General features: G+C 59.6%; 98 protein-coding genes, 3 tRNA genes and 2 pseudogenes (2 of these 103 only partly in view). 70 read left to right on the top strand and 33 right to left on the bottom strand.

Translation table 11 applies throughout. From position 1 onward, the window contains the following. From gltB to eno, 5 genes are all read left to right on the top strand, one after another. Positions 1-4,148: the 3' portion of a glutamate synthase large subunit gene (gene gltB / locus IE061_RS02755; protein ID WP_193460902.1), read on the top strand. Its footprint begins 295 nt before the window's first position; 4,148 of the gene's 4,443 nt are visible here — the last part of the coding sequence; its start codon lies off the left edge, out of view; the stop codon is at positions 4,146-4,148. A 32-nt stretch (positions 4,149-4,180) separates the two neighbouring features. Then, entirely contained in the window at positions 4,181-5,599 is a 1,419-nt protein-coding gene (locus IE061_RS02750) for an FAD-dependent oxidoreductase (protein WP_039180089.1), read from the top strand. A 234-nt stretch (positions 5,600-5,833) separates the two neighbouring features. Further along, positions 5,834-7,489 (top strand): CTP synthase, encoded by a 1,656-nt coding sequence (locus tag IE061_RS02745; RefSeq protein ID WP_193460901.1) that lies wholly within the window; start codon positions 5,834-5,836, stop codon positions 7,487-7,489. A 10-nt stretch (positions 7,490-7,499) separates the two neighbouring features. Continuing rightward, positions 7,500-8,363 (top strand): 3-deoxy-8-phosphooctulonate synthase, encoded by an 864-nt coding sequence (kdsA, locus tag IE061_RS02740; protein ID WP_193460900.1) that lies wholly within the window; start codon positions 7,500-7,502, stop codon positions 8,361-8,363. A gap of 68 nt (positions 8,364-8,431) precedes the next feature. Then, positions 8,432-9,721: a phosphopyruvate hydratase gene (gene eno / locus IE061_RS02735; protein WP_193460899.1), complete on the top strand. Its 1,290-nt coding sequence runs from the start codon at positions 8,432-8,434 to the stop codon at positions 9,719-9,721. A 472-nt stretch (positions 9,722-10,193) separates the two neighbouring features. Here eno and fdxA read toward each other — a convergent pair whose 3' ends face one another. Together fdxA and mutS are read right to left on the bottom strand one after the other, a co-directional pair. Next, positions 10,194-10,517 carry a ferredoxin FdxA gene (gene fdxA / locus IE061_RS02730; RefSeq protein ID WP_016914844.1) on the bottom strand — a complete coding sequence of 108 codons (324 nt, stop codon included), beginning with the start codon at positions 10,515-10,517 and terminating at the stop codon, positions 10,194-10,196. A 151-nt stretch (positions 10,518-10,668) separates the two neighbouring features. Beyond that, the gene (mutS, locus tag IE061_RS02725) at positions 10,669-13,236 is read right to left on the bottom strand and encodes a DNA mismatch repair protein MutS (protein ID WP_193460898.1); all 2,568 of its coding nucleotides are present in this window, start codon (positions 13,234-13,236) and stop codon (positions 10,669-10,671) included. Positions 13,237-13,359: 123 nt separating this feature from the next. Here mutS and IE061_RS02720 point away from each other — a divergent pair, with 123 nt between their 5' ends. The 9 genes from IE061_RS02720 (at position 13,360) to IE061_RS02680 (ending at position 20,666) form a co-directional block, all read left to right on the top strand. Then, positions 13,360-13,884, top strand: coding sequence for a CinA family protein (locus tag IE061_RS02720; RefSeq protein ID WP_193460897.1), 525 nt, complete (start codon positions 13,360-13,362; stop codon positions 13,882-13,884). Between the two features lie 89 nt (positions 13,885-13,973). Beyond that, on the top strand, positions 13,974-15,035 hold the full coding sequence (gene recA / locus IE061_RS02715; protein ID WP_039180074.1) for a recombinase RecA: 1,062 nt from the start codon (positions 13,974-13,976) through the stop codon (positions 15,033-15,035). Between the two features lie 35 nt (positions 15,036-15,070). Continuing rightward, entirely contained in the window at positions 15,071-15,544 is a 474-nt protein-coding gene (locus IE061_RS02710) for a regulatory protein RecX (protein ID WP_193460896.1), read from the top strand. Between the two features lie 288 nt (positions 15,545-15,832). Continuing rightward, a complete protein-coding gene (gene alaS, locus IE061_RS02705; RefSeq protein WP_193460895.1) occupies positions 15,833-18,445 on the top strand; it encodes an alanine--tRNA ligase in 2,613 nt (870 codons plus the stop codon). A 106-nt stretch (positions 18,446-18,551) separates the two neighbouring features. Beyond that, positions 18,552-19,802, top strand: a complete 1,251-nt coding sequence (locus IE061_RS02700) for an aspartate kinase (RefSeq protein WP_193460894.1) — start codon at positions 18,552-18,554, stop codon at positions 19,800-19,802. 192 nt (positions 19,803-19,994) lie between these two features. After that, positions 19,995-20,183 (top strand): carbon storage regulator CsrA, encoded by a 189-nt coding sequence (gene csrA, locus IE061_RS02695; RefSeq protein WP_193460893.1) that lies wholly within the window; start codon positions 19,995-19,997, stop codon positions 20,181-20,183. A gap of 125 nt (positions 20,184-20,308) precedes the next feature. Beyond that, positions 20,309-20,401 (top strand) — tRNA-Ser (locus IE061_RS02690). A 44-nt stretch (positions 20,402-20,445) separates the two neighbouring features. After that, positions 20,446-20,522: transfer RNA gene (locus IE061_RS02685), tRNA-Arg, on the top strand. A 67-nt stretch (positions 20,523-20,589) separates the two neighbouring features. Next, positions 20,590-20,666 (top strand) — tRNA-Arg (locus IE061_RS02680). Positions 20,667-20,861: 195 nt separating this feature from the next. Here the strand turns inward: IE061_RS02680 and IE061_RS02675 are convergent. Next, positions 20,862-21,833 carry a tRNA dihydrouridine synthase gene (locus IE061_RS02675; RefSeq protein ID WP_230478355.1) on the bottom strand — a complete coding sequence of 324 codons (972 nt, stop codon included), beginning with the start codon at positions 21,831-21,833 and terminating at the stop codon, positions 20,862-20,864. Positions 21,834-21,960: 127 nt separating this feature from the next. On the opposite strand from IE061_RS02675, the gene IE061_RS02670 reads away from it, so the two are divergent. From IE061_RS02670 to IE061_RS02660, 3 genes are all read left to right on the top strand, one after another. Beyond that, positions 21,961-22,218, top strand: coding sequence for an OadG family protein (locus IE061_RS02670; RefSeq protein ID WP_193460892.1), 258 nt, complete (start codon positions 21,961-21,963; stop codon positions 22,216-22,218). Positions 22,219-22,310: 92 nt separating this feature from the next. After that, on the top strand, positions 22,311-24,116 hold the full coding sequence (gene oadA / locus IE061_RS02665) for a sodium-extruding oxaloacetate decarboxylase subunit alpha (protein WP_193460891.1): 1,806 nt from the start codon (positions 22,311-22,313) through the stop codon (positions 24,114-24,116). 13 nt (positions 24,117-24,129) lie between these two features. After that, on the top strand, positions 24,130-25,452 hold the full coding sequence (locus tag IE061_RS02660) for a sodium ion-translocating decarboxylase subunit beta (RefSeq protein WP_193460890.1): 1,323 nt from the start codon (positions 24,130-24,132) through the stop codon (positions 25,450-25,452). 89 nt (positions 25,453-25,541) lie between these two features. Here IE061_RS02660 and IE061_RS02655 read toward each other — a convergent pair whose 3' ends face one another. Together IE061_RS02655 and IE061_RS02650 are read right to left on the bottom strand one after the other, a co-directional pair. Then, a complete protein-coding gene (locus IE061_RS02655) occupies positions 25,542-26,159 on the bottom strand; it encodes an IMPACT family protein (protein ID WP_144982184.1) in 618 nt (205 codons plus the stop codon). 29 nt (positions 26,160-26,188) lie between these two features. Then, complete coding sequence (locus IE061_RS02650; protein ID WP_230478354.1) at positions 26,189-26,608, bottom strand: S24 family peptidase; 420 nt, start codon at positions 26,606-26,608, stop codon at positions 26,189-26,191. Between the two features lie 260 nt (positions 26,609-26,868). On the opposite strand from IE061_RS02650, the gene ccmA reads away from it, so the two are divergent. The 10 genes from ccmA to smc are packed head-to-tail and all read left to right on the top strand — an operon-like array spanning position 26,869 to position 37,585. Next, complete coding sequence (gene ccmA / locus IE061_RS02645) at positions 26,869-27,489, top strand: cytochrome c biogenesis heme-transporting ATPase CcmA (protein ID WP_193460889.1); 621 nt, start codon at positions 26,869-26,871, stop codon at positions 27,487-27,489. Positions 27,490-27,535: 46 nt separating this feature from the next. Next, positions 27,536-28,252, top strand: a complete 717-nt coding sequence (gene ccmB, locus IE061_RS02640; RefSeq protein WP_193460989.1) for a heme exporter protein CcmB — start codon at positions 27,536-27,538, stop codon at positions 28,250-28,252. Positions 28,253-28,266: 14 nt separating this feature from the next. After that, positions 28,267-29,010, top strand: coding sequence for a heme ABC transporter permease (locus IE061_RS02635; RefSeq protein WP_193460888.1), 744 nt, complete (start codon positions 28,267-28,269; stop codon positions 29,008-29,010). Beyond that, the gene (gene ccmD, locus IE061_RS02630) at positions 29,007-29,261 is read left to right on the top strand and encodes a heme exporter protein CcmD (RefSeq protein WP_189462785.1); all 255 of its coding nucleotides are present in this window, start codon (positions 29,007-29,009) and stop codon (positions 29,259-29,261) included. The genes IE061_RS02635 and ccmD overlap by 4 nt, the downstream gene beginning before the upstream one ends. Further along, the gene (ccmE, locus tag IE061_RS02625) at positions 29,251-29,760 is read left to right on the top strand and encodes a cytochrome c maturation protein CcmE (RefSeq protein WP_039180034.1); all 510 of its coding nucleotides are present in this window, start codon (positions 29,251-29,253) and stop codon (positions 29,758-29,760) included. The genes ccmD and ccmE overlap by 11 nt, the downstream gene beginning before the upstream one ends. A gap of 58 nt (positions 29,761-29,818) precedes the next feature. Then, entirely contained in the window at positions 29,819-31,825 is a 2,007-nt protein-coding gene (locus tag IE061_RS02620; protein WP_189462787.1) for a heme lyase CcmF/NrfE family subunit, read from the top strand. Continuing rightward, positions 31,822-32,349 carry a DsbE family thiol:disulfide interchange protein gene (locus IE061_RS02615; RefSeq protein ID WP_189462789.1) on the top strand — a complete coding sequence of 176 codons (528 nt, stop codon included), beginning with the start codon at positions 31,822-31,824 and terminating at the stop codon, positions 32,347-32,349. Before IE061_RS02620 ends, IE061_RS02615 begins: the two co-directional genes overlap by 4 nt. Continuing rightward, entirely contained in the window at positions 32,340-32,810 is a 471-nt protein-coding gene (locus IE061_RS02610; RefSeq protein WP_026001813.1) for a cytochrome c-type biogenesis protein, read from the top strand. The genes IE061_RS02615 and IE061_RS02610 overlap by 10 nt, the downstream gene beginning before the upstream one ends. Further along, entirely contained in the window at positions 32,807-34,054 is a 1,248-nt protein-coding gene (gene ccmI / locus IE061_RS02605; protein ID WP_193460887.1) for a c-type cytochrome biogenesis protein CcmI, read from the top strand. Before IE061_RS02610 ends, ccmI begins: the two co-directional genes overlap by 4 nt. A gap of 33 nt (positions 34,055-34,087) precedes the next feature. Continuing rightward, the gene (gene smc, locus IE061_RS02600) at positions 34,088-37,585 is read left to right on the top strand and encodes a chromosome segregation protein SMC (protein WP_193460886.1); all 3,498 of its coding nucleotides are present in this window, start codon (positions 34,088-34,090) and stop codon (positions 37,583-37,585) included. On the opposite strand, the gene IE061_RS02595 is transcribed toward smc, so the two are convergent. Further along, positions 37,582-38,751, bottom strand: a complete 1,170-nt coding sequence (locus IE061_RS02595) for a mandelate racemase/muconate lactonizing enzyme family protein (RefSeq protein ID WP_193460885.1) — start codon at positions 38,749-38,751, stop codon at positions 37,582-37,584. The two genes, smc and IE061_RS02595, sit on opposite strands and share 4 nt — an antisense overlap. 102 nt (positions 38,752-38,853) lie before the next feature. On the opposite strand from IE061_RS02595, the gene IE061_RS02590 reads away from it, so the two are divergent. The 4 genes from IE061_RS02590 (at position 38,854) to IE061_RS02575 (ending at position 44,555) form a co-directional block, all read left to right on the top strand. Next, the gene (locus tag IE061_RS02590) at positions 38,854-39,762 is read left to right on the top strand and encodes a LysR family transcriptional regulator (protein WP_144982162.1); all 909 of its coding nucleotides are present in this window, start codon (positions 38,854-38,856) and stop codon (positions 39,760-39,762) included. A 212-nt stretch (positions 39,763-39,974) separates the two neighbouring features. Next, the gene (gene zipA, locus IE061_RS02585; protein WP_193460884.1) at positions 39,975-42,110 is read left to right on the top strand and encodes a cell division protein ZipA; all 2,136 of its coding nucleotides are present in this window, start codon (positions 39,975-39,977) and stop codon (positions 42,108-42,110) included. 139 nt (positions 42,111-42,249) lie between these two features. After that, positions 42,250-44,286, top strand: a complete 2,037-nt coding sequence (gene ligA / locus IE061_RS02580) for an NAD-dependent DNA ligase LigA (protein ID WP_193460883.1) — start codon at positions 42,250-42,252, stop codon at positions 44,284-44,286. Next, on the top strand, positions 44,283-44,555 hold the full coding sequence (locus IE061_RS02575; protein ID WP_016914817.1) for a YheU family protein: 273 nt from the start codon (positions 44,283-44,285) through the stop codon (positions 44,553-44,555). The genes ligA and IE061_RS02575 overlap by 4 nt, the downstream gene beginning before the upstream one ends. On the opposite strand, the gene mnmC is transcribed toward IE061_RS02575, so the two are convergent. Further along, complete coding sequence (mnmC, locus tag IE061_RS02570) at positions 44,549-46,519, bottom strand: bifunctional tRNA (5-methylaminomethyl-2-thiouridine)(34)-methyltransferase MnmD/FAD-dependent 5-carboxymethylaminomethyl-2-thiouridine(34) oxidoreductase MnmC (protein WP_230478368.1); 1,971 nt, start codon at positions 46,517-46,519, stop codon at positions 44,549-44,551. The genes IE061_RS02575 and mnmC overlap by 7 nt on opposite strands. A gap of 207 nt (positions 46,520-46,726) precedes the next feature. Beyond that, the gene (locus IE061_RS02565) at positions 46,727-47,026 is read right to left on the bottom strand and encodes a YciI family protein (protein WP_016914815.1); all 300 of its coding nucleotides are present in this window, start codon (positions 47,024-47,026) and stop codon (positions 46,727-46,729) included. A gap of 142 nt (positions 47,027-47,168) precedes the next feature. Between IE061_RS02565 and IE061_RS02560 the strand changes: the two genes are divergently transcribed. Together IE061_RS02560 and IE061_RS02555 are read left to right on the top strand one after the other, a co-directional pair. After that, complete coding sequence (locus IE061_RS02560; RefSeq protein ID WP_189462798.1) at positions 47,169-48,107, top strand: PHP domain-containing protein; 939 nt, start codon at positions 47,169-47,171, stop codon at positions 48,105-48,107. Positions 48,108-48,188: 81 nt separating this feature from the next. Next, the gene (locus tag IE061_RS02555; RefSeq protein ID WP_016914813.1) at positions 48,189-48,809 is read left to right on the top strand and encodes an L-threonylcarbamoyladenylate synthase; all 621 of its coding nucleotides are present in this window, start codon (positions 48,189-48,191) and stop codon (positions 48,807-48,809) included. A gap of 71 nt (positions 48,810-48,880) precedes the next feature. On the opposite strand, the gene IE061_RS02550 is transcribed toward IE061_RS02555, so the two are convergent. Together IE061_RS02550 and IE061_RS02545 are read right to left on the bottom strand one after the other, a co-directional pair. Further along, the gene (locus tag IE061_RS02550) at positions 48,881-49,771 is read right to left on the bottom strand and encodes an ion transporter (protein ID WP_039183515.1); all 891 of its coding nucleotides are present in this window, start codon (positions 49,769-49,771) and stop codon (positions 48,881-48,883) included. Between the two features lie 38 nt (positions 49,772-49,809). Beyond that, positions 49,810-50,706, bottom strand: a complete 897-nt coding sequence (locus IE061_RS02545) for a CYTH domain-containing protein (RefSeq protein ID WP_193460882.1) — start codon at positions 50,704-50,706, stop codon at positions 49,810-49,812. A gap of 131 nt (positions 50,707-50,837) precedes the next feature. On the opposite strand from IE061_RS02545, the gene IE061_RS02540 reads away from it, so the two are divergent. The 4 genes from IE061_RS02540 (at position 50,838) to IE061_RS02525 (ending at position 54,554) form a co-directional block, all read left to right on the top strand. After that, entirely contained in the window at positions 50,838-51,518 is a 681-nt protein-coding gene (locus tag IE061_RS02540) for a TIGR00153 family protein (protein ID WP_016914810.1), read from the top strand. A gap of 9 nt (positions 51,519-51,527) precedes the next feature. Continuing rightward, positions 51,528-52,793, top strand: coding sequence for an inorganic phosphate transporter (locus IE061_RS02535; RefSeq protein WP_039183509.1), 1,266 nt, complete (start codon positions 51,528-51,530; stop codon positions 52,791-52,793). A 157-nt stretch (positions 52,794-52,950) separates the two neighbouring features. Next, on the top strand, positions 52,951-54,267 hold the full coding sequence (gene argA / locus IE061_RS02530) for an amino-acid N-acetyltransferase (RefSeq protein WP_039183507.1): 1,317 nt from the start codon (positions 52,951-52,953) through the stop codon (positions 54,265-54,267). 89 nt (positions 54,268-54,356) lie between these two features. Continuing rightward, the gene (locus IE061_RS02525) at positions 54,357-54,554 is read left to right on the top strand and encodes a hypothetical protein (protein WP_193460881.1); all 198 of its coding nucleotides are present in this window, start codon (positions 54,357-54,359) and stop codon (positions 54,552-54,554) included. 37 nt (positions 54,555-54,591) lie between these two features. On the opposite strand, the gene IE061_RS02520 is transcribed toward IE061_RS02525, so the two are convergent. Then, positions 54,592-55,446: an SDR family oxidoreductase gene (locus IE061_RS02520; RefSeq protein ID WP_039183505.1), complete on the bottom strand. Its 855-nt coding sequence runs from the start codon at positions 55,444-55,446 to the stop codon at positions 54,592-54,594. 374 nt (positions 55,447-55,820) lie between these two features. Between IE061_RS02520 and IE061_RS18170 the strand changes: the two genes are divergently transcribed. After that, positions 55,821-55,955, top strand: coding sequence for a hypothetical protein (locus IE061_RS18170; RefSeq protein WP_254893829.1), 135 nt, complete (start codon positions 55,821-55,823; stop codon positions 55,953-55,955). A 14-nt stretch (positions 55,956-55,969) separates the two neighbouring features. Here IE061_RS18170 and xseA read toward each other — a convergent pair whose 3' ends face one another. After that, entirely contained in the window at positions 55,970-57,313 is a 1,344-nt protein-coding gene (gene xseA / locus IE061_RS02515; protein WP_193460880.1) for an exodeoxyribonuclease VII large subunit, read from the bottom strand. Between the two features lie 228 nt (positions 57,314-57,541). Here xseA and IE061_RS02510 point away from each other — a divergent pair, with 228 nt between their 5' ends. The 4 genes from IE061_RS02510 (at position 57,542) to guaA (ending at position 62,751) form a co-directional block, all read left to right on the top strand. Continuing rightward, positions 57,542-58,741, top strand: a complete 1,200-nt coding sequence (locus IE061_RS02510; protein ID WP_058578695.1) for a sodium:phosphate symporter — start codon at positions 57,542-57,544, stop codon at positions 58,739-58,741. Positions 58,742-58,766: 25 nt separating this feature from the next. Beyond that, positions 58,767-59,453 carry a phosphate signaling complex PhoU family protein gene (locus tag IE061_RS02505; RefSeq protein WP_039183500.1) on the top strand — a complete coding sequence of 229 codons (687 nt, stop codon included), beginning with the start codon at positions 58,767-58,769 and terminating at the stop codon, positions 59,451-59,453. 162 nt (positions 59,454-59,615) lie between these two features. Then, positions 59,616-61,085: an IMP dehydrogenase gene (guaB, locus tag IE061_RS02500; protein ID WP_193460879.1), complete on the top strand. Its 1,470-nt coding sequence runs from the start codon at positions 59,616-59,618 to the stop codon at positions 61,083-61,085. A gap of 88 nt (positions 61,086-61,173) precedes the next feature. Then, positions 61,174-62,751: a glutamine-hydrolyzing GMP synthase gene (gene guaA, locus IE061_RS02495; RefSeq protein ID WP_193460878.1), complete on the top strand. Its 1,578-nt coding sequence runs from the start codon at positions 61,174-61,176 to the stop codon at positions 62,749-62,751. 7 nt (positions 62,752-62,758) lie between these two features. On the opposite strand, the gene IE061_RS02490 is transcribed toward guaA, so the two are convergent. The 4 genes from IE061_RS02490 to IE061_RS02475 all read right to left on the bottom strand — a co-directional run bounded on the left by IE061_RS02490 (position 62,759) and on the right by IE061_RS02475 (position 68,810). Further along, complete coding sequence (locus tag IE061_RS02490; RefSeq protein ID WP_193460877.1) at positions 62,759-64,510, bottom strand: retron Ec67 family RNA-directed DNA polymerase/endonuclease; 1,752 nt, start codon at positions 64,508-64,510, stop codon at positions 62,759-62,761. A 265-nt stretch (positions 64,511-64,775) separates the two neighbouring features. Beyond that, positions 64,776-66,044, bottom strand: a complete 1,269-nt coding sequence (qatC, locus tag IE061_RS02485; RefSeq protein ID WP_189462809.1) for a Qat anti-phage system QueC-like protein QatC — start codon at positions 66,042-66,044, stop codon at positions 64,776-64,778. Beyond that, positions 66,041-66,877, bottom strand: a complete 837-nt coding sequence (gene qatB / locus IE061_RS18210) for a Qat anti-phage system associated protein QatB (RefSeq protein ID WP_308429492.1) — start codon at positions 66,875-66,877, stop codon at positions 66,041-66,043. The genes qatC and qatB overlap by 4 nt, the downstream gene beginning before the upstream one ends. A gap of 58 nt (positions 66,878-66,935) precedes the next feature. Next, positions 66,936-68,810 (bottom strand): KAP family P-loop NTPase fold protein, encoded by a 1,875-nt coding sequence (locus IE061_RS02475; protein WP_229800714.1) that lies wholly within the window; start codon positions 68,808-68,810, stop codon positions 66,936-66,938. 449 nt (positions 68,811-69,259) lie between these two features. On the opposite strand from IE061_RS02475, the gene IE061_RS17945 reads away from it, so the two are divergent. Continuing rightward, a complete protein-coding gene (locus tag IE061_RS17945) occupies positions 69,260-69,463 on the top strand; it encodes a hypothetical protein (RefSeq protein WP_230478353.1) in 204 nt (67 codons plus the stop codon). Positions 69,464-69,579: 116 nt separating this feature from the next. Then, the gene (locus tag IE061_RS18280) at positions 69,580-69,882 is read left to right on the top strand and encodes a DUF4357 domain-containing protein (protein ID WP_373294929.1); all 303 of its coding nucleotides are present in this window, start codon (positions 69,580-69,582) and stop codon (positions 69,880-69,882) included. Here the strand turns inward: IE061_RS18280 and IE061_RS02465 are convergent. Genes IE061_RS02465 through ectA form a run of 3 tightly spaced genes read right to left on the bottom strand, consistent with a single transcriptional unit; the run spans position 69,787 to position 71,495 of the window. After that, positions 69,787-70,626 carry an EamA family transporter gene (locus tag IE061_RS02465; RefSeq protein ID WP_189462812.1) on the bottom strand — a complete coding sequence of 280 codons (840 nt, stop codon included), beginning with the start codon at positions 70,624-70,626 and terminating at the stop codon, positions 69,787-69,789. The genes IE061_RS18280 and IE061_RS02465 overlap by 96 nt on opposite strands. A gap of 12 nt (positions 70,627-70,638) precedes the next feature. After that, entirely contained in the window at positions 70,639-71,007 is a 369-nt protein-coding gene (locus IE061_RS02460) for an ectoine synthase (protein ID WP_193460876.1), read from the bottom strand. After that, positions 71,004-71,495 (bottom strand): diaminobutyrate acetyltransferase, encoded by a 492-nt coding sequence (gene ectA, locus IE061_RS02455; protein WP_189462816.1) that lies wholly within the window; start codon positions 71,493-71,495, stop codon positions 71,004-71,006. The genes IE061_RS02460 and ectA overlap by 4 nt, the downstream gene beginning before the upstream one ends. Positions 71,496-71,596: 101 nt before the next feature. Here ectA and IE061_RS02450 point away from each other — a divergent pair, with 101 nt between their 5' ends. Further along, the gene (locus tag IE061_RS02450) at positions 71,597-72,508 is read left to right on the top strand and encodes a LysR family transcriptional regulator (protein WP_193460875.1); all 912 of its coding nucleotides are present in this window, start codon (positions 71,597-71,599) and stop codon (positions 72,506-72,508) included. A gap of 299 nt (positions 72,509-72,807) precedes the next feature. Beyond that, positions 72,808-73,389 carry a DedA family protein gene (locus tag IE061_RS02445; RefSeq protein ID WP_193460874.1) on the top strand — a complete coding sequence of 194 codons (582 nt, stop codon included), beginning with the start codon at positions 72,808-72,810 and terminating at the stop codon, positions 73,387-73,389. A gap of 35 nt (positions 73,390-73,424) precedes the next feature. Here IE061_RS02445 and cml read toward each other — a convergent pair whose 3' ends face one another. Further along, positions 73,425-74,612 (bottom strand): CmlA/FloR family chloramphenicol efflux MFS transporter, encoded by a 1,188-nt coding sequence (gene cml, locus IE061_RS02440; RefSeq protein WP_373294928.1) that lies wholly within the window; start codon positions 74,610-74,612, stop codon positions 73,425-73,427. A 531-nt stretch (positions 74,613-75,143) separates the two neighbouring features. Between cml and IE061_RS02435 the strand changes: the two genes are divergently transcribed. The 14 genes and pseudogenes from IE061_RS02435 to IE061_RS02370 all read left to right on the top strand — a co-directional run bounded on the left by IE061_RS02435 (position 75,144) and on the right by IE061_RS02370 (position 90,559). Next, complete coding sequence (locus IE061_RS02435; RefSeq protein ID WP_193460872.1) at positions 75,144-76,307, top strand: iron-containing alcohol dehydrogenase; 1,164 nt, start codon at positions 75,144-75,146, stop codon at positions 76,305-76,307. A gap of 52 nt (positions 76,308-76,359) precedes the next feature. After that, on the top strand, positions 76,360-77,781 hold the full coding sequence (locus tag IE061_RS02430; protein WP_193460871.1) for a hypothetical protein: 1,422 nt from the start codon (positions 76,360-76,362) through the stop codon (positions 77,779-77,781). Positions 77,782-77,904: 123 nt separating this feature from the next. After that, positions 77,905-79,527: a sigma 54-interacting transcriptional regulator gene (locus IE061_RS02425; RefSeq protein ID WP_193460870.1), complete on the top strand. Its 1,623-nt coding sequence runs from the start codon at positions 77,905-77,907 to the stop codon at positions 79,525-79,527. Positions 79,528-79,607: 80 nt separating this feature from the next. Beyond that, positions 79,608-81,062 (top strand): NAD-dependent succinate-semialdehyde dehydrogenase, encoded by a 1,455-nt coding sequence (locus IE061_RS02420; RefSeq protein WP_193460869.1) that lies wholly within the window; start codon positions 79,608-79,610, stop codon positions 81,060-81,062. Positions 81,063-81,222: 160 nt separating this feature from the next. Continuing rightward, positions 81,223-82,779 carry an AMP-binding protein gene (locus IE061_RS02415; protein WP_230478352.1) on the top strand — a complete coding sequence of 519 codons (1,557 nt, stop codon included), beginning with the start codon at positions 81,223-81,225 and terminating at the stop codon, positions 82,777-82,779. Then, positions 82,779-83,954 carry a thiolase domain-containing protein gene (locus tag IE061_RS02410; RefSeq protein ID WP_193460868.1) on the top strand — a complete coding sequence of 392 codons (1,176 nt, stop codon included), beginning with the start codon at positions 82,779-82,781 and terminating at the stop codon, positions 83,952-83,954. The genes IE061_RS02415 and IE061_RS02410 overlap by 1 nt, the downstream gene beginning before the upstream one ends. After that, complete coding sequence (locus tag IE061_RS02405; protein ID WP_308429488.1) at positions 83,866-84,750, top strand: 3-hydroxybutyrate dehydrogenase; 885 nt, start codon at positions 83,866-83,868, stop codon at positions 84,748-84,750. Before IE061_RS02410 ends, IE061_RS02405 begins: the two co-directional genes overlap by 89 nt. Positions 84,751-84,800: 50 nt before the next feature. Then, on the top strand, positions 84,801-85,367 hold the full coding sequence (locus IE061_RS02400; RefSeq protein ID WP_193460866.1) for a LuxR C-terminal-related transcriptional regulator: 567 nt from the start codon (positions 84,801-84,803) through the stop codon (positions 85,365-85,367). 183 nt (positions 85,368-85,550) lie between these two features. Then, positions 85,551-86,648: a C4-dicarboxylate TRAP transporter substrate-binding protein gene (locus IE061_RS02395; RefSeq protein ID WP_193460865.1), complete on the top strand. Its 1,098-nt coding sequence runs from the start codon at positions 85,551-85,553 to the stop codon at positions 86,646-86,648. Positions 86,649-86,720: 72 nt separating this feature from the next. Continuing rightward, positions 86,721-87,221 (top strand): TRAP transporter small permease, encoded by a 501-nt coding sequence (locus tag IE061_RS02390; protein WP_193460864.1) that lies wholly within the window; start codon positions 86,721-86,723, stop codon positions 87,219-87,221. After that, on the top strand, positions 87,214-88,524 hold the full coding sequence (locus IE061_RS02385; RefSeq protein WP_193460863.1) for a TRAP transporter large permease: 1,311 nt from the start codon (positions 87,214-87,216) through the stop codon (positions 88,522-88,524). Before IE061_RS02390 ends, IE061_RS02385 begins: the two co-directional genes overlap by 8 nt. A gap of 135 nt (positions 88,525-88,659) precedes the next feature. Continuing rightward, positions 88,660-89,037 (top strand): annotated as a pseudogene (locus tag IE061_RS02380) (transposase); the annotation flags it as partial. A gap of 298 nt (positions 89,038-89,335) precedes the next feature. Continuing rightward, positions 89,336-89,813: pseudogene (locus IE061_RS02375) on the top strand (LabA-like NYN domain-containing protein). A 137-nt stretch (positions 89,814-89,950) separates the two neighbouring features. After that, complete coding sequence (locus IE061_RS02370; RefSeq protein ID WP_193460862.1) at positions 89,951-90,559, top strand: Fic/DOC family protein; 609 nt, start codon at positions 89,951-89,953, stop codon at positions 90,557-90,559. A 278-nt stretch (positions 90,560-90,837) separates the two neighbouring features. Here IE061_RS02370 and IE061_RS02365 read toward each other — a convergent pair whose 3' ends face one another. Then, on the bottom strand, positions 90,838-91,134 hold the full coding sequence (locus tag IE061_RS02365; protein ID WP_193460861.1) for a DUF1330 domain-containing protein: 297 nt from the start codon (positions 91,132-91,134) through the stop codon (positions 90,838-90,840). A 22-nt stretch (positions 91,135-91,156) separates the two neighbouring features. Beyond that, the gene (locus tag IE061_RS02360) at positions 91,157-91,690 is read right to left on the bottom strand and encodes a hypothetical protein (RefSeq protein WP_039183489.1); all 534 of its coding nucleotides are present in this window, start codon (positions 91,688-91,690) and stop codon (positions 91,157-91,159) included. Between the two features lie 244 nt (positions 91,691-91,934). Between IE061_RS02360 and IE061_RS17940 the strand changes: the two genes are divergently transcribed. Beyond that, the gene (locus IE061_RS17940) at positions 91,935-92,081 is read left to right on the top strand and encodes a hypothetical protein (protein ID WP_230478350.1); all 147 of its coding nucleotides are present in this window, start codon (positions 91,935-91,937) and stop codon (positions 92,079-92,081) included. 3 nt (positions 92,082-92,084) lie between these two features. Beyond that, positions 92,085-92,333 carry an ion transporter gene (locus tag IE061_RS17935; RefSeq protein ID WP_308429491.1) on the top strand — a complete coding sequence of 83 codons (249 nt, stop codon included), beginning with the start codon at positions 92,085-92,087 and terminating at the stop codon, positions 92,331-92,333. Positions 92,334-92,340: 7 nt separating this feature from the next. Here IE061_RS17935 and IE061_RS02350 read toward each other — a convergent pair whose 3' ends face one another. Beyond that, a complete protein-coding gene (locus IE061_RS02350; protein WP_039183472.1) occupies positions 92,341-93,237 on the bottom strand; it encodes a LysR family transcriptional regulator in 897 nt (298 codons plus the stop codon). A 165-nt stretch (positions 93,238-93,402) separates the two neighbouring features. Here IE061_RS02350 and IE061_RS02345 point away from each other — a divergent pair, with 165 nt between their 5' ends. After that, positions 93,403-93,981 carry an NAD(P)H-dependent oxidoreductase gene (locus IE061_RS02345; protein ID WP_039183470.1) on the top strand — a complete coding sequence of 193 codons (579 nt, stop codon included), beginning with the start codon at positions 93,403-93,405 and terminating at the stop codon, positions 93,979-93,981. A gap of 101 nt (positions 93,982-94,082) precedes the next feature. On the opposite strand, the gene IE061_RS02340 is transcribed toward IE061_RS02345, so the two are convergent. The 3 genes from IE061_RS02340 to msrP form a co-directional block, all read right to left on the bottom strand. Then, entirely contained in the window at positions 94,083-95,393 is a 1,311-nt protein-coding gene (locus tag IE061_RS02340; protein ID WP_230478349.1) for a S8 family serine peptidase, read from the bottom strand. Between the two features lie 99 nt (positions 95,394-95,492). Further along, positions 95,493-96,110, bottom strand: a complete 618-nt coding sequence (gene msrQ / locus IE061_RS02335; RefSeq protein ID WP_193460860.1) for a protein-methionine-sulfoxide reductase heme-binding subunit MsrQ — start codon at positions 96,108-96,110, stop codon at positions 95,493-95,495. Continuing rightward, positions 96,110-97,126, bottom strand: a complete 1,017-nt coding sequence (gene msrP, locus IE061_RS02330; protein ID WP_039183466.1) for a protein-methionine-sulfoxide reductase catalytic subunit MsrP — start codon at positions 97,124-97,126, stop codon at positions 96,110-96,112. Before msrP ends, msrQ begins: the two co-directional genes overlap by 1 nt. A gap of 177 nt (positions 97,127-97,303) precedes the next feature. Here msrP and IE061_RS02325 point away from each other — a divergent pair, with 177 nt between their 5' ends. After that, a complete protein-coding gene (locus tag IE061_RS02325) occupies positions 97,304-99,757 on the top strand; it encodes a GDYXXLXY domain-containing protein (RefSeq protein ID WP_193460859.1) in 2,454 nt (817 codons plus the stop codon). 80 nt (positions 99,758-99,837) lie between these two features. Continuing rightward, positions 99,838-101,658 carry a mechanosensitive ion channel family protein gene (locus tag IE061_RS02320; protein WP_193460858.1) on the top strand — a complete coding sequence of 607 codons (1,821 nt, stop codon included), beginning with the start codon at positions 99,838-99,840 and terminating at the stop codon, positions 101,656-101,658. Positions 101,659-101,737: 79 nt separating this feature from the next. Here IE061_RS02320 and IE061_RS02315 read toward each other — a convergent pair whose 3' ends face one another. Beyond that, on the bottom strand, positions 101,738-105,205 hold the full coding sequence (locus IE061_RS02315; protein WP_193460857.1) for an acyl-[ACP]--phospholipid O-acyltransferase: 3,468 nt from the start codon (positions 105,203-105,205) through the stop codon (positions 101,738-101,740). A 163-nt stretch (positions 105,206-105,368) separates the two neighbouring features. Here IE061_RS02315 and IE061_RS02310 point away from each other — a divergent pair, with 163 nt between their 5' ends. After that, complete coding sequence (locus IE061_RS02310) at positions 105,369-106,214, top strand: putative RNA methyltransferase (protein ID WP_193460856.1); 846 nt, start codon at positions 105,369-105,371, stop codon at positions 106,212-106,214. A 104-nt stretch (positions 106,215-106,318) separates the two neighbouring features. On the opposite strand, the gene IE061_RS02305 is transcribed toward IE061_RS02310, so the two are convergent. Both IE061_RS02305 and IE061_RS02300 read right to left on the bottom strand, forming a co-directional pair. Further along, positions 106,319-106,525, bottom strand: a complete 207-nt coding sequence (locus IE061_RS02305; RefSeq protein WP_009095703.1) for a cold-shock protein — start codon at positions 106,523-106,525, stop codon at positions 106,319-106,321. Positions 106,526-106,747: 222 nt separating this feature from the next. After that, positions 106,748-106,963, bottom strand: a complete 216-nt coding sequence (locus IE061_RS02300) for a TIGR02450 family Trp-rich protein (protein WP_193460855.1) — start codon at positions 106,961-106,963, stop codon at positions 106,748-106,750. A 219-nt stretch (positions 106,964-107,182) separates the two neighbouring features. Between IE061_RS02300 and IE061_RS02295 the strand changes: the two genes are divergently transcribed. After that, entirely contained in the window at positions 107,183-108,451 is a 1,269-nt protein-coding gene (locus IE061_RS02295) for a dicarboxylate/amino acid:cation symporter (RefSeq protein ID WP_193460854.1), read from the top strand. Positions 108,452-108,562: 111 nt separating this feature from the next. On the opposite strand, the gene IE061_RS02290 is transcribed toward IE061_RS02295, so the two are convergent. Continuing rightward, entirely contained in the window at positions 108,563-108,736 is a 174-nt protein-coding gene (locus IE061_RS02290; protein ID WP_016914759.1) for a YqaE/Pmp3 family membrane protein, read from the bottom strand. A gap of 157 nt (positions 108,737-108,893) precedes the next feature. Between IE061_RS02290 and IE061_RS02285 the strand changes: the two genes are divergently transcribed. Further along, positions 108,894-110,891: a TonB-dependent receptor family protein gene (locus IE061_RS02285; RefSeq protein ID WP_189463820.1), complete on the top strand. Its 1,998-nt coding sequence runs from the start codon at positions 108,894-108,896 to the stop codon at positions 110,889-110,891. A gap of 102 nt (positions 110,892-110,993) precedes the next feature. Here IE061_RS02285 and IE061_RS02280 read toward each other — a convergent pair whose 3' ends face one another. Together IE061_RS02280 and IE061_RS02275 are read right to left on the bottom strand one after the other, a co-directional pair. Then, positions 110,994-111,992 (bottom strand): NADP-dependent oxidoreductase, encoded by a 999-nt coding sequence (locus IE061_RS02280; RefSeq protein ID WP_193460985.1) that lies wholly within the window; start codon positions 111,990-111,992, stop codon positions 110,994-110,996. A 177-nt stretch (positions 111,993-112,169) separates the two neighbouring features. After that, positions 112,170-112,562, bottom strand: a complete 393-nt coding sequence (locus tag IE061_RS02275; RefSeq protein ID WP_039176927.1) for a septal ring lytic transglycosylase RlpA family protein — start codon at positions 112,560-112,562, stop codon at positions 112,170-112,172. A gap of 314 nt (positions 112,563-112,876) precedes the next feature. On the opposite strand from IE061_RS02275, the gene IE061_RS02270 reads away from it, so the two are divergent. Beyond that, on the top strand, positions 112,877-114,316 hold the full coding sequence (locus IE061_RS02270) for a hypothetical protein (RefSeq protein ID WP_193460853.1): 1,440 nt from the start codon (positions 112,877-112,879) through the stop codon (positions 114,314-114,316). 95 nt (positions 114,317-114,411) lie between these two features. Then, the gene (locus tag IE061_RS02265) at positions 114,412-115,206 is read left to right on the top strand and encodes an RsiV family protein (protein WP_230478348.1); all 795 of its coding nucleotides are present in this window, start codon (positions 114,412-114,414) and stop codon (positions 115,204-115,206) included. 6 nt (positions 115,207-115,212) lie between these two features. On the opposite strand, the gene IE061_RS02260 is transcribed toward IE061_RS02265, so the two are convergent. Next, a protein-coding gene (locus IE061_RS02260; RefSeq protein WP_016914752.1) for a DMT family transporter crosses the window boundary here: on the bottom strand, positions 115,213-115,343 show its end. Its footprint extends 748 nt past the window's final position; the window shows 131 of its 879 coding nt (coding positions 749-879); its start codon lies beyond the right edge, outside the window; its stop codon occupies positions 115,213-115,215.

Genomic DNA, 115,343 nt, shown 5'->3' with positions numbered 1-115,343 from the left:
CCAGCAAGGCCAGGGAAACCCTGGTCGGCGAGCTGAGCGCCCGCGGCCTGGACGTGCTGGGCTGGCGAGTCGTGCCCACCGACTCAAGCGTCTGTGGCCCCATGGCACTGGACTGCCTGCCGCGTATCGAGCAGCTGTTCGTGGCGCCCGGCAGCAGCGACAACTTCGATGTCGACCTGTTCATGGCGCGCCGCTATGCCGAGCAGGCCCTGCGTGGCGATGAAGACTTCTACGTGGCGTCGCTTTCCAGCGAAGTGGTCTCCTATAAAGGCCTGGTAATGCCGGAAGACCTGCCAGCCTTTTACAAGGATCTGAACGACCCGCGCCTGGAAACCGCCATTTGTGTTTTCCACCAGCGCTTCTCGACCAACACGGCGCCGCGCTGGCCGCTGGCGCAGCCGTTCCGCCTGCTGGCACATAACGGTGAAATCAACACCATCGAAGCCAACCGCGGCTGGGCGAACTCGCGCAAGGCGAACTTCGTCAACGAGCGTCTGCCCGATATTGCCAAGCTGGATGAAATCGTCAACACCACCGGCTCCGACTCCTCCAGCATGGACAACATGCTGGAAGTACTGCTGACCGGGGGGATGGAGCTGCACCGCGCCGTGCGCATGATGGTGCCACCTGCCTGGCAGAACGTGGAGACCATGGATGCCGAGCTGCGGGCGTTCTACGAATACAACTCCATGCACATGGAGCCCTGGGATGGCCCCGCTGGCGTGGTCATGACCGACGGCCGTCAGGCCGTGTGTATGCTCGACCGTAACGGGCTGCGTCCGGCGCGCTGGGTGATCACCAGGAATGGCTATATCACGCTGGCGTCGGAAATCGGCACCTACGGCTATCAGCCGGAAGACGTGGTGGCCAAAGGTCGAGTCGGCCCTGGTCAGATGCTGGCCGTGGATACCCACACCGGCGAAGTGCTGCACACCCAGGACATCGATGACCGCCTGAAATCTGCCTACCCCTACAAGCGTTGGCTGAAGCAGGAAGCCAGCTACCTGGAGTCGGCGCTGACCGAGTTGGCGCGATTCCAGACCATGGATACCGACGCCCTGAACGTGCAGCAGAAGATGTTCCAGGTGACCTTCGAAGAGCGTGACCAGGTGCTGCGCCCGCTGGCAGAAAGCGGCCAGGAAGCCGTCGGGTCCATGGGCGACGATACGCCCATGGCGGTCCTGTCGAGCCGTCCGCGCCTGCTGACCGACTTCTTCCGTCAGAAGTTTGCTCAGGTCACCAACCCGCCCATCGACCCGCTGCGCGAAGCGATCGTCATGTCGTTGGAAACCTGCTGCGGTGCCGAGCTGAACGTCTTCAAGGCCACGCCGGAGCACGCGCACCGCTTGATCCTGACCACGCCGGTGCTGTCGCCACGCAAGTTCACTGCGCTGGTGAGTCAGGACGACCCGGCATTTGCCAGCCATCTGCTGCCGCTGGGTTACGACCCGGAAAGCACCAGCCTCCAGCAAGCCATTGTGGCGCTGTGCCAGGAAGCCGAAGCGCAGGTCAAGGCGGGCAAGGTAATTCTGGTACTGAGCGATGCCGAACTGCCCAAGGGGCAACTGCCCATCCAGGCAGCCCTGGCCGTGGGTGCCGTGCACTCGCACCTGGGGCGTCTGGCGCTGCGCCCGAATGCCAACATCGTGGTCGAGACCGGCTATGCCCGCGACGCCCACCAGATGGCCGTACTGTTCGGCGTGGGCGCCACGGCGGTCTACCCGTGGCTGGCCTATCAGGTGATGGCCGACATGCACCGCACTGGCGAACTCACCGGTAACCCGGCAGATGCCCGCGAGAACTACCGCAAGGGCCTGCAGAAGGGGCTGTTCAAGATTCTTTCGAAGATGGGCATCTCGACGCTGGCGTCCTACCGTGGCTCCATGCTGTTCGAAGCCGTGGGTCTGGCCGATGAGGTGATGGATACCTGTTTCGTCGGCATGGCGTCGCGCATTCAGGGCACCGGCTTTGCCGAGCTGCAGCTGCAGCAGGAGCTGCTGGCCAAGGACGCCTGGATTCCCCGCAAGGGCATTTCCCAGGGCGGTATGCTCAAGTACGTGCACGGACACGAGTACCACGCCTATAACCCGGATGTGGTCAAGGCGCTGCAAGCGGCGGTGCAAGAGGGCAGCTACACCAAGTGGAAGAAGTTCGCACAGCTGGTGAACGAGCGCCCCGTGGCCACCATTCGTGACCTGCTGAAACTCAAGCCTGCTGCCACGCCGATTCCGTTGGAAGAGGTCGAGCCCATCGAAGCGTTGATTCCACGCTTCGATAGCGCAGGCATGTCGCTGGGCGCACTCTCCCCCGAGGCCCATGAGGCGCTGGCTCAGGCCATGAACGAGGCCGGTGGTCGCTCCAACTCCGGTGAGGGCGGTGAAGACCCTGCCCGCTACGGCACCATCCGCAGCTCCAAGATCAAGCAGATCGCCTCAGGCCGTTTCGGCGTGACGCCGGCCTACCTGGTCAATGCAGACGTATTGCAGATCAAGGTTGCCCAAGGCGCCAAGCCCGGCGAAGGCGGCCAGCTGCCAGGCGGCAAGGTCAATCAACTGATTGCCCGCCTGCGTTACTCGGTGCCCGGCGTGACGCTCATTTCGCCGCCGCCGCACCACGACATCTACTCCATCGAAGACCTGGCGCAGCTGATCTTCGACCTGAAGCAGGTCAACCCTGATGCCCAGGTGTCGGTGAAGCTGGTCTCCGAGCCCGGCATCGGTACCATTGCCACCGGCGTTGCCAAGGCCTACGCGGACCTGATCACCGTCTCGGGCTACGATGGCGGCACGGCGGCGAGCCCGCTCACCTCCATCAAGCACGCCGGTTCCCCCTGGGAGCTGGGCCTGCCGGAAGTGCATCAGGCACTGCGGATCAATGGCCTGCGCGACAAGATTCGTCTACAGACCGACGGCGGCCTGAAAACCGGACTGGACGTCGTCAAGGCGGCCATTCTGGGGGCCGAAAGCTTCGGCTTTGGCACGGCGCCCATGGTGGCGCTGGGCTGCAAGTTCCTGCGCATTTGCCATCTCAACAACTGTGCTACCGGTGTCGCTACTCAGGATGACTTCCTGCGCGGCGAGCATTTCCGTGGCACCGTGGACATGGTGAAGAACTACTTCCGCTTCATTGCCGAGGAAGTGCGCGAGCTGATGGCCATGCTGGGCGTGAGCAAACTCACCGACCTGATTGGCCGTACCGACCTGCTGGAAGTGCTGGAAGGCAACACCGCGTCGCAGCGCAAGCTGGACCTGACGCCGCTGCTGGCCAACGATTTCGTGCCTGCCGACGCGCCGCAGTTCTGCGTGGTCAGCCGCAACGTGCCCCACGACCCCGGTGCCAAGAACCAGGAAGTGCTGGCGGCGCTGAAAGAGGCCATCGACACTCAGTCCGGCGGCACCTTCGATTTCACCATCACCAACTGCGACCGCAGCGTGGGCGCGCTCACCTCGGGGGCGATTGCCAAGCGCTACGGCGAGGATGGCCTGGAAGCAGCGCCGGTCACCGCGCGCTTCAAAGGGGTGGCGGGCCAGAGCTTTGGTGTCTGGAACGCGCGTGGTTTGAATCTCTACCTGGAAGGCGACGCCAACGACTACGTGGGCAAGGGAATGAACGGTGGCAGCATCGTGATCGTGCCGCCCAAGGTCAGCCAGTTCGAAAGCCACAAGACTGCCATCATCGGCAACACCTGCCTCTATGGTGCCACCGGCGGCACGCTGTTTGCGGCGGGTACGGCAGGCGAGCGCTTTGGCGTGCGTAACTCTGGCGCCACGGCGGTGATCGAAGGCGCCGGGGACCACTGCTGCGAATACATGACCGGCGGCCTGGTCTGTGTGCTGGGTGAGACGGGCGTCAACTTTGGGGCAGGCATGACCGGTGGTTTTGCCTACGTACTGGATGAAGATCGTACCTTCGTGGACAAGTACAACCACGAGCTGGTCGAAATCCACCGGGTGAATACCGAAGCGATGGAAGCCTATCGTCGTCACCTGCGCGAAATGATCGAAGCCTACGTGGCGGCGACCGGCTCTGCGCGTGGTGCGGCGATTCTGGAAGACTTCAGCGACTACGCACGCCACTTCTGGCTGGTGAAGCCCAAGGCCGCCAGCCTGGGTAGTCTGCTGGATCAATCCCGGCGTCAGCCGCAATAACCGTCCGCGCCTACGCTTCGAGGAGAGAGATCATGGCCAACCGTTTGAATAACGATTTTCAGTTCGTCGACGTGGGTCGTAAAGACCCCGAGAAAAAACCGGCACATACCCGTGCCAAAGAGTTCGCGGAAATCTACGAGCCCTTCAAGCCCACCGATGCGGCCAGTCAGGCGCATCGCTGCTTGCACTGTGGCAACCCGTACTGCGAATGGAAGTGCCCGGTACATAACTACATTCCCAACTGGCTGCAGCTGGTGGTGGAAGGCAACATCATCGAAGCCGCAGAGCTGTCCCACAAGACCAACTCGCTGCCCGAAGTATGTGGCCGCGTGTGCCCGCAGGATCGCCTGTGCGAGGGCGACTGCACCCTGAACGATGGCTTTGGTGCCGTCACCATCGGCTCCGTAGAGAAGTACATTACCGATACCGCCTTTGCCATGGGCTGGCGCCCGGACATGTCCAAGGTGGTCTGGACCGACAAGAAGGTCGCCATTGTAGGTGCGGGGCCTGCGGGCCTCGGCTGTGCCGACATTCTGGCGCGTAATGGCGTCAAGCCTGTGGTGTTCGACAAGTACCCGGAAATTGGCGGCCTGCTGACCTTCGGTATCCCGGAGTTCAAGCTGGAAAAGAACGTCATGGAGCGCCGCCGCGCGGTCTTCGAAGAGATGGGCGTCGAGTTCCGCCTGAATACCGAAATCGGCACTGACATCGAGTTCGAGACGCTGCTGCAGGAGTACGATGCGGTGTTCCTGGGCATGGGCACCTACAAGTACATGCAGGGTGGCTTCCCCGGCGAAGACCTGCCCGGTGTCTACAAGGCGCTGGACTTCCTGATTGCCAACGTCAACCGCCGCCTGGGCTTCGAAAAAGACCCCAGCGACTTCATCTCCATGGAAGGCAAGCGGGTCGTGGTGCTGGGTGGTGGCGATACCGCCATGGACTGTAACCGCACCTCGATTCGTCAGCGTGCTGCCAGCGTGACCTGTGCCTATCGCCGCGACGAAGAGAACATGCCGGGTTCGCGCCGTGAAGTGGCCAACGCCCGGGAAGAGGGCGTCGAGTTCCTGTTCAACCGTCAGCCGGTGGCGGTGGTCGGGGACGACAAGGTCGAGGGCGTGAAGGTCGTGCGGACGCGCCTGGGCGAGCCGGATGAAAACGGTCGCCGTCGCCCGGAAGTGGTGCCCGGCTCCGAAGAGATCATTGCCGCCGATGCGGTGGTGGTGGCCTTTGGCTTCCAGGCAAGTCCGGCCCCATGGTTCAAAAGCGCCAATATCGAGGTCAACGACTGGGATCTGGTCAAGGCACCCGAGCATGGCCAGTATGCGTTCCAGACCAGCAACGAGAAAATCTTTGCCGGTGGCGATATGGTGCGCGGTTCGGACCTCGTGGTGACGGCCATTTATGAAGGCCGCCAGGCCGCCGAAGGCATTCTGGACTACCTGGGCGTTTAAGCGTGTAACGAGGTGGCTGATAAGGGGTGCCTGAGGCACCCCTTTGCCTGATAAATCGGCCTCCCACTGCTTATGGGTAGCCAGTGGTTGGTGTGGGAGGCAGCTTTAGCTCGCGACCCGGCACGGTGGCCATTTCAGTTCAAATTGAGCCGAAGGGTGTAATCTGCTATTCTGTCGTCCCATCCTGGTGTGGCTTTCTGTTACGCCTTTTGATCACGTTTCGACAGGTTTTCCATGACACGATATATCTTCGTGACCGGCGGCGTTGTGTCCTCTCTTGGCAAGGGCATCGCGTCGGCCTCGCTGGCGGCGATTCTCGAGGCTCGCGGCCTTAAGGTCACCATGCTCAAGCTCGACCCGTACATCAACGTGGACCCGGGCACCATGAGTCCTTTCCAGCACGGCGAGGTGTTCGTCACCGAGGATGGCGCCGAGACGGATCTGGACCTGGGGCACTACGAACGCTTCATCCGTACCAAGATGACCCAGCGCAACAACTTCACCACCGGCCGAGTGTACGAGCACGTACTGCGCAAGGAGCGTCGTGGTGACTACCTGGGCGGCACGGTACAGGTCATTCCCCATATCACCGATGAGATCAAGCAGCGTGTCTACGCCGGCGGCGAAGGCTTCGATGTGGCGCTGGTGGAGATCGGTGGCACGGTCGGCGATATCGAGTCGCTGCCCTTCCTGGAATCCATTCGTCAGATTCGCAGCGAGTTGGGCGCCAGCCGCGCCATCTACATGCACCTGACCCTGGTGCCCTATATCAAGACCGCTGGCGAAACCAAGACCAAGCCGACCCAGCACAGCGTCAAGGAGCTGCGCTCCATCGGTATCCAGCCGGACATTCTGATTTGCCGCAGCGAAGTCGAGCTGGAAGAGAGCGAGCGTCGCAAGATCGCGCTGTTCACCAACGTGGAAGAGCGTGCGGTGGTGCCGCTGCAAGACGCCGACACCATCTACCGCATTCCGCTGATGCTCCACGAGCACGGTCTGGACGATATCGTCTGCGACAAGCTGCGCCTGGAAGCGGCACCGGCCGATCTGTCCGAGTGGGTCAAGGTACTCGATGCCAAGCTCAACCCGCTGAAATCCATCAGCATCGCCATGGTCGGTAAGTACATGGAGCTGCTGGATGCTTACAAGTCACTGAACGAAGCGCTGATCCACGCCGGTATCCAGGGGCGTATCAAGGTCAACGTGGACTACATCGACTCCGAAGATATCGAGCGTCACGGTACCGAGCGTCTTGCTGGCAAGGACGCCATTCTGGTGCCGGGTGGCTTTGGTGAGCGTGGCGTCGAAGGCAAGATTCTGACCGCTCAGTTCGCCCGTGAAAACGACATCCCTTACCTGGGTATCTGCCTGGGCATGCAGGTGGCGGTGATCGAGTTCGCGCGTAACGTGGCAGGCTGGAAAGACGCCAACTCCACCGAGTTCACCCACGACACCAAGCACCCGGTGGTGGGTCTGATTACCGAGTGGATCAACGCCGAAGGCAAGATCGAGCTGCGCGATGCGGCCTCGGATCTGGGCGGTACCATGCGTCTGGGTGGCCAGGTATGCCACTTGGCGTCAGGCAGCAAGGCGCGCGAGGCGTACGGCTCTGATGAGATCGTCGAGCGTCATCGCCATCGCTTCGAAGTCAACAATCAGTTCATCGACGAGCTGGAGCGCGCAGGTCTGGTGATTTCAGGCAAGAGCGTGGACCAGTCGCTGGTGGAGATGGTCGAGCTTGCCGACCACCCCTGGTACGTGGCGTGTCAGTTCCATCCCGAATTCACCTCCACGCCGCGCGATGGCCACCCACTGTTCTCCGGGTTCGTCAACGCCGCGCTCGAGTACAAGACGGCACGTACCCGTGCCCACGCCACACCTCAGGAATAAAGGGGGAAGCATGTCTTCTCAATCCCCGTTCCCAGAGCATCACATCCACGTTGCCGGCTTAACCGCCGGCAATTCTTTGCCTCTCATGCTGCTGGGTGGCATGAACGTGCTGGAGTCGGCGGAACTGGCCGATGAAGTCGCGCAGGCTTACGTGGCCGTGACGCAAAAGCTGGGCATGCCGTATGTTTTCAAGGCCAGTTTCGACAAGGCCAACCGCAGCTCGATTCACTCATATCGTGGCCCTGGGCTGGAAAAAGGGCTGCAGATCCTGGCCGATATCAAGGCGCGCTACAACGTGCCCATCATTACCGATGTGCACGAGCCCTGGCAGGCAGCGCCTGCGGCCGAGGTGGCCGATATCATCCAGCTACCGGCGTTTTTGGCACGCCAGACCGATCTGGTAGTGGCCATGGCCAAAACGGGCGCTGCCATCAACATCAAGAAGCCGCAGTTTCTGGCACCCCATGAAATGCGCCATATCCTCAGCAAGTTTCAGGAAGCGGGCAATGACCGCCTGATGCTCTGCGAGCGCGGCACCAGCTTTGGCTACAACAACCTGGTGGTGGACATGCTGGGCTTTGGCGATATGAAACACACCGGCTATCCGGTGTTTTTCGACGTCACCCACGCCCTGCAGCGCCCCGGTGGCCGCGCCGACAGCGCCGACGGCCGCCGTGCCCAGGTGGCCGAGCTGGCCCGTGCAGGCGTGGCGGTAGGCCTGGCGGGGCTGTTCCTGGAAGCCCACCCGGACCCGGACAACGCCAAATGCGACGGCCCGTGTGCGCTGCCGCTGGACCAGTTGGAACCGTTTCTGACACAGCTGGCGCAGTTGGATGGCCTGGTGAAGGGATTTGACCCTTTGACCATCCGTTAATCGCTGCAGAAATTCGTGGTATACATTGGACCTAACCTCCATCAGACCGACAACCAAAGGACACTGTCATGACCAAAATTGTTGAAATCAGTGCGCTGGAAGTGCTCGATTCGCGCGGCAACCCGACCGTTCAGGCCACCGTGCGTTTGGAAAGCGGTGCCGTAGGTAGCGCCTGCGCGCCCAGCGGTGCCTCTACCGGCTCCCGCGAAGCACTCGAGCTGCGTGATGGCGACAAGGCGCGTTACCTCGGCAAAGGCGTGTTGAAAGCCGTGGATGCCGTGAATGGCAGGATCCGTGAGGCGTTGTTGGGGATGGATGCACGGGACCAGCGCGGTCTGGATGACGCCATGCTGGCGCTGGACGGCACCGACAACAAGGCCAACCTGGGCGCCAACGCCATTCTGGCCGTGTCGCTGGCCGCTGCCAAGGCGGCTGCCAACGCCAAGGGCGTACCGCTGTATGCGCATATTGCCGAGCTTTACGGTCAACCGGGCCAGTACAGCATGCCGGTACCGATGATGAACATCCTCAACGGCGGCGAGCATGCCGACAATAACGTGGATATTCAGGAGTTCATGGTACAGCCGGTCGGTGCTGCCAACTTCCGTGAAGGCCTGCGCATGGGCGCGGAAATCTTCCACGCGCTGAAGAAAGTACTGTCTGCCAAGGGGCTGTCTACCTCGGTAGGGGATGAGGGTGGCTTTGCGCCCAACCTGGCGTCCAACGCCGATGCCCTGGCTGTCATCAAGCAGGCGGTGGCCGATGCCGGTTACACCCTGGGTAGCGACGTTACCCTGGCGCTGGACTGTGCTGCCTCCGAGTTCTACAAGGAAGGCCAGTACGACCTGGCCGGAGAAGGCAAGCGTTACGACTCCGCAGGGTTTGCCGACTACCTGGCAGGCCTGTGCGCGGACTACCCCATCGTCTCTATCGAAGACGGCATGGACGAGTCCGACTGGGCGGGGTGGAAAGACTTGACCGACAAGCTGGGCGACAAGGTGCAGCTGGTGGGCGATGACCTGTTCGTGACCAACACCAAAATCCTCAAGCGCGGCATCGACGAGCAGATCGGCAACTCGATCCTGATCAAGTTCAACCAGATTGGCTCGCTCTCCGAAACCCTCGATGCGATCAAGATGGCCCAGGACGCTGGCTTCACGGCGGTGATATCCCACCGCAGCGGTGAGACCGAAGACACCACCATTGCCGACCTGGCCGTGGGCACGTGTGCAGGACAGATCAAGACCGGCTCGCTGTGTCGTTCTGACCGTGTGGCCAAATACAACCGTCTGCTGGTCATCGAAGCAGAGCTGGGGGAAGTGACCTACCCCGGTTTGAAGGCCATCAAGGGCCAATAAGCGAAAAACCAGCGATGGCGTGTAAGAGATCTCTCAAAAATTTGTAAGAGATCTCTTACAAATGCCGACGACATTCGCTCGAAACCTTGTAAGAAAAAGCGAAATTTTTCACTAATCCAACTTTAAGTGATTGTATTAATTGGATTTTGTGAAAGTAAGGCGAGCCCGGTGGGCTCGCCTTTTGCGTATTGGGTCCGCTTGAGAAGTTTCGACGTTCTGCCACAATGTATTCAGGACAAGGGGAGGCAAGGATGCTTCAGGCAGGATGCAACGGGATGTATGCAGGTGCGCCGGGTGACACAGTGATGTGAGCCTTGGCAAGGAAGTCACCTGAGGAGGTTGACCCAGGGAGTGGTCAGAGGAAGTGCTTGGAGCGGGCGGCCTACGGGCCGCCTTTTTTTGCCTGCGCATCAGTCAGGTCCAAAAAAACCAGCGCGAACGCTGGTTCTCAGGCCATGCCGTGTCGCTGCGATCAGCGCTCCAGCTTTTCGAGCTTGCCAGGCTTGCCGTCCCACTCTTCTGCATCGGGCAGCGGGTCTTTCTTCTCGGCAATGTTGGGCCACACGTCGGCCAGCTCGGCGTTGATCTCGATGAACTGCTCTTGCCCATCCGGTAGCTCGTCTTCCGAGAAAATGGCCTCGGCGGGGCACTCCGGCTCGCAGAGGGCGCAATCGATGCACTCATCCGGGTGGATGACCAGGAAGTTGGGGCCTTCATAGAAACAGTCGACCGGGCAAACTTCCACGCAGTCGGTGTACTTGCATTGGATGCAGTTCTCGGTAACGACAAACGTCATCTCACTATCCCTCTTGCGGGACCGGAGCGTGCTCCGGTCGTGTTTAATCGCGAATGGTTATAGATTAGCCGTTTTTTATAAGCTAAATGTGGCGCCATTTTAGTAGTGCTGCCCCATGGCGGCAAGCGCCAGGCATCAATCTCACCCGTGTTTACAGCATCGAGCGCCACTGGTAGAGCAGATCCAGCGCCTCGCGGGGTGATAAGTCGTCGATGTCGGTGCCGGTCAGTGCGTCCACCACCGGGTGTGGCGCGCTGGCAAACAGGTCGTTCTGCTGAGGGGCCTGGGAGCCTGACAAGGGCAGCTGCTGGGTGTCCACGTCGCGCTGTTCCAGCGTCATCAGCTTCTCCCGTGCGCGACGAATCACCGGCCCCGGTACGCCTGCCAGTTGCGCTACCTGTAGCCCGTAGCTCTGGCTGGCGGGGCCGACTTCGATGCGGTGCATGAAGACGATGCCATCTCCGTGCTCGGTAGCCGTCAGGTGAATGTTGACCACCCCCTCGGCCTGCTCGGGCAGCGCGGTCATTTCGAAGTAGTGCGTCGCGAACAGCGTCAGTGCACGGGCCCGGGCCAAATGTTCGGCGCTGGCCCAGGCCAGCGACAAGCCGTCGAAGGTGCTGGTGCCGCGCCCGATCTCGTCCATCAGTACCAGGCTGTGCTCGGTGGCATTGTGCAGGATATTGGCGGTTTCGGTCATTTCCACCATGAAGGTGGAGCGCCCGCCTGCCAAATCATCGGAGGAGCCGATACGGGTGAAAATACGATCGACCGGGCCAACCTCGGCGGCATCGGCAGGCACGAAACTGCCGCTGTGCGCCAGGAGGGCAATGAGGGCCGTCTGGCGCATGTAGGTCGATTTACCCCCCATGTTGGGGCCGGTAATGATCAGCATGTGCTGTTCCGGCGTCAGCATGACGTCGTTGGGTACGAACGGTTTGTCGCTGACCTGCTCCACGACCGGGTGGCGGCCCGCGGTAATGGTAATACCCGTGGTCGCGACCAGCTGTGGGCGCACCCAGTTGAGCGCCTCGGCGCGTTCGGCAAAGGCGCACAGCACGTCCAGCTCGGCCAAGGCCCGCGAGGTGGCTTGCAGAGCATGCAGCTGCTCATTCAGGGTGGCCAACAGCTGTTCGTAGAGCCATTTCTCTCGGGTCAGTGCGCGTGACTTGGCGGACAGTGCCTTGTCTTCGAACTCTTTCAGCTCGGGAATGATGAAGCGTTCGGCGTTTTTCAGCGTCTGGCGACGAATGTAGTCTGCGGGCGCCTGCTGGGCCTGGGAGCGGGGCAGCTCGATGAAGTAGCCATGGACGCGGTTATAACCCACTTTGAGGTTGGCCAGGCCGGTGCGCTCGCGTTCGCGCAGTTCGAGCTGGACCAGGTAATCGCCCGCGTTCTCGGCCATGCCCCGGTGTTCATCCAGCTCGGCATCGAAGCCATCGGCAATCACGCCGCCGTCACGAATCACCACCGGTGGGTTGTCGACCAGGGCTCGGTTCAGCGTATCGGCCAGCGTCGGGTAGGGGCGGATGTTCGGTGTCAGACCGTCCAGAGCGCTGCCGGTATCGATATCGGCCAGCAGCGCTTCCAGGGTAGGCAGCGTGGCGAGGGCGTCACGCAGTCTTGCCAAGTCACGTGGGCGAGCGCTGTACAGGGCAACCCGGGCGAGAATCCGCTCCACGTCGCCTACATCGCTCAGCGTCTCGCGCAGGCTCATGTAAGCGGCATCGATGGAGAGCAGGGCAACGCCCGCTTGGCGTCCTTCGACGATGTCTCGTTGGCGCAGGGGGCGGTTCAACCAGCGTTTAAGCAACCGTGAGCCCATGGCGGTGGCGCAGGTATCCAGTACGCTGGCCAGGGTGTTGTCGCCGTTGCCGCCGAGGTTGATGTCGATTTCCAGATTACGGCGACTGGCCGCGTCGATCACCACCGCGTCGTCGCGATTCTCCACGCTGATGGACGTGACATGGGGCAGCCGTGAGCGCTGGGTGTCCCGGGCATAGTCGATCAAGACGCCTGCGGCCACCAAAGCGGTAGAGAGATGCGCGCAACCAAACCCGCGCAAGTCGCTGACTTCGAACTGGTCGCACAGGCTGCGCGTGGCGCTTTCCAGGTCGAATAGCCATTCACCCTGGCGGCGCAGGCTGCGCTTTTGCGACCAGGCGTCGGGCAGGGAAAGGCTTTCAGGCACCAGCAGTTCGGCAGGTGACAGGCGGGTCAGCTCGGCCAGCATTTCGGCCTCGCTCTCTACCTCCAGTACATTGAAGCGCCCGCTGGAAAGCTCCAGCCAGGCGAGCCCCCAGCCTTCCTTGCCCGGGGCCACGGCCACCAGCACGTTGTCGCGGCGGGCATCCAGCAGCGCCTCGTCGTGCAGCGTCCCAGGGGTCACGATGCGCACCACCTGGCGCTCGACAGGGCCTTTGCTGGTGGCGGGGTCGCCAATTTGCTCGCAAATGGCCACCGATTCGCCACCCGCTACCAGCCTGGCAAGGTAGCCCTCGGCGCTGTGATAAGGCACGCCTGCCATGGGGATCGGCTTGCCGCCCGACTGACCGCGCTGGGTCAAGGTGATATCCAGCAGCGCTGCTGCCCGTTTGGCGTCGTCAAAAAACAGTTCGTAGAAGTCCCCCATGCGGTAGAACAGCAATACCTCGGGGTGCTCGCGTTTGATTTTCAAATACTGCGCCATCATCGGCGTATGGGCGGGGCTGGCCTGTGACATGAGCGTCCTGATTGAGCGTGGCGCAGACCTGAACGGCATGCGGCATGTTCGTTGGGCAATTTCGTTGAGAAAGCTAAACGCAGTATTCTACGCTACCCTAAGGTCTTACATGAAGGAGTCACCATGGCCCCCAGTGTTTCCAGTCTCAAGAATCTCGATTTATCACTGTTGGCTCAACGACTTGGACGGCTGTGCCAGCAGTTGCATGTCGAAGTGACCACCGCCGAGTCATGCACGGGAGGTGGCATTGCCAGCGCCATTACCTCCGTGGCTGGCAGCTCGGCGTACTTCACCGCAGGCTATGTGACCTACTCCAATGCCGCCAAGACCCGCCTGCTGGGGGTCGAACCTGCCCTGCTGGAAGCCCACGGCGCGGTCAGTGAAGCGGTCGTGGGTGCCATGGTGGCGGGCGCCTGTCGTGAGAGCGGTGCCGACCTGGCCGTGGCCGTTAGTGGTGTGGCCGGGCCGGAAGGCGGTAGCGAGGAGAAGCCGGTGGGCACCGTATGGCTGGCTTGGGGCGATGTCGAGAGCCAGCAGGCCGAATGCTTTCATTTTCCGGGTGACCGGCAGGCGGTGCGCGAGCAGGCGGTACGTGAAGCCCTGGCAGGGTTGGTCGCTCGGCTTTCCGCGCAGGCCACCAGGAAATAATCGTTAAAGTTGCCGCCGAGGATTTGTTTCATCGCCGATCTTTGGCATACTACTGGCTAATTATACAGCTTGTTATGAGGAATCTCTGCATGGCTCAGGAAGACAACCGCACCAAAGCGCTGAATGCGGCACTCAGTCAGATCGATCGTCAGTTCGGCAAAGGCACCGTCATGCGTCTGGGCGATGCGCCCCGTGTCGTCATGCCGTCTGTCTCCACCGGTTCGCTGGGGCTGGACATTGCGCTCGGCATTGGCGGGCTGCCGTTTGGTCGTGTGGTCGAAATCTTTGGCCCAGAGTCCTCCGGTAAAACCACGCTGACCCTGTCGGTCATTGCCCAGGCGCAAAAGCAGGGCAAAGTGTGTGCCTTCGTAGATGCCGAGCACGCGCTGGACCCCAGCTACGCCGAAAAACTCGGCGTCAATCTGGACGACCTGCTGGTCTCGCAACCCGATACGGGTGAGCAGGCGCTGGAAATCACCGACATGCTGGTCCGTTCGGGCGGCGTGGACGTGATCATCATCGACTCCGTGGCGGCCCTGACGCCCCGTGCCGAGATCGAAGGCGAAATGGGCGATTCCCACGTAGGCCTGCAGGCCCGCTTGATGTCCCAGGCGCTGCGTAAAATCACCGGTAACATCAAGAACGCCAACTGTCTGGTGATTTTCATCAACCAGATCCGCATGAAGATCGGCGTGATGTTCGGCAGCCCCGAAACGACCACCGGGGGTAATGCCCTGAAGTTCTACGCCAGCGTGCGTCTGGATATCCGCCGCACGGGCTCCGTGAAGTCCGGCGACGAAGTCACGGGTAACGAAACCCGCGTCAAGGTCGTGAAGAACAAGGTCGCACCGCCGTTCCGCCAGGCAGAGTTCCAGATTCTCTACGGCAAGGGCATTTATCACGCAGGCGAAGTCATCGACCTGGGCGTGCAGTGCAGCCTGGTAGACAAGGCGGGCGCCTGGTACAGCTACAAGGGCAGCAAGATCGGCCAGGGCAAGGCCAATGCGGCCCAGTACTTGGAAGAGCATCCCGAGATCATGGAAGAGATCGAATCTCAAATCCGTGAGCAACTGCTGGCCAAGGTAGAGCCGAAGAAAGAAGAAGCCCCAGCAGCAGATGTGGCAGCCGAGGGTGATGACGATCTGCTTTGAACCAGGCTGTTGGCGTTGTCGGGCAGGAGACGTGAATGTTTTCTGCTAAAGCCGATGCTTCGCCAAGAGAGTGGGCGATTCAGTGGCTGGCTCGGCGCGAGTACTCCCGCGCCGAGCTGGCCCGCAAGCTCGAGCAAAAGGCCTTCGAGGCTGACGAGATCAGCGCCTGCCTCGATGCGCTGGCCGAGCAGGCGCTGCAGTCGGACGAGCGTTTTGCCGAAAGCTTCATCCGCTCACGCATCGCTCGCGGACAGGGAGTGATTCGCATCAAGGGAGAGCTGCGCCAGCGCGGTGTCGATGCGCAAACCTTTGCCGCTGCGCTGGTGGCGGTGGAAGCGCGCGAAGCCGTGGACTGGTTCGAGCTGGCCCGCCAAACGTTGGAGCGCCGCTTCAGCTCGCCGGGCGAGACGCCCAAGGAGCGCGCCAGGCGAGAACGTTTTCTGGCTGGGCGTGGCTTCGATTTTGAGCAAATCCGCTATGCCATCTCCTGTTTGTCGCCCTCTTCTTAACCCGTTCAGGGAGGGCATCTGCCTGCTCAGGATTGTTTATAAGCCCGCTCAGGGCTGTCTATAACCCCGCTCAGGGCTGTTTATAAGCCCGCTCAAGGCTGTTCACCACGCGGTTCCCGTCCTCTATTTATCGTGCCACCCGCCCTCTATTTATTGTGTCATTAGGGGCTCTGCCACTATCTGCGGCTTTAGTCGTTTGACAACTGCGTTATAATGGGCGTTTTGCGACCCCAGCGGGTAGCGGCGACAGCGCCCTGGGGCATCACGCTTTCTTGTCACGGATACCCTATGAAAAGCGCAGAACTCAGACAGGCCTTTCTCGATTATTTCGAACAGCAAGGGCATACCGTCGTACCCACCGGCTCACTTGTGCCGGGCAACGACGCGACGCTGCTCTTCACCAATGCGGGCATGGTGCCCTTCAAGGACGTTTTTCTAGGCCGAGATCCGCGTCCCTACGTTCGTGCGGCATCTGCGCAGCGCTGCGTGCGTGCTGGCGGCAAGCACAACGACCTGGATAACGTTGGCTACACCGCGCGCCACCACACCTTCTTCGAAATGCTCGGCAATTTCAGCTTTGGCGACTATTTCAAGCGTGATGCCATTCGCTTTGCCTGGACGTTCCTGACCGAGCGTCTGGGGCTGCCTGCCGAAAAACTATGGGTCACGGTGTTCACCGAAGATGAGGAGGCCTACGCCATCTGGGCCGATGAGATTGGCGTGCCGCATGATCGCATTGCGCGCATTGGTGCCAAGGACAACTTCTGGCAGATGGGTGACACCGGCCCCTGTGGCCCGTGTTCCGAGATATTCTTCGATCACGGCCCGGAAGTCTGGGGTGGCCCGCCCGGAACGCCTGAGGAAGACGGTGACCGTTTCATCGAAATCTGGAACCTGGTCTTCATGCAGTACGACCGTTCAGCGGATGGCACGCTGCACCCGCTGCCCAAACCGTCGATCGATACCGGCATGGGGCTGGAGCGCGTGGCGGCGGTGATGCAGGGCGTACACTCCAACTACGAGATCGACCTGTTCCAGAACCTGCTGCAAGCCGCGGCCAAGGCCACCGGGCATCAGGATACGACGACGCCCTCGCTGCGCGTGATTGCCGACCATATTCGCTCCTGCGCCTTCCTGATTGCCGACGGTGTCTTGCCTTCCAACGAAGGGCGCGGCTACGTACTGCGTCGTATCATCCGTCGCGCCATTCGTCATGGCCACAAGTTGGGTGCGGCCGAGCCGTTCTTCCACAAGCTGGTGAGCGCGCTGGATGCCGAAATGGGCGATGCCTACCCCGAGCTGCGCGAGGCCAGCGAGCAGATTGCCCGCGTGCTGCTGAAAGAGGAGGAGCAGTTCGCCCGTACGCTAGATCACGGCATGGGGCTGCTGAATGCTGCGCTGGAAGAGCTGCAAGGCGACGTGCTGCCCGGTGAGACCGTGTTCAAGCTGTACGATACCTACGGTTTCCCCTTCGATTTGACCGCCGACGTATGTCGCGAGCGGGAAGTCACCCTGGATGAAGAGGGCTTCCAGCGTGAGCTGGAAGCGCAGCGTGAACGCGCGCGTGCCGCCAGCCAGTTTGGCGCGGATTACACGGCCTCTATCGAACTGGACGGCGAAACCCAGTTTACCGGCTACGAGCGGCTGGAAGACCAAGCCACCGTGACCGCCATAGTGGACAGCGAAGGCAATGCGCTGGCGGCTCTGGAAGCGGGCCAGAAGGGCACCGTGGTGCTGGACCGCACGCCATTCTACGGCGAGTCCGGCGGCCAGGTGGGCGACACAGGCTACCTGCACGTCGATGGTGGCCGCTTCCAGGTCACCGATACTCAGAAGCAGCGCGGCCACCACCTGCATCAGGGTGTGATGGTGGAAGGCTCGCTGAGCGTGGGTGCCAGCGTGCGCGGCGAGGTGGATGCCAGCCTGCGTACTGCCACGCTGCGCAACCACTCGGCGACCCACCTGCTGCACGAAGCACTGCGCATGGTGCTGGGGGATCACGTTCAGCAGAAGGGCTCGCTGGTCAACGCCGAGCGCCTGCGCTTCGACTTCAGCCACTTCGAACCGATGACCGCTGAACAGATTGCCGAAGTGGAGCGCATCGTCAACGCCCAGATTCTGGCCAATGCGCCAACGAAAATCGAACAGATGAGCCTGGCTGAGGCCAAGGCCAAAGGCGCGGCGGCGCTGTTCGAAGCGAAATACGCCGATAACGTGCGCGTACTGACCATTGGTGCCGATGACTTCTCCATCGAACTGTGTGGCGGTACTCACGTGAGCCGCAGTGGCGACATCGGCTGCTGCCACGTGATCAGTGAAGTGGGCATCGCTTCTGGCGTGCGCCGTATCGAAGCGATTACCGGGGAAAACGCGCTAGCCTATTTCCGCGAGCAGGAGGCCCGCGTACAGCGCTTGGGCGAGCGTCTGAAAACCAAGCCCGAGCAGGTGGAAGCACGCGTGGAATCGCTGGTCGAGCGCAACCGCAGCCTGGAGAAAGAGCTGGAGCAACTGAAGGCCAAGCTGGCCAGCGCGGCAGGCAGCGACATGCTCAGCCAGGTTCAGGAAGTGGCTGGCGTGAAGCTGCTGGTCACTCAGCTCGAAGGCGTCTCTGGCAAGGACTTGCGCGGCGTGCTGGATCAGCTCAAGAACAAGCTGGGCTCGGGCGTCATCATGTTGGGCGTGGCCGATGCCGATGCTGGCAAGGTCAGTCTGATTGCAGGTGTCACGGCTGATCTGACCGGTCGTGTGAAGGCTGGCGAGCTGGTCAACCATGTGGCGTCGCAGGTTGGCGGCAAAGGCGGCGGTCGCGCCGACATGGCTCAGGCGGGCGGTAGCCAGCCCGATGCGCTGCCCGGGGCGTTGAATAGCGTTCCGGCTTGGTTGGAAAACACACTTAGCTAAATGAGAGGGCCGGTGGCATCATTTGCTATCGGCCTTTTTGTACGTCAGGAAAATTGGCAATAACAACATTCACCCTCCATTCCCGAACGTAAAGGAAGAACGGCATATGGCACTATACGTACAGAAGTTCGGCGGCACTTCGGTGGGCTCTGTCGACCGTATCAAAGCCGTGGCGGAAAAGGTCAAAGGCTTTCGTGATCAGGGGCACCAGGTCGTCGTCGTCGTCTCTGCGATGAGTGGCGAAACCAACCGCCTGACCGATATGGCGCATGCCCTGAACGAAGATCCCGCCCCGCGTGAAATGGATATGCTGCTCTCGACAGGCGAGCAGGTCACCATCTCTCTGCTGGCTATGGCGCTGCAGCACATTGGCGTCTCGGCAACCTCGCACACCGGCGCACAGGTAGGCATTCATACCGATAGCGCGTATACCAAAGCGCGTATCCAGCGTATCGAAACCGACGATCTGAAAGCCGATCTGGACGCTGGCAAGGTCGTGGTGGTCGCCGGTTTCCAGGGGGTGGACGAAAACGGCAACATCACCACGCTGGGGCGTGGCGGCTCGGACACCACTGGCGTGGCGCTGGCAGCGGCCCTGGGGGCTGATGAGTGCCAGATCTATACCGATGTGGACGGTGTTTACACCACCGACCCGCGTGTCTGCTCCAAGGCTCAGCGCCTGGAGAGCATCACGGTAGAGGAAATGCTGGAACTGGCCAGCCTGGGCTCCAAAGTGCTGCAGATTCGCGCGGTGGAATTCGCTGGCAAGTACAACGTACCGCTGCGGGTTCTGTCGAGCTTTGAAGATGGCCCTGGCACCCTGATTGTTGCAGACTCTGACCAAGACGAGGACTCTATGGAAGAACCGCTAATCTCCGGTATCGCGTTTACCAAGAACGAAGCCAAGCTGACGCTGCTGAATACCCCCGATGTGCCCGGCGTTGCCTCGCGTATTTTAGGTCCGATTGCCGACGCCAACATTGAAGTGGACATGATTGTCCAAAATGTAGCACCGGCAGGTGATTACACCGATTTCACCTTCACGGTGGCAAAAGGTGACTACAAGGCCACCAAGAAGCTGCTGGAAGAGACCGTCATTCCCGATCTGGGCGGCGGTGAACTGCGCGGCGACGACAACATTGCCAAGGTGTCGCTGGTAGGCGTAGGTATGCGCTCGCATGCTGGCGTGGCATCGAAAATGTTCCGCGTGCTGGCCGAAGAGAACGTGAATATTCGCATGGTATCGACGTCTGAGATCAAGATTTCCGTGGTGATCGACGAAAAACACATGGAACTTGCGGTCAATGCCTTGCACAAGGCATTCGGCTTGGACAAGGCCGATATCGAATCTGAATAACAATTGTCCCTCAAACCTTCTACGCTGAAGGTACTCGCTACCGAGTGGTGGTGGGCTTCCATTCAACGGGAGGTTAAGGTGTCATAGGGTTAAAGCCATTGGTAGCAGGGGTCACCATGCCGCATAATGGCGTGGTGACGCTACCGGCGGACACATCCCGTTGTATAAAAACGTCTGAGAAGGAGATCAGCCATGCTCATCCTAACCCGCCGCGTTGGCGAAACGCTGATGATCGGTGATGAAATCACCGTCACAGTGTTAGGTGTGAAAGGTAATCAAGTGCGCATTGGTGTGAACGCACCAAAAGATGTTGCGGTACACCGTGAAGAGACCTATCAGCGCATTCAGCGTGAACGCAATAGCGAAAGCGAAGCGGAATAAATGGCCGCCAGTGTTGCGTTCAAAAAGGGTGCTGTAGCGGTAACTATCAGGGCGGCGTGAAAAAAAATCGGCACAGGGGTGGACACCAGCCCTCATAATCGGTAACATTCGCGCCGTGCTGTTGAGGAGAGGTGGCCGAGTGGCTGAAGGCGCTCCCCTGCTAAGGGAGTATAGGGTTTATAGCCCTATCGAGGGTTCGAATCCCTCTCTCTCCGCCAGCCGCACCATGTAGCATTGTTTGATACGTAGCATCGTTCGATACGCGCCCGTAGCTCAGCTGGATAGAGTACCTGACTACGAATCAGGTGGTCGGAGGTTCGAATCCTCCCGGGCGCGCCAAGTTGCAAACGTAAGGTTTTGATGTTACAGTAGTTTCATTGCTTTTCGATAAAAGCATGACTGTCAAGCGCCCGTAGCTCAGCTGGATAGAGTACCTGACTACGAATCAGGTGGTCGGAGGTTCGAATCCTCCCGGGCGCGCCAGATTCCAAAACCCGCTCTCTTATCAGAGGGCGGGTTTTCTGTTTCTAGCCTGATCGACGTGGCTCGCGCGTTGATCTTGCGATCGTGTAAAGCGCCCCCGCATCTTGCGGAAGGGCGCTTTTTTTTTGCTCGGTAGTTTATGGTTCGATAGCTTCTGGTTCGTAAGCGTTGGGTTCTGTGCCAGAGGGCGAAGCGTTACGGCACCAGGCTGTCGAGCAGTATGTCCAGGTCCGTGACCCGCTTCAGGCGCTGAAAGTGCTGCTCGGCTTCGGCATTGCCTTGGCGCATTTGTGCCAGCCACTGTTTCACCAGAGAAACCACGACGCGATCCGGTAGCTGCTGACGCTGATGCTCGGCGTACTCTTGTAGCACGCTGGCGCGCATTGCCCAGGTGGTTTCTGGCAGCCGCTCGCCGGTTTCCTGCCAGTGGCGAATGCGGGGTGCCAGCCAAGGGTCTGCCAGGGCGCTGCGGCCCAGCATGACGTCACGGCAGCCCGACAGCGTGCGCGCCTTCCAGTAGTCCTCCAGCGTCCATATATCGCCATTGGCCACCACGGGGATGTCCACGTGGTGACGAACCCTGCCGATCCACTCCCAGTGCGCGGGCGGGCGGTAGCCCTCATCCCGGGTTCGGCCATGTACCACCAGCCGCGCGGCGCCGCCTGCCTGGGTCGCCTGGGCGCAGGTTACCGCCAAGCGTCGATTGGCGAAGCCCAGGCGTATCTTGGCGGTTACCGGGATCTCGCCTGCCAAGGCGTCGGCCACCGCCCTGACGGCCTGATAGACCCGTTCGGGCTGGCGCAGCAGAGAGGCCCCGCCGTCGTGACGATTGACCAGCTTGGCTGGGCAGCCAAAGTTGAGGTCGACGCTGATGGCGCCCAGTGCAAGCGCCTGACGGGCATTCTTGGCCAGCGCGCTGGGGTCGGAGCCGAGTAGCTGCAGGTGTACCGGGATGCCGCTGGGAGTAGCCACAGGGCGCTGTTGGAGCTCAGGGCAGTGCTTGTAAAATACCCTGGGGGGAAGGCGTGTATCCACCACCCGCACGAACTCTGTCACCGTCCAGTCGAAACCGGGCTGGCGGGTCAGCAGGTCGCGGGTGAGTGCGTCGATGACCCCTTCCATTGGCGCAAGGCCGATCTTGCCTTTATGTAGTAAATTAACAACCATGACTTCCACTATGGCGCGATTGCATTCTATGCTGGATGTGGCAGGTTAGTGTATTACCCTTACTCCGCCAAGCGCCGCTGGAGGCGTTTGGCGTGCCAATAACCCTATAAAACAAGGAGAGCACGCTATGCAGGGGTCGGAGTTACTCCAAGAGGGGCTCGCTCTAATGGGCCTTGGTATGGTCTTTGTTTTTGTTTTTCTTACTATTTTGGTCATTAGCGTTACGCTGATGTCGAAGTTGATTGACCGCTTTCAGCCTGCTCCCGTGGCAGCGCCAGCGGGTCGAAATAGTGCAAAAACACCCGCCAGTAACGGCCAAAATGACGAAGTTGCCGCGGTGATCAGTGCTGCAGTGCATCGTTACCGCTCGTCCCGCCGTCCGTAAGACGCACGCTTTTGTGTGCTTATTTCGCTCTGATGGCTATTTTTTTGTTAAATTTACTACAAATCCATAACGCTAAACTGTGAGCCACGACCATGAATGAAACAAAACGTCCTCTGGGAATCACTGATGTTGTCCTGCGCGATGCTCACCAATCGCTGTTTGCTACGCGCCTACGCTTGGATGACATGCTGCCCATCGCCGAAAAGCTGGATAAAGTCGGCTACTGGTCTCTGGAAACCTGGGGCGGTGCCACTTTCGATGCGTGTATCCGTTATTTAGGAGAGGACCCGTGGGAGCGTATTCGTGCCCTTAAAGAGGCGATGCCGAACACACCGCAGGCAATGCTGCTGCGCGGCCAAAACCTGCTGGGTTACCGCCACTACGCCGATGACGTAGTTGATAAATTCGTCGAGCGCGCTAAAACCAACGGCGTTGACGTGTTCCGCGTGTTTGACGCCATGAACGACCCGCGCAACCTGGAGCGCGCCATCAAAGCGGTTCGCCAAGTCGGTGGCCATGCACAGGGCACCATTTCCTACACGGTGAGTCCGGTACATACCCTGGATAGCTGGGTAGATCTTGCCAAAACCATTGCTGCAATGGGCGCAGATTCTCTGGCTATCAAGGATATGGCGGGATTGTTGACGCCTTACACGGCGTTCGACCTGGTGACGCGCCTGAAGAAAGAACTCTCCATTCCCGTCCACCTGCACTGCCACGCGACCACCGGGCTCTCGACGTCCACCATTTTGAAGGCCGTGGAGGCTGGCATCGATAACGTGGATACGGCCATCTCATCGATGTCGATGACCTATGGACACAGCCCCACCGAATCCGTGGTGGCGATGCTCAAGGACACGGACCGTGACACGGGGCTGGACCTGGAGCTGTTGGAAGACATCGCCGGTTATTTCCGTGAGGTACGCAAGAAGTATGCGGCGTTCGAGGGCTCGCTGCGGGGTATCGACTCACGCATTCTGGTGGCGCAAGTGCCGGGCGGCATGCTGACCAACATGGAGAGCCAGCTGAAAGAGCAGGGCGCTGGCGACAAGCTGGATGACGTGCTGAGCGAAATCCCCCGCGTACGCGAAGACCTCGGCTTTATTCCGTTGGTGACGCCCACCTCACAGATTGTGGGCACTCAGGCGGTCATGAACGTCATGATGGGCGAGCGCTACAAGTCGATCTCTAAAGAAGTGCAGGCGCTGCTGAAGGGTGAATACGGCTCTGCTCCGGCTCCTTTCAATGCCGAATTGCAAAAGCGTGTACTGGAAGGCGGCGAGCCGATTACTTGCCGCCCGGCAGATAACCTCTCTCCAGAAATGGACAAGCTCGCGGCCGAGCTGAAAGAGAAAGCCAGCGCCGATAGCATTCGCCTTGCCGAGGGCGAGCGGGAAGTGGATGACGTGCTGACCTATGCGCTGTTCCCGCAGATTGGCCTGAAATTCCTCAAAAACCGCGACAATAAAGACGCCTTTGAGCCTGCGCCCGAAGCGCCTCAAGCGGCTGCGCCTGCCAAAACAGAAACAGCATCTGCTATCGCGCCTACCTCCAGCGGTGGTCCGGAAACCTACACCGTGAAGCTCAACGGTAAGGCTTACGTGGTCGAGGTGTCGGAAGGTGGCGAGATTGGCGATATTCAGGAGCAGCCTGCTGCACAGTCTGAGGCCGCCGCCCCAGCGCCCAGCGGTGAAAGCATCGATGCGCCGCTGGCCGGTAACATCTTCAAGGTGAATGTACGCCCAGGCGACCAAGTGGCCGAAGGCGATGTGGTGATTATCCTGGAAGCCATGAAGATGGAAACCGAAGTGCGTGCCAGCAGTGCCGGTACGGTATCGAAAGTCAATGTCAGCGAAGGCGATAGCGTCGCTGTTGGCGATGCACTGATTGAGCTTTAAGGGCAACTCGGGAATGGATAAATTAATCACCTTATGGGAAGGCTCCGGGCTCTATAACCTGGAGCTTGGCCAGGCGGTCATGATTCTGGTAGGGCTGGGGCTTTTGTACCTGGCGATCTACAAGAAATTCGAGCCGCTGCTGCTGGTGCCGATTGGTTTCGGTGGCATCCTGGCCAATATTCCGGAAGCTGGGCTGGCCATTTCGGCGCTCGATCAGGCCATCGAGGTGGCCAAGCCTGCCGTGCTGCAACAGATGGCGGCTGCGCTGGGCGTTACCCTGGACCCTTTGGCGGGTGTCGAGGGATGGCGTGAGGTGCTGAAAGCTGTCGCTCACGATACGGCGGCCTACGATCAGCTACGTGTGGCCAAGGACATTGCTCTGGGCGCGGGCTACAGCGATGGCATGCTCTACAGCTTCTATCGTGTTGCCATTGCCTCGGGCATTGCACCACTGCTGATCTTCATGGGCGTAGGTGCGATGACCGACTTTGGTCCTCTGCTGGCCAACCCGCGTACGCTGTTTCTGGGGGCGGCCGCCCAGTTCGGGATTTTTGCCACGTTGTTTGGTGCAGTGCTGCTTACCTCTCTGGGCGTCATGGACTTTTCGCTCAATCAGGCGGCCGCCATCGGCATCATCGGTGGGGCGGACGGGCCTACGTCGATCTATGTGTCCAGCGTCCTGGCGCCAGAGTTGCTGGGGGCCATTGCCGTCGCGGCCTATGCCTACATGGCGTTGGTGCCACTCATTCAGCCGCCGATCATGCGGCTGTTGACCACCGAGAAAGAGCGCAAGATCACCATGACGCAGCTGCGTCCGGTCTCCAAGCTTGAGAAGGTGATCTTCCCGCTGATGCTGCTGATTGCCGTCGCGCTGTTCTTGCCGGATGCGGCGCCGCTGCTGGGCATGTTCTGCTTTGGCAACCTGATGCGTGAGTGTGGCGTGGTGGAGCGGCTGTCGGACACCGCGCAGAATGCGTTGATCAATATCGTGACCATCATTCTGGGCTTGTCCGTGGGCTCCAAGCTGATGGCCGACAGTTTCCTGACGTTCGAGACGTTAGGGATTCTGGGCCTGGGCATCGTTGCCTTTGGTATCGGGACGGCGGCGGGTGTATTGATGGCGAAGCTCATGAACATGGTCAGCAAGATGCCCATCAACCCGTTGATTGGCGCGGCTGGCGTCTCGGCGGTGCCGATGGCGGCGCGGGTTGCCAACAAGGTGGGGCTGGAGGCAAACCCGCATAACTTCCTGCTGATGCATGCCATGGGTCCGAACGTGGCCGGGGTGATCGGCTCGGCGGTGGCTGCCGGGGTCATGATCAAGTACCTGGGATAGAACTGGTACTTGGCGATAAAACTGGGCTGAGCCCGAGTCTGAGCCCTTTCACGGCTTGCCGAGCTTTCATCGGCAGGCCGTGAACTTACTTACAGCGCTTCGAACGCCACGGTCGTTTTCAGGCGATTCTCCAGGCTGCCGATATCCAGCGCTACATCGCTGGGCCAGCCGATGGTCAGGCACACGCCATGCCCATCGTATTCAGCCTGTTCCACAGGCAGTGCCTGCTCTTCACACCAGGCTCGGGCCTGCGCTTCATGGGCGAAGCCTACGCGTAACCGATAGCTGTCGCGTTCGATCACTTCCCGAGTGGGCAGGGTTTCCAGCCCTGCATTGACGGCCTGGGCGTAGGCTCTGGCCAGGCCGCCGGTGCCCAGCTTGGTGCCGCCAAAGTAGCGAATCACCACGCAGCCCACTTCTCCTAACTGGCTGCCTTGCAGCGCCTGGAACATGGGCCGTCCCGCCGTGCCACCCGGTTCGCCGTCATCCGAAAAGCCAATGCGGGTCTGCTCCCCTGGTGGGCCGGCGATAAAGGCGGTGCAGTGGTGGCTGGCATTGGGGTGGGCCAGTCTGGCGGCCTGCAGCAAGGCGTCGAAGGCGCTGGGGCTGGGGGCGTGGCATAGCCAGGTCAGAAACTGGCTTTTCTCTACCTCGGTCTCGGTGGAGTGCCACGCCTCGGGGGCAATGTCGGGAACGTGGTAACGCAAGCAGGACTCCTGGCCAACATAAGCGCGAATCAGTGGTGCCGAGTCTGCCGGGTGTGGTGCGCCACGCCCATGACCATGCCCAGCACCTGGATGTCGCCATTATGCAGGAATAGCGCGGGCACTGCTGTATCTTCGGGGCACAAGTGCACCCCCAGGCGGGTAATCGATAAATGGCTCAAGGGAAGCTGGCGATCGTTGATGGTCAGGGTCGCCGTTTCCTGCTGGGTGTCGTGCTGATGCCGGTGGATAATGACCAGATCACCGTCGAAGAGCTGGCTGGCCTGCAGGCGGTCGCCGCGAATGCGCAGGGCATAAGTGTTGTGCCGGGTCACTTGACCGTCCTGGTTTGCCTGGCGGGGGTGAGGGGCAAGGCGCTGGCGCACGTTGGACGGTGGCAGCGGTTGAGAAGGTACGTGAGACGTTACCTGAGGGGCGAGGCAGATCGTCATTGTGTGTTCTCCCATGCAGCGCCTGTGCCAAGGCGGTCGAGTGAGTGAATGGACAAACGGGATTTGATGGGTGTCTATTCATACAGTGGTTACAGTATAAGCCTGTTTTTGCATACAGTGCTAGTGCTGTTTGACGCGTCGCTTTTATGGCGAGAGCTTGAGCTGTGTCATGCTGCGACCCCTGGCCGCAGAGGGTGACTGGCGAGAAAGCGCCTTTCAGTGTAGAGTTCGACCCAAAATTAATGCGTCTGGAGAGTCTTTTGAGCCTGTGCCTGCAAGCCCGACAACTGGCCTGTGAACGCGATGATCGTTGGCTGTTTGAAGGACTTGACCTCGACATCAAGGGCGGCGAGATCGTCCGCATCGAAGGCCCCAACGGCAGTGGTAAAACCACGTTGTTGAAGATTCTCTCCGGCCAACTGACCGACTACCGTGGCGAGCTATTCTGGAACGGTGCCCCCATGCACCAGACCCGTGAACATTTTCTCGCAAACCTACTCTATCTAGGGCATGCCCCCGGCGTTAAAGCGGGTCTCACGCCGTTGGAAAATCTGGCGTGGTATCAAGCGCTCAATGGTGAAAAAGGCAGCGATAAACAGCGTGAACAAGCGCTGTCCGAGGTTGGTCTTGCGGGCTTTGAAGATGTCCCGGCAGGGCAGCTTTCCGCTGGTCAGCAGCGCCGTATTGCCCTGGCCAGGCTGACGCTGACGCCGCGCGCGCTATGGGTCCTGGATGAGCCTTTCACGGCGATTGACCGCCACGGTGTCATGGCGTTGGAAGCGCAGCTGGTCGCACATGCCCAGTCTGGCGGCTGTGTTCTGGTGACGACCCACCATGCACTGACCGAATCATCGGTGCTGAGACGTATTCAGCTGGGGTAAAAAGGAGTCAGCGTTGCAACGTTCACACGCCCTATCTTCACACGCCCTGTCGAGTGCTCCTGAGGTGGTCCTGCATACACCGCAGGGGGGGCTTGGAGTGGCCATTCATGCCACGCTCAAGCGCGACCTGACGCTGATGCTGCGGCGCAAGGGTGAGGTGCTCAATCCGCTGGTGTTTTTTGCACTGGTCATCACGCTGTTTCCCATTGGCATTTCGCCTGACCCTGCCTTGCTGGCCAGCATCGCGCCAGGACTGCTGTGGGTAGCGGCGCTGCTGGCGGCCCTGCTGTCGCTGGATAGCCTGTTTCGCAGCGATTACGAAGACGGCAGCCTGGAGCAGCTGCTGCTGGCCCCCCAGCCGCTGGCGGCGCTGGGGCTTGCCAAGGTGGCCGTGCACTGGCTGTTGACCGGGCTGCCGCTGGCGCTGATGGCGCCGGTGCTGGGCATCATGCTGTCGCTGCCAGCAGGCAGCTACGGGGTGCTGGCGCTGTCGTTGGCGCTGGGCACCGCGAGCCTGAGCCTGATAGGGGCCATTGGCGCAGCGCTGACCGTGGGGCTGGCCAAGGGCGGGGTACTGCTCTCCCTGCTGGTACTGCCGCTGTATATCCCGGTTCTGATTTTTGGGGCAGGCGCGGTGCAGGCCGCCATTCTGGGTGATGGGATGGCCGCTCACCTGGCCATACTGGGAGCGCTGCTGGCGGTGTCGCTCATGCTGGCACCCTGGGCGATTGCCGCGTCGCTACGCATCAGCATTAACGGTTAAAGGATGGGAAAACCATGTGGGGCTTTATAAACAAACTGCGATCTCCCAAGTGGTTTTATGCGATCAGTGCCAAGCTGCAACCCTGGTTCTGGGTGGCAGCCGCGCTGTTGCTGGCCGTGGGCACCGTATGGGGGCTGGTGTTCGCTCCCGCCGACTACCAGCAGGGCAACAGTTTTCGCATCATCTACGTGCATGTGCCTGCTGCGTTTCTGGCCCAGTCCATCTTTGTCTCCATGGCCATTTCCGGGCTGGTGTTCATGGTCTGGAAAATCAAGGTCGCCGACATGCTGGCCACCGTGATTGCCCCGCTGGGTGCCGCCATGACCTTCATCGCGCTGTTTTCGGGCGCCGTCTGGGGCGTGCCCACCTGGGGCACCTGGTGGATGTGGGATGCTCGGCTCACCTCGATGCTGATCCTGCTGTTCCTCTATCTGGGGGTCATCGCCCTGCGTGGCGCCTTCACCAGTCGTGACAGTGGGTCGCGGGCGGCTTCCGTGCTGGCCATGGTGGGCGTCATCAATATCCCGATCATCAAGTACTCCGTCGATTGGTGGTACACCCTGCACCAGCCGGCCACGTTCACCATCACCGGGCGCGTGGCCATGCCGATGGAAATGTGGGCGCCGCTGCTGATCATGGTGCTGGGCTTCTACAGCTTTTTTATTGCGCTTGCCTTGATGCGTACCCGCAGTGAAATTCTGCGCAGGGAAGCCAACAAGCGCTGGGTGCGTGAACTCGCCGAGGAGGTGGGCCAATGACCTTTGCCTCGCTAAACGAATTCTTTGCCATGGGCGGCCACGGTCTCTATGTATGGGCTGCCTGGGGCGTAACTGCGCTTCTGATGTTGGGGATCCTGCTGCACGCTCGCCTGGAGCGGCGGCAGTTGATCAAGGTCGTCAAACGCCGCATGCGTCGTGAAAAGGCGCAGCGCACGGCTTCCCCCTATAGCGCTACGCCTGCGCAGAACCCGGTTAACTCTGCTCAAGGGGATGTTCGCAATGACGCCTAAACGCAAGCAAAAGCTGTTTATCTTTCTGGGACTGGTCTCGCTGACCGCCATCGCCGTGGGGCTTACGCTGTATGCGCTGCGCGCCAACATCAATCTGTTCTTCAGCCCGGTACAGATCGCCCAGGGAGATGCTCCTCTGGATCGCCAGATTCGTGCCGGTGGCATGGTCAGAGAAGGCTCGGTACTGCGTGACCCCGACAGCCTCGACGTAGCGTTCACGGTGACCGACTACGTGGACGACGTCGAGGTCTACTACAGCGGCATCCTGCCCGACCTGTTCCGTGAAGGGCAGGGCGTGGTGGTGGTGGGCCAGCTGCAGGCCGATGGCCGACTCTACGCCGATAAAGTGCTGGCGCGTCACGACGAAAACTACATGCCGCCGGAAGTCGCCCAGGCACTGGAAGAGGCTGGCTACTCGCCCGCTGATTTCCAGGCCAAGGCCGCCGAAGTGGGTAAGCGCCTGGAGCAGCAGGGCGTTCCACAAGCAAGCGATTACTAACGGCTTACCCCTGCACCATTCGGTAATGCCTAATGCCTAATGCCAATGCGGAGCGCTCATGCTGATTAAAATGATTCCTGAAATTGGCCACTTTGCGCTGGTCATCGCGCTATTGATGGCGATCGTGCAGGCCGTGATGCCACTGCTGGGAGCCGCCACCCGCCGCCCCCTCTGGATGGCCTATGGCTACCCCATGGCAACCGGCCAGTTCCTGTTCGTGGCCATTGCCTACCTGTGCTTGACCACCAGCTACATGCTGGATGATTTCAGCGTGGCCAACGTGGCCAACAACTCCAACTCCCTGCTGCCCTGGTACTACAAGTTCAGCGCCGTCTGGGGCAACCATGAAGGTTCGGTCCTGCTCTGGAGCCTGATGCTGGCAGGCTGGGGCTATGCGGCCTCGGTGTTCTCCAAGGAGTTGCCTCGAGACATGGTGGCCCGGGTGCAGAGCGTCATGGGCATGGTGTGTGTCGGCTTCCTGCTGTTCATCCTGATGACCTCCAACCCTTTCGAGCGGCTGCTGCCCAACATGCCCGCCGACGGCGCTGACCTGAATCCGCTGCTGCAGGACTTCGGGCTGATCGTCCACCCGCCGATGCTCTACATGGGCTACGTGGGCTTCTCGGTGGTGTTTGCGTTTGCCATTGCGGCGCTGCTGGGTGGCCGCCTGGATGCTGCCTGGACCCGCTGGGCGCGCCCCTGGACCAACATTGCCTGGGCGTTTCTGACCGTGGGTATCGCGCTGGGTAGCTGGTGGGCCTACTACGAGCTTGGCTGGGGCGGCTGGTGGTTCTGGGACCCGGTGGAGAACGCTTCGCTGCTGCCTTGGCTGACGGGCACGGCGCTGGTGCACTCGCTGGCGGTGACCGAGAAGCGCGGCTCGTTCAAGAGCTGGACCGTACTGCTGGCCATCTCGACTTTCTCGCTCTCCTTGCTGGGTACGTTCCTGGTACGTTCGGGCGTGCTCACCTCGGTCCACGCGTTTGCCAACGACCCGTCCCGTGGCTTTTTCATCCTGATGCTGCTGGCCATCACGGTCACCCTGTCGCTGCTGGTATTTGCCCTGCGTGCTCCGCGGGTCAGCCACAAGGTGGGCTTCAACTGGCTCTCTCGTGACTCCTTGCTGCTGATCAACAATGTCCTGCTGGTCATCATGACCGTGACGGTACTGCTGGGCACCGTGTATCCGCTGATTCTGGATTCGCTGGGGCTGGGCAAGATCAGCGTCGGGCCTCCCTACTTCAATGCCCTGTTCGTTCCGCTGACCGTGGTGATGTGTATCTTCATGGGCCTTGGCCCGCTGGCCCGCTGGAAGAGCATGAGCGGCAAGGAACTGTGGCGCAAACTGTGGCTGGCGGGCGCTGCTTCGCTGGCGCTGGGCATCGCCATGCCGCTGGTGTATGGCCGTGAATGGAACCTGTGGGTAGCGCTGGGCATCATTTCGGCGCTGTGGATCGTGCTGCCCATGGTGCGCGACCTGTTCGACAAGACACGCCACGCCAGTTCGTTCGTGGCGGGCCTGCGCAAGCTGTCGCTCTCCTATTGGGGCATGGTGCTGGGCCACCTGGGCGTGGCGGTCACCATCGTGGGCGTGGCCGTGGTGTCGAACTACAACATCGAGCGTAACGTGCGCATGTCGCCGGGTACGACGGTGGAAGTTGCCGGATACCAGTTCACCATGACCGAACTGACCAATCGTCGTGGCCCCAACTTCCTGGCGGATACCTCGATCATTCAGGTTCAGCGCGGTGAAGAAGGACGCAGCTTCGTCATGCGACCGGAAAAACGCCTCTACCTGGCCACCGGCATGCCCATGACCCAGGTAGCGCTGCGCCCCGGTTTTTTCCGTGACCTCTACGTGGCCATGGGCGAAGACCTGGGCGATGGCAGCTACGCCATGCGCGTGCAATACAAGCCCTTCGTGCGTTGGCTATGGTTGGGTGGCCTGCTCATGGCCTTCGGCGGCATCTTGGCCGTAGCGGATAAGCGCTACCGCCGCGCAGCCGCGCGCCAACCTGCATCCTCACGTAGTGATCAATCTCCGTCACAGGAGGCCACGGTATGACACGCCGCCTGCTGCTGCTTCTTTTACCCATCGGTTTTGTGGGCATCGCGCTGTTTCTCTATCAAGGGTTGGGGCAGGACCCTTCCCAGCGGGATTCGGCCCTCATGGCGCGGGAGTTTCCCGAGTTTCAGGCCACTACCTTGCGTGACGCCGAACGCCAGGTAGACCAGTCGCTGCTCACCGGCGAAGTGACGCTGGTCAACGTCTGGGGCGAGTGGTGCCCGGCCTGCAAACAGGAGATGCCGCAGCTGCTGTCACTGGCGGATCAGGGTATCCGCATGGTGGGCATCAACTATCGGGATACCCGCGAGAAAGGCCTGGAGTTTTTGACCGAATTCGGCGACCCCTTCGAGATCAACATCTTTGACCCGGATGGCAGCCTCGGTTTCGACCTGGGCGTGTACGGCGCGCCGGAAACCTTTCTGGTGGATGCCGAGGGCGTGATTCGCTATCACCACAAGGGCTATGTCTCCCCGGAAGATGTCCGTGACCGTATCCTGCCGGAGGTAGAAAAATGGCGATAATTCGTTGGATAGTGACGGCCATGCTGCTGGCCACCGCCGGTAGCGTCATGGCCGGCGGAATCGAAGTGCGCGAGTTCGATGATCCGGTACTGGAAAAGCGCTACCGCGACCTGACCGCCTCCATGCGCTGCCCGCTGTGTGAAAACCAGGCCATCGACGACTCCGATGCGCCCATCTCGGCGGACATGCGCGAGCGCGTCTACGTGCTGCTGAACGAAGGCCAGGCCGATATCGAAATCATCAACCACATGGTGCAGCGTTTCGGCGATTACATTCTCTACAACCCGCGTCTGGAGAACCGCACCTATTTGCTGTGGGGGTTGCCCATCGTTCTGGTGGTGATTGGCCTGGTGGTCGTCATCATGGTGGTGCGTGCCCGCCGCAACGCCTCTGCCAAGGCCCTGAGCGCAGAAGAACGCGCCCGCCTGAATGCCCTGATTAACCGCGAGAGGTCGTCATGACACCGGTCTGGATTGCGATTGCTTTACTGCTGATACCTGCGCTGTGGCTGCTGGTGGCACCCATGCGCGGCGCTCGCACGCTGCGTGACCAGTTGGAAACCTTCGAGGCCAACGACACCACGGCCGAGCAGAACGTGGCGATTTTTCAGCGCCGTCTGGCCTCGCTGGAGGCCGCCCGGGATCGGGGAGACATCGACGACGCGCGCTATCAGGAAGATCGCCTGGAGCTGGAGCGTAGCCTGCTGGAAGACACCGTCGTCGAGACCCGTCGGCCGCTGAAGTCTGCCAGTGCTGGCCGCCTGATGGTGCCGCTGGTGATGGTGGCCGTGGTCGGTGCCAGCACGTTCTGGTACCAGCAGTATGGTGCCGAAGGCGACCTGACGCTGTACGCCATCCAGCAGGAAGTGCGTCAGCACCCTGACGGCTCGCTGAGCATGTTCACCGAGCGGATGGAAGCGGAAGCCGAGCGTCAGCCCAATAACCCCAACGTGTGGAGCGCGCTGTTTCCCATTTATCGCGACACCGGCCAGCCCGAAAAGGCCGAGGAAGCGCTGGAGCGTCTATTGGCCATCGAAGGGCGTATCCCGCCCCTGCTGGCGCAAATGGCACAGCTGCAGTTCTTCATGGCCGAGCGTCAGTTGACGCCGGAAGTACAGGCGCTGGTAGACGAGACGCTGGAGCTAGACCCGCGCCAGCCCACGGTACTCGGCCTGCTGGGCATTCACGCCTTCGATAGTGGCGATTACGAAACGGCCATCGACCGCTGGCGCCGGGCCGTGGCCAACATCGAAAATCCGGAAACGACGGCCTCCCTGCGCGACGGTATCCGTGTGGCTCAGGAGCGGATGGGTGTCGTACCGGAAAATGCTGATGCTGCGGCCGCACAAAGCCAGGGAATTCGGGTGAATGTTTCGCTGGACGCCGAGCTGGAAGGCAGCGTCAGTGACGACGCCACGGTGTTCATCACCGCCCGTGACATGGACGGTGAGCTACCGCCCCTGGCGGTGATTCGTGCCCAGGTTTCAGAGCTGCCGATGACGGTAGTGCTGGACGATGCGGCGGCGATGTCGGCGGATGCCCAGATCTCACAGGTGCGTGAAGCGCGCCTGATGGTGCGTGTGTCGCCTTCGGGTCAGGCCACGCCGCAACCCGGGGACCTGTTCGGTGACCTGGAGAGTGTCACGGTAGGCCCGATCACGGACGATGAAGCGGCCGAGGTGGTCATCAACCGCGTTTTTGAGTAACCTCCGCGACTTTCGCTGCAGGAAAGGATCACAATGCGCTTAACCTCCATTCGTCTTGTCGGGTTCAAGTCCTTTGTCGATCCGGTCACCGTACCCTTCGATGGCAACATGACCGCCATCGTGGGGCCCAACGGGTGCGGCAAGTCCAATATCATCGACGCCGTGCGCTGGGTCATGGGCGAGTCGTCTGCCAAGACCTTGCGCGGCGAATCCATGGCCGACGTGATCTTCAACGGCTCGACGGGGCGCAAGCCCGTCGGGCAGGCCTCTATCGAACTCAAGTTCGACAACCGCGACGGTGGCATGGGCGGTGTCTATGCCCAGTACGCTGAAATTGCCGTCAAGCGCCTGGTCACCCGAGACGGGCAGTCCAACTACTTCTTCAACGGCCAGAAGTGCCGCCGCCGGGACATCGCCGACCTGTTCATGGGTACCGGCCTTGGCCCGCGTTCGTATGCCATCATCGGCCAGGGCATGATTTCGCGGCTCATCGAAGCGCGCCCCGACGACCTGCGTGCCACCCTCGAAGAGGCCGCCGGTATCTCCAAGTACAAGGAGCGCCGCCGGGAAACCGAAAACCGCATGCGCCGCACCCAGGAGAACCTGGAGCGCCTGGACGACATCCGCGACGAGCTGGACAAGCAGCTGGAGCGCCTCAAACGCCAGGCCGAAGCTGCCAAACGCTACCAGGAGCTCAAACAGCAAGAGTACCGCTTAAAAGGCGAGTTGGCGCTGCTGCGCGGCCGCACCCTGCGGGCCGAACAGTCTCACCAAGAGAGCCGTGTCCGCGAGCTGGAAATTGCCGTCGAGAAAGACGTGTTTGGCGTGCGTCAGTGCGAAACCCGCCTGGAGCAAGCCCGCGAACAGCACGACGAGCTGGCCGACGTGCTGGACCGCCACCAGCAGCAGTTTTATGAAACCACCACGCGCATTGCCCGCTTAGAGCAGGACCAAGCCCACCGCCGCAGCCGCGAAGCGCAGCTGGCTAACGACATTGCCACCGCCCGACGGGATCTCGACGAGCAGCGCCAGGTCAGCGAGGGCGACCAAGAGCGGCTCGCGGTGATCGACGAGCGCTTTGAGGAGCTGCTGCCCGAGCACGAAGCGCTGGAAGAGCAGCTCGAAATGCTCGAACAGACCCTGGCCGACGCAACGCCAGCGCTGGAAGCCGCCGAACAGCAGTGGGCCGACGCCGAAAACCGCTGGCGCGAGGCTAGCCGCGATGCCGACCGTAGCCAAGACCAACTGCGTGATTTAGAGCAGCGTATTGCCCGCCTCCAGGCCGAAGGCCAGCGCCGCCACCAGCAGCGCGGTGAGCTGGCCGACATGGCCGCCTTGCGCCAGGAGCACGCCGAGCATCACGCTCGGTTGGCCGAAGCCGACCAGCGCGCCGCCACGTTCCAGAGCCAGCGCGAGCAGTGGCAGCAGCGCTTCAGCGATGCCAAGGCGGCTTATCAGCAGGCCCAGGAAGCGCGAGACCAGCAGCGTCAGGCGCTCAGCCAGCAGCAAGGCGAGCTGGCATCGCTGCAAGCATTGATCGATGCTGCCCTGGCGGACCACGACCCTCAGTCCAGCGAGGCGCTGGCAGCACATGGCTTGGCCGAGGCGCCGCGGCTGGGCGAGGCCATCGACGTGTCGGCGGGCTGGGAACGAGTGATTTCCTGGCTGTTGGCCCCCTGGCTCAACGCGCGGCTGGTGGCTACCCATCAGTTGCAGGCACTACCCGAGGCGTTGGCCACCGACTGGTGCCTGATCGACCAGGCGCTGCCCGCCGGGCTGCCCAATACTGGCCAGCGGCTGCACGCACTGGTCACCGGGGCGGGGGCCTTGAGCGAGTGGTTGGCGAGCATTCACTTCGTCGACAGCGCGGATGACATTGAGGCGCTGCTGCCCAGCCTGGCCAAGGGTGAAAGCGTGGTCAGCCGCGATGGTGTCTGGCGTGGGCGGGGGTGGCTGCATCAGCAGGCCAACGGCGAAGGCGTGGATGCCCTGCTGGTGACCCGCCGCCGCTTCACCGAGCTTGCCGAGCAGCGCGCCCAGGCCGAAGAGGCGCTGGCGCTGCTCGATGCGCAGTGCGATGCGGCCAGCGAGGCGCTGGACGCGCTGGAGGAGCAGCGTGAGCAGCAGGCCGAGCAGGAGCGTGATCACGCCAGTGCCCGCCAACAGCTGGCCATCCAGGAGCAGCGCCTGGCCCAGCGGCTGGAGCATCTGCAAGGCCGTGCCGCCGAGCTGGACGATGAGCTGGCCCAGCTGCAAGAGGATGAGGCGGAGTTAACGCTTACTTTGGAAGAGCAGCGCGCCCGCTGGCATACCGCCATGGAGCAGCTGGAAGCCGCCTCCGAAGCCCGAGAAACCAGCGCCGAGCAGCGCCATCAACAGCGTGAGCAGCGCGAGCGGCTCAATCAGCAGCACGCCCCGCTCAAGGCACGGCAACAGGCGCTGGCGCTGGAGCGGGAAAGGTTGAAGGCGGAGCGTGACAGCCTTCAAGCCCAGCAATCCCGCTCCAGCGATAGCGAGGCGCGGCTGACCCTGCGCATTGCCGAGCTGGAAGAGTCTCGGGAAATGCTGGTAGAGCCGGATGAACTCGCCAGCGAAGAGCTGGAAGAGCTGCTGCATCAGCGCGAGCAGCAGGAGCGCCGCCTGAACGAGACGCGCCAGCAGGCCCAGGCCCTGGCCGAGCAGCTGCGCAATGACGAGCTGGCCCGTCAACAGCACGAGCGCAATCTGGAGCAGAGTCGCGAACAGCTACAGCAGCGGCGCATGGATGTGCAAGCGCTGGCGCTCAAGGCGGCCACCCAGGACGAGCAGCTGGCGGAGCTGGGACACAATGCCGATGAACTGGCCGAAACGTTGCCCCAGGACGCCAGCGAACCCACCTGGCAGGAGCGGCTGGAGAATACCTCCGAGAAGATTCGTCGCCTGGGCGCCATCAACCTGGCGGCCATCGAAGAGTATGACCAGCAGGCGGAGCGGCGTAACTATCTGGAAGCTCAGCATGCAGAGCTCAGTGAAGCGCTGGAGACTCTGGAGCGCGCCATCAAGCGCATCGACCAGGAAACCCGGGTGCGCTTCAAGGAAACCTTCGAACAGGTCAATACCGGGCTGCAAACCCTGTTCCCCCGAGTGTTCGGTGGCGGGGCTGCCTGGCTGACCCTCACGGGAGACGACCTGCTGGAAACCGGTGTGGCGATCATGGCACGCCCGCCGGGCAAGAAGAACAGCACCATTCACCTGCTGTCCGGTGGCGAAAAAGCGCTCACGGCGCTGTCGCTGGTGTTTGCCATCTTCCAGCTCAACCCCGCGCCGTTCTGTATGCTCGACGAGGTGGACGCGCCGCTGGACGATGCCAACGTGGGGCGCTATGCCAAGCTGGTCAAGGAGATGTCGGAGAACGTCCAGTTCATCTACATCACCCACAACAAGATTGCCATGGAAGCCGCCGAGCGCCTGATGGGGGTGACCATGCAGGAGCCCGGCGTCTCGCGGCTGGTGTCGGTGGGCATCGACGAAGCCGCCGCGCTGGTGGATTAGCCTTCGCCCAGCTCTCGCATCACCGCGTACAGCGCCGATTTCGCTTCGAAGCCCACGCCGGGAATGTCCGGTAACCCCACGTAGCCATTCTCGACGCGAATGCCATCGGCAAAGCCACCGAAGGGCTGGAAAACATCCGGGTAGGACTCGTTGCCTCCCAGGTGCAGCCCCGCTGCGATATTCAGCGACATTTGGTGGCCACCATGAGGCACCACGCGGCGTGAGGACCAGCCAAGCTCATCCATGACTTGCAGCGTGCGCATGTACTCCACCAGGCCATAAGAAAGCGCGCAGTCGAACTGCACGAAATCTCGGTCTGGGCGCATGCCGCCATGACGGAGCAGGTTGCGCGCATCCTGATGGGAGAACAGGTTTTCGCCGGTGGCCATGGGCAGGCTGTAATGGTTGGCCAGTTCCGCCTGCAGCGCGTAATCCAGCGGGTCTCCGGCCTCTTCGTACCAGAACAGGCGGTAAGGCTTCATTGCCTCGGCGTAGGCAATGGCCGTTTGCTGGTCGAACCGCCCGTTGGCATCGACCGCCAAGCGGCTGCCATCGCCCACCACCTCCAGCACGGCCTCGATACGGCGCAGGTCTTCATCCAGAGAGGCCGCGCCAATTTTCATCTTCACTACCTCGTAACCGCGGTCCAGGTAGCTACGCATCTCATCCTGCAGCTTGGAATGGTCTTTGCCGGGGTAGTAATAGCCTCCTGCCGCATAGACCCACACCTTGTCGTCGGCCTGCCCGCCGCGATACCGGTCGGCCAGCAGGCGATACAGCGGCTTGCCCTCGATTTTCGCGACGGCATCCCAGATGGCCATGTCGATCGTGCCTACCGCCACGGAACGCTCGCCGTGACCGCCTGGCTTCTCGTTGGTCATCAAGGTTTTCCAGATCGCGAACGGGTCCAGGTTGTCGTTCGCATGGTCGATCAGGCTGTCCGGGTCGGCCTCCTTGATGCGATCCAGGAAACGGTCGCGCATCAGAGCACCCTGGCCATAGCGTCCGTTGGAGTTGAATCCGTAGCCAATCACAGGCTTACCGTCACGGATGACGTCGGTGACGACCGCCACCACCGAACAGGTCATCTTGGAAAAGTCGATGTACGCATTGGCGATGGGGGAGGCGATAGAGACGGTTTTCTCACGAATTTCCACAATACGCATGGCAGGCTCCTCAAACAGTGGTCGCATCACCATAGGGGGTGACAGTGGCGGCTGACTAATGCTATTAGTCAGCTACCCCATGCTGAAATGGCATTGCCCGCGATGGAACTGAACTGGTTGGAAGACTTCAATGCCCTGGCCGAACACGGCAGTTTCATCCGTGCCGCCCAGGCGCGACATGTGACGCAACCCGCGTTCAGCCGTCGAATCAGAGCGCTGGAGCAGTGGATGGGGGTGGCCCTTTTCGTGCGCACGCCCCAAGGCACCACGTTGACCGAGGCGGGCCAGCATATTCAGGCCAGTGTCATCGATGCCGCAGGGCGACTCTATCGTTTACGCAGTGAAGCTCAGGAAGTTGCCCAGCGCGCGACGGCGGCGCTCCAGTTTGCGGCCACTCATTCACTCTCGTTTACTTTCTTTCCGCGCTGGATACGCCAACAAGAGCAAAGTGCCGCGCTGCATGCCGTACAACTTCACTCCGATACCATGGCCAACTGCGAGCAGCTCTTACTGCGCGGAACGGCACAGTTTTTATTGAGCCATCGAGACCCCGCCGTCGACTCCCCTCTGGAAGCGGAACACTTCGAGAGTCTCACCGTCGGTCAGGATCGATTGATTCCTCTGGTGGGGCGCGAGCTGGGGCTTGGCGCGGCTTCCTCTTTTTTTCCTTATTTAGCGTACACTGACGCCTCGGGGCTAGGGCGCATCTTGCGCCATCGTCTGGGTCAGCGGCAGCCCGCGACACTCTCTTCCCAGGCCCATTTCAGCAGCCATCTGGCCGCCGTGCTGATGTCCATGGCCATCGAGAACAAGGGGTTGGCCTGGCTGCCTGAAAGTCTTTCCGAACAAGAAGTTGCGGAAGGGCGCCTGGTGCGCGCGCTGCCCCCGGAGTGGGACGTGCCGGTGGCCATACAGCTGACACGGCCGCGCCAGTTGGCCAGCCCTTTCGCCAGCGCGTTTTGGCAAACGCTGGTGGCTACTCAGAGAGGTCAGAAAGTGACCACTCGATAGCGGCACTTTGTGGGCTTGATAAGGTCTTTAGATTGGCCTAAAAAGCGTATATGCAAGTTTAAAAGTGCAAATGCCTGCAAAAAGTGGCCCTTTTTGTAATAATCGCGCTATGCTTGGCACTAAACGTATCTTGATAAGAAGGTCCCCCATATTTGGGTGCCGCGCACGCGCTGCATCTGGTAACCGGTTAGTTGACCCATGGAATGCTCGACATGGAATTAAGAGAGTGGTTAATCATTCTAGGACTGGCTCTGGTGTCGCTCATCGTCGTTGATGGTGCGCGAAGGCTTCAGCGTCAACGGCGTGTCCCGCAGCTGGATCAGGCTGGCAAGGATCTGCCCGCCGTCAAGCCGGAAGAGTTGAGTGACGAGGCCAAGGAAGCGGAAATCAACTGGGAACTGCCCAATGGCGGTGCTCGGGTCGTCAAACCCGCCGATTACAGTGGTCTGGGCCAAAAGCCCAAGTTGAAGCGTCAGGACCACCCCGGGCCTTCCAAAGTCCTTTCTGACTTCCGCCGCTCGTTTGCTCAATCCGTGACCGCAAACGCAAAGTCGTTTACTTCGAAGTCTTCCAAACCTGCCGTGGCCCAAGCGGCAGCAGCGAACGGTGAGACCGCCAAGCGCAGCGAGCCCCCGAAGGCGGCTCCATCGCGTGCCGAACCGTCGATGTCTCCGTCGCCCGTCTCAACTCCTGTTGCACACAGTGCCATGCCCGAGGCAGCGTCCGCTGCTTCCCGAGAAGCCGCCCATAGCGAGCCCCGCCGTGAGCCCAGCCTGTTTGCGGGTGAGCCGACGTCTCAGCATGAAGCTGTAGCTCCAGAAGCCACTGTTTCAACTGTTTCAGAAGCCACTGCTCCAGAAGCCATCGCTTCAAAAGCCATTGCTTCAGAAAGCACCGTCTCAGAAGCCAAGACTCCAGAATCTCTGGTGTCAGAAGAAACTGCAGCCCCAGAATCTGTGGCTCCTGAAGCTATCGCCGTGGCGTCTGCTGCTCCGGTTCCCGTCGAGTCAGCCATCCAGCAGCAGCCTTCTCCAGAAACGGCAGCTCCTACGGTGTCCGAGCCTGCGGTTGAGCCCTTATCCACCACACCGGCTGCCGAAGACGACCACAAAGCCACGGCGGCCGCTGCCGCTGAGAGCGTCGAGCCTGTTCTGTCCGCCACGGACACGCCGGAAAGCACGCCGCTGAGCGCCGTAGAGCCGGAACCCGATGCCGAGCCGGTGCTGCGCGCCGAGCCGGAAGATGCCGTCTTTGCCAAGTCCTCCGAGACGCCCAGGCGTCGGCAGCTGCGTTCGGATATCGCAGGCGACGTGGACGAGCTGGATGACGACGAGGTAGACCGCTACCGCCTGGTCGACTTCGAAGGTATTGGCCGCTCCTTCAAGCGCCGTATCATCGAACGCCGCAAACAGAAAGCCATCAAGAAAGCCGAAAAAGCCAAGCGTGCCGAAGCGCTGGCCAAGCAGAAAGCCGAGCGCAAAGCCCTGGAGGCCGAGCAGCGCCGCGTGGCCAAGGAAGCGGCAGAAGCAGAAAAAGCGCGCATTGCTCAGGAAAAAGCCCAGGCTCGCGAGCTGGCGGCGACGGACGCTGCTGCCAAACGCACCTCGCGTGGCAAGGCCCCGGCGCTGGACAGCTACGATGACGCCGACCGCTACGCAGCCCCCGCCGCTGCCCGCGGTGCCTATGACGATGGTGCTTCCCATCATGATGACCGCTATGCGGCTTATGATGCAGGTCGCACCGATGCTGCCGACTACGATGATGCCTACGCAGAATTCGATGGTGCCTATGAAGAGCCTGCCTATGAGGCACGCGAAAGCGTGGTACGCGCTCATCCGACGCTGGAGAAAGCGCTGCGCCACGACGTCAACGGCGAACACGCACGAGAAACCCTGGCCGATGCCGAAGAGATGATCGTCATCAGCGTGCTGTCTCGCGACCCGGAAGGGTTCGACGGCAGCAAGCTTCTTGAACTGATGATGGCGTGTGGCCTGCGTTACAGCCGTACCATGGGTGTCTTCCACCGGTTCGAAACCGAAAGCGCCGAGAGCGAGCTGCAGTTCTCCATGGTGAACGTGCTGAAGCCCGGCACTTTCCCTATCGAAGAGATGGACGAGTTCGTCACCCCGGGCATCACCTTCCTGATGCCGCTGCCCGGTGCGCTGGATAGCGCCGCTGCCTTCGAGGCCATGGTGGAAACCGCCATGGTGGTGGTGCGTCACATGGGCGGTGAATTGAAAGACGAGAACCGCAGCGTCATGACGGCGCAAACCATCGAGTTTGCCCGCCAGCGGGTGCGCGAGTTCGAGCGTCGCCATCGACTGCATCGCCAGTTGCAGGCACGCTAAACGTTTCTGTCATGCCCACACCCGCCTTCTACCCGAAGGCGGGTGTTTTTGTTATTGCCGTTTCGATTGCTGTCCGTTTTTAATACTGTCCATTTTCATGTCGCACTGACCCCTTTTTCATCTGTTTCGGAATGCCCGCATGAGTTCGCTAGACCCCGCCCTGCTAGAAGAGATTGGCCAACTGCGCGCTGATCTGGATGACGCCAATTATCGCTACTACGTGCTGGACGAGCCCACGCTGACCGATGCCGACTACGACCGCAAGCTGCAACGTTTGCAGCAGATCGAGGCAGAACACCCTGACCTGATATCGCCAGACTCGCCCACCCAGCGAGTGGGCGCGGCCCCGGCGGAAGGCTTTCCGGAAGTGGCCCATGCCATTCCCATGCTGTCGCTGGACAACGCCTTCAGCCGTGAAGACATCATCGCCTTCGCCCAGCGGGTGGCCGAACGTCTGGAGTGCCAGCCCGAGGAGATCGAATTCAGCTGCGAACCCAAGCTGGATGGCGCAGCGGTCTCGCTGGTGTACGAACAGGGTGTGCTGGTCAGCGGTGCAACGCGCGGCGATGGGCGTACGGGCGAGGGTATTACCTCCAACCTGCGTACCTTGCGCTCGGTGCCGCTCAAGCTGATGGGAGGCACGTTGCCCGAGCTGGTGGAGGTGCGTGGCGAGGTCATCATGCGCCACGCCGGGTTCGAAGCGCTGAACCAGCGTGCCCGAGACGAGGGCAGCAAGGTGTTTGCCAACCCGCGTAACGCGGCAGCAGGCAGCCTGCGCCAACTCGACCCGCGCATTACTGCAACGCGACCGCTGGAGTTCCACGCCTATCAGGCGGCGCGGTTGGAGCCCGAGATGGGCGATACCACCCATAGCGCCTTGATGGCCAGGCTCTCCCAACTGGGGTTCAAAACCAGCGCCGAGCTGAGCGTGTTGCAGGGGCCAGACGCCGTGGCCGACTACTGTGAACGGCTGGGCGAAAAGCGTGATCAGCTGGGCTACGACATCGACGGCGTGGTGATCAAGGTCAACGACCTGCGCCACCAGCGGGAGCTGGGCTTCGTGGCCCGCGCGCCACGCTGGGCGGTGGCCTTCAAGTTCCCTGCCCAGGAAGAGGTCACGCTGCTCAACGACGTGGAGTTTCAGGTAGGCCGTACCGGCGCGATTACCCCGGTGGCACGGCTAGAGCCGGTCACGGTGGCTGGGGTGACGGTGTCCAACGCCACGCTGCACAATGCCGACGAGATCGAGCGGCTGGGCGTCATGATTGGCGACACCGTGGCCATTCGGCGGGCGGGGGACGTGATTCCTCAGGTGGTACGTGTCGATGTCGAGAAGCGCCCTGCCGAAGCCCGCGCCATTGTATTCCCTGACCAGTGCCCGGTGTGCGGCTCCGAGGTCGAGCGCCTGGAAGGCGAGGCGGTGGCCCGCTGTTCCGGCGGCCTCTACTGCGCGGCCCAGCGCAAGGAAGCGCTCAAGCACTTTGCCAGCCGCAAGGCCATGGACATCGACGGCCTGGGGGAGAAACTGATCGAGCAACTGGTCGAGCAGGACTGGGTCAAGACCCCCGCCGAGCTGTTCCACCTGACCGTCGAGCAGCTCAAAAGCCTGCCGCGCATGGGTGAAAAGTCCGCCACCAACCTGGTCAATGCGCTGGAAAAAGCCAAGCAGACCACGCTGCCACGGTTCATTTACGCACTGGGCATTCGTGAAGTGGGCGAAGCCACTGCTGCCAACGTGGCCAACCACTTTGGCACGCTGCAAGCCCTTCAGGAGGCCGACACGCATGCGCTGGAAGCGGTCAACGACGTGGGGCCCATCGTGGCGAAACACATCCATACCTTTTTCCGGCAGCCGCACAACCTCGACACCCTGGACGCGCTGATTGCGGCGGGGGTCGTCTGGCAGGAAACCGAGGTGGCCCAGGGGCCCACGCCGCTGGAAGGCCAGTCCTGGGTGCTGACCGGCGCCATGGAGAGCATGACCCGTGACGAAGGCAAGGCACGTTTGCAGGCGCTGGGGGCCAAAGTGGCGGGCAGCGTGTCCAAAAAGACCACCTGCCTGGTGGCCGGTGAGGCTGCGGGCAGCAAGCTCACCAAAGCCGAGGAACTAGGCGTCGAAGTGATCGACGAAGCCACCTTTATCGAGCGTTTGAGCGCGTGGGAGCAGAGCGAATGAGCCGTTTCATAGAAGTACCCGCCCGCATGCTGCCGCCCGAGACGCTGGATGCGCTGCTGGAGGCGTTCGTGACCCGCCAGGGCTACGATACCACTGATACCGGCGAAGGCATGCGCGGCTGGGTCGCCGAGGTCAAGCGGCAGCTGGAGCGTCACGAGCTGATCATCGCCCATGACCTGGAGCTGGAAATGACCGAAGTGATGACGCTCGCCCAATGGCGTGCCTTTGGGCGAGAGCTGGCCGATGACGAGGAAGAGGGCGATTACTGAGCGCGGATCAGCGCACTGATCAGGCGCCTTCCCGGGTGCAGGTGGTCCACCAGCGGCTGCTCCAGGGGGAGCGGCTCATCGCACAGGCTGGAAGCCAGCACTTCGGCGCACAGCGGCGCGCTGGCCAGCCCACGAGAGCCATGGGCAGTGGAGATCCACAGCCCGCCATGGTGTTGGCCTGGGGTCTCTGGCACCTTCGAGGCATCCTTGGCCAGCGCCGCGTAGGCCGTGCGCCACGCGGCCGCGTCGGGCACTGGCCCGGCATAGGGTGTCTTGTCGGGGCTGGCGGCGCGCACGGCGGCTCGGCCCGTCAAGGCGCTGGGTGTCAGCGGGCCCGTGGCGGCCTCCAGCGCCGCGACCCAGTCGGGCAAGGCCTGGCGCAGCTCGTCGATATTGCGCTGATGGTCTGCGTCGGCGGTGTGGGTGGTGGCATCGTTGGGCACGAAGCTGGCGCCGAAGGTGAGCACGCCCTCCAGCGGCGGCGACACATAGCCCCCCGCACACACCACGCGCTGAGGAGCCGCCGTGCCCTCCGGCAGCGGTAGCTCGCTCACCTGGCCACGCACCTGCTGCAGCGGCAGCTCCGCCGTCTGGGCGAAACCGTTGGCCAATGACGCCGTGGCAATCACCACCTGGTCGGCGGCCAGGGTGTCGCCGTTGGCCAGGGTGATCTGCCAGCCCGCTGGCGTGGCGTGCAGCGCCGTGGCCTCCCCGTGGCGCAGGGTGATGCCGGGGTGTTGCAGCAGTTGCTCGCAGAGCCGTTTGGGCTGTACCCATCCCGCCTGTGGGTAAAAAAGGCCCTGTGCCGCTGCCGTGGGCACACCGGCCAGCGCGTCGGGGGCCTCGCTGGCCGCGACCAGCGTTTCCGGCAGCGGGTGGTGGGCCATGAAGCGCTGCTGGCGGCTGGCCTCTTTCTCGCTCAAGGCCAGCTGCACCACGCCGCAGGGCTGCCAGAGGGGCGGCTGCTGTGGCCCCGCGGCCGCGAGTTGGCCCAGCCAGCGCTGGCTGTAGAGCAGCCCCGCCAGGTAGAAGCGGCTCTGCAGGTTGGTCTCCACCGCAAGCTTCACGTACAGCGCCCCCTGCCGATTACCCGACCCGCCCGCGCCGGGCTGCTCACGCTCCAGCACCGTTACCTGGCGGCCGCGCCGTGCCAGGGCGGCCGCCACGCTGCTCCCGGCCATGCCTGCGCCAATCACCACGATGTGCTGTGAGCGAAGGGTGGGCGGTGGCGTAAACCACGGCGTCCGCTGGCGACGGTTGTCCACAGGCGGTGTGGCAATACTGCCGGCCAGCATTTCCCGCTTGCGACCGAAGCCAGGCACCTTCTGCCATGCGAAGCCTGCGGCTTTCAGGCCGCGCTTGACGATTCCCGCGCAGGTGAAGGTGGCAAAGGTGGCTCCGGGCCGCGAACGGGCCGCCATGGCAGCAAACAGCTCGGGCTGCCACATCTCCGGGTTTTTGGAAGGGGCAAAGCCATCCAGGAACCAGGCATCCACCTGGCCTTGCAAGGCTTCCAGCCGTTCGGTGGTGTCGCCAAAGTGCAGGTCCAGGGTGACGCGTTCGCTCAGGTGCAAACGGTGAACGCCGCTGATGGGATCGGGCCACAGGGCGCAGAGCGCCTGTGAATAACTGGCCAACGATGGCCAGGCGCTCAGGGCACGCGCCAGGGCAGTGTGGCCCAACGGGAATTTTTCGGTAGAGAGCAGGTGCAGCCGTGCCCCTGGTGGGGCGTGGCGTTCGAAGCAGGCCCAGGCACACAGCATGTTCAGCCCGGTGCCAAAGCCGGTTTCTCCAATCACGAATGCTCGGGGTGCCTGCCACTCGGCAAACCGCTGGGGCAGGTGGTTGGCCGCCAGAAAGACGTGTTCGGTTTCCGCGCGACCGTCCTCCCGGGAAAAATAGACGTCACCGAAGGCATCGGAGTGCGGGGCATCGTCGTTCCAGGAGAGCGTCGGGGCGGTCATGGCCGCCAGCGGGGGCAGGTCAGTGGGGCGCTGGGTCACGCGAATATCCGTGGTGGTCGAAGGGTGAACGAAGGTGGTCAAAAAATGATCAATTTGTTCAGCAGGGCGCTATCTCTGGCTTATAGAAAAGCGTCCGCCGTGTTTTCACAGAGTTTTCCACAGGCTCTGTGAAAAAGCAGGCGGACCCTCCACAGTCGCCCTTGTGGGTCAAGGCAAAACTTTCTTGAACGGCTTAACAATTACCTTGGCATAGACCCCGGCAATGATGTAAGGGTCGGCATCCGCCCAGGCCTTGGCCGCTTCCAGGCTGTCGAATTCGGCCACCACCAGGCTGCCGCTAAAGCCCGCTTCGCCGGGGTTGTCGGTGTCGATGGCCGGGTGGGGGCCAGCCAATACCAGACGGCCTTCGTCACGCAGCGCTTCCAGCCGTGCCAGATGGTCCGGGCGGGCGGCCAGTCGGCGCTCCAGGCTATTGGCCACATCTTCACTGATAATTGCATACAGCATGGGGATAACTCCTTGAAGGCAGTGCGGTTGGGGAAGCCTTGCAATCGCTCCCGGCATTGACCGCGTGCTGGTTAACGCGCACCATGGCGAGCTGTTGTACCACACGCCTATTCTGACAAACTCGCCACACGGCGTCATGCTAATGCCACGACTTCCTGAAGCTTTTCCCCCAGCACTGCCCCGTGTGTTCGATGCCGATCAGCGCTACCCGGTCGATTTGCACATGCACTCTACCGCCTCGGATGGGTCGCTGCCGCCTGACGAGCTGGTGGCGCTGTGCGCCGCCCGAGGCATGACGCACATTGCCCTCACCGACCACGACACCATGGATGGCACGGCAGAAGCCAGCCTGGCCGCCGAGCAGGCGGGCCTGTGCCTGGTGCCCGGCTGCGAGTTATCCACGCGCTGGCAGGGCATCAATATTCACGTGGTGGCGTTGATGCCGGGCGGCTTGCAGGGAGCGCTGGTGGAGGGTCTGGAGCAGCAGCGCCAGGCGCGTATCCAGCGGGCTGAAGTGATTGCCGAGCGGCTGGAGAAAATGGGCCTGCCCGATGCGTTGGCCAAGGCCCGCGCCCAGGCAGGCAGCGACCGCCCGCTAGGGCGCCCGGATTTTGCCCGTGCCTTGGTGGCGGAAGGCGTGGTGGCCGACTGGGCCGGAGCCTTCAAGCGCTACCTGGGCAGCGGAAAGAAGGGCGATGTGAAAGCCCACTGGCCCGAGATTGCCGATGCCGTGGGCTGGGTGGTGGCGTCCGGCGGCGTCGCGGTGCTGGCCCACCCGCTGCGCTACGGGCTGACCCGGCGCAAGCGCGGCCTGTTGCTGGATGCTTTCACCGCCGCAGGGGGCGAGGCGGTCGAGCTGGTCAGCGGCCAGCAAAACCCGGACAGCACCCGTGACCTGGCGCGTCAGCTGGTGGAGCGCTCGCTGTACGCCTCGCTGGGCAGCGATTTTCATTTTCCCGGCAGCCACGCCGCCCCCGGCAGCATGAGCGTGGTGCCACGTACCGCCGCGCCGCCCATCTGGGAACACCCTCGGCTGGCGCACATGCGCGATGCCGCGCCGGGCATGCTGGCGGCTGGGTGATCACGCGCCGTATCGGCTAAGCTGTCGGTATCGCGCTAACGAATGTGCAACGAACGGACCGCCGAACGGCAGGAGCAAGCGATGAGCCAATATTTCCAGATTCACCCCGAGAACCCGCAAAAACGGCTGATCGATCAGGCCACCGAGATCATTCGCAAAGGGGGCGTGGTGGCGTACCCCACGGATTCCGGCTATGCGCTGGGCTGCCACCTGGGCGAAAAGAAGGCCATCGAGAAGATCAAATGGCTGCGCTCGCTGGACGATAAGCACAACTTTACCCTGATGTGTTCGGACCTTTCCGAGATCGGTACCTACGCCAAGGTAGACAACGCCGTGTTCCGGCTGCTGAAAGCCCACACGCCGGGGCCTTACACCTACATTCTGGATGCCACCACGGAAGTGCCGCGCCTGCTGCTGCACCCCAAGCGCCGCTCGATAGGCGTACGCGTGCCGGACCATCGGATTACCCACGCCTTGCTGGAAGCGCTGGGTGAACCGCTGATGAGCGTGACGCTGATTCCGGTGGGGGAAACGCTGCCCATGAGCGACCCGGAAGAGATCCGTGAGCGCTTTGGGGCGCATCTGGATCTGATCATCGACGGCGGCGCTTGCCACCTGGACCCGACCAGCGTCATCGACCTGCGCGAACTGCCGCCGACCATCGTGCGGGAAGGGCGCGGCGACACCACGCCTTTCCAGTAGCGTTTCACTCGTTCTCTTTCACAAGCCCTTTTTCCAGCTAGCCATGACGCCAGCGCCTCCCGGCGCTGGCGTCATTGTTGGGGGGCTTCCTCGGGCGGTTCTTCCTTGGGCTTGCGCGGGTCTTCGCTCTCTTCGTCCAGCCAGGTGCCGCAGCGCAAGCAGTAGCGGGCGCGCTTTTCGTGGCGGTCGTGGCCGCAGCCGGGGCAGGCTTCTTCCGAGTAGCGGTCTTCGCGGATGGAGCGGATCACCTGGGCCGAGAATACCCCGGTGGGCACGGCAATGATCGAGTAACCAATCAGCATCAGGATGACGGTGATGGCCTTGCCCAGCGGGGTGGCGGGCACGATGTCGCCGTAGCCCACCGTGGTCATGCTGACGATGGCCCAGTAAATGGAGATCGGGATGCTGGTGAAACCTGCCTCGTCGGACTCGATGGTGTACATCAGCGCGGCAAACAGCGTCACCAGCATCAGAATGCTGAAAAAGAACAGCAAAATCTGACGCAGGCTGCGCTTCAGGGCATCCAGCAGCAGCCGTGCTTCCCCGACGAACTCCATCAGGCGCAGGATGCGGAAAATGCGCAGCACGCGCAGAATCCGCACGATCACCAGCGCATGGGCGCCGGGCAACAGCAGCACCAGCCAGGTGGGGATGATCGCAATCACATCGACCACCCCGTAAAAGCTCTTGAGATAGACGGTGGGCCGCTCCAGGCAGTAAAGACGCACCAGCAGCTCAAGGCTGAACAGCAGCGTGAACATCCACTCCATGTAGAAAAACAGCGAGTCATAGCGCTGGGCGTACTGCTCTACGCTGCCCAGCAGAATCACCGCCACGCTCAGCAGGATGGCGATGATCAAGGCGATATCGAACGCTTTGGCCCCCGGGGTATCCGACTCGAAAATCACGTGGAATAACCGCGTGCGCAATCCTTCGGCACCGGGGCTGAGGTCAAAGCTCATGGTTTCGTCCTGAAATAAGCGGCCAAGGGGGATGCGTTTCAGCGTAGCGCGGTTTGCTGGCCAAGGCGACGGGCCAGCGTCAACGCTGCAACGCCGTACGCCGCCGTGGGCTGGCCGGTGGTGCCCAGCTCGGCCGTCAGCGTGAGGGCCTCGCGCCGTGCGGCGTCATCCAGCGATGGGTGTTGGGCCAGTTCACTCAGCGCCTGTCGGGCCGCCGCCAGGTGCTCGGGGTGGCCACTGTCATGGAAGGCATCCAGTGCCACGGTGGCGCGGTGCAGCCATGCGCTGGGGGTGCTGGCCTCGGGCAGTGTCCACTGCTGCTGGCCCAGGGCATTGCCTCGGGCGGCCTTGCTGCTGTCAGAAGGGCGCAGTGCCACCCGCTCTGCCAGTGCCAGGGCCAACCCCCATAGCGCATCGGCGCTGCCCTCTTTCAGCTCCAGTTCGACCTCGCCAATAGGGGCGCGGGCGCTACCCGCCACGATCTCCCCTTCGTCCACCACCAGCTCGATGGCGCTGCCTTGCCATGCCAACTGCCAGGTACGGCGGTGGAAATCGGTGCTCAGCGTGGGTTGCAGCGCCGCTATCTGTTCGGCCAACGGCCCTTGAAACGGCGGCAGCTCGGCCAGCCCGGCCTGGTCGAGAGCGTGCTCGTCCAGCGGCCACTCCCACTCTTCACGACGCGATAACCCGCCGCCGCCCTGGCCTGCGGTCTTGACCGTTTGCAGCACGCGCTGGCCCAGTCGGCGCAGCCGAACGGCGACCCGGCCAGCGGCCAGATGGCTCTGGGGAGTATCGAAATAGGTGTTGGTCAAGGCCTGCTGCTGGGGCGGCTCTGCCAAGAGCGGATGGGCCAGCAGCGCGTCGAGCGCGCCGGGCCCCAGGGCCAGCTTCAGTTCGACTTCCTGAGGGGCTGCCGGATGAGGGTGTTGGGTCATGACGCTTCCTGCCAAGTGGTCTATGTTGCTTATTGATGACGGTTGAATGAACTTTTTATGACGAAGCCGAGCGCACTCTTTATACTGTCGCCCGCCATTTCCAGGCTCCCCGAAAACAGGCTAAAGGCTCTATGGTAACCTCCAACCCTTTTTCCGCGATGTTTGGCCGCTCGCCATTCCAGCCGCTGCTGGCCCACATCGTCAAGGCCAATGAATGCGCCGACCTCCTCCTGCCGTTCTTCGAAGCGACCCTTGCCGGTGACTGGGACGCCGCCGCCGAGCTGCGTGAGCAGGTGACCACTCTGGAGCACGAAGCCGACACCCTCAAGACCGAGCTGCGGCTCAACCTGCCCAACAGCATGTTCCTGCCGGTCTCGCGCTCGGACCTGCTCGACTTGATCAGCGTACAGGACAAGATCGCCAACAAGGTGCGTGACATTACCGGCATCATGCTGGGCCGTAAAATGCGCGTGCCCGACGAGCTGGCCGATTTGATGCGCGAGTACATGGCCACCAGTGTGGCCTGCGTGGCCCAGGCGCGCCAGGCGCTGGAAGAGTTGAAGGACCTGCTGGAGTCCGGCTTTGGGCGCAACGTCTCGGACGTGATGCAGAACATGATCCGCGAGCTGCACGTGCTGGAGCACCAGGCGGATGATCAGCAGGTGGCGATTCGCCGCCGTCTTTTCGAGCTGGAAAGCCAGCTTCCCCCCGTGGATGTGATCTTTCTCTACAAGATCATCGACTGGGTCGGCGAAGTCTCCGACCGCGCCGAACGCGTGGGCAGCCGCCTGCAGATCCTGACCGCACGCTAAGGGGCTCCCATGCAGATTATTGCTCAGCACGGCGACATCTTTATCATTCTGGCCTGCCTGTTTGGCTTCTTCATGGCCTGGGGCGTGGGTGCCAACGACGTGGCGAACGCCATGGGCACCTCGGTGGGATCGAAAGCGATCACTATCAAGCAAGCCATCATCATTGCGGTCATCTTCGAGTTCCTGGGGGCCTGGCTGGCCGGGGGCGAAGTCACCGCCACCATCCGTGGCGGCATGCTGGACCCGGCACTGTTGGAAGCCAACCCGCAGCTGCTGGTATACGGCATGTTGTCGGCCCTGCTGGCGGCGGGTATCTGGCTGATGATTGCCTCGGCCCGAGGCTGGCCGGTGTCGACCACCCACTCGATCGTGGGCGCCATCGTGGGCTTTGGTGCCGTGGGACTGGGCGTGGAAGCCGTGGCCTGGAGCCGCGTGGGCACCATTGCTTCCAGCTGGGTCATTTCGCCGCTGCTGGCGGGCACCATCGGCTTCGTGCTGTTCAAATCGGTGCAGTACCTGATTTTCGAGAACAAGGACCCGTTTGCCGCCGCCAAGCGCTACGTGCCGGGCTATGTGTTCCTGGTAGGCTTCATCGTTTCCATGGTCACCCTCACCAAGGGGCTGACCCACGTGGGGCTCGACCTGAGCTTTGGCCAGAGCTTCCTGCTGTCGATTCTGATCGGCATCGTGATCATGGGCGTCGGGGTGGTCATGCAGCGGCGTATCAAGTACGTGCAGAGCGCCAGCGACCACTTCGGCTATGCCAACGTGGAACGGGTATTCGGCGTGCTGATGATCTTCACTGCCTGTGCCATGGCGTTTGCCCACGGCTCCAACGACGTGGCCAATGCCGTTGGCCCGCTGGCGGCGGTGATCAGCGTGGTGCGCAGCGACGGCGTGATCGACAGTGCCGCGCTGGTGCCCTGGTGGGTGCTGGTGCTGGGCGGTGGCGGCATCGTGGTGGGCCTGGTGACCTACGGCCATAAGGTGATTGCCACCGTGGGCACCGGCATTACCGAACTGACCCCCAGCCGTGGCTTTGCCGCCACGCTGGCGGCAGCCACCACCGTGGTGCTGGCCTCGGGCACCGGGTTGCCCATCTCGACTACCCACACGCTGGTGGGGGCGATCCTCGGCGTGGGCCTGGCCCGCGGCATGGCGGCGCTGAACCTGCGGGTGATCGGCACCATCGTCATGTCCTGGCTGATTACCCTGCCCGCCGGGGCGGGGTTGGCCATCGTGTTCTTCTTCATGTTCAAGGGCATGTTCGGCTGATACACCTCTCCCCAGGCTAACGCTTGGCGGGTATACGGCGGCACCTTCGGCAGCCGGTCTCGACAGGAGATCGCTGCAATAGAAGGTGCCGCTGTTTTTTATGCTCTGTTAAAGTAAGCGTGATCACTTTCATTCACCTGCTGCCGGAGAGCGGCCCTTGGACACACGTTTCCCCTTTGTCGACTGGTTTCGTAATGCCTCCCCGTACATCAATGCCCACCGGGGGCGAACCTTTGTCATCCTGATTGAAGGCGAAGCCATGGCGTCGGGCCGAGGAGAGCAGCTGATTCAGGACCTGGCCTTGCTGCACACGCTGGGCGTGCGCCTGGTGGTGGTGTTCGGCATTCGCCCCCAGGTGCATGAAGCGTTGACGGCCGCCGGTGTGGAGCCCACTCGGGTGGATGGCCGCTGGGTCGCCGACCGCGCCGTGATGGCCCATGTGGAGCAGGTAGCGGCGCATCAGCGGCTCTGGCTGGAAGCGCGGCTCTCGTTGGGGCTGCCCAGCACGCCGCTGCACGGCGTGGAGCTGAGCGTGATTTCCGGCAATCTGGTCACCGCCAAGCCGCTGGGCGTGCGTGAGGGCGTAGACTTCGATCACAGCGGTGAAGTGCGCCGGGTGCGCGCCAGCGCCATCGAAGGGCTGCTGGAGAAGGGCTCGCTGGTGCTGCTGCCGCCGCTGGGGTTCTCCAGCACCGGAGAAGTGTTCGACCTGGACGCCTCGGAAGTGGCCCAGCACGCCGCCGTGGCGCTCAAGGCAGACAAGCTGATTCTGCTGGGCGAATCCGAAGGCCTGGAAGACGAGCAGGGCGCGCTGCTGCGCCAGCTTTCACCTTTCGAAGCCGAACCGCGCTTGCAGCAGGCCGTGCCCGGCAGCGAGCTTGCGCGCCATCTCAACGCGGCCTGCACCGCCGCCCGGGAAGGCGTGGCCCGCACGCACCTGCTCTCCTGGCGCAACCATGATGCGCTGCTGGGGGAGCTGTTCACCCGCGACGGCGTGGGCACCATGATCACCCAGCACCGCTACGAGCAGCTTCGCCCGGCCACGCTCAATGACGTGGCGGGCCTGCTGGAGCTGCTGGAACCTCTGGAGCGGCGCGGCATGCTGGTGGCCCGCTCCCGGGAGCGTCTGGAGCATGAAATCGACGACTACATGGTCATCGAGCGCGACGGCATGGTGATCGGCTGTGCGGCGCTGCACGTCTTCCCCGAGACCACCGTGGGCGAGCTGGCCTGCGTGGCCGTGCATGGCAACTACCGGGGCGGCGAGCGCGGCGAGCGACTGGTCGAAGCCCTGGAGCGACGCGCCCGCCAGCGGGGGCTTTCCGATATGTTCGTGCTCACCACCCATACCGCCCACTGGTTTGTGGAGCGCGGCTTCCGCGCCGCCAGCCTGGAAGACCTGCCCCCCCTCAAACGCGAGGCCTACAACCACGCCCGTAAATCCAAGGTGCTGGTGAAGAATCTGGCGGGTTAGTGGGGAAAACCGGCACCATGCGCGCTATCGACTACCTAACGAGAGTCACTTTGCGCTATGGTAAAAGAAACTAACCGAGGGATGCCGCAATGAGCCTCAAACGTGTCGCACACATTGCCAGTGTCACTACGATCTTTCCGCAAAAGCGGCAGGCAATCCAACCTGTCGAGTTTGTCGTGCACGAGAGCGATGCAGAGGCATTGAAAAGCGATTTTCTGAAGGTTGGAAAAGATATGCAAAAGGCGATGGAGCAATATGACCGACTCCCCAGACTCTCACACTCGTGATTCATCTTAGAGGCGGCATCGCCGCCTCAGAGGGTTGCTAGGTATTCAGAATCACGCCACCGTTCAGGTGCAGTGTTTGGCCGCTCATGTAGGATGACTCTTCACAGGCCAGGTACACGTAGGCCGGGCCGATTTCACTGGGCTGTCCGGCGCGTTTCATCGGCACCTGATTGCCGAACTCCGCGACTTTCTCTTCATCGAAGCTGGCCGGAATCAGCGGTGTCCAGATGGGGCCGGGGGCAACGGCGTTGACACGGATGCCTCGGTCCATCAGCGACATCGCCAGCGAGCGTATCAGCCCCTGAATGGCGCCCTTGGTGGCGGTGTAGTCGATCAGCGTGTCATTGCCCTTGAAGGCATTGATGGAGGAGGTGGCGATGATGGTGTCGCCTTCGCTCAGGTGAGGCAGCGCCGCCTTGGTCAGATAGAAGTGGCTGAACACGTTGGTCTGGAAGGTGCGCTGCAGCTGGTCGTCCGGGATATCGGTGATGTCGTCCCAGTCGTACTGCTCGGCTGCGTTGTGGATCACGATATTGATCTTGCCGAACTCCTGCCGGGTGCGGTTGACGATTTCTCGGCAGAAGCTGGGCGCGGCCACATCGCCTTTCAGCACCAGGCAGCGGCGGCCTTCGGCCTCTACCAGCCGCTTGGTCTCTTCGGCGTCGCGGCTCTCCTTGAGGTGCACGATCACACTGTCGGCCCCTTCACGGGCGTAATGCACCGCAATGGCTCGGCCGATGCCGCTGTCGCCACCGGTGATGATCGCCACTTTATCCAGCAACTTCTCGGCACCGCGATAGCTGTCGCGAATGTACTCGGGCTCGGGGCGCATGGCATGCTCATCGCCCGGCTGTTTTTGCTGATGCTGTGGGGGTTGCTGTTGGTCGCTCATGTGCGGTCACTCCTTTTTAGGCACAGACACGTAACTCCTAAGGACACACGACGCTGCGATGAGCGCTGCCACCCGCATCCTGGGGTGCAGAGCGCTCCAGCGCCGTGCTTACAACGTAGACCAAAGGCGCAGGCCGGGGCAAATGCCGGAGCAGGCCAATCACTCCCAATAGCGACAATTAATAAATGCTATTTAAACACTGCATGAGTGGGTGCCAAACGGGCCGGGAAGGGGGTAACTCGCTGCTTTGGAAAGAGAAGCCTGAAAACCAGGCAGGGCATTGCACGGTTCTGCGGTGCGGCCTTCATGGCAAGCGGGTGGGGAGCGGCTATAGTGAGTGAGGCAACACACACCACCAAGGATCAGGAGGTAGCATGTCCCCGGATAAACACGACCAGAAGCAAGAGCAGAAAAAAGACCAGCGCGACGATCATCACGACGACGCCAACCCGATGCCGGATACCCATCACGTCAATCCTTCCCCGGACGAGTCATCGGACAAAAAGTAATCACCCGTGCGGCGCTATTTCTGATAGCGCCGTTTTACTTCCACGTTCAATCGCCCCTCACCCAGCTTCAATTTGAGCAGCTGGCCCGGCTGAGTATCCTGGGCGCGGCGCACGATCTGGCCTTGTTCGTCCTGGGCGATGGCATAGCCACGGCCTAGTACCGCCAGCGGGCTGACCGCGTTGAGTGCCCAGGCGGCGCTGTGCAGGCGTGCCTGGCGCGCTTCCAGCTGACGCTGCATGGCGCTGGCCAGGCGGCGTTGCAGGCGTTCGATGCGCTCGCTTTCTGCCCGGTGCAGCCGAGCCATGTCCTGGCTGGCCAGCCGGCGGCCGAGCTGGCCGAGCTGTCGCTGCTGTTGGCTCAGCGTGAACTGCATGGCGCGCGCTAGCCGCTGGGTAAGGGCTTGCAGGTGCTGGCGCTGGTGGGCCAGCCGCTCTCCCGGATGGCGGAGCCGAGCGCGCAGGGCGTCCAGCCGCTGGCTATCGCGCTCCAGGCGGGTTTGCAGGGCGCGCTGCAGGCGCTGTTCGGCTTGCCGAAGCTGGCGCTTGAGGGCGTGCTGGTCGGGCACCAGCCGCTCGGCGGCGGCGGAAGGGGTAGGGGCGCGCATGTCGGCGGCGAAATCCGCCAGGGTGACATCCACCTCATGGCCCACGGCAGACATCACCGGCAACCGCGAGTGAAAGATGGCCCGGGCCAAGTGCTCGTTGTTGAACGCCCACAGGTCTTCCAGGCTGCCGCCGCCTCGGGTGATCAGCACCGCATCCTGGGCGGGGTCGAGTCGCGTCTGGCGGTTGAGCAGCGCCAGGGCAGAGATCATCGCCGGGGCCGCTTCTGCGCCCTGAACCGGCACGGGAATCAACGTCACGTCGGCCAATGGCCAGCGCGCGGCCAGCACCGCCAGCACATCGCGGATGGCGGCGCCGCTGGCGGAGCTCAGAATCAGCAGCTTGCGGGGCGGAAAGGGCAGGGGGCGGGCGTTGGCAAATACCCCTTCGCCTTCCAGCTGCGCCTTCAGGCGCTCGTAGGCTGCCAGCAGTTCGCCCAGCCCCGCCGCCTGCACGGCGTCGGCGATCAGCTGGTAATCGCCGCGGGGCTCGAACAGCGAGACCCGGCCGCGCAGCTTGACCTGATCGCCATCGCGCATGGGGGCCGATACGAACCGTGCCCGCTGGCGAAACAGCGCGCAGCGCACCTGGGCGCGGTCATCTTTCAGCGTGAAGTAGATATGCCCGGACGCCGGGCGCGACACGTTGGAAAGCTCGCCTTCCACCCATACATCACCCAGGTCGTTCTCCAGCGCCTTGCGCGCCTTGAGGTTGAGTTGACTGACCGATAGCAGGGGGGCGTTGGGAGCGCTCATGGGAGTTTCCAGTCGCGGGTGAAAGCGGGGATTCGGCCGCTCATTAGACAATACGTGCAGGGCGCACAGCAATGGCCTTGACGGGCTCTCTGGCGTACCATGCGCGCGGAAGGCGGCGCTGCAAGATAAACGTCATCAAAGTGTCACAAAACCATGCTAGGGTGCCCGCCGACACAAAAGTGTCACGAAAGCGTCACATTAGATGTTCACCAACAGGGCAGATTGCTCATGTCGAATCTCGGACCTTCACAAGATCGTCCTGCGCTGGCTCGCCAAGCGCCTCACGAAGTGCCCGCCTGGCTAAGAGGTATCTACGCTGGCTTGTGCTTGTATCTGTTCCTGGCTGCTCTGAACGTTCTGGGTGCGGGGTTAGGCACCTTCGGCAGCGACAGCGATGTTCTGACCCGCGCCTTCGCCTATGGCCAGAACCCCTTCATCGCCTTGATGGCGGGCGTGCTGGTCACCATGGTCGTGCAGAGCTCCTCGTTCACCTCGGCGCTGATCGTGACCCTGGTGGCCAGTGGCGAAATGACCCTGGGCACGGCGGTGTTCGCCATCATGGGGGCCAACATCGGTACGGCCGTCACGGGCGTCATCGTGGCGCTGGCCAACGTGCGTATCAAGCGTAACTTCCGCCGCTCGTTCACCGCGGCGCTGATGCACGACCTGTTCAACATCCTCACGGTGCTGCTGATCTTCCCGGTGGAGTGGCTGACCGGCATGTTCCACGAGCGCGGCTACGGCATCTTCACCCGTTTGGCGGCCTGGCTGGCAGACCTGATTGGCCTGGAAGAAGTCGCCCGCCCCAACAGCCCGATCAAGACCATTACCGCTCCGGTGGTGGATGCCGCCAACTGGCTGGGCGCGGCGCTGATGCCCACCACCGCTGCTGCCGGGCTGATGGTGGCTGGCATCGGCCTGCTGCTGATGTTCGCCGCCCTGGTGTTCATGGTGCAGAACCTGCGCGGCGCGCTGCTGCGCCATATGGATGGCCTGTTCCGTACCTACTTCTTCCGTACCGATGCGCGGGCCTATGGCGTGGGCGTGATCTCGACCGTGCTGGTGCAGTCCAGCTCGATCACCAGCAGCCTGATGGTGCCGCTGGCGGGGGCTGGGGTGGTGCGCCTGCGCCGCGTGCTGCCGTTCATGATGGGGGCCAACCTGGGCACCACCGTGACCAGCGTGCTGGCGGCGACCGCCAACCCGATTGCGGCGGCGATGACGGTGGCGCTGTTTCACGTTATCTTCAACCTTACCGGCACCGCGATCTGGTGGCCGCTGCGGGTCATTCCGCTGCGTATTGCCACCTGGTATGGACGCCTGGCAGGGCAGCACATTCGCTATGCGTTCCTGTTCCTGATCGGTGTGTTCCTGATCGTGCCGCTGGTGGGCATCACGCTGACCGAATTCTTTATCCGCCTGCGCTAAGCGCGGCCAGTTGAGAGGTTTCCCCATGTTCAAACAGCTTTTTAGTGCGCTTACCTCGGAAACCAGCATCGACCAGGCCTACGCGGACCTGACCCAAATGCTGGAGCATGGCGCCTGGATGTTCTCACGGGCCAACGAGGTGCTGTACAGCACCGTGGCCGCCGAGGACGTACGCACGCCCCTGTACGAGCGCGATGTGGCGGTCAACGAGCTGGAACGCTCGATTCGCCGCAAGGTGCTGCGCCACCTGACCGTCAACCCCGGCCACGACGTGGCCATTTGCCTGGCGTTGATGAGCGTGGCCAAGGACGCCGAGCGTATCGGCGACTACTGCAAGAACGTCTTTGAGGTAGGCGCGTTCTACACCGAAGGCTTCCATGTAGACCGTTACCAGAAGCCCCTGGACAGCATCTCCGAGCGCTTGCGAGGGCTGTTCAGCGAGCTGATTGCGGCCACGCGCAACTCCGATGAGAAAAAGGCCCACGGCATCATCACCGCCACCCGGGAGATTCGTCACATCAGCGACGAGCTGATCGAATCCCTGCTGCGGGAAGAGGACAGCATCGAGTTCCACGAAGCCGTGGCCTACTCGCTGCTGGCGCGCCACTACAAGCGCGTGGCCTCACACCTGGCCAACATCGCCACGGCGGTGACGGGCCGCCTGGAAGACCTCGACTTCCCCAGCGAAGCCGACGACCGCGCGCTGGACTAAACCGCCCGCGCCACACCGCAGCGGGCTTCGCCCAGGCCAACGCAGAGGGCCACCTTCAGCAGATCATCGCAGGATGGTTTGCTGGGGTGGCCCTCGAAACGTTATAATGGGCGATTAACCTTTCACGCCCCATCTTCCCACTTTACATTGGGTGTTGCCGCTATGCTACGTATGGCCCAAGAAGCGCTTACGTTCGATGACGTACTTCTCGTTCCTGGCTTCTCCGACATTCTGCCCAAGGATGTCAGCCTCAAAACCCGCCTGACTCGTAACCTCTCGCTGAATATTCCCCTGCTGTCTGCCGCCATGGACACCGTGACCGAAGCGCGTCTGGCAATTGCAATGGCCCAGGAAGGCGGCATCGGCATCATCCACAAGAACATGACCATGGCCCAACAGGCCGCGGAAGTGCGCAAGGTGAAGAAGCACGAAAGCGTGATCGTCAAAGACCCAGTCACCGTGAGCCCCAAGGCCAAGCTGGAAGACCTGCTGGCCATGGCCCGCGAATACGGCTTCTCCGGCTTCCCGGTGGTGGAAGGCGAAACCCTGGTGGGCATCGTCACCGAGCGTGACATGCGCTTCCAGCCCAACGTGGGCGACAGCGTGGCCGACATCATGACGCCTCGCGAGCGCCTGGTCACCGTACCGGAAGGTACCGAGCTTGAAGTCAGCAAGGCCAAGATGCGCGAACACCGCATCGAAAAAATGCTCATCGTCGATGACGCTTTCCACCTGCGCGGCCTGGTGACCTTCCAGGATATCGAAAAAGCCCGCACCTACCCTATGGCCGCCAAAGACAGCGATGGCCGCCTGCTGGTAGGCGCTGCGGTGGGCACCGGCCCGGAAACCCCTGACCGCGTGGCGGCCCTGGCCGAAGCAGGCGTCGATGTGATCATCGTCGATACCGCCCACGGCCACTCCAAGGGCGTCATCGACCGCGTCCGCTGGATCAAAGAGAACTTCCCGCAGATTCAAGTGATCGGCGGCAACATCGCCACCGCCGCCGCGGCCACTGCGCTGGCCGAAGCGGGTGCCGATGCCGTGAAAGTGGGCATTGGCCCCGGCTCCATCTGCACCACGCGTATCGTGGCTGGCGTGGGCGTGCCGCAGATCAGTGCCGTGGCCAACGTGGCCGAAGCGCTGAAGCCCTTCGACATTCCGCTGATTGCCGACGGCGGCGTGCGCTTCTCCGGCGATTTGGCCAAGGCCATTGCCGCTGGCGCAAGCGCCGTGATGGTAGGTGGCCTGCTGGCCGGTACCGAAGAAGCACCGGGCGAAGTGGAGCTGTACCAGGGCCGTACCTACAAGGCCTACCGTGGCATGGGCTCCATGGGTGCCATGTCGCAGAGCCAGGGCAGCGCCGACCGCTACTTCCAGGACAAGGACGCCGGTGCCGAGAAGCTGGTGCCGGAAGGCATCGAAGGCCGCGTACCCTACAAGGGCATGATGAGCGCCATCGTTCACCAGCTGATGGGCGGCCTGCGCGCCTCCATGGGTTACACCGGCTGCCGCGACATTCAGGAAATGCGCACCAAGCCCGAGTTCGTACAGATTACCGGCGCTGGCTTCAACGAGTCTCACGTTCACGACGTGCAGATCACCAAGGAAGCACCCAACTACCGGGTGAGCTAACCAGCGCAGTTAGTGACACGGCGGCGGGCATTGCCCCGCCGTCTGCTTTTTAGCCAATGCGGGCATTCCGCGTTATAGAGGCTTCGCCATGAGTGACATTCACGCCCACAAGATTCTGATTCTCGACTTCGGCTCCCAGTACACCCAACTGATTGCCCGCCGCGTGCGCGAGATCGGCGTATTCTCTGAAATCCGCGCCTTCGACATCACCGAAGAAGAGATCCGCGAATACAACCCCAACGGCATCATCCTGGCCGGTGGCCCGGAATCCGTCACCGAGCTGGGCTCCCCCCGCGCCCCCGAGTGCGTGTTCGAAATGGGCCTGCCGGTGTTTGGTATCTGCTACGGCATGCAAACCATGGCCGAGCAGCTGGGTGGCAAGGTGGAAGGCTCCAACCAGCGCGAGTTCGGCTACGCCCAGATTCGTCTGGATGCCGAAACTGCCCTGTTCAAGGACATCAAGGACCACGTAGACCCGGCCACCGGCAACGCCCTGCTGGACGTGTGGATGAGCCACGGTGACAAGGTGGCCAAGGCCCCGGACACCTTCACCGTGACCGCCTCTACCCCGAGCTGCCCGATTGCGGCCATGGCCTGGGAAGAGAAGCAGTTCTACGGCGTACAGTTCCACCCGGAAGTGACCCACACCCTGCAAGGCCAGCGGATTCTCGAGCACTTCGTGCTGGATATCTGTAAAGCCGAAAAGCTGTGGACCCCCGCCCAAATCATCGAAGACCAGGTACAGCGCGTACGCGAGCAAGTCGGCGACCGCCACGTACTGCTGGGCCTTTCCGGCGGCGTAGACTCTTCCGTAGTAGCCGCGCTGCTGCACAAGGCGATTGGCGAGCAGCTCACCTGCGTATTCGTCGACAACGGCCTGCTGCGCAAGAACGAAGGCGACCAGGTCATGGAAACCTTCGCCAAGCACATGGGCGTGAAAGTGATCCGCGTGGACGCCGAAGAGCTGTTCCTAGAGAAGCTGCACGGCGAAAAAGACCCGGAAGCCAAGCGCAAGATCATCGGCAACACCTTCATCGACGTGTTCGATGACGAAGCCAGCAAGATCGAAGGCGTGGAATTCCTCGCCCAGGGCACCATCTACCCGGACGTGATCGAATCCGCCGCCTCCAAAACCGGCAAGGCGCATGTGATCAAATCCCACCACAACGTGGGTGGCCTGCCGGAAACCATGAAGCTCAAGCTGGTCGAGCCGCTGCGCGAACTGTTCAAGGACGAAGTGCGCAAACTCGGCCTGGAACTCGGCCTGCCCTACGACATGGTCTACCGCCACCCGTTCCCCGGCCCCGGCCTGGGCGTGCGCATTCTGGGTGAAGTGAAGAAAGAGTACGCCGACATCCTGCGCGATGCCGACGCCATCTACATCGAAGAACTGCGCGCCGCCGGTTGGTACGAAAAAACCAGCCAGGCCTTCGCCGTGTTCCTGCCGGTGAAATCCGTTGGCGTGGTCGGCGACGGCCGCCGCTACGAATGGGTCATCGCGCTCCGCGCCGTCGAAACCATCGACTTCATGACCGCCCGCTGGGCTCACCTGCCCTACGAGCTGCTGGAGAAGGTTTCCAACCGGATTATCAATGAGTTGGAAGGCGTGTCGCGGGTGACCTATGATGTGAGCAGCAAGCCGCCTGCTACGATTGAGTGGGAGTGATACTTGTTTAATGATTAGCCCTGCTATTCTGCAGGGCTTTACTTTTTAGATATCTTTTGTAATCGCTTATTACAAGCTCAAATCTGTCTAGTATTTTGATAAATTTTTTAAAGTTAATGTTTTTTAAGTCTTTCTGAACTATTTTTTGGGCGAACTCATACTTACCATAGAAATTTTTTCCAGAGTGATCGTTTTTTCTATTGAAGACTCTTCCGTTTATTTTTCTGTTAAGAGTTTTTTTGTAGAAAAAATCCTCAATGGTAGTGTTCTTATTCCCCATTATGTCGGGTATTGGTATGACATATAAATTGTTGTTTATGAAGTAATAATCTTCATTTCCTGTCACTGTACTCGTTTCTCTTTTTAAGTTTTTTATTAAGGAAAGTATTTGTTTTCCACCCTTGTCATTATCAATTAATACAATTACAGGATGCAGTTTTCCTGGTGCTCGTATTTTAGTGCATTTTTTGTCATAAGCTGAGATGAAGTTTTTTAAATTCCCCTCGCCGCCTCTTAGTTCAAGCAGTCTTCCCTTTTGGCTATCTCCGCCTTGACTGCGGGAGTATTTAAAAAAATCTATTTTGAAATCTTGCTTGTTGTTTGGATGAATTAATTTCGGGTATTTTGAGTCCAATGATTTGATGGCGCATTTCAAATATATATTATCAGTTTTACCTTCGCAGATAATGAGAGGCTTAGTTGGAGCGTAGCAATATTTGTAAAATAAAAAGTCTGCAAAATCTTTTTCAAATGATGATTTTTTTTCTTCTTTAGCTGCTGGCAAAGAGTGAGGATCATTGCTATGACCATGTTTTGTGACTAATTTTACATGATCAATAAAAGATAGGATGCCGTGAAGCTGTTCAACTGATGCCTCTTGTTCTTCTTTAGGCATATGAAAACTACCTTTCATGATTAGTGATCTAACCATTGCTCGAGCATTTTTTCTATACTCAATGGGCGTATTGATGATTCTATTTGTAGTAAGGCCTGTAACCTCTTGTCTTGAAAAATGAAGCTGCATTCGAACTTTTTGGTAATTTATGTTAAAGCCATTTTTTAATATTAGTTTTGTTAGTTTTTGGGAGGGTGACCATATTTTATCTTCACTCTCGTAAGCTATTTCTGGAGGGAATTCTGTTAAGTTTGTTGAAAAAGTTATATCATCTGCATATCGTGTATAAAAACATTTGTTTTTTGCTGATAATTCAATTAAGCGCATGTCTAAGATATGGCTTATCAAATTTGAAATTATAGGGGATGCGGGAGAACCTTGTGGTAGTCTATTGCGGTAGCATGCTATTTGGGCTATTAGAGTTGCAATTTTTGGGTCAAGCTCGAAGTTTTTGTTTTTGATAAAAAATCCACGAACTCTGCCAAAATTTATTGAGCCAAAATAATTTTCAATGTCAAGATTGAATAGAAATCTTTTTTTCCTATGAAGAGAAGCATTTGTGATTATTGACTTTTTGGGCTGAAAAGCCTGAGATGCTGTGCTTTTGATTTGAGATGTTTTCTCAATCTCTGTTAGGCACTCTTGTAGCAAGTATGCTAAGTTGGACTGTAGGTTTTTAAGTTTAGGTTCTGGCGCGTCGATAGTTCTTAGTCCGCCAGATGATTTCTTTATCTCGAAGCTAGAGTATTTTTCTTCTTCTTTTAGTCTGTAAATTATATAAGCTATGTTTGAAGACTTGAAATTTAAAAGTTTAGCCAAGTCATTTATGTCACATGCTGATTTTAATTTTTTTAAAGCAGACATTTTGATCCTCATTGATGCTTGCAGACACTCTTATGCGCGTTCAGGTAGCATCGCTACCGTCAAGGAATGCTAAATGGCAAAGCCCCTAACATTGATTTCACCTGTCACGAAGCATGACAAAAAAATCTGTCTGCAAGCAACCTAAAGGTAAATTTTTTTATGGCGCTATGTCAAGAGTTAAATGGCTGTGTCATGTCGCCATGTTTTGCACATCCAGCATTAGCAGCGTAGGGTATGCAGAAGAAATCTGGGAATATTACACTAATCATTTAAGCCCATAGAAAGCGTGCAACGTCGCCAGCTCGTCCAAGCCTTGGACGAGCATTCGCCTATACCCAGCCCTGTCAATAATAAACGGCGAAAAAAGACTGTGACCTAGCCACTGATCGAAACCGTCCTGCGCAGCGCTCGCCACTGCCATCCCTACAGAGCGCACATCTTCAAAGCGCCCATACTGGGGGGTATCGATACTAAGGTTGTCGTAAACGTATGGCGTACTGTCTCTCACCTCTCCCCATCGCATGAAGGAGGCTCTTCTGACCTGACACGGAACACATCGCCCGCAATGCTTATACCCAAAACGCTGAAAACGCCCGCAGCTGGTGGATGTCACTGCATACTGTTTGAGTAAATGCTGGTTAAGACATCCCGCCATCATCTCACCTTTGGTCTTCAGCGCGTATGGGTTCTGAATCTGAACATTGATGCCAGCAGCATCGAAGATCTGTTGCAATCGACCTAGGTATTCCGGATGAGCGGTGCGGGTACTCAAGCTACCCAGCCGGGTCACAGTCAATGGAGGATTGATCGCGATGAAGCCATTCTCGCAGATGTAAAGAGGTACGCGATCACCCTGATGGTAACGATCAAGTGATGTCGCAACGGCCAATCCAAATGCCAGGAAAACGATGGATCGTGCCCGCTGGGAAGGCTCTTGAAGCCCTGGAGACCTGGCAACGTGATTGAGTCCAATCCTGGACAACTCAAGACTCTGAGCGAAATCGTCTTGCTTCTGCCCATCACCACGGACAATCTGGCTGACGGCATAAGGATTCCGCCCTTGGCTGACCAAGTCGATGGTGCCGATCAGGCTATCCATCCCGCCAGAAAGCAAGGCGACAGAATCCTCTTGAGGATGAAATGCTTGCAACTGAGCAGGTGGTCCATACCCACCGGAATGAAAGACGAACGTCCAAATGTCTGTCGTCAAAAAGCGCAACGCAGCTTCCAACGCTCGTGCTTGGGCATTCCAGAATACAGGATCCTGAACTGCAATATGAAGTTCGAGTGTACGCGTCCAGCCGTCTGCGCTTTTGGCGCGTAGATCGGAGAAATCTGCCGCAACTATGGAAAGGGCAATACTCAGAAAATCCCAGGCCTGAGGTGAGATTTCCAAGTGTGTTTTCTTAATCAGGTGACGGGTGTATCCCCCAACACTGACTTGCCCCTTTTCCGCCTGGCCATAGATCACCACCGGCATTGCGGGATCGACAGCCTGCACCTGAAATCCTGCGGGGCCGCAAACAAACTTCATTCGATATACCCCTCGAAGACCTCAAAAGTCTCCTGTAGCGCCTGGGTTACGACTTGGGAAATACGTCCGGTCGTCAGCCGAACTCCAGTGGCTGCAATGGAGCGAAACGAGGCCGAGACGCACTCTTTGATGTATTCCTTGATCTCTTTCAGCCGACGTACCGCAACTAGAGCCGATGAGGCTTTCTCTTGTACGGTTTTCCCCAGATCAAGCTCGTACCGGTGAAACACATCCATTGCGGTGAAGCGTTCGATCGCGTAGGCCCGCTCTTCAGGGGCCAAGTTCAGCAGATCGGCGTTAGGGTACTTCACGAGAACATCGGACAGCGACCCCCGAATCGAGGCCCGCTCTGCCTCTGCATCTTGAGTCCCATCCACAGGTCGAACGGCCTCGACCAGCGCGTCCATGACTTCTGAGGCAGATCGACCTTTCAGCAGGACGGGGTCAATGAGGTTCGCGTTGGTCTGACTGGTTCCTTCTGCCACCGACTGAAGGGTACCGCCCAGCATCGCGGCAACTGCCGCTGTACCACCAAATCGAGCCGTAGTGGTCTTAGCACCGCCGTACCCATGTTTGACGTAGTGCTTCAGGCTGCGTTGGAGGCCGCTGCGATCACCGTTCCTGGCGTAGTCACTTAATCCCTTGCGTGCGCCCCCAAAGCGGCCTGGCGGCGCTAATGGAGGTGGCGACTGCGGTGCAGTCTTGGGCTTGTTATCCCCCTCAGGGGGGCCATCAGAATGACTATCCTGATCAACCTGATCCTCTTCAAGATCTGGCGGCTCAGGGGCTGGCGGAGCCGGTGGCTCTGGAGGCTGAGGTAGTTCCGGTGGCATCGGCGGCAATGGAGGCGTCCACGGAGGCACCATTGGCACTCCCTTGCCTGGCCCATCGCTATTTTGTGATGTTCCCATTCATTTTCCTTATCGCGGCCTTCACAGGAGGGCTGACATCAAGGCTTTGCCAGTAATCGAATACGGACTTCGCCCAGCTCTCATCTTTGAGCTTTGGCACGATCCCAGCCTGGATCTGTGCGGGTGGGCGCTCTTTCAAAAAGGCAGCGAGGCGCGGGCCCTGCAATCCATCGATGCCAGCGATGACCAGCATCGCATCCAAAACGGGCGGTACGCCCCATTCCTGCTCGTTACCCGCGTTGTCGAGTAATCGATCCATGATGACGCTGATCTCGACGGGAGCAATCTGCCCAAGAGCCCCCCTGAGTTGAGGTGCCATATCAGGCGAATCGAGCAGCGCGGTTAGTAGCTCGGCAGCGTTCGAAGAAAGGCGATCTTCGTCCGTGATGATCGGTGCATGCTCGCGGCTGACGTAAATGGCACCTCGCAAATCTTTGTCTGCCAGCGCAGGTGGCAAGGCTAGCCACTCCTTCACAAACGGGTGATCCCAAGGCTGATTCAAAGATAAATCCTTGCCTTGTTTCACATCGGTCTCCCAACCAGCGAGTATTGCTGGCTTGCCGTGCTTATCCGCCGCAACCGCTTTCATAAGTTCTTCGAAGGCCTTCGGATTACCACTACGCTCAAACAGCATCAGTTTGACCAGTGCTGCTTCATCCACACCCACGCCATGGGCGCGTGAAATGCTCATCCGAATCGCCAGGGCGTTAAGAAAACGTTTGATGAGCCGTGGGTTGCCGTGAATACCTGACGCTGAGGTCATCACCGCCGCGAGACGTTCTGCTGTATCGAATTTCCCAATCAGTTCCGCAGGGTATTTCTTGGATAGGGACTGCATGAAAGTCCGGTCGACCCGACCACCTTGCCATGTTGTTCGAAGCTGATCGCGGACTTTGATGCGGATGGACTCGATTTCCTCCCTAGGTAACCCGCTGTTCTCGGTGAACAGCATCATCATGTACGCCCGAACTTCCTGCGTCCCCAGAGGTGGTACTCGAATTGGAACCTGAATAAGCTTGTCGAAGTAGCTGGTGACAAGCACGTCATCCGGGACACCACTGAAGTGACGACGCACCGCATGCTTGATCATCTCGTTGTCTGCCGCGATGACGAAGGCCGTATTGCGCAGGAACAAGAACAGCCTAATAGCCTCAAGGGTTGATATAGTCGTTTCGGGCAGGCAGCGATCCAGATCGTCAATCAGCACAACGAGGGTGACGCCTAACTCATCCAAGACAGCTTCGAAATTATCTCGTAATGCTTGGATTTCCTTGGGCGGTGAAGGCATCTGAGGTTGAGCTTTGATGAACTGTTTGGCTTCATCCGCTACCTTTCCAGCTTTGTCATGGGTTGCGTCAATTGTCGCCTGATTGACGTCCCCAGACCACCATTGCTTGGTCAAACTCCACGCATCACCTATCAGGCCAGGCATCGGTACGCCGGCTGCTACAGAAGCTGCCGACATACCCATCATCTTAGCAACCCGCAGCCAATTCACACGTTGACCCAGCTCGTAAGCCTTGTCCAGAGCGGTCTGACGCGCCTTAGCTTCTTCCTGTAGACGGGATGCTATTACGTCCATCAACGCCGCACGGGCGTCGTCATAGCCTTGGTACAACCAAGCATTGAACTCGACAAAAACGAAGTCTTTTTCAGGCTTATGCCCCGACTCAGGCGGATTGCGCAACGACGCCTGAATAAGCTTGATCATTGACGATTTGCCAGCCCCCCAAGCGCCAGAAACACCAATGGAAATGGGGCGTCCATTGGCTTGGTAAACGATCTCAGCAACGGTGTCGGCAACCCCGGAAAAATTGAGGAAGTCTGTATCTGTTTCGTTATCGACCCACATCATGCCTCTCCTTGGCTGCTGTCAGCATGAATATTTGTAAAAGTATACATAGTAGCGGATAAGACGTAGACAGTGGCCTCTATTCCTCTACTACTTTTGGCAGTATGAGGTCTAGATAATTCGTCACCATGAGAGAGTGCCCATCAGTATTCATCTATCTTTAACAAGTCAATAAGATATGCATGCCCGAATCCTAGCAAACGCGGCATTGTGCATTTTAACAATGGATGCGGATATCTCTAAGAATCTGTAGTAGGAGCGTATAATTGCAGATCTCATCGAAAGCAAAGCAATAATTGTTGCTATGAGCTCTAGCACCTTACACTCTGAGTACCGCGATGAGGCCCTGTAGAAAGTCTCAAACATGGATATCATGACCGACGTAGCTGCTGACAGACCGCTACCGACACCATACCTTCTCGCGTTATCTGGAGCCAGGACTATGAGCTCTGGTGAAAACCGCTGACCATTGGGTGCTAGATAACGGCACTTTCCTAGCTCGGACCCCGTCCCCGCTTTCTAAAGCCAACCGTGCTGATGCCGAGTGGTTTTTAGCCGGGATGCTGGTGATTTTTCCGCTATTGGGTATCGATGCGTCGAAGCAGCTAGCAGCCAAGCCGCCGGGGCATCTTCAGAGCAAGTCGAGCCGCCGCTGACGCTTTACCTCAACGAACGTGGGGCCGAAGGCACGGGTAGAGAAGTTGCTGATGGCTTTGTGGTACTCAAATGCTCATTGGCACGTATTGAGGAGACGCTTTCCATCCATGACTACATGCGCGAGCAGCGGCAACTTCTGCAAATGCGTGGCGTACTAGCACCGCAAAATGGAAAGTTGATATTCACTCAGGATTTTCGATTTTCCTCTCCTTCAACAGCAGCGGGCGTCTTGGTTGGCGGTAGCGCCAATGGCCGTTTGGCTTGGAAGGATCTAAATGGAGTAACGTTAAAATCTTTGCAGGATGCGCGGCTTGGCAAAGATTTAGTAACTGCCAATTGTGACAAGAGCTGTCGTCACAATAGAGAGCACTATACCAATTATAGAGGAGCCGCTGAGCTTCTCCTTTCTTACAATTGATCCTAGTGTTACCGGGATTAATGGGTACATGGATACAATGATGATGCTCACTATAGCAAGCTGACCTGCCTGTGAGATGGTGTATAGAGCCAGTCCTGCTACACTGATTCCACCTGCTGTGAATGATAAGGTGTAAAACGTTTTTTTTGTTTTTTTAGTGTTTAGGCAAAAGGGGAGAAGAAGAATTGCTCCGCTGGCCATACTGATGGATATTCCATAAAAATTCGCTTCAGTGGATATTTTTCCCAAGAAGTGAAGTTGTACGGCAAACCCAAGTCCTGCGAGTAGTGCGAGAATTAAGCCGGATTTTTTATGTAATGAGGGTAGTCTTTTTCTTAATGATTTTCCACCTGAAATCAACCAGACAGCAGGTAAAGATATTGCTATTCCAAGCCAAACGGCTAAGTTAGGGTTTTCTCCATTAAAAAATAATGACAGTAGAACTGATATCAACACCATTGATACTGCGCTGAGGGGTACAACGATACCAAAAGGCGAGGTTGATAGAGCTCGATATAGAAAAAGGGCTCCTAGTGCTGAGCCTATTCCTGATAGCATACCCCATATCATCGCATCGTTGTGCCATTTAGATAATGAAAATGATAAAATTAACCCGCAAAAACTACCGCCGATATGAGTGCATAAAGCAATTTTTACGGCAGGGCAATGTTGGGATATCATGCCATTGATAAAGTGAGTCATGCCAATTAAGAACATTGCAGATAAAGCAAGTGTGATGCTCATTGATCATCCTGTTTAATATGATCCGTTTTCATTGTGTCTTTCGTCACCTTTGCATGCTGGAGTGAAAATGCACACTCCGCGCATTCTTTCGTGCGTCTTTAATAAATGCCTTTCGTTTTTTTCTACATGATATATTGTGCCGGGTTCTAAGAGATGTTTTTCTCCCGTTTTATAGTTGTGTAGCTCGCCTCTTCCTTCAATTACATAGACGTACTCATCATGGTTTTCGTAACATAATTCTAATGTTTTGTTTTTATGAACTGTTGTTTCATGAATCGAAAATAATTTATTGTACTGGCTAGTTATTGCTCTTATGCTTGTAAATTTTTCTTCTGTGATAGTTGTGCAGTTTTTCATTTCTGGTGTTGTCAATACTTTCATTTTTGTTTCTCCTCAAAAGGTCCTACTCTGACCAATATTTCTTTATGATGACTTTCATTGAAATGACTTTGGTCGAAAATATCTTCTTTTTCTATAGTGGTGTCTAGTAATCTAGAGATTCCGATAAGGGTCCTTTCAGCAACTTTGTTTTCTGGTGAGATTGTTGCTTCAATGTGTTTTGCTCCTGATGCTTTGCATGTTCTTGTTAGCTTATGTAGTAGTTTTATCCCAATTCCTTTGTTCAGTATTCTTTTGCTCATGGCCTGTTGCCATATGAGCAAGGTTGAGGGCTCATTAGGTCGCATGTAGCCTATGATAAATCCTTCTATACGGTTGTTTTTCTTAGCTATCAGCGAGGTGTTTTTAAAGTCCCTGCACCAAAGTAGATAAAAATATTCAGGGTAACTGTCCAGTTGTGGCGTTTGCTGGGCAAGTTGGTAGATGTATGGCGCATCTTCAATGCCAGGATGTATAAACTCATAGCTCATGTTTTTTTCCTTCGAATTTTAAGAATGATTGATGTGATTTTATTTTTTAAATGGTTTTTGTGTAAAATTCGATTAGCTCATCCCAGCCATGAGGAGAGGTCATGATCCGGGGCGCAGATATCACCATTGCTCAGTTACGGGCACTGTTGGCCGTTGAGGAAGCGCAGTCGTATACCCGTGCAGCTGAACGTTTGGGTGTTAGCCAATCAGGGGTCAGCCATGCCATGCAGTCATTGGAGCAGCGTGTCGGCGGTGCCTTGATGGTGAAAACACCGCAGGGAGTCGAGCCGACGGCGCTGGGTGAGTTAGTACTCGCTAGCGCGAGAAAGATCATGGGTGAGCTACAGGTGCTCAGTCATCAGGTATCGCACCACCATCATGAAACCGACACGACGCTTAAGATTGCCGCGATACCCAGTGCGCTGCATGGTTGGTTAGCCTCGGTGCTGTCAGTCTTTTCGAGCCGATACCCAGAAGCCATGGGGCTGGTGCTGGAAGGCGTGGAGGAGGAAATCAAGGAGTGGGTAGAAAGCGGCGTGGTGGATGTTGGCATCACGACGGATACCACGCGGCTCAACCTGGGCTATTGGCGTGAGCACTTTGATTGGCAGTTGATCAGACAAGACGAGATCGTTGCTGTGCTGCCCAGTAGCCATCCGTTGAGCCAGCACGCCAGCGTAAGCGTCTCAGCGCTGGCCGAGCACCCGTTGGTCATGTCATCCGGGGGCTGTGAGGCGTTGATTCAGCAAATTTTTGCAAACTCCTTGGATGCATCGGAAGGGGCGGTGCAGGTCGATTTTTGGGTGCGCGATACACGCACGTTGCTACAGATGGTGGCTAACGGTGTGGGCGTCAGTCTGGTGCCCACGCTGGCGTTGGTGAATAAGCTCAACGCCGACCTGGTGACACGCTCGTTGTCGCCTCGTGGCGTTCGCCAACTGATCGCCTTCTGGCCCAAAAAGAAGCCGCTTGGCCCCGTCGGGCAGCAGTTGCTGCAGGCGTGCCGTGCCTAACCAGGCAAGAAGTCGGAGAGCATACTCATCGCTTTGTGAGGAGTAGCATCCCCAGTGGAGGATGTCGCCGAGGAAAGCCCATCCACTAGCCCATGAGCCGAATATCAACCATAATCGGCTCATCATCTGAGCCGAATAGGCGGGGCAATCGGCTCATGTGCTTGGGGCAGCCAGGTTGGCTGCAAACTGAAGCAGCTGCCTTCCATAAGCCTCATTCACCTCCGCATCATCCTGAATCGTGATAGAGATTGCGTTTACGTGGCACCCACCTGGCGGGGTTACTTGATGGATGAATGCACATGACGCTTGATTATTTCGTGGCGAACTATGGCAGCCTCGGCTTGTTCGTGGGGGCGAGCCTGGAGGGTGAAGCCGTCGCGATGCTGGGCGGCATCATGATGCATCGGCACCTGATCGGGTTTGGTGAAGCGGTGGTCTCGCTTGCCTTGGGCGCTTTCCTGGCGGATCAGGTGTTCTTCCTGCTCGGGCATGGGTGGCGCAATAGCGCTATCGTGCGTTCGGTTCAGCGTAGCGCGGCGGGTGGGCGGGTACTGACGACGTTCAATGCCCACCCGAATACGTTCGCGTTCTCCTTGCGGTTCCTTTATGGGCTGCGCATGGCCGGTGCGGTGACCATCGGCACGACCAATTTTCCCTGGCCCCGCTTTATCGTGCTCAATGCGCTGTCGGCGCTGATCTGGTCGGCCGCCTGGGTCACGCTCGGTTATCTGTTTGGTCAGGCGCTCGCGCCACTGTTTGAGCGCCTGAGCAGCCTTTCCCATGTGGTGTTGGCAGGGGTGGCCGCCGTGCTTTGCGTCGCGGTCGTGGCCGTGGTGGCTGCCAGGCGGAGAAGGGTCCAGCGCTTGAAGATGCGCGATTGAGCGCAGCCACCCCCTGCACACGCATTACCCTATCGTTACCGCTTCCGCCGAGCTAAGCCGGTGAGCAGCCCCAGCGTCAGCGCTGCCATGCCGCCGGTGTAGGCGATCAGCGGCCACGCCGTGCTGCCATCCAGCATGACCACCACCGCAGTGCCTACGCCACCCACGATCAGGCTCTGCACACAGAAGTGCAGCGCCACGGCGGTGCCTGCCATGTCGCTGAAGGCGTGCAGCGCGCCGTTGGCGGTCACGGAAGTGATCAACACGATGCCCACGGCGGCGAGCCACATCGGTAAGACAAACGACCACAGGCTTGGCGTGAAGAACACTTCCCCCAGCCCCAGCAGGCCTGCGCTGGCCAGCAGAATCAGCGCGCCACGCAGGGCGCAGCCGGGAATGCCCCAGCGCGTCACGAAACGTTTGGCAAAGCGCGCCGTCACGATCATGACCAGGGCCACCGTCGCAAAGGCCAAGCTGAACCCCAACTCGCTAAAGCCCGCCCCTTCGATGAGCACTCGGGGGGCCGTCGAGAAGAACACGAAAAACGCCCCCATGGCGGTCCCGAACGCGACCGTATAAACCCAGAAATGAGCGCTGTTGAGCACGCGCCCTATATCCGCCAGGCGGGTGGGGGCGTATGCCTTGCGTGTTTCATGCCATCTCGGGAAGGCGTAGCCGAGGGTCAGCAGGGCCAGAATGCCCAGGGTGATGAACAGGGCGCTCCAGCCCAGGTAACGGGCTATCAGCGCGCCCGCGATAGGCCCCAGCGCAGGCACCACCGCCAGCATGGCATTCATCAGGCTGTAGATGACTGCGCTTTCCGGCGTGTTGGCGTACACATCGCGCACCGTGGCGAACATCGCGACCAGCATGGCGGCGGCCCCCATGGCTTGCACCAGCCTGAGCACCACGAATAGCCAGGCTTCCGTGGTGAACGCCAGGAAGAAGGAGGCCGCCGCAAAAACGAGGGTGCCGCCGATCAGGATGGGGCGACGGCCCAGGCGGTCTGAAAGCGGGCCAAAGAGGATCTGGCCCACGCCCAGCATGATCATGTAGAGCGTCAGCGTGAGCTGAACGACCTCGGGCGTGGTATCGAGAATGCCCGGCATGGCGGGCACCACCGGCAGGTAGATATCCATGCCGAGTGAGGCAAGCAAGTTGAAAGGGGCCAGCAACGCCAGCGCCAGGGGGAGGCGATAAGCCCAAGGGCTTGGGTTTTGAATAGGCACAGGAAAAGCTCCGTACGAATCAGCGTATTCGACGGCGGCCTGCAGAGTATCGATGTGATGGTCAGGCTGCCGCAACAACGAGTGAAGTAAGGTTGTTGCGGCCTAGCGGTCTGCTTTTTTGGAACCCATTGGCGTGCTTTCCGTGAGGTGGCGTTGCGGTGCCTTTGGCGTTGTTAGCGTATCAGAGACAAAAAGCGCAGACCAGGCCATGCCCGTTGTATATCGGATATTGGTGTTGGATTTTTCTCGATGACAAAATTCATCGTGCTAGCTGTATGGCGATGATTTTTTTCCTGACGACTTTGCTAAAAACGAACGTTGGTCTTCTTTAGGTTTTCTATATCCCTTTTAATTCATGTGCTTGCGGGGTTTTTTTGTTGTTGGCACGCGGTTTGCTACAAGTGTTCTGCCGTAAGCGTGGTTAGCTACAAGTAGTGCGCTAAAGATAGCGTGCCAATGCGTAAACGATAGTCAAGGCGCTTTGGCGCGTTCCAACAATTAACAATAGAGAATAGGAAGCACGTTATGCATTTGAATCGGGTGAGCAGTTTTAAGAGTGCGGGTAAGTTGATTACCGGGCAGGGGGCCAGTGAACAGTTGGCCCTGCATGTGCAGGCACTGGGCATGCAGCACCCCTTGATCGTGACGGATGCCGGGGTGGTGGCCTCGGGCACGCTGGAGGGGGTTACCAGGCAGTTGCAGGCCTTGGGGCTTTTCTGTGGTGTGTTCGATGGCGTAACTCCAGAGCCGGAAGTGGCTATCGTGGAAACCTGCACGGAGGTGTTCGTGTCGGGCCAGCACGATAGCGTGATTGCCGTTGGCGGCGGCAGTGCCATGGATATTGCCAAATGCGTGGCGGTGTATGCGCGCCATGAGGGGCCGCTGGAGGCGCTGTTTGGCGAGCAGCAGGTGCGCCAGCGTGAGGTGCCTTTGATTGCCATGCCCACTACCGCAGGGACTGGGTCGGAGGTGACCAATATCGCCATTCTTTCCGACAAGGCCCAGCAGATGAAAAAGGGGATCGTGAGCGATTGTCTGCTACCGGATGTGGCGATCGTGGCGCCCGAGCTGACGCTGAGCTGCCCGCGCAGCGTTACGGCTGCCAGCGGTGTGGACGCGCTGGTGCACGCGGTGGAGGCGTATCTTTCCAATTTTGCGACGCCTATCACGGACGCCTTGGCGGTCAAGGCGATGGGGTTGATCGTTTCGGCGTTGCCGAAGGCGTTTGCCAATCCTCAGCATCTTCAGGCCCGCGAGGACATGGCGACCGGTAGCCTGCTGGCGGGGCTGGCGTTCGGCAATGCGGGGGTCGGGGCGGTGCATGCGTTGGCGTATCCGTTGGGCGGGCGTTATCAGTTGGCCCATGGGGTGACCAATGCGCTGCTGCTGCCCTTCGTGATGGAGTGGAACAAGCTGGCGTGTGTGGAGCGTTTCCGGGGCATCGCCGAGGCTTTTGGCGAGCCGGTGGCGGGGCTTTCCGACCATGCGGTGGCCGATGCCGTGATTGCGCGTATGCATCGCTTGTGTGCCGAGGTGGAAATTCCGTCTGGCTTGCGCTCGTTCGATATCCCTGAGTCAGCGATTCCCGAGCTGGCTGCCGAGGCTATCAAGGTGGAGCGGCTGCTGCGCAATAATCCCAGGGTCTTGAGCCTGGAGGATATCGAGGCCATCTATCGCGCCGCCTACTGACGCGGTGACGCGTTACTAACAATACCAATAAAATCGATCAGGAGTTCATGCCATGAGCGCTTGGAAACATCGCGTTGACGGTGAGGAGAGCCCGTACACGCCGTTAGGTCCGTTCAAGCTTCGCTTGCCTTTCTATCACTACCGCTTCGAGCTGCCTGACTATTTGCAGGGGCTATTGATGTGTGCCGTCGATCTGGCGGCAATTCCGCTCATGATGCAGTTGCTGGGGATGCCTTTCGAGGCGGCGCTGGCCATCGTGATTTTGAACGGTTTGCTGTACCTGCTGCACCATCTGCTGGGGGATCCGGTGATCCCTGGCTGGATTACGCCGGCCATTCCGCTGTTGATGGCGTATGTGGCGACCTTCCCCGAGGGGGTCGATAGGGTGCATGCGTTGATTGCTTTCCAGATGATGCTGGGGGTCCTGGCCATCGGCCTGGGGGTCACGGGCATGGCCAGCAAGGTGGTGCGGCTGATTCCTTCGGCCATCAAAGCGGGGGTGATCATGGGCGCTGGTCTGGCGGCCATCGTGGTGGTATTCGATGAGGGTGGCCGCTTCGAGCAGTACCCCTTTACCATCACAATTGCCGTGGGTGTTGCCTTTTATCTTATTTTTTCCCGCCATTTCAATAAGCTGAAAGCCCAAGGTGGTGTGTGGGGTGCGGTAGGCAAGCTGGGAATCTTTCCGATCATCGTGCTGGCTATCGTGGTGGCTCCGCTGTTTGGGGAAGCTCCATGGCCAGATGTGGAATGGGGGTTCAGCCAGCCTGACTTCGCGTTGATGTTCAGTGAGTACACGGTGTTCGGCGTGGGCATGCCGCCGCTAATGATGTTTCTGACGGCGATTCCTACGGTGTTGGCGGCGTATATCGTGTTGTTTGGCGATGTGTTGCAGAGCAAGGCGCTGCTGGAGGAGGCCGATGAGAAGCGCCGCGACGAGAAGATCGACTATAACCCCAACCGTGCCCACATGATCTTTGGTGGCCGTAATTTCGGCATGAGCATTTTTGGTCCGGACGTGGTGATGTGTGGCCCGCTGTGGGCGGCAATGCATGTGGTCACGGTTGAGCGTTACAAGCAGGGCAAGGCGGCGATGAACTCTATCTTCGGGGGTTCGGGGTCGTTCCGTTGGGGAACCAACACGGGGTTGCTGCTGCTGCCCATCGTGAGTCTGGTAGAGCCTATTCTGGGCATTGCGCTGGCGCTGACGCTATTGATTCAGGGCTATGTCAGCGTACGTATCGGCATCATGGAGGCGCGTAGCCAGCGTGATCTTGGCATTGCCGGAATTATTGCGGCAATGCTGGTCATCAAGGGGGCTACCTGGGCCTTTGCCGTGGGGATTCTGCTGTGCGCGCTGATTTACGGGCGCCGTTTCTTCTCGGGCGAGGTGGACAAGACCTTCGTGAAGGATTGGGAGGAAGCATCCGTGCCTTCTGCTGACCCTGAGCCTCGGGTCCCGCTGCAAAAGTAGTCGACATGACGCTGTGCAGGCCGAGCCGCCGGGTTACGCTGGGGTTCGGCGCCGTGTGCTGGCCAATCGTGCGGTTCGGCCAGCCATGGCGGGATGGTTCGCAGTTATCCCTGGAGGGAGATCATGCAGCGAATAGAGGCGTGCCTTTCATTGGCGGCGGCATTGCCCTTGTTTGAGCAGCACGGTACGGATGCGGTGGAGGTGTTTCATCGCCAGGGCCAGGTGATTGGGGTGTTGACCCGTACCGATATCGAGCAGGCTCAGCGGGAAGGGGCACTCGACCAGCCGGTGGAGGCACATTTGCGCTACCGGGTCACCGGTGCGAAGCCAGCCCTTGAGGCGGCAGAGGTGGAGGCGTTCGGGTTCGATGAGGAGCCCATGCGTTCTTTGCTGGATGCCTTGCACGATGGGGTCTATATCACCGATGCCAACGGTATCACGGTGACAATCAATCAGGCTTATGAGCGCATCACCGGTATTCAGCGGGAGGAGGTGGTGGGCTTCCACATGGCGGATCTGGTCAAGGCGGGGTTCATTTCCAAATCGGCGTCGCTGGAGGTGATTCGTGAGCTGCGCCCGATCACGCTGGCGCAGACGATCCATGGTAGCCGCAAGATTGTGGTCACGGGGACCCCGCTGTTTGGTCAGGACGGCAGGTTAGCCTATGTGGTGACCAGCGTTCGCGATATCACGGAGCTGCTGCTGGCCAAGCATGCCCAGGAGCAGCTTGAGCAGATCGAGCGTATCCGTGAGGCGTATCAGGTGCGAGAAGTATCGGCGCTGAGTGCTCCCGGGGTGATTACCAGCCCGAGCACGGAGCCTTGCTTCGACCTGGCGCGCCGGGTGGCAAAATCGACGGCCAAGGTTCTGATTCAGGGCGAAACCGGTACCGGAAAGACCTTGTTGGCACGTTATATCCATCAGCACAGTGACCGTTCGGATGGCCCGTTCATGGAGTTGAACTGTACGGCGTTTCCGGAAGGGCTGCTGGAGGCCGAGCTGTTTGGCTATGCCGCCGGGGCATTTACCGGTGCTGCGCCCAAGGGTAAGCAGGGGCTGCTGGATGTGGCCCATGGGGGAACGCTGTTTCTGGATGAGATCGGTGACTTGCCCATGGCCTTGCAGGTAAAGCTATTGAAGGTGGTGGAAGAAAACCGCTATTTGCCTGTGGGTGATACCGCGTTTCGGCAAGCCAACGTGCGGTTGATTACGGCGACGCATCAGGAGTTGTTGGAGCGTGTACAACAAGGGGCTTTTCGAGAGAATCTCTTCTATCGGCTGAGTGTGGTGCCGCTGCGGTTGCCACCGTTGCGGGAGCGGCGCGAGGAAGTGATTCCTTTGCTGCAGCATTATTTAGTGCACTTCAATCAGTTGCACGGTATGTCGCACCGCTGGTCACCCGAGGCGTTGGAGCTGCTGGCGGGGTATGCGTGGCCGGGCAATATACGCGAGCTGATGAACCTCACCGAGCGCCTGGTCGTGACCCTGGAACAGGAAGAGGTGACCTCGGCAGATTTGCCCCGTGAGCTATTTCCCAGCCCCGGCCAAGCCGCGGCACCGGAAGGGCCGCGTGCACTTTGCGAGCAACATTCCTTGCGCCATCAGGTGAGCCGATTCGAGCGGCAAGTGATCGAGCATGCGCTGGCCTTGCACGGGTCTACTCGCGCGGCAGCGGCAGTATTGGGCGTGGACCAATCCACGTTGGTGAAAAAGCAGCGCCGCTGGCGCGATTCACCGTTGGGGTAAGGCAGCGCTGACACGCCAGGTTCTACGCCAGGTCCTATCCCACGGTTTCAATTCTATCAATGACAATACAGGAGTAGGTGATGCAGATTCAGTCGTGGATTCATGAGGCGGCTTATATCAACGGCGAGTGGGTGACGTCGGAGAGTGGCGAGCAGGTGGCGGTGACCAACCCGGCAGACGGTGCGACGCTTGGGCATGTGCCTGCCCTGAGCGCCCAGCAAGTGGCAAGTGCCATCGAGGCGGCCAACGTGGCGCTGCCCGCCTGGAAGAGCAAAACCGCTGCGCAGCGGGCGGCTGTTTTGAGCCGCTGGCATACGCTGATCATGGAGAACGAGGCGGCCCTGGGCGAGCTGATGACGCTGGAACAGGGCAAGCCGCTGAGGGAGGCGCGGGGTGAAATCGGCTATGCCGCCAGCTTTATCGAGTGGTTTGCCGAGGAGGCCAAGCGGATTTATGGCGATACCATTCCGGGCCACGCGGCAGATAAGCGCATCATTGTCACCCGTGAGCCGGTGGGGGTCTGTGCGGCCATTACGCCGTGGAATTTTCCGGCGGCGATGATTACTCGCAAGGTGGCTCCTGCGCTGGCCGCAGGCTGTACCATCGTGGTGAAACCTGCCATGGAGACGCCGCTGACCGCGCTGGCCTTGGCGGCACTGGCCGAGCAGGCGGGAGTACCTGCCGGGGTGATCAATATCGTCACTGGGGATGCACAGACCATTGGCCAGGTGCTGACCGAAAGCCCAGTAGTGCGCAAGCTGAGTTTCACCGGTTCTACGGCGGTGGGTGCCAAGCTGATGGCAGCCTGTGCGCCGACGGTGAAGAAAGTGTCGCTGGAGCTGGGAGGCAATGCCCCGTTCATTGTGTTCGATGATGCCGATATCGACGAGGCAGTGGCCGGGGCAATCGACAGCAAGTTTCGCAATGCCGGGCAGACTTGCGTATGCGCGAACCGTATCTATGTGCAAAGTGGTGTTTACGACACCTTTGTGGAGCGGCTGGCGCAGAGAACTCAGGCCTTGAAGGTGGGCGCTGGCTGCGAGGAGGGGGTGGATATCGGGCCGCTGATTTCCGAGAAGGCGGTGGCCAAGGTGGAAGAGCACCTTCAGGATGCCTTGGCCAAAGGAGGGCGAGTGCTGGCTGGAGGGCAGCGCCATGCGCTAGGGGGGACCTGGTACGCACCCACGGTGGTGGCCGAGGCGACAGCGGACATGGCATGTGCCCGCGAGGAGACATTCGGCCCTCTGGCACCGGTCTTCCGCTTCGAAGACGAGGCTGAAGTGATTCGCCTGGCAAACGATACGGAGTTCGGGCTGGCGGCCTATTTCTATGCTGAAAGTGTCTCGCGCATCTGGCGCGTTTCCGAGGCGCTGGAGTACGGCATGGTGGGCATCAATACCGGTTTGATTTCAACGGCGGCAGCTCCGTTCGGTGGGGTCAAGTCTTCAGGCATCGGCCGCGAAGGCTCGCGTTACGGGATCGATGAATATACCGAGATGAAGTACCTCTGCCTGGGTATCAAGCAGGCGGAGTAGCCTTCACTTTAGCAGCCTGTTTTTAGTTCCAAGGCCCCGGGTGAGTGCTCTCACTGCGGGGTTTTTTTTTGGCCCTTACTAGACGTTTAGGTTAGTGAGCTGCGTATTACTACGTATAGGTATCAGTAGCTTCTCCGCCTAGCCTGATTAGGTGACAACAATGACAACATGGAGACTACCCACTTTGAATGTGGCTAATTATCTAGCAGTCAATGCGCAGCGCTTTCCCGAACGGACGGCGATATTTGCAGGCGAGCATCCGGCGCTCAGTTATGCGGGGTTGGCCCAGGCTGCCAGTCGGTGGGCAACGTATCTGACCGATGAGGTTGGGCTGGCTGAGGGTGAGCGAGTTGCACTCTTCTTGGCTAATTCGGTCTGTTATATCGAGCTGCTTTGTGGCGCTTGGTATGCCGGGCTGGTCGTGGTGCCGATCAATGCAAAATTAACGGCGGCAGAAGTCGCTTATATCGTTGACGATGCTGATTGCCGGGTACTGTTCACTGAGCACGATGACATGGTGTCTTGGGTGTCGGTACCCTTGATCGCTCCGAGTGGCTTTGCATTACCGAGTGGGCGAGTGAGCCAGCCAGTGTTTCGGGCGAGCCATGAGCCGGCCTGGATTTTTTATACCAGCGGTACCACGGGTAAGCCGAAAGGGGCGACACTCACGCATCTGTGCCTGGCCACCATGTCGGCATGCTATGTGGCCAACATTGAAACCATCGGCCCTCATAATCGTTTGGTTCACTTTGCACCCATGTCGCATGGGTCAGGGCTGTATATGGTGCCTTATCTGATGGTCGGTGGGGCACAGGTGATTCCGTCATCGAGTAAGTTTTCGGGCGAACTGTTCGTTGAAACGCTTGGCGCGCATGGCCATGCTTCTATGTTTCTGGCACCTACCATGATACGCCGCGTGCTGGACTTCCTGGCGACTTACCCCGGCCCGTTCAATCCTGCAGATATTCACACCATTACCTATGGCGGCGGCCCCATGTACGCGCGCGACCTTTTGGAAGCGTTGGAGGTCATGGGGTTCCGGCTGGTTCAAATATACGGTCAGGGGGAAAGCCCCATGACCATTACCTTTCTGGATAAGCAGCAGCATCAACAGTTATATGAGCTTTACCAGCAACAGGGGTTGACGGACAAGACTCGGCTGGTGCCGGTGGGGCAGTCTCACCCGCAACTTGAAATTGCTATTCAGGATCAATACGGCAGTTGCATGCCTGTGGGTAGTGAAGGGGAGGTCTGCGTTAGGGGGGATACTGTCATGAGTGGTTATTGGGCTAACCCGGATGCCAGCCGAGAAACCTTGCGTGAGGGCTGGCTGAGAACCGGCGATGTGGGGTATCTCGATGCGCAGGGCTATCTATATCTCACGGACCGCTTGAAGGATGTGATCATCAGCGGTGGCAGCAATATCTATCCCCGCGAGGTGGAGGAGGTGTTACTGCAGTATCCCGGTGTCAGGGAGGTGTCGGTGGTAGGCCGGCCTGACAGCGAGTGGGGAGAGATCGTGGTGGCGTTCGTTGCATGCAGCGCCCCTTTGGATATTCAGGCACTGGATACGTTTTGCCTGAACCACATGGCACGTTTCAAGCGCCCGAAAACGTATCATTTGCTGGATGAGTTGCCGAAGAATGCCTATGGAAAAATTCTAAAAACAACCTTGCGTTCGATGCTGGTATCGAGCGAGTTAGAGGAGCAACGCTGATGCGCACGTACATGATCGGTAGAGGTGGACATACTCGTTTTGGCAAGCTGGAAGGGTCTCTGGAGCAGTTGATGACGGAGGCCGTGACAGAGGCGCTGGAAACTGCCGAGATGTGCGCCAGCGATATCGATGCCGTCTATATCGGTAACTTTAACAGCGGTATGTGTGACCAGGAGTTTCCTGCGTCGCTGGTATTGAATGGCTTTCCTGACTTGCGCTTTAAACCCACCACACGAGTGGAGAATGCGTGTGCCAGTGGCTCGGCGGCCTTGCATCAGGGCATCAATCTGATCGAGGGTAAGCTGGCGCGGAATGTGCTGGTCATCGGTGCTGAAAAGATGACCGATGCAGATGCTGCCAGGGTTGGCAAAGGCCTGCTGGGGGCCAGCTATCAACCTGAAACTGCTGGCCAGCGCGCTGGCTTTGCGGGGGTGTTTGCCGATGTGGCCACTCGGTATTTCGAGGCTTATGGTGACCACTCTGAGGCGTTGGCACGTATTGCGGCTAAAAACCATGGTAATGGTATGCATAACCCTCTGGCCCATCTTCGCAAGGCTGTCGATGTCGATTTTTGCTTTCATGAATCAGACCGCAATCCGGTCGTCGCAGGCCCTCTGAAAAGGACTGATTGCTCTCCAGTCTCTGATGGTGCGGCCGCTTTGATTCTCTCCAGTGCGGATGTGGCGCGGGGGGCACCGTACTCGGTGAAGTTCTTGTCTTGTGCCCAGTCCACGGATTTCATGCCGATGGCAAAACGTGATCCTTTGGTCTTTGAGGGAGTGACTCACGCCTGGAACGATGCCTTGACCCAGGCTGGAATGACGCTGGCTGACCTGTCGCTCGCCGAAGTGCATGACTGCTTTACCATCGCAGAGCTGATGATTTATGAAAGTATCGGCCTGACTGCTTTAGGCGAAGGGGCTCGCGCCATACATGAAGGGTGGGTGATGAAAGACGGCAGACTGCCCATCAACCCTTCTGGTGGCTTGAAGGCAAAAGGGCATCCGGTTGGTGCGACGGGGGTGTCCATGCATGTCATGGCGGCACGTCAGCTAATGGGGTTGGCAGAAGGGTGTCAGGTCAGTGATGCACACACGGCTGCCGTATTCAATATGGGCGGATTGGCCGTTGCCAACTATGCCAGTGTACTTCAGAGGGTGGCCGATCATGACTAACGCCGACAGCCGCGCTCCTCGTAGCGTATTGGTAACAGGGGCACTAGGTGGGATTGGGCGAGCGGTTTGCCAGCATTTCGCTGGAGAAGGGGCTCATATCGTGTTGCATGATCGTTTGCCTCCCGAACAGGCTAACGTACAGGCTTGCCAGGACATGCTCAGAGAAAAGGGAGCGGCATCGACACGCTATTTTCAGGCAGACCTTCGTTCTACCGAGCAAATCGATGGTCTATTTGCTGCCCTTCGGGAAGCAGGCGTGTCCTTGGATGTATTGGTCAATAACGCGGGTATCCAGCTCACTGCTCCGGTCGAAAACTTCGAGCTGACGGACTGGAACGATATCATCGCCATTAATTTGACCGCTGTATATCGGTGCAGCCAATTGGCTCTGGCGGACATGCGCAGGCAAGGTGGGGGACGTATTGTCAATCTTGCCTCTGTCCACGGTTTGGTAGGTTCGCCATACAAGTCAGCTTATGTGGCAGCCAAGCATGGGGTGGTAGGCCTGACAAAAGTGCTGGCGCTGGAAACGGCCGAGCAACGTATTACTGTCAATGCGATTGCCCCAGGCTGGACGGAAACGCCCATCCTGGAGCCGCAAATCGCACAGCGTATGCAAACGTTGAACCGTGGGCGTGACGAGGCCATTCGCCATCTGGTGGGTGAGAAGCAGCCCACCAAAGCGTTTGTACTCCCAGAGCAGGTCGCTGCCTTGGTGGGCTTTCTCTCTAGTTCGGAGGCGGCATCAATGACCGGTACCGTAATACCCATGGATGGTGGCTGGACGTGCCAATAAGTGTTTCCGGTAAAACCTCTGTAGACATTGAATGCTTTTAGGGGGGAACTATGAACGCCAGCGTCATCGGGAATGATCTGCTTTTTATAGCGTTCGAGCATGCGCCATGTGCCATCGTGGTGACTAAAAATCGACGTGTGCTAGAATGTAATCGAGCGTTTTGTGAACTGTTTGGTTACGAGCGCAGTACCCTGATTGGCCAGCTCATGTTGAAAATGTACCCCTCTTATGCCGATTTCAAGTCAATTGGTGAACTGCGCTATCAAGATCTTTTGAAAAACCATAAGTGTATTGATGAGCGGTTCATGTGTAACAGTCGAGGAGAGGTGTTTTGGACAAAAACAGTCGGAAAAACATTGACACCCTCCGCCCCTTTTGAATTGGCGGTATGGTCTTTTACAAAAATCAAAGTTGGCCAGGATAAATCTAATCACCTTACCATGCGAGAGTTGGAGATATCGGGCTACATCGCGAATGGTCATACGTGCAAGGAAATAGGTAGGCTGCTGCAAATATCACATAGGACGGTTGAAGCGCATCGCGCCAAAATCATGAAAAAGCTAGGATGCCGGAATACTGCTGAACTGGTTTCCAAAATTATTCAGCTAGAGGATTAGCCTTGGTGAAAGGTAAAGGAGGTGCCCTATGGGTATACGTAGTTATACGTATACCGCTACGTAGATAGTCAGGATAGCATGTTTTTTTAAACAATAATTATCAGGTTAGTGTCCTCAATAGCTGAGTCAGATGACGACAGTTATAATAAAGCCAATAAGCGTTGACAGTGCGAGGAGTTAATGATGAAAAGAAGAGATTTTTTGAAGCTGAGTGCCATTTCTGTCGGTGGAACCCTTACCCTGACCACTCTCCCTGGCATGGCTTTGGGTCAGTCGCCTATACGACTGAAATATGACTCATATGTAACGGAACATGCTTCTCCATCCGTGTTGGATAAATGGTTTTTAGATGAGTTGGTGAAGCGAACCAACGGAGCCATTGAAGTTGATTTCTACTGGGCTCAATCTTTGAACCAGGCGGGAGCTCATTTGAATGCGATCAGAAATGGCATTTCAGAAGTGTCGCTGATTTCCCCGGGATATTATCAAAGTGACCTGCCCGTGACACGAGGACTGGAGTGGTATTACAAAATGAATAGAGCGGATGCTCTGTTAAAAGTATGCCGAGACGTCTACCAGCGTTATGAGCCACTACAGCAGGAATGGGAAAGTCGTCATAAATCCAAAGTTCTCTATTGGACCAATTGGTACTATTGCCCTCTGATAACGCGAGAGCCTATTCAATCGATTGTAGATTTGCGTGGCAAGCGGATCCGGGGATATGGCGTGGGGACGGATGTGGTTGAAAGCCTGGGGGGAAGAGCTATTCCCATGGCGGCGCCAGAAGTTTATTCAGCATTGGAGCGTGGTGTACTGGATGGGGCTTATGGCTTTGATTTCATCACTGCCATCAGCTATGCACTACATGAGGCGGCTCCTTATATTACCGAGATTGGCGCTGGACCTCATGGCCCGTCTGCAACGGTCATCGGTATCGATGTCTGGAACCGTCTGCCGGACGATATCAAGCAGGTCATGCAAACGTTGGCAGATGAAATCTATTCAGGCAAGTACCGTGAAATCTATGCCTCCATAGCGGAGGATCGGGTGCGTAAAGCGATGGCGGAAGGCGCTCAGTTCTCTACTTGGGATCAGCAACAAATCGAAACCGCCAGAGATATGGTCCAGCCTGAACAGGTAAATCAATGGGTGAATACCGTGGCCAGGAATGCGGGTATTGATGGCGATGAAATGCAACAAATCATCGATGATGCCATCGCAGAGCATGATGCCAGTGGGGACCTGGAAACACCCTATGAGATTTATCAACGCATTTCATGACGTCATTGCACATGACGGTTTGGGCTGCTGCTCGGCAGCCCTTCAAATAATGCCTGATGTGAGGGTATCTGAATGCGTGGTTTAAGAAAAATGGGATCCGGGTTGGCATTTTTGATGGGATGTGGTGCTTCAATGGCACTGTTGTTCATGATGGTGTCAACGGCACTGGATGCAACTTCTCGTAGCTTGTTCAATTTTCCCCTTCCAGGCGTTTATGAGTTCTCGGAAGTGTCCATGGCAATAATTGTTTATCTTGGCTTGTTATGGGCGCAACATGACCGTAAGCATATACGCGTTACCTTGATAAGTGAGCGTTGCTCGCCCCGTGTACGGCTAGCTTGGGAAAGTGTGGCGTGGTTGTTTGGTGCCGTCTTTTTGATTGCGATTGCCCTTCCAAGTATTGAAGGTGCCTATGTTTCAACGATGGACCGGGAGTTTCGCTGGGGGATCATGCAAATGCCAATTTGGTGGGTGAAAATCATCGTGGCGGTAAGCTTGTTGTTGGCATTCATTCAAATGTTTTTGCATTTTGTCATTTCTGTTTACTCTGCTTTTGGTGGCGCTCATGACTGATCCCGTATGGCTAGGTTTGTTGTCCGTTGGGTTGATATTCGTATTGATGGGATTAGGGGTGCCTGTTTTTGCGGCGCTGGGTCTGTCTGGGATGGTCGGTATCTTGTTAGTGCAAGATGTGACCTATGTTTATAATGTATTGCAGAACTTTGCGTTTAATAAAACAGCGGCTTACTTGCTGACAGTAATTCCACTCTTCATCATTATGGGTAATTTCGCGCTTCATGCTGGAGTGGGGAAATCGCTTTTCCATGTGGCCAAACGATGGTGTGGGCATTTGCCCGGCGGGCTAGCCATCGCGACGATTTTTACATGTGCTGGTTTTTCTGCCACCTCGGGCTCAAGTGTGGCCACGGCGGCAACCGTGGGTTCCATTTCGTTACCCGAAATGAAGCAAGCTGGCTACGATAAACGTCTTTCGGCTGGGTGTGTGGCTGCGGGAGGAGTGTTGGGGGTGTTGATCCCCCCTAGTGTCTTGCTGGTTTTCTATGCTGCCTTGACAGAGGTTTCGGCGGGCAAAATGCTAATGGCCGGCATACTGCCTGGCATTCTTTCCGTGGGCGTCTTTGTTGCGGGTGTTTCGATCATTGCGCTGATCAAACCAGAGATGTGTCCCAAAGGTGAGCGCATTGGTTGGAAGAAGCGTTTTACTTCATTGCGTAAGGCTTGGCAGCTCATGCTGCTGATCGTGGTGGTCTTGGGAAGTATTTATACTGGCTGGGCCACGCCGACTGAAGCCGCGTCTTTGGGGGCAATGGCCGCTGTTTTATTCTTGCTTTTTTCTCGCCAGGATCGGGCGAGCAAAGTAAAAGCAATTGGTATCTCTTCAAGAGATGCCGTTAATACTACCGTGATGATCATGATGACCATGCTCGGAGCCGGTATTTATAGTTTTTTTCTTAGCCTGATTCGTGTGCCGCAACTGGTGTCCGGCTGGGTGATCGATCTGCCCTTGCCTGCTATTGTCATTATTGCCCTGATTTTACTGCTTTATGTGCCAATGGGGATGTTTTTGGATGCGTTTTCTATGTTGGTCATTACGCTCCCTATCCTTTTTCCAGTGGTGACAAGCCTTGGATTTGATCCTATCTGGTTTGGCATTCTGGCCATCAAGATGTGTGAGATCGGGCTGATTTCTCCCCCAATCGGTTTGAATGTGTATGTGATTGCTGGGTTGGATAAGGATACGACCTTGACGGATGTTTTCGCGGGAGCCAACTGGTTTATTCTGATGGAAGTGGTTACCGTCGTGTTGATTTTCTCTTTTCCCTGGATAGCGACTTTTTTACCTAACACCATGTGATGCTATCCAATGGGAAAGGTTGCGATACATGATTGATTAGAGATCATGAGAATAAGGGAGTAAGTGTAGCCCGGCTTATTCATGAGGCCGGCCTGAAAACGAAGATGGCGAGTGGTTTTCTCTTGTAGAATCAAACTGTTCCTGGCAGAACACGATTCAAGAGGACCACTCGCCATGGGTGAAAGCCTATCCACCTGGACGCCCTCGTGCAACGGCTCTGTCCGGGTCGAGCTGAGCGGCCAGCGCACCACCAGCGACAGCGGCGCTTTGCTGCTGCGTGAAGCCCTCGACAACAGCGGCGTGATCGAGGCGCTCGAGGACAATCTGGTCGACCTCCGTAACCCGCTACGCGTCCGCCACTCACTGGCCAGTCAGCTGCGTACCCTGGTGCTGCAGCGCGCGATGGGCTGGATCGATCTCAGCGATACCGACTCGCTGCGCCGTGACCCGCTTTGGCAGCTGGCCTGCAGCGACGCGCGCGGGATGACGCCCCTGGCCCAAGACCGGCCGTCTGTAAGCGCTCCACCAACCTTTCAATTACCCACAAGTCGGTGACCCGCCTAGCCTGATTAGGTGATAACAATGACAACATGGAGACTACCCACTTTGAATGTGGCTAATTATCTAGCAGTCAATGCGCAGCGCTTTCCCGAACGGACGGCGATATTTGCAGGCGAGCATCCGGCGCTCAGTTATGTGATTTGCCCATGGCCAGGCAATGGCGGGGGAGTATCCTTGTAGCGGCCAAAAACACTGGGCCAAGATATATCGCGTACCATGGGGGCACACTCACTGCCGAGGCCGCCATGCCATGCCCCGCGTTGCCATCTTCGTAGACACTCAGAACGTTGACTACACCGTACGCGACGCCTACGGAAGGCACTTCGATTACCGTCGTTTTCTGGGCCAAGGCAACGGCGAACCGGGAGGTGCTGGCCGCCCGCTGCTATGCCATCGACAAGGGCGATGCCAAGCAGCGTGAGTTCCATAATATCCTCCGTTCGATTGGCTTCGAGGTCAGGTTAAAGCCGTTCATTCAGCGCGCGGATGGTTCGGCCAAGGGTGATTGGGACGTAGGCATCACCCTCGATGCCATCGAATACGCCGAGAAGGCGGATGTGGTGGTGCTGGTCTCCGGCGATGGCGACTTCGACCGGTTGGCGCAGAAGATCCGTGAGGCCCACGGCAAACGGGTGGAAGTCTACGGCGTGCCCCAGCTCACCGCCGCTTCCCTGATCAACGCCGCCAGCCAGTTCATTCCCATCGAGGGTGACTTGTTGCTGGGGTGATACAGAATGCTGAGCTGATGGGCTGGTTTGCATAGGCTTGGTGTTCGCTCGCAGCGGAACGTGTACTCTTGGTTGTGTATCGGTTGCTAACGTGTGCTCAATTGGGGCTGCATGCGCAGTGAAGCAAGGCTATTCCTATGAGTCGTTATGAAGTTTCTGGTAGTGAAAGTGAGTATCAGCCGGGATCAGAAGGTAAGGTGCTGAAGAATCTTGCTGGTATTGATGATCCGGCAGATATGAATATTGCAGAGACGGAGCTGCTTGCAGCGCTCTACATACAGGTGTTTGATACTTTCCCAGAAACGGTTGATTTCAAAAGAATTCGCCATTGGCATAGAGCTTGGCTAGGTAATGTTTACGATTGGGCGGGCCAATACCGAACCGTTGATATGTCTAAGCCCGATATTCGGTTTGCATCGCCTCTGCAAATTCATAGGTTGGCTCAAGCGTTCGAGAACCAGTATCTCGCTCGTTTTGCTACGTTACCTGAGATGGGAGACGAGCAACTGGTCAGCTTTCTTGCTGAAATGCATGTCGAGTTCATACTGATTCATCCATTCCGTGAGGGAAATGGCCGGATCTCACGTTTGCTGTTGGATGTGATGGCTGTCAAGGCGGGGGCTCAACCACTGGACTATAGCTTATGGAATGAGCACAAGGATTACTATTTCAAAGCGATTCAGGCTGGTCTGGAGGGCGACTACCAATTTGTCGAACGTTTAGTTCGTGATGTTTTGTCGGCGTAGTAACGTCCAAGGCATCGCCTCAGGAAGATAAGGTCAACTTGTTGAAAAGCCTTGGGCGAGACATCAGGCGTTTTTCAATCACCTCTGTACGCTCGCCTGTCTCGATTGCACTCGAGCTGGCGACGGCTCGCACAATACGCTCACGAGAAACGATTACTTTATCTGTGGGGGGCCTGCGAACCATTATCGCGCTCCTTGAGTCGTTCTGTTGAACTCATTATAGCAGCTGTCCCTTGATGATACTCCCCCGCTGATGACAGCAGGAGAGTGTTTGCTTATCACACCTCTTCCATACCCTCTACCAAAAAGACGCGGTAATCGGCGCCCAGGAAGCGGTGTTGGCGGGCTTCCTGGTAGGCGGGGCTTTGGTACCAGGCGCGGGCGGCGGCCATGTCGGGGAAGCGTAGGATCACGGCGCCTTCCATGGCGCTGCCTTCCAGCACTTCGAAGTCTCCGTAGAAGGCTAGCGGCTGCGGGTCGTGGCCTTCCCGAGCGGCTTTGGCCTTTTCGCTGTAGCGCTGCATTTCTTCGCTGTTGTGGGTGTGTTCACGGGTCAAAACGACATAAGCAGGCATCGTGTTTCCTTGTTGGTCGACGCTACGGCGTCTCGGTCGGGTGGGAGTCATCGGCTGGCGCTTCGGGGTCGGCGTCGGCCATCGGTTCGATTTGACGGTTTTCCAGGGCGGCCAACGCGACCTTGTAGCAGTCTTCGATGTGGCTGTTGCCCATGTATTTCATGGCGGTAAAACTGATGCCGCCCGCCACGGCGCTGCCAATCAGCGGGACGAATTTGCTGGTGCCTTTGGCGGCAACTTTGATGCCCATCTTGCCAAGCAGGGTCACGATCAGGTTTTTGGTGATGTACCTGCCCGCCATCTTGCTGCCGGTATTGGAGATGGCGGTCATGACGAACAGCTTGCTTTCGGTATCCAGGCGGTCGATCTGCTCCGGCGTTAGCCCAAACTGACTGTTGATCTTGGGGATGATGCGCATCAGGATCGCCACGTCCGAGCCAATGTCCAGCCCCGGCACGGGAATCATCGCCGTACCTGCGGAGAGGCCGGCGCTGCGTGTCACCATGGCATGGCAGGACTTCTTGATGGCGTCGAGTTCTTCCCTTGTTTCGATCATTGCGCAATCCCTTTTAACGATGGAGTGTCATCACCTTAGTGGATGTTGGCCCTCTCTACACAGTGTCTTTCGTACATTATCTTTCGTACGTTGTCTTTCATAAGTTACTTCGTGGCCAGTCGGCTCGGCCAAAAAGGATGCTAATCGCTTTGCCGCCATGCAGCCATTGGCGGGTAAGCAGCTTGGCAGATTTTAGCGCTATAGTGACGTCTCTTTCCCCTTACTGGATGAGCGCTTTTATCACATGACCTCATTCAGAGCCGAGCTACATCGGCAGTTAGCTCCTGAAGCTCGACTTCAGCAGGGCTTGTCGGTCACTAATCGTATTATCTGTCTGTTGATTCTATTGGCATCGATCACGGCGATTCTGGAAACCGAGCCCACGCTGTGAGCGCTGTCACCGAGACTGTTTTCGACGCTGGAAGCGATCTTCGTAGCCATGTTTATGGTCGAGTACCTGTTGAGATTTTATGCCGTTGGAGAGGACCCGCGCTATCGGGGAGTGACGGGGCGGGTGCGCTATGTATTCTCGTTCTGGGCGTTGGTCGATTTACTGGCCATCGTGCCGTACTTTCTGGGCTTCATGGCCCACAACATTTGCATCTTAGGGCAGCGGTGTGGATTAAGCGATGTTGGCCCGTAGCGCGCTGCTAAACGTAATGCGGTGGCAGCCGCTCGGCCAGAAACTCCATGAATAGCCGGGTGCGATGGGAAAGCGTGGCCTGCCGGTAATAGACGGCATGGATGGGCTGTGTGATCAGCGTGGTGTGGTCGGGCAACACTTCCACCAGTGCGCCACGCTGGCGTGGGGCCTGGGTCATGAAATCGGCCAGGCAAACGATACCGACGCCTGAGATTGCCAGCTCCAGCAGAGTGGTGCCGCTGGATGCCGCCAGGGTGGGCGTGATATGCAGCGGCTGGCCATTGGCGCCGTTCAACGGCCAGCGGTTGAGGTGGTCCAGCTGGCTGAAGCCGAGCAGGGTGTGCTGGGCCAGTTCCGCTACCTGAGAGGGGGTGCCATGGCGCGCCAGGTAGGCGGGGCTGGCCAGCACGCGCAGGGCGCTGTGGCCTAGGGGGCGCGCATGGAGCGACGAATCTTCCAGCGCGCCAATGCGAATGGCCAGGTCTACCCGCTGTTCCAGCAGGTCTACAAAGCGGTCATGGGTATCCAGCTCCAGAGTGATCTGCGGGTAGCGGGCGCGAAACTCCTCGATCAGCGGCACCACCACGAACTGCATAAAGCTGGGCGCGGCATTGATGCGCAGCCGCCCACTGGGCTGCTGATGGCGATCTTGCACGGCCTCTTCGGCCGCTTCCACGGCGGCCAGGATGCTGCGGCAGTGGGCCAGAAAGGTATCACCTTCCTCCGTCAGCTCCAGCCGCCGGGTGGTGCGGCGCAGGAGCGTGGTGCCCAGCTTCTGTTCCAGCCGATGCAGGGCGCGGCTGACGCCGGAGACCGTCATGTCCAACTGCTCGGCGGCGGCGGTAATCGAGCCACAGTCCACGACGGTAATGAAGGCTTGCTGCTCTTCCAGAGTACTTTTCATGGCTACCAGGCCTGGTCGTGGCAAGTGATTGTTGATTTTTGTGCAAGAGTCTCTTGCGGGGTGAGCGCTGTTTCCAAGGCATTGTTCACTGCACAATATCGCCCACTCAATGGCTCGCAGTGAAACATCAAGCGAGCCAATCGACAACACAGTGAGGTGTCAGCCATGAAGATACTGTTGATCAATGGCGGTAAAGCGTTTGCCCACTCTGGTGGTGAACTCAACAATACGCTGCATGCCGTTGCAAAGGAAACCCTGCTGGAACTGGGGCATGACGTGCGCGAGACGGTCATCGAGCAAGGCTACGAGACTGCTGCCGAAGTACAGCACTACCTGTGGGCCGACACCATCGTGTACCAGATGCCCGGCTGGTGGATGGGCGCGCCCTGGACGGTCAAGCGCTATATCGATGAAGTCTTTACCGAGGGGCATGGCGCGCTGTACGCAAGCGATGGCCGTTCGCGTCAGGACCCTTCCAAACAGTACGGCAGCGGCGGGCTGCTGCAGGGCCGCCACTACATGCTGTCGCTGACCTGGAATGCCCCCGCCGAAGCCTTCGATGAACCGGGCAACTTCTTTGAAGGGCGTGGGGTCGATGGCGTCTACTTTGCGTTCCACAAATCCCAGGAGTTCGTCGGGCTGGCTGCCCAGCCCACGTTCATCGCCAACGATGTCATCAAGGCACCGGACGTCGAGCGCGACAAGGCGGAGTATCGCCGCCACCTGCGTCGCGTGTTCGGTTAGGCTCCATCGCACACGGGCGGTGAGCGCTTACCTACCGCCCGTATCTGAAGCGCGGCATGGCCGAGGGGGCCTTCAACGCTCCCGCGCCAGGCTCTGTACCGTCAGGTCCAGAGCCTTGTACATGTCCAGCCTGGCCGAGAGTCCCACGTCGGGATGATTGAGTTCACGACCACCACCTCCGGGTGTTCCCGGCGTAGCCAGAGAAAGAACTCTTCGAGCAGCTCTTCGTAGCCGCTCATGGCGATGCCCGAGCGCACCAGCGAATCGACCTCGTCGCCGTTGATATCGATAGCACCTACCCGATGAATGCCCCAGCTCCAGTTGAGTACGCGCGCCCCGTCCTCCACCAGATTGACCGAAGCGGCGATGTTGGCCGTGATGCCCGCATCGGAGTTGCGTTCCACGATTACGTCGAAACCTGGGCCAACGTCGTCGAGCCCGCGCAGAAAACCACTGTTGCCGCCTTCGTTCCATGCTGCGGCTAGAACGCCTGCCACTGTCGTGCCATGGCCGTCGGGTGTCGCGGCATCGCGGCCGTAGACGCAGGTTCGGCGGGTGTCGGCGCGACAGTCGCCCAGGTAGTCGGCGAAGTCGGGGGCATCGAAGTCCACGTTGCGCTCGATGACGCCAATGCGGATGGGCTGTGTGTCGATATCACTGTCTTGGCCAAGGCGTCGCTGGTAGAAGTTCACCGCATCCAGAAAGCGGTTCGACGCCCACTCCTGGTCGTCCGCCCTGGGCGGCGCGTCGGCTTCACGCTCAACGCTCTCTTCTGCGCCAGACTCTTCGATGACCACGGCATCCACGCTCACTTCGTTGCCAAGCCGCAGCACCAGGGCATCGCGCGCTTCCAGGTCGTCGGCGGGTAACCGGAGCTGGTAGGTGTTGAGAGGCGGGATCATCCCGACCACTTCGGCCCCATACTTTTCCGCTAACCGCTGGGCTTCTTCGGCACCCTCGTGGCTCTCTTCGATGATCAGACTGACCAGATCGACGTAGGTGGTGATGCCATCCATGTTCTCGGCCACCTCCTGCGCGGTGGCCGCCACGACGTGGCTGGCCTTGAGGCTGACCCAGACAGGGTTGCTGGATTGGTCGTCTTGTTCCAGCCAGAGCGGGCCGCTTTGCACCTCATCCGCCTCCAGGCGGATACGCACCTCTCCCTCGTTCTCGTTCGCGTCATAGCGAAGCTGGCTCTGGGGAATGGACTCCCCGTTCAGCTTGGCTTGGAAATCCGAATGGTCGAGCCCTTTTACGATCAGGCAAAACTCCTGATGCGACGTGGCCAGAAGGTCGCCACAGCGCTGTAGCTGCTCCACACGAAGAGGCTGTTCTGCGGCAGCGCCGTGTGCCATGCAGAGAAGGAGCAGCGCAGGAATCCGCCGCGCCATGCTTCGATAGTCGACTGCCATGTCGTTGACTCCATGCTGGATACGGTGGGTAGCACGCAGCATAACCGTATGCGATGAACAGAACATGAACCTGTTTCTACGTGGGGGGGGATTACCTCATCAGCGGCTGAACCGAACACGCAGCTTGGGCAGCGTGCGTGCCACTGGCGGCAGGCGGGTCGCCATGATCAGGGCGGAAACGGCGGCATACACGGCCCATTCTCGCAGGTCGGCGCGTACCACCCAGAAGAAGTGCAGCAGTACCAGGGCGAGGATGACGTAGGCAAACTTGTGCAGGGGCTTCCAGCGTTTGCCCAGCCGCTGCATCGACCAGCGGTTGGAGGTCGCTCCCAGCACGGCCAGCCCCAACAGGGCGATCATGCCCACCACGATGTAAGGCCGCTTGACCAGCTCACTGCCCAGCAGGGCCCAGTTCAGCCCCAGAATGAACAGGGCATAGCTCAGCAGGTGAAGAGTCGCGTAAGCGAGGGTCCACAACCCCAACTGCCGCCGGATCAGGTTGAAGCCTTTCCAGCGCGTGAGCTTGGTCAGCGGGGTCAGGCTCAGGGTCATCAGCAATAGCCAAAGCGCGCCAATGCCCAGGTTCAGTAGCAGGTAGCGCCCGGGTTCCGGGCCAGCGGCGTTGCTGGCCACCTGACCGCTCCAGTACAGTAGGGGGGCCAGCGCGGTCAGGAACACGCCGCCGCGCCATAGCCACCAAGTGCGTGGTGTGGCCATCAGTAGTTGGCTCTCAAGTCCAGGCCGGCATACAGCTCGGCCACTTCGTCGGCGTAGCCGTTGAACATCAGGGTGTCCATGGTATTGGGGCTGAACAGGCTGTTGGGCAGGCGGCGTTCGGTGGCCTGGCTCCAGCGGGGGTGATCCACTTCCGGGTTGACGTTGGCATAGAAGCCGTACTCGTTGGGGGCAATCAGCTGCCAGGAGTTCATCGGCTGCTCTTCGACCAGCGAAATGCGCACGATCGACTTGATGCTCTTGAACCCGTACTTCCAGGGCACCACCAGGCGCAGCGGTGCGCCGTTTTGATTGGGCAGCTCGCGGCCATACATGCCCAGCGCCATCAGGGTCAGCGGGTGCATGGCTTCATCCATGCGCAGGCCCTCCACGTAAGGCCAGTCGATCAGCGAAAACGACGAGCGCTGGCCAGGCATCTGCTCTGGGTCCACGAGGGTTTCGAAGCGCACGTACTTGGCTTTGCTGGTGGGCTCGGCGCGGGTGATGATGTCGGCCAGCGGAATGCCCAGCCAGGGAATGACCATCGACCACGCCTCCACGCAGCGCAAGCGGTAGATGCGCTCTTCGAACCGGGTAGGGCTGACGAGGTCTTCCAGCGCAAAGCGGCCGCCGTTGTTCACCTCGCCATCGACCACCACGCTCCAGGGCTCGGTTTTTAAACTGCCAGCCCGGCGGGCGGGGTCGGTTTTTCCGGTGCCGAACTCATAAAAGTTGTTATAGCCGCTGGCATCGTCGAAGGGGGTCAGGGTGTCTGTGTCGGGGTCGCTGGGGGTCACGGCTCCCCACTGGGTATCGCCGATCTTTTGCTGCAGCCACTCTGGGCCGCTGCCTGCTGGCACATCCGAATAGTCTGCATTGGCGCGGGCGTGCCCCGACAGCGCAAGCCCAGCCCCCAGCCCTGCCATGCCGCCCATGAATTGTCGGCGCGACAGATAGATGGATTCCGGGGTGACATCCGATTCTTTCAAATCACTGGGCTTGGCAATTTTTATCAGCATGGGGGAGCCTCTGCGTAGAAGAGCATGTCCAAGGTGCAAGAAGAGCGTCACCTTTGACGATGGATGGCAGGAGAAGTTCTCCACTTCTGTTTCAATGTACAACCTTTATATCGCTTTGGCGCTGACTGGCGTCATGTCTTACTGGCCAAGGCCTTGGCCCCTGTGGACTCCATGCGTATGCCTCCAAGAGTTGATGAGCAGAACCCCCAGAGCTACCCAACGAGCGCGGACTGGCTCCAGCTGTTCATGCGGCTGCTGCCTTGGCTGGGCTGCCTGGCCCTTGCCGGTGCGCTGTTGTTTTTCGTGGCCTACCACTGGGCCGGCATGGGACGCTGGGCGCGGCTGGGCTTGCTGCAAGCCGTGCTGTTGCTGGCCGTGGGCATGGCGCTGTGGCAGGCCCGGCGGCCCAGGAGCAGGCAGTTGGCGCTATGCATGGCGGTGTGCGTGGTGGGTGTGCTGCTGGCACTGGTCGGGCAGGTGTATCAAACCGGGGCAGACCCGTGGCAACTGTTTGCGGGTTGGGCGGTATTGGCCCTGCCCTGGGTCGTCATGGCCCGCCTGAGCGGGCTGTGGCTGCTGTGGTGGGGGCTGGTCAACATGGCCGTCTGGTTCTATGCCAGCGTTTGGGGGTTATGGGGGGCGTTGGGATGGCCTCAGGTGGCGGGCCTGTGGGGACTGGCGGTGGTCAATAGCGTGGCGCTGGCCGGTTGGGAGTGGGGCGTGCAGCGGCGGGGCTGGCCAGCGGGCTGGGCGCTGCGCGTGCTGGCGTTGGGCAGCGGGGTGCCGGTGACCCTGCTGATGATGCACTGGCTGTCGGGCGCGTTGACTCACGCTTTTCTGCCTGTAGCCGTATATGGCACCTGGCTGGCGCTGCTGTACGGGGTATATCGCTACCTTCGCCTGGAGTTGTTCATGCTGGCGGGAGGGTGCCTGTCGGTGATGGTGCTGGTCCTGTGGCTGATGGCACGTTATTGGCTGTCGAGTGACGGCTACGCGATTGGCCTGCTGATGATGGCCTTGGCCGTCACCGCGATGGGCATGTTGAGCGTGGCCTGGTTGAAGCGCATGGCGGGAGACGGCCCGCTGCCATGGCTGCTGAGAGGTGTACAGGCCGTGGCCGGGTGGCTGGCCGCGCTGTGTTTGTTGGGGTTCGTGGCAACGGTGCTGGTGGCCGTCATCGACAGCGGCCCCCTGACGCTGATGATGGGGCTGGGCTGCCTTGGGCTTGGCTTTAGCGTGCTACGGAAAATGCGCTCGCACGACGTGATGACGCATCTGGCGCTGGTCTTCAGCCTGACAGGGCAGTTTCTGGTGGCGTGGGCGTTGCTGGCGAGTAGTTGGGGAGTTGGCTCGGAGGGTGGTTGGAACAGTGCCTGGAACGGTACCTGGAAGAGCGTCTGGCTGCTGTGGATGCTGCAGGTCGGCCTGGCCGTGGTGATGCCCAGCGCGTTGCACCGTTTCGTGGCCACGTTGCTGGCCTGCATAGCGCTGTATATGGCCCTGGCACTCCACGGTATGGGAGCTGCCGCCAGCGGCCTGATCCTGTTGGCGGTGGTCAGCGTTTGGCATGGGTATTCGTGTGGGCGTGGCCACCCGGAGGCGATGCACGCCTGGGGGCTGGGCTTGCTGATGGGGCTGATGGTCGTGCAAGGCCTGCTATACGCCCTGGCGCCCAGCGGGCTGGATAGCCTGTTGGGTACGGCGCCCCGTTGGCCAGGGCTGGTGCGCGGTGTCACGACCCTGCTGGCAGGGGGCGCCCTGCTGTGGGTGGTACATCGTGCGCTTACCGCGTGTGCCGTGACCCCCGCTTCACGCAGGCTTGCCTATGCCGCCGCGCTGTTCACGGCTGGGCTGGCCTTCTACGTACCGGGGCTGAGCGCCGGGCTGGCGCTGTTGCTGCTCGGATACGCCCTTGGCCAGCGGCTGGTGTTGGGCGCAGGCGTGGTGCTGTGGCTGGTGGCACTGGGGCACTATTACTACTGGCTGGACCTTTCGCTACTGGCCAAATCCGGGCTGCTGCTGTTGCTGGGAATAGCGTTGTTGGGGGCGCGTGGACTGCTGGCGAGGCGCGCACACGAGGCTGCCTCCAGACCGCAGGAGCACCGTGCCCGTGCCAGCCGCTTTCGCTGGGCGCTGATGCTCTCCACGCTGCTGGTGCTGGCGACCGTCAATGCTGCCATCTGGCAGAAGGAGCGCCACCTGGCCGAAGGCGAAATCGTCTACCTGGCGCTGGCACCGGTGGACCCGCGTTCCTTGATGCAGGGCGATTACATGGCGCTCGACTTTGCGCTGGCCCAGCGGTTGCGGCAGGCGCTTTACGAAGATCACTCCCAGGCCCTTCCTGACGCCCTGAATGGCGAGGTCGTGGTGCGTCTGGACGATGCGCAGGTTGCTCGTTTTCAGCGCCTGGACGATGGCTCACCCTTGGCCAGTGACGAGCGCCGCCTGGTGTTTCGCCTGCGCCATGGGCAGGTGCGCTTTGCCACCGACGCCTTCTTCTTTCAGGAGGGACATGCCGAGCGCTACGAAGCGGCGCGCTATGGTCAGTTCCGGGTAAATGCCCAAGGGGCGCTACTGCTGACGGGGCTTTATGATGAGGCGTTGCAGCGCCTGGGAGGGTTGGCACAGTGACCGCCCGCCGGGGCGTGACTTGCCTCACGGGCTATCGTGGTCTGTACTTGGTCCAACCATAAGCACGGATAGAGGCGAGAATGACGAAAACACACGGATGGCGATACTGGCTAGTACTGCTGGTAGCGCTATGTTTCTCGCACATGGGCCTGGCGCAGAGCCAGGGCGACGAAAGCGAAGATGAGCGCTGGTTCACTGCAGACACGCTGAATGCCGGGCTGGGCGAAGCGCCGGAAGAGGTCAAGCGGCTAACGCCCAGGGAAGCGATTCGCAGCTTCCTGACGCTCACCGAGGAGGGGGACTACGCGGCCGCCGCGCATCTGCTCAACCTGGCGGATATCGACTCGGGTGAGCAGCCCGGCCGGGGGGCCGAACTGGCCGAGCAGCTGGCCGAAGTATTGCGGCGCGGCGAGTGGCTCAATGCCTCCAACTTGTCCGGGCGCCAGGATGCGGCCATTGAAGACCCGTCCGGCCAGAACCCGATGACCGGCCAACCCCGACGTAATATCGAGCTGGCCTCGTTGCAGATCAATGGCGATGCGTACGATGTGCGCCTGGGCCGTTACCGCATCCCCGACGAAGACCCCGTGTGGCTGGTGATGCCGGAAAGCGTGTCAGCGATTCCCGAGCTGTATGAAGAGTACGGGCCTTCGGTGATCGAGCAGTATATCCCCGAGCGGTTCAAGACCTCGTTCGGCATGCTGAAGGTCTGGGAGTGGCTGGCCATTCCGCTGTTTCTGCTGACGGTGAGCGGAGTGGGCGTCGTGGCCTACTATGCCGTGAGGCTCGTGGCGCGCCTGTTGCCCTCCGGCGTGTCGACCATCTTCGCCGACCAGATCGGGGTGCCCGTTGCGCTGATCGTGATGGCGCTGTTCACTCAGGCACTGCTGGATTACGTGGTGTCGTTTTCCGCCGTGGCCACTACCACCTTCCGGGTATTGCTGATTGCCGTGATGGCCTGGGGCGGGGGCACCATCGCGCTACGCCTGGTGGATACCATCATGCTGCGCATGACGCGTCACCTGGTGGGGGAAATCGACGATACCAAACCCCGCGACAAGCGCCGTTTGCTGACCAGCCTGTACGCCTTGCGGCGTGGCATCATTCTGGTCACGGTGGTGTCGGTATCGGTGTACGTGCTGGGGCAGATCAAGCTGTTCGAATCTCTGGGCCTTTCGCTGTTGGCCTCGGCCAGCGTACTGGCCGTGCTGGTGGGCATTGCGGGCCAGGCGGTGCTGGGCAACATTCTCTCCTCTTTTCAGCTTTCGCTGGCCAAGCCGGTGCGCATCGGTGACCTGGTGATCTTCGAGGGCCAGTGGTGCTACGTAGAGGGTATCTTCTATACCTTCATCCGCCTGCGCTCCTGGGATGAGCGTCGCTTGATCGTGCCGGTGACCTACTTCATCTCGAAGCCTTTCGAGAACCTGTCGGTCAAAAGTGCCAAGATGTATCGCTTTCTGGAGCTGACGCTGCACTTGAGTGCCGACATCTCCAAAATTCGTGAAAAGTTTATCGAGTTTGCCGAGGCCGAAGAGTCCGTAGTCGAGCACCACAAGCTGCTGTGCTACGTCACGGGGCAAACGGCACATGCGCAGACCGTCACCTGCTACCTGATGACCTCCGACCCGCTATCGGGCTGGACCGCCGAAATGAACATCCGCGAGCAGCTCATGGCCTACATCCGCGATGAGCACCCCGAATGGTGGCCCCGCGAGGTCATGGTCATCAGCCACCACGACGTTGCCAAGGGCCACGGCCAGCGCTCGGGAACCACACCCAGCGCAAGCCAGGAAACCCATGAACGCACCCCCCGCGGGCCCGGTGAAGGCAGCAGCGACAACCGCGGAGACGCCAGCAGCGAAAGCAGCGCAGAAACCGGAGGCAACAGCGCCCCCGACTAGGGGCCCATTTGCCTGTGCCTGTGCCTGTGTCTGTGAAAGTCCTTGCCGTTTGCCCCGCTGTCGGCCGCGCTACTGAGCATCACGGCTCACTGAGCTGCTGCTCTGCCAACCGCTTGGCGCCCGCGAAGTCGGCTTTGCCGGAGCCGAGGCGGGGCAGGGCAGCCGTTGTGAGCCAGTGGTCTGGAATCATCAGGTTGGGGGTGCCTTGGCTGCGCATGGCCGAGGCGGTTGCCTGGCGGTCCAGGGGTGTTTCCGATAGCAGTACCAGCCGCTCGCCTTTGCGTGCGTCGGGTAGGCTGACTGCCATCAAGGGGGTGTCGGCCTCTTCGAGGGCTGCGCGGACGGCGTTCTCCACGGCGGTCAGGCTGACCATCTCTCCGGCGATCTTGGCAAAGCGCGTGTAGCGGTCGATGAGGGTCAAGAAGCCGTCTTCGTCCATGTATCCTTTATCACCCGTGACGTACCACCGTTGCCCATCCAGCGTCTTGAGCGCCGAGGCAGTGCGTTCGGGGTCATGGAGGTAGCCCTGCATGACCTGAGGGCCACTGACGATCACCATACCGGCTTGCCCGGTGGGCAGTTCATCCAGGCTTTCCGGGTCGACCACTTTCACGCTGGTGCCCGGCAGCGGCATGCCCACCGTGCCCGGCTGATGCCCCTTTTGCAGCGGCTGCGAACGGGAGCCTAGCGTATCGGGCAAGTTGACCGAGACCACCGGAGCGGTTTCGGTGGCCCCGTAACCTTCATAAATGGGCTTGCCGAACCTGGCCATGAAGCCTTCTCGCACGCGCTCATCCAGCTTCTCGGCACCGGCGACCACGATGCGCAGGCTGTGCAACTGCTCGGCTTGCACTTTGGGGTGACGGTTGAACAGCCGCAGCAGGCTGGAGGTGCCGAACATGATGGTGGCCCGGTGCTGGCTGACGGCCTTGGCAACCCCGGATACGTCGGTCGGGTCGGCGTGGCAGACCAGGGGCAGCCCTTCCACCAGTGGCAGCAGCTGAGTCACCGTGAACCCAAACGCATGAAATGTCGGCAGCGAGGCCATCACCACATCATCATGCTGGGTGTTCAGTACGTCGGAGGTTTGCTTGATATTGGCCATCAGGTTGCGGTGGCTGAGCATGACACCCTTGGGCATTCCTTCGCTGCCGCTGGAGAACAGGATAGCCGCCGTGGCGTTGGCATCCTGTGCGCGGCAGAAGAGCGTTTGCAGCAGCCAACCGGGGAGGCAGCGAACGGCTAGCCAGGTCATCAGCCGCTCCCGGCGCGTCATGCTGGCCTGCAGGTCTTCCAGGTAAAGAACGCGAAGGCTGGTCAACAGCGGTGTGACGTCGAGGCCGCGCTGCTCCAGCCTGGTGACAAAGCGTCGGGAGGTGAGCAGCGTGCGTACCTCTGTCTGCTGAAGTGCAAAGGCCAGGGCCTCCTGGCTGGCCGTATAGTTCAGGTTGACCAGCGTTTTACCCGCCAACAGCGTCGCCATATTGGCCAATACTCCCGCCGAGCTGGTGGGCAGCAACACCCCGACGACGGGCTCCTGGGCACTGTGGCGCATCAGACGCTTGGCGATCAACAGGCTGCCCGTGAGCGCCTGGCCGGCATTCAATGCGCTACCCAACGTATCTGCCACAGCAGGCGCGCCGGGGCGGCATTTGACGCTTTTGATCCAGGCGCAGGGCAGGCTGGGCAAGGTATCCATGGCGTGCAGCCAGGAGTGGGTAGCCTGTTCGAAAATGCGCCGCTTGAGCACATCGGCGGAGGTGTCTTTCGGCAGCGGCTTGCCAAAGGCGACCACCACGGCGCGGTGCAGCGGCGCGTTGCGCAGCTCCTTCAGCTTGCTGGAGGAGCGGGAGAACTGACTGCCCCACAGCCCACGCAGATAGAAGGGCACGATGCACACACTCGGGTCGGCTTGCTGGCAGGCGCGCTGGTAGCCTCGGCGCAGCTCGCCCAGTTGGCCGTTATAGCTGATGGCACCCTCTGGAAACAGGCACACGACCTCGCCTGCATTGAGCATGTTGGCCACTTTGGCCAGCGCAATGTCGGCCTGCTCGCCGCGTTCGATGGGGATGCAGCCCAGGGCCTTGAAAAACCAGCGCAGGTACCAGCGTTGATAAATGGAACGCAGCATCACGAAGCGCACGGGGCGTGGGCTGGCAATCTGCACCATGGCCCAGTCGATCCAACTGATATGGTTGCCCAGCAGCAGCACGCCCCCCTGGGCAGGCAGGTTCTCCAGGCCATGCACTTCAACCCGGTAGCGGCGGGTGAGCAGAAATCCCAATACGAAGCGCACCAGGCTCTGCGGCAGTTTCAAGATAGTGTAAGCGCCGCCCGCCATGGCAACGCTGGCAATCAACAGCAGCAGATAGTGGCTATCGACCCCTGCCAGAGCGAACAGCGCGGTGAGCGCCAGAAAGCCCAGCATGGCCAGGTTCTGGATCCAGTTATTGGCAGCCATCACGGTGCCCAATTGGTGGTCGGCCGCATGGAACTGAATCAGTGCGTTCAGCGGCACGATGAACAGCCCGCCCATGATGCCGATGAACACGAAGTTCAACGCCTGGCTGGTGGGCGTCGTGAACAGGGGAAGGCACCACAGGCCGATGGCGACCCCAACGGCTCCCACCGGAATCAGCCCGGTTTCGATGCGGTTGCGGGACAGCGAGCTGGCCAGCAGCGACCCCAGCGCAATCCCGATCCCGCTGGCGGCCAGGATGGCTTGCAGCACCAGCGTGTTATCGATGGAAAGCACATCCTTGGCATAGGACGGAAAGGCGGCCAGCAGCACCTGGCCCACCGACCAGAACGTGGCCAGGCCGATGATCGACAACCGCAGTACGGGCTGCTGGGCAATCAGTCGCAGGTTTTCCCTGAGGGCGGTGCCACTGCGGTAGCGCGCCCAGGTCAAGGGGGTAGGCGCGGGACGCGGTGGGTCCAGCGGCAAGCGGTACAGAGCGACCACCTGCAGGACGCTGTTGAGGACCAGCAGCCAACCCAGCGGAGCAATGTGGCGCAGCAGCTCGTCAGGGGAGCCGCCGCCCGCAGGCACCCAGTATTCGAACAGCGCGGTAAAGGCCACCGTGCCTGCCAGTATCGCGGCGATAGTGACGGCTTGCACCAGCCCATTGGCCTCGGCCAAACGTGGCTTGCCAAACAGCCCTTTCACCAACCCGTACTTGGCAGGGGAGTAGAAGGCCGACTGAATGGCCAGCAGCAGCGTCATGGCAAACGCCAGCCAGAACCAGCCCTGGTAGTAAGCCGCCGTGATACCGAGCGACACCGCCACGGCCGCCCAGGCCGAGACGCGCAACACGCTGACGCGGGGGATCCGGTCGGAAAGATGGCCCGCAGGGCTGAACAGCAGAATGAACGGCAGCAGAATCAGGCCATTCACCAGCGCCGTCAGCACCACCTGTTGCGTACCGTCGTAGCTTTTGAAAATCGTGTTCTGGATAACGATCTTGTGCCCTAGATCCACAAACGCATTGAGGAAAATGGCCATCAGGTAGGGCCAAGCGCCCGCGCTGCGCAGCAATGCTTGCATGGTGTCTCGCCTTGTTTGCCGGATGCTTGATACACCTGCGCGCATTGTGTTGTGCGGGCTTTCCGGTATCGTGGTCGGTTTTGAAACTGATCGTCTTGCAGGGTGATGCAGTATAGCGTGCTTGCGCATACGCTCGACAAGGCTGCCAAGAGAATCCCCATTGATGAATAGCACCCCCTTTCAGGCGTTGGCCTGCCCGCTCGATGGCGAACCGCTCTATCTGGAAGGCAATACGTGGCGATGTGCCGCCCGCCACGCTTTCGATGTGGCCAGGCAGGGCTATGTGAACCTGCTGCCGGTGCAGCAGAAGCGCTCGACGGACCCTGGCGATAGCAAGCCCATGGTGGCTGCCCGCCAGCGTTTTCTGGCGGCGGGGCATTATCGGCCGATTGCCGAGTCGGTGAGCGAGATCCTCCAGCGCCATGCGCATGGGCAGGAGGCGTACCACTGCCTGGATGCGGGGTGTGGCGAGGGGTACTACCTGCGTGAACTGGCGGGGCGATGGCCTGCCGAACAGTCGCTGGCGCTGATGGGGTTGGATATTTCCAAGTGGGCGGTGCTGGCGGCTGCCAGGCAGGGGGCCGAGACGTGCCGTTGGGTGGTGGGAAGCAATGCGCAGCTGCCGGTACAGTCGGCCACGCTGGACAGCGTGCTGTGCCTGTTCGGCTTTCCGGTGCATGCGGAGTTTGCGCGGGTGCTCAAGCCGGGTGGGCAGCTGCTGCAGGTGGAAGCGGGGCCTGAGCATTTGCGAGAGCTGCGTGAAGTCATCTACCTGACCCTGAAGCCCGCCCGTGAAAAGTCTCCCGAGATGCCCGCAGGCTTTGTGGCGCATTCAGCGCATGAGCTGCGCTATGTGGTCACTTTGAAGGGGGCCGAGTCGATTGGCGATTTGCTGGCCATGACGCCTCACCTTTACCGCGCCAGTGCCGAAGGCCGTGAGCGAGCGGCGAATCTGGAGGCGCTGTCGTTGACCGTGGATGCACGACTCATCGTCTGGGAGCGAGTGTAGTTTGCAGATGACGCTCAAACGCAAAAAGGCCCGCCGAAGCGGGCCTTTCTGGTGGAACCCATCACACGAGGCGTGGGTTCCAGCAAATGCTCAAGTCCGAAGACTTAGGAGATTTGCTTGATGTTAGAAGCCTGCAGGCCTTTTTTACCCTGGGTAACGTCGAAAGAGACGTTAGCGCCTTCTTGCAGGGTTTTGAAGCCGTCAGACTGGATTTCGGAGAAGTGTGCAAACAGATCGTCGCCACCGTCAGAAGGAGCGATGAAACCGAAGCCTTTGGTGTCGTTAAACCATTTAACTGTGCCAGTTGCCATTGTGTAGATCCTTTGCGCTGATGCGCCTTAATAAAATTCCTGGTATGACCCAGATGAAGTAGCGGGTGAAACAAGGAATACAATATTCAGGCTAACGAAAAAGATCGTACGCAACTGAAACCATGCTGCTTGCTTACTAACCAACTGACGCTACAGTGTCATGCTTGCGCTGCCGGGTCAAAGCCTTTCGTGATTATTTTTTGAGTCTTGCCATGGGAAGCGCTATTTCCAGCCCATTTTCCACGTCTGGTCATCCTTGAGCGCCTGCCAGGGCAGCGTGGTTTCACGGTGGGAATGCACGGCTTCCAGCACGACATCGACGACCTGCTCTGCCTCGTCGCGCAGCAGTTGGGTCACGATGAAATGTTTTTCCTTGTTGCAAGGCGTGACCGCGGTCCATTTGCTGTGGTGTAGCTTGTTGGGGTTGATGCTGTTCATGGGAGCTCCGGCAATCGAAGAGAAAACCTGTGGCGTGGCTAGGGTGGTGGAGAACGGGGCCTTCATGCGCGTTGTAAAATGAGGCCCATGCGCCATGCTAAGCTAGGCCACGTCATGATGTTGCGACGCACGATGTAGACCGCTGATTTCTATCGCTGATTCCTACCAACGATTCACACCCACTATTTACATCAACCATTTACACCAACAGGGCACTCAATGAAATATCTATGGAAGCGCTATCTTCAGGCGTCGCTTATTTTACGCGTGACCATTGCGCTGGTTCTGGGCGTGCTGGTCGGCCTGGTGGGCGGCGAGTGGGTCGCCACATGGCTAGGCCCGGTCGGGGATTTGCTGCTGCGTCTGTTGACCTTTCTCATTGTGCCCATCGTGCTGTTCACGCTCATGGTGGGGGTGAATCAATCGCGTGAGGGGAGCGCCGGTCGGGTAGGGGGCAAGGTGTTCTTCTACTATTTGGGGTCCTCCGCCTTGGCGATCATGGTGGGCTTGAGCGTGGCGACGCTGTTCAGTCCTGGCAGCGGCATGACGCTGAATGATAGTGCGAGCTTTTCGGTTCCCGAGAGCCCTGGCGTGGTCGATGCTTTGCTGAACATCGTGCCCAGAAATATCGTGACGGCTTTTGCCGAGCTGAACATGCTGGGCATCATTTTTACCGCCTTGGTCTTTGGCATTGCCCTGCTGAAGTTGCGCCAATCCGAGCAACAGCATGCGCTGGGAGAACAGCTTTATCAGGTGATCGAAGGGCTGAACGAAGTCACCCTCAAGGTCATGGCTGGCGTGCTGCATTTCGTACCGATAGGGGTCTTTGCCATTGTCGCCAAGACGGTCAGCCAGCAGGGAATGGCAACCCTGGTATCGCTGGGGGATATGGTGATGGTGCTCTATATCGCCCTGGGGGTACAGCTGCTGATTTATTGCCTGATCATGATGCTTTTCGGAGTGAAGTTACGCACCTTCTTTCGTGAGGCGCGCACGCCCATGGCGACTGCTTTTGCGACGCAAAGCAGTGCAGGCACGCTACCCTTGACCATCAATGCAGCCCAACGCATGGGCATCCCGAAAAGCATCTATGGCTTCAGCTTGCCGCTTGGGGCAACGCTGAACATGGATGGCGCGGCAATTCGTATTGCCATTTCGGCGGTGTTTGCCGCCAACGTCATTGGTGCCCCGCTCGATTTCATGAGCATGGCCCAGATCGTGCTGATCGGCACGTTAGTGACCGTCGGGACGGCGGGTGTGCCCGGGGCGGGTATCATCATGATCGCGACGGTATTTGCTCAAGTGGGCCTGCCCATTGAAACCGTGGCGCTATTGACGGCAATCGATGCGTTGGTCGGCATGGGGGCCACGGCACTGAACGTGACGGGAGACCTGGTCGGCTCGTCCGTGATCAGCCGCAGTGAAGGGAACGACCTGAGCGAAGCGCCACCCGAAACGGATAGCCCCGCTGTTAACAAGCAGGCATGACCTTCGGAAAGAACCTCTGGAAAGAACTGCTGGAAAGATAAAGGGCGGGTGCAAAAACGCCGCCTTGCACGAGGCAAGGCGGCGTTTGTCAGACGGGGTGATACGAGCGGGCTAGTGCTTCAAGATGACATAGAACGCATGAAGGATGCCCGGTATGAAACCAAACAGGGTCAGCAGGATATTGAGCCAGAAATGTCCTTTTAGCCCGACTTCGAGAAACACCCCGAGAGGGGGGAAGATCACCGCAAAAATCATCTTGATCGGGTCTGTCGCTGTCAACGCCATAAAGCCTCCTTTGCTTTTTTAGCTAACCTATAAGACCAACCACTTACACTATCGTTCAGCTTAGGCTGAGCGCCAATCATTGGGAAGGGAATCCATGCATCGTTTTCAACTACCGTTTTCACGTACACCGCTGGCTCTGTTGTTGGGGTCGGTGGTGATGACCCCGGCGGCGGCGGAAACTGCGCCCGAGGCCAGTACCGTGCTGCCTGCCGTGGAGGTCAGCGCTCCCCGTTTGGCCCGTGAACTCTATGCGACCCCAGCGGCTGTTTCGACCCTCGACGCCCAGGAGATCCAGCAGGGGCAGCAGCGGGTGCGGCTGGATGAGTCGCTGAACAGGGTGCCCGGGGTATCGCTGCAGAACCGCGATAATTTTGCCCAGGGCCAGCGTATCGCCATTCGTGGTTTTGGTGCCCGGGCGCCGTTTGGCGTACGGGGGATTACGGTGATGGTGGATGGCATTCCGTATACCCTGCCGGATGGTCAAGCGCAGCTGGATGCCATCGACCTGGACAGCGCCGAACGGATCGAGGTGATTCGCGGCCCCTCATCGGTGCTCTACGGTAATGCTGCCGGGGGCGTGATCGACGTGACCACGGCCGATGGGCGCGACAACCCTGGCACTCGCATCCGCCTGGGGGCGGGCAGCCATGGCTATCAGAAAGTGGCGCTGCAGCACGGTGGCGCGCAGGGGGATTGGTCGCATCATGTCAGCTTGACGGCCCTCAACGTGGATGGTTATCGCGAGCAGAGCGCCACGGAAAAGTACCTGCTGAATGCCAAGCTGCGCCGTGAGTTGGGCAGTGAACGGGCACTGACGGCCATCATCAACGTGCTGGATAACCCGCGCTCGGAAGATCCCGGTGCCCTGACGGCCACCGAGGTTGCGCAGGGGCGCGATCAGGCTGCGCCCAACGCCCTGGCGCTGGATGCCCGGCAGCAGGCCGAACAGCAGGTGCTGGGGCTGCAATACGAAGACTTGGCGCTGGGGGACGGCGCCTTGTACCTGCGCGGTTTTGTGGCTCGTCGTGATTTCGAACAGCAGCTGCCGTTTGTCGGTGACAGCCGTTTGGGCTATCGCCGTGATTACATGGGGGCCAGCGCCGAGTATCACCAGGCAGCCATGCTGGGCGAGCTGCCCCTCGATTACGTGGTCGGCGTCGACCTTGCTCGCCAGGAGGATGACCGCTACCGCAATCGGGTCAATGCCGTGGGCGCGGTGGGGGATGCCTCGGCTGACGAAACCCAGCGTGCCACCTCCAGCGGCGTCTTTGCTCAGGGGGATCTGGCGCTTTCCGAGCAGGTGACGTTTTCGCTGGGCGCGCGCTTCGATCGTGTGGCGCTCAGGGTAGACGATGACTTTCTGGCAGATGGCGACCAGAGTGGCCGACGCTCCTTCAACGAATGGAGCGGCTCGGCCGGGGTGAGCTACCGTTACCTGCCGCAGCATCAACTCTATTTGAACACCGGCACCGCGTTCGAAACCCCCACCTTTGCCGAATTCGCCAACCCTGCGGGCGGGGGCTTCAACCCAGCCATCGAGCCGCAAAAAGCCTGGAATCGAGAAATCGGGATGCGCGGGTATGTCGAACCGCTGGCCCTGGATTACGATCTGGCGCTGTTTTCCGTGCGGGTGCGCGATGAGCTGGTGCCTTTCGATGAAGGAGGGCGCACCTTCTACGAGAACGCCAGCGATACCCAGCGTGACGGGATCGAGTTGGCACTGGGCTGGCAGCTGGCCGATGCATGGCGGGTGAACAGTGCCTTGACGCTGGCGCGCTACGAGTTCGATAACTTTGACGATTCAGGGGCGAATTTTGATGGCAATCGGCTCCCCGGCTTGCCCGAGCAGACCTGGATCAACCAGTTGACCTGGCAGCAACAGGAACGTTTTGCCACGCTGGAAACCGAATATATCGGTAGCCTGATGGCCGACAACGCCAATGCCACCCAAGTCGACAGCTATTGGCTGGTCAACCTGCGTGTAGGCGATGAGTGGCAGCTCAGTGGTGATACGCGGCTGAGCGCTTATCTGGGGCTACGTAACCTGTTCGACGAAGAGTACAACGACAACGTGCGCATCAACGGCACCTTTGGGCGTTTTTACGAGCCTGCGCCGGGGCGCAGTGTTCATGGCGGCGTCGAGCTGAGCTTTTAAGCCAAACCGATCGCTAAGCCAACACGATAGCGCTGTAGATAGCAGGGGGCAGCCTGGGCTGCCCCCTGAGCATAAGAGGGGGTGGTAGCGAAGCTTGGTGAGTTACAGCTTCACCAGCATCTTGCCCGTGTTGGCGCCTGAGAAGAGTGCCAGAAACGCCTCCGGGGTACTTTCCAGGCCTTCCTTGATGGTCTCCTGGTAGACGATGCGACCATCGGCCACCTGAGGCGTCACTTCATTCAGGAAGTAGCGATAGCTGGCCCAGTGATCCGCCACGATGAAGCCTTGCATCCTGGCCTTGCGGACCACCAGTTGTGACAGGTTGCGGGGGCCAGGCGCAGGTGCCTCGGCATTGTAGCCTTCGATCATGCCGCAGACGGCGATACGCGCCCCTTCGTTGAGCTGAGCCAACGCGGCTTCCAGGCAGATGCCCCCCACGTTTTCGAAATAGACATCGATGCCGTTCGGGCTGGCAAGCTTGATGGCGTCGCTGAGCTCCTGCGCAGTGCGGTCCTGATAGGTGACTGGCTCGACGCCGATGGACTCCAGCCAGGCCAGCTTGTGGGCCGCCCCGGCAATGCCCACCACATGGCACCCCTTGGCCTTGGCCAGCTGTACCGCCAGTGACCCCACGGCACCGCTGGCGGCACTGACCAGCACGTTATCGCTGGGTTTGCATTCGGCAATCAGGTTCAGGCCTGTCCAGGCGGTCATGCCCGGCATGCCCAGCACGCCCAGATAGGCTTGCTCGGGGGCGTCGCCTTCCGGCAGCGGGGTGACGCTTTCGCCCGGCAGTTGGGCAATGTCTCGCCAGCCGCCCATGTGGCTGACGCGCTGGCCTTCCTTGATATCGGGATGCCTCGACGCGATGACCTCACCAATGGCGCCGCCTTCCATGGGCTTGCCCAGCTCGAAAGGGGCAATGTAAGTGCGCATGCCCGTCATTCTGCCGCGCATGTAAGGGTCGACCGATAGCCAGCGATTCTGGATGCGAACCTCGCCCTCTTCCAGTTCCGGCAGCTCGGCACTTTCCAGCGCGAACGTAGAGAGGTCGGGTAGACCTGCGGGGTAGGTCGTGAGCGTGTAGAAACGAGAAATCATCATAGCCTCCTGCTGTCAGGGAATGCGGTAATCCTTGCCTCATAAAGACCATTAGCCTGCTTTCAGGTTCATTAGGCCATAAAAAAGCGGCCCCGCTGGGGGCCGCTTTTAGTCAGCAGGTTGCATGGCAACGCTGATCGTTTAAGGGGTAGCACACGCTCGCGGGTGTGTTATCCGTTAATCTACCAGAGTGATCATCACTGGGGCGGTGCCTCGGCGTACCATGCCTAGTGCGCGCGCCGCTCGCTTTGAAAGATCGATGACTCGTCCCTGAACGAAGGGACCACGATCATTGATCATCACTTCTACTTCCTGCCCTGTATCGGGGCGAGTGACCAGCACTTTGGTACCGAACGGGAGGCTTGGGTGAGCCGCCGTGAGGGCTTGCTGATCAAAGGTTTCACCGCTAGCGGTAAGGGCTCCCTGGAAGCGGTCACTGTAGAAAGACGCAACGCCTTCTTCTAGCTCCAGGTTTACTGCTGATTGACTGGCAACTGCTTGGTGAGCGGTAGAAAATACCAGCAGTGTGGCCAGGCAACTCGTTCGTACCAGGTGTTTTAGGGCTCCCATTGGAGTACCTCAGAGGTTCGTGTCGCGGACTCCGCTTTCATCGATGAGGCGCCAAATTGGCCAGGTGATAGTAGCCCGCGTATGGCGAGTCGGCAAGCTTTAAGAAGATCGGTGCAAATAGCTCCATAATTGCGTTTTTTGTAACGAATCATTATGCCTTTGTGTTTCAGTAAGTTAACGGAGGCGGTGCAAGGTGGAAACGAGCGTCAAAAGCGTGGGTTATTTTTATTGAAACGCTCACTTTAATGGATCGAAGCGCCTTATAATCCGATGACGCTATATCGGCGTTTTTGCCTACGATCAAGGATGCACCTATGGCCAAATCCTCTCCTGTTACTCTGCTGCTGGTCGCCGTGGGCGGCGTTGCGGTGGGTTACTTCGCAGCACAGTCTCTCTCTCAAACCCCCTCCACACCGGACACGGTGGAAGTTTTGGATGAGGTTGCCAGTGATTCAGGCTCCAGGTTCGAAGGGTTGGAGACCCTGGCGCTTGGCGAGCGTGGCCGAGGCGAAATTACCTCCGCCAATGAGCTGAATGGCAATGACGGTAGCCGCTTTGCCCGCTACGTCATCCAACTGGATGAAGATGCCCTGGTGGAAGTGTCGCTGCGCGGCGCTTTGCAGGGCATCGTGGCGCTGTACGATGATCAGTTGGAGCTGCTGTCCAGTGCCGATACCGTACGCTATCGGGTGAAAGAGAGCGGCGACTACATGGTGGTGGTTAGCGGTGCCGATGCCCAGAGCTATGGCCCTTACAGCGTCGAGGCCCGCACCATCGAGCTGAGCGATTCTGACACGCTGGCCGTGGGTACGCCCATGGATAGCTGGCTGGAAAGCACCCCCCGCGAAGTAACCTTGACCATCGAAGAAGCAGGCATGTACCAGATCGAGATGCGTGCCGATGAGTTCGATGCTTACCTGGAGCTACGCGGCCCCAACGGCTATTACCGGGAAGACGATGACAGCGCCGGTAACCTGAATGCCCGCATTGCCGATTTTCTGGAGCCGGGTGATTACACCGTGACCGCAAGAAGCGCCTTTGGTGATGGCAGTGGCCTGTTCACGCTGGTCGCAGAACCGCGTGAGCTGCCAGGCGAGGGCGAGCTGCGCAATGACGGTGCCATTCAGCCGGGTGAGTCGTTGAATGGCTGGTTCAGCGGGCAGCCCTTGAGCTACGAGCTGGAGATCGAAGAAGCGGGCATGTACCAGATCGAGATGAATTCCAGCGATGTGGATGCGTACCTGGTGCTGGAAGGCGACAGCGGCTATTACCGCGAAGATGACGACAGTGCCGGTCATCTGGACGCCCGTATTGCTGACTTCCTTGCGCCCGGCAACTACCAGATCACGGCCCGCACGGCGTACGGTACCGACAGCGGCCTGTTTACCCTCTCCGTGGCGTCACGTGAGCTGCCTGAAGACGTAGAGCTGCGCAACGAAGGCGAATTGACTCCCGATGAAACCATCAATGGTTGGTACAGCGGCGAACCGTTGACCTATCAGCTAACCTTGACGGAGAGTTCGCGGGTTACGCTGGCCATGAACTCCACTGACTTCGATACCTATCTCGAGCTGTATGGCGAAGGCGTCTCCTACAGTGACGACGACGGCGGTCAGGGAACCAACGCCCTGCTGGAGCAGGCACTGCTACCGGGCACTTACACCGTGAGCGCCCGTGGTTTCAGCGCCAGTGGCAGCGGCATGTTCGAGCTGGAGGTAAGCGCAGAGCCTACGGAAATGCAGCCTGATACATAAGTGGGCCAGTAGGTAACGCAATGATTATGCCTCTGCTCTACGCAGGGGCTTTTTTGTGCTGACATGAACAGCATCGCATTCACAAGGAGGTTGATATGGTACGTCTGACAACGGTAATGAGCGCGGGCGCGGTGATCGCGGGCAGTGTCTGGCTAAGTGGCTGCCACACCTCATCGCCCTCCCATGAACAGGAGGAGCCGCTGGCCCTGGCGACGCTGGCCGTAGAGCAGCAGTTCGTGGCGCCCGGCTGTGAGGGAGAGCGCTGCTCGACGGTGCGTATTTCAGCACTGGAGTTCCCCCAGGATGAAGCACTGACGCAGCAGTTGCAGGAGCGTCTGTTGACGCTGGGCATGGGGGTTACCGAAGAGCAGGCCGAGCCAGCCGCTTCCTGGGAGGCGTATGCCCAGCACTTTTTCGAACTGGCCGAAGAGGGCAACCGCTTGACGCCCCCGGAAATGACCAGTGAGGCCATGCTCGAAGCCACGGTTCATGCCCATCACGACGACCTGCTGGTGTTGGAGCTGAACAGCTATGTCTACCATGCCGGGCAAGCCCATGGATTGCCCATGACGGCGTTCATGGTGATCGATGAGCGCCGCCGAGCAGTGGTCGAAGCCGAGGATATGTTGCTGGATGGGCAGGAGGCGGCCTTCGATACGTTGCTGACGGAGGCTCACCAGCGCTGGGCAAGCGAGATGGGGCAGGATGAACAGTTCCTGGCGAACTGGCCGCTATCCCCCAGCCGCAACATTGCCCCGCTGGAGGAGGCATGGGAGGTCAAGTACAACGTATACGATATCGCACCTTACGCCGTAGGTCAGCCCACCTTGACGATCCCCGTTGAAGCCCTCGACGGCGTGGCCAAGCCGCGTTTTATCGGCGCAGAGTAAGGGCTGCTAGCGGCCTGCTTTCAAACAGCCGACCACCACCAGTAGGGCGGCGCTGGGCAGCCGCCAGTCCAACACGCTGACGCCAGCCATGACCAGTAACAGGGCCGCCAGAATGGGTACCCCATAGGCCAGGCTGC

The organism is Vreelandella hamiltonii (assembly GCF_014651795.1).
Taxonomy (GTDB): Bacteria; Pseudomonadota; Gammaproteobacteria; order Pseudomonadales; family Halomonadaceae; genus Vreelandella; species Vreelandella hamiltonii.
Note: the sequence above shows the minus strand (reverse complement) of the source record. Positions and strands in the feature narration are given on the sequence as shown.

Excerpts from the sequence above, each read along its gene's own strand:
- IE061_RS02750 (WP_039180089.1), top strand. The coding sequence starts at position 4,181 with ATGGCCAACCGTTTGAATAACGATTTTCAGTTCGTCGACGTGGGTCGT.
- IE061_RS02745 (WP_193460901.1), top strand. The coding sequence starts at position 5,834 with ATGACACGATATATCTTCGTGACCGGCGGCGTTGTGTCCTCTCTTGGC.
- kdsA (WP_193460900.1), top strand. The coding sequence starts at position 7,500 with ATGTCTTCTCAATCCCCGTTCCCAGAGCATCACATCCACGTTGCCGGC.
- eno (WP_193460899.1), top strand. The coding sequence starts at position 8,432 with ATGACCAAAATTGTTGAAATCAGTGCGCTGGAAGTGCTCGATTCGCGC.
- fdxA (WP_016914844.1), bottom strand. The coding sequence starts at position 10,517 with ATGACGTTTGTCGTTACCGAGAACTGCATCCAATGCAAGTACACCGAC.
- mutS (WP_193460898.1), bottom strand. The coding sequence starts at position 13,236 with ATGTCACAGGCCAGCCCCGCCCATACGCCGATGATGGCGCAGTATTTG.
- IE061_RS02720 (WP_193460897.1), top strand. The coding sequence starts at position 13,360 with ATGGCCCCCAGTGTTTCCAGTCTCAAGAATCTCGATTTATCACTGTTG.
- recA (WP_039180074.1), top strand. The coding sequence starts at position 13,974 with ATGGCTCAGGAAGACAACCGCACCAAAGCGCTGAATGCGGCACTCAGT.
- IE061_RS02710 (WP_193460896.1), top strand. The coding sequence starts at position 15,071 with ATGTTTTCTGCTAAAGCCGATGCTTCGCCAAGAGAGTGGGCGATTCAG.
- alaS (WP_193460895.1), top strand. The coding sequence starts at position 15,833 with ATGAAAAGCGCAGAACTCAGACAGGCCTTTCTCGATTATTTCGAACAG.
- IE061_RS02700 (WP_193460894.1), top strand. The coding sequence starts at position 18,552 with ATGGCACTATACGTACAGAAGTTCGGCGGCACTTCGGTGGGCTCTGTC.
- csrA (WP_193460893.1), top strand. The coding sequence starts at position 19,995 with ATGCTCATCCTAACCCGCCGCGTTGGCGAAACGCTGATGATCGGTGAT.
- IE061_RS02675 (WP_230478355.1), bottom strand. The coding sequence starts at position 21,833 with ATGGTTGTTAATTTACTACATAAAGGCAAGATCGGCCTTGCGCCAATG.
- IE061_RS02670 (WP_193460892.1), top strand. The coding sequence starts at position 21,961 with ATGCAGGGGTCGGAGTTACTCCAAGAGGGGCTCGCTCTAATGGGCCTT.
- oadA (WP_193460891.1), top strand. The coding sequence starts at position 22,311 with ATGAATGAAACAAAACGTCCTCTGGGAATCACTGATGTTGTCCTGCGC.
- IE061_RS02660 (WP_193460890.1), top strand. The coding sequence starts at position 24,130 with ATGGATAAATTAATCACCTTATGGGAAGGCTCCGGGCTCTATAACCTG.
- IE061_RS02650 (WP_230478354.1), bottom strand. The coding sequence starts at position 26,608 with ATGACGATCTGCCTCGCCCCTCAGGTAACGTCTCACGTACCTTCTCAA.
- IE061_RS02635 (WP_193460888.1), top strand. The coding sequence starts at position 28,267 with ATGTGGGGCTTTATAAACAAACTGCGATCTCCCAAGTGGTTTTATGCG.
- ccmD (WP_189462785.1), top strand. The coding sequence starts at position 29,007 with ATGACCTTTGCCTCGCTAAACGAATTCTTTGCCATGGGCGGCCACGGT.
- ccmE (WP_039180034.1), top strand. The coding sequence starts at position 29,251 with ATGACGCCTAAACGCAAGCAAAAGCTGTTTATCTTTCTGGGACTGGTC.
- IE061_RS02620 (WP_189462787.1), top strand. The coding sequence starts at position 29,819 with ATGCTGATTAAAATGATTCCTGAAATTGGCCACTTTGCGCTGGTCATC.
- IE061_RS02615 (WP_189462789.1), top strand. The coding sequence starts at position 31,822 with ATGACACGCCGCCTGCTGCTGCTTCTTTTACCCATCGGTTTTGTGGGC.
- IE061_RS02610 (WP_026001813.1), top strand. The coding sequence starts at position 32,340 with ATGGCGATAATTCGTTGGATAGTGACGGCCATGCTGCTGGCCACCGCC.
- ccmI (WP_193460887.1), top strand. The coding sequence starts at position 32,807 with ATGACACCGGTCTGGATTGCGATTGCTTTACTGCTGATACCTGCGCTG.
- smc (WP_193460886.1), top strand. The coding sequence starts at position 34,088 with ATGCGCTTAACCTCCATTCGTCTTGTCGGGTTCAAGTCCTTTGTCGAT.
- IE061_RS02595 (WP_193460885.1), bottom strand. The coding sequence starts at position 38,751 with ATGCGTATTGTGGAAATTCGTGAGAAAACCGTCTCTATCGCCTCCCCC.
- IE061_RS02590 (WP_144982162.1), top strand. The coding sequence starts at position 38,854 with ATGGAACTGAACTGGTTGGAAGACTTCAATGCCCTGGCCGAACACGGC.
- zipA (WP_193460884.1), top strand. The coding sequence starts at position 39,975 with ATGGAATTAAGAGAGTGGTTAATCATTCTAGGACTGGCTCTGGTGTCG.
- ligA (WP_193460883.1), top strand. The coding sequence starts at position 42,250 with ATGAGTTCGCTAGACCCCGCCCTGCTAGAAGAGATTGGCCAACTGCGC.
- IE061_RS02575 (WP_016914817.1), top strand. The coding sequence starts at position 44,283 with ATGAGCCGTTTCATAGAAGTACCCGCCCGCATGCTGCCGCCCGAGACG.
- mnmC (WP_230478368.1), bottom strand. The coding sequence starts at position 46,519 with ATGACCGCCCCGACGCTCTCCTGGAACGACGATGCCCCGCACTCCGAT.
- IE061_RS02565 (WP_016914815.1), bottom strand. The coding sequence starts at position 47,026 with ATGCTGTATGCAATTATCAGTGAAGATGTGGCCAATAGCCTGGAGCGC.
- IE061_RS02560 (WP_189462798.1), top strand. The coding sequence starts at position 47,169 with ATGCCACGACTTCCTGAAGCTTTTCCCCCAGCACTGCCCCGTGTGTTC.
- IE061_RS02555 (WP_016914813.1), top strand. The coding sequence starts at position 48,189 with ATGAGCCAATATTTCCAGATTCACCCCGAGAACCCGCAAAAACGGCTG.
- IE061_RS02550 (WP_039183515.1), bottom strand. The coding sequence starts at position 49,771 with ATGAGCTTTGACCTCAGCCCCGGTGCCGAAGGATTGCGCACGCGGTTA.
- IE061_RS02545 (WP_193460882.1), bottom strand. The coding sequence starts at position 50,706 with ATGACCCAACACCCTCATCCGGCAGCCCCTCAGGAAGTCGAACTGAAG.
- IE061_RS02540 (WP_016914810.1), top strand. The coding sequence starts at position 50,838 with ATGGTAACCTCCAACCCTTTTTCCGCGATGTTTGGCCGCTCGCCATTC.
- IE061_RS02535 (WP_039183509.1), top strand. The coding sequence starts at position 51,528 with ATGCAGATTATTGCTCAGCACGGCGACATCTTTATCATTCTGGCCTGC.
- IE061_RS02525 (WP_193460881.1), top strand. The coding sequence starts at position 54,357 with ATGAGCCTCAAACGTGTCGCACACATTGCCAGTGTCACTACGATCTTT.
- IE061_RS02520 (WP_039183505.1), bottom strand. The coding sequence starts at position 55,446 with ATGAGCGACCAACAGCAACCCCCACAGCATCAGCAAAAACAGCCGGGC.
- IE061_RS18170 (WP_254893829.1), top strand. The coding sequence starts at position 55,821 with ATGTCCCCGGATAAACACGACCAGAAGCAAGAGCAGAAAAAAGACCAG.
- xseA (WP_193460880.1), bottom strand. The coding sequence starts at position 57,313 with ATGAGCGCTCCCAACGCCCCCCTGCTATCGGTCAGTCAACTCAACCTC.
- IE061_RS02510 (WP_058578695.1), top strand. The coding sequence starts at position 57,542 with ATGTCGAATCTCGGACCTTCACAAGATCGTCCTGCGCTGGCTCGCCAA.
- IE061_RS02505 (WP_039183500.1), top strand. The coding sequence starts at position 58,767 with ATGTTCAAACAGCTTTTTAGTGCGCTTACCTCGGAAACCAGCATCGAC.
- guaB (WP_193460879.1), top strand. The coding sequence starts at position 59,616 with ATGCTACGTATGGCCCAAGAAGCGCTTACGTTCGATGACGTACTTCTC.
- guaA (WP_193460878.1), top strand. The coding sequence starts at position 61,174 with ATGAGTGACATTCACGCCCACAAGATTCTGATTCTCGACTTCGGCTCC.
- IE061_RS02490 (WP_193460877.1), bottom strand. The coding sequence starts at position 64,510 with ATGTCTGCTTTAAAAAAATTAAAATCAGCATGTGACATAAATGACTTG.
- qatC (WP_189462809.1), bottom strand. The coding sequence starts at position 66,044 with ATGAAGTTTGTTTGCGGCCCCGCAGGATTTCAGGTGCAGGCTGTCGAT.
- qatB (WP_308429492.1), bottom strand. The coding sequence starts at position 66,877 with ATGCCACCGGAACTACCTCAGCCTCCAGAGCCACCGGCTCCGCCAGCC.
- IE061_RS02475 (WP_229800714.1), bottom strand. The coding sequence starts at position 68,810 with ATGATGTGGGTCGATAACGAAACAGATACAGACTTCCTCAATTTTTCC.
- IE061_RS18280 (WP_373294929.1), top strand. The coding sequence starts at position 69,580 with ATGCGCGAGCAGCGGCAACTTCTGCAAATGCGTGGCGTACTAGCACCG.
- IE061_RS02465 (WP_189462812.1), bottom strand. The coding sequence starts at position 70,626 with ATGAGCATCACACTTGCTTTATCTGCAATGTTCTTAATTGGCATGACT.
- IE061_RS02460 (WP_193460876.1), bottom strand. The coding sequence starts at position 71,007 with ATGAAAGTATTGACAACACCAGAAATGAAAAACTGCACAACTATCACA.
- ectA (WP_189462816.1), bottom strand. The coding sequence starts at position 71,495 with ATGAGCTATGAGTTTATACATCCTGGCATTGAAGATGCGCCATACATC.
- IE061_RS02450 (WP_193460875.1), top strand. The coding sequence starts at position 71,597 with ATGATCCGGGGCGCAGATATCACCATTGCTCAGTTACGGGCACTGTTG.
- IE061_RS02445 (WP_193460874.1), top strand. The coding sequence starts at position 72,808 with ATGACGCTTGATTATTTCGTGGCGAACTATGGCAGCCTCGGCTTGTTC.
- IE061_RS02435 (WP_193460872.1), top strand. The coding sequence starts at position 75,144 with ATGCATTTGAATCGGGTGAGCAGTTTTAAGAGTGCGGGTAAGTTGATT.
- IE061_RS02430 (WP_193460871.1), top strand. The coding sequence starts at position 76,360 with ATGAGCGCTTGGAAACATCGCGTTGACGGTGAGGAGAGCCCGTACACG.
- IE061_RS02425 (WP_193460870.1), top strand. The coding sequence starts at position 77,905 with ATGCAGCGAATAGAGGCGTGCCTTTCATTGGCGGCGGCATTGCCCTTG.
- IE061_RS02420 (WP_193460869.1), top strand. The coding sequence starts at position 79,608 with ATGCAGATTCAGTCGTGGATTCATGAGGCGGCTTATATCAACGGCGAG.
- IE061_RS02415 (WP_230478352.1), top strand. The coding sequence starts at position 81,223 with ATGACAACATGGAGACTACCCACTTTGAATGTGGCTAATTATCTAGCA.
- IE061_RS02410 (WP_193460868.1), top strand. The coding sequence starts at position 82,779 with ATGCGCACGTACATGATCGGTAGAGGTGGACATACTCGTTTTGGCAAG.
- IE061_RS02405 (WP_308429488.1), top strand. The coding sequence starts at position 83,866 with ATGCACACACGGCTGCCGTATTCAATATGGGCGGATTGGCCGTTGCCA.
- IE061_RS02400 (WP_193460866.1), top strand. The coding sequence starts at position 84,801 with ATGAACGCCAGCGTCATCGGGAATGATCTGCTTTTTATAGCGTTCGAG.
- IE061_RS02395 (WP_193460865.1), top strand. The coding sequence starts at position 85,551 with ATGAAAAGAAGAGATTTTTTGAAGCTGAGTGCCATTTCTGTCGGTGGA.
- IE061_RS02390 (WP_193460864.1), top strand. The coding sequence starts at position 86,721 with ATGCGTGGTTTAAGAAAAATGGGATCCGGGTTGGCATTTTTGATGGGA.
- IE061_RS02385 (WP_193460863.1), top strand. The coding sequence starts at position 87,214 with ATGACTGATCCCGTATGGCTAGGTTTGTTGTCCGTTGGGTTGATATTC.
- IE061_RS02370 (WP_193460862.1), top strand. The coding sequence starts at position 89,951 with ATGAGTCGTTATGAAGTTTCTGGTAGTGAAAGTGAGTATCAGCCGGGA.
- IE061_RS02365 (WP_193460861.1), bottom strand. The coding sequence starts at position 91,134 with ATGCCTGCTTATGTCGTTTTGACCCGTGAACACACCCACAACAGCGAA.
- IE061_RS02360 (WP_039183489.1), bottom strand. The coding sequence starts at position 91,690 with ATGATCGAAACAAGGGAAGAACTCGACGCCATCAAGAAGTCCTGCCAT.
- IE061_RS17940 (WP_230478350.1), top strand. The coding sequence starts at position 91,935 with ATGACCTCATTCAGAGCCGAGCTACATCGGCAGTTAGCTCCTGAAGCT.
- IE061_RS02350 (WP_039183472.1), bottom strand. The coding sequence starts at position 93,237 with ATGAAAAGTACTCTGGAAGAGCAGCAAGCCTTCATTACCGTCGTGGAC.
- IE061_RS02345 (WP_039183470.1), top strand. The coding sequence starts at position 93,403 with ATGAAGATACTGTTGATCAATGGCGGTAAAGCGTTTGCCCACTCTGGT.
- IE061_RS02340 (WP_230478349.1), bottom strand. The coding sequence starts at position 95,393 with ATGGCAGTCGACTATCGAAGCATGGCGCGGCGGATTCCTGCGCTGCTC.
- msrQ (WP_193460860.1), bottom strand. The coding sequence starts at position 96,110 with ATGGCCACACCACGCACTTGGTGGCTATGGCGCGGCGGCGTGTTCCTG.
- msrP (WP_039183466.1), bottom strand. The coding sequence starts at position 97,126 with ATGCTGATAAAAATTGCCAAGCCCAGTGATTTGAAAGAATCGGATGTC.
- IE061_RS02325 (WP_193460859.1), top strand. The coding sequence starts at position 97,304 with ATGCCTCCAAGAGTTGATGAGCAGAACCCCCAGAGCTACCCAACGAGC.
- IE061_RS02320 (WP_193460858.1), top strand. The coding sequence starts at position 99,838 with ATGACGAAAACACACGGATGGCGATACTGGCTAGTACTGCTGGTAGCG.
- IE061_RS02315 (WP_193460857.1), bottom strand. The coding sequence starts at position 105,205 with ATGCAAGCATTGCTGCGCAGCGCGGGCGCTTGGCCCTACCTGATGGCC.
- IE061_RS02310 (WP_193460856.1), top strand. The coding sequence starts at position 105,369 with ATGAATAGCACCCCCTTTCAGGCGTTGGCCTGCCCGCTCGATGGCGAA.
- IE061_RS02305 (WP_009095703.1), bottom strand. The coding sequence starts at position 106,525 with ATGGCAACTGGCACAGTTAAATGGTTTAACGACACCAAAGGCTTCGGT.
- IE061_RS02300 (WP_193460855.1), bottom strand. The coding sequence starts at position 106,963 with ATGAACAGCATCAACCCCAACAAGCTACACCACAGCAAATGGACCGCG.
- IE061_RS02295 (WP_193460854.1), top strand. The coding sequence starts at position 107,183 with ATGAAATATCTATGGAAGCGCTATCTTCAGGCGTCGCTTATTTTACGC.
- IE061_RS02290 (WP_016914759.1), bottom strand. The coding sequence starts at position 108,736 with ATGGCGTTGACAGCGACAGACCCGATCAAGATGATTTTTGCGGTGATC.
- IE061_RS02285 (WP_189463820.1), top strand. The coding sequence starts at position 108,894 with ATGACCCCGGCGGCGGCGGAAACTGCGCCCGAGGCCAGTACCGTGCTG.
- IE061_RS02280 (WP_193460985.1), bottom strand. The coding sequence starts at position 111,992 with ATGATTTCTCGTTTCTACACGCTCACGACCTACCCCGCAGGTCTACCC.
- IE061_RS02275 (WP_039176927.1), bottom strand. The coding sequence starts at position 112,562 with ATGGGAGCCCTAAAACACCTGGTACGAACGAGTTGCCTGGCCACACTG.
- IE061_RS02270 (WP_193460853.1), top strand. The coding sequence starts at position 112,877 with ATGGCCAAATCCTCTCCTGTTACTCTGCTGCTGGTCGCCGTGGGCGGC.
- IE061_RS02265 (WP_230478348.1), top strand. The coding sequence starts at position 114,412 with ATGGTACGTCTGACAACGGTAATGAGCGCGGGCGCGGTGATCGCGGGC.